This window comes from Bifidobacterium stellenboschense, assembly GCF_000741785.1.
Classification (GTDB): domain Bacteria; phylum Actinomycetota; class Actinomycetes; order Actinomycetales; family Bifidobacteriaceae; genus Bifidobacterium; species Bifidobacterium stellenboschense.
In genome coordinates this window covers 1-115,343 of sequence record NZ_JGZP01000010.1, presented here as the reverse complement: position 1 = coordinate 115,343, position 115,343 = coordinate 1, and the positions used below count along the sequence as shown (strand labels likewise).

The following is a 115,343-nucleotide window of genomic DNA, read 5'->3' as shown; positions in this document are numbered from 1 at the left end:
TTCGACGACCTCATCCGCGGCACCATCGAGTTCAAGGCCGGCTCCGTGCCGGACTACGTGATCGTCCGCCCGAACGGCGACCCGCTGTACACGCTCACCAACCCGGTCGACGACGCGATGATGGACATCAACGTCGTGCTGCGCGGCGAGGATCTGCTGAGCTCCACCCCGCGCCAGATCGTACTCTACCGCTACCTGATCGAGCTGGGTATCGCCAAGCAGACCCCGCTGTTCGGCCACATGCCGTACGTGATGGGCCAGGGCAACAAGAAGCTCTCCAAGCGCGATCCGGAATCCAACCTGTTCAACCACCGCGACGCCGGCTTCATCCGCGAGGGCCTGCTCAACTACCTCGCGCTGCTCGGCTGGTCCATCGCCCCCGACCGCGACGTGTTCTCGATGGACGAGATGATCGCCAAGTTCGACGTGCGCGACGTGAAGGCCAACCCGGCCCGCTTCGACCTCGACAAGGCCATCTCCATCAACGCCGAGCACGTGCGCATGCTCGACCCCGCCGACTTCCTGCGCCGCTCCGTGCCGTACCTCAAGCGCGACGGCGTGGTCTCCGCGGATTCGTGGGACGCGCTGACCGAGCGCGAGCAGGAGATCCTGACCGCCGCCGCGCCGCTCGTCCAGACGCGCGTGCGCCTGCTCGGCGAGGTCGCCGGCATGGTCGGCTCCCTGCTGTCCACCGCCGAGTACATCGAGCCGGACGACGGTGCCAAGAAGCAGCTCAAGGATTCCGCACCGGCCGTGCTCGACCTGGCGATCGCCGCGCTGGAAGGCGTCTCCGAGGGCGATTGGAAGACCGACAACCTGCACGAGACCCTGAACAAGGCGCTCGTGGAGGAAGGCGGCTACAAGCCGCGCCTCGCCTTCGGCCCGGTGCGCGTCGCCATGTCCGGCCGCCGCGTCTCCCCGCCGCTCTTCGAGTCCATGGAGATCGTCGGCCGCGAGGTTTCGCTCGCGCGCCTCAAGGGCCTGCGCACGCACCTGTGAGGTGTTCGGTGACGCGTTCCATGCGGCCTCGTAGGTGCCCGTAGGTTCGGTGCCGGTATAAGGCCGTGAGCCACGGCTCGTGAGAATCGGAATCGCCCCGCTCTTTGTCGGAGAGTGGGGCGATTCGTCGTTCGCTGGGAAAGTGGCCGGAAGCCGCCGGGTCAGATGGCAGAAAGCGGTTACAGCAGAGTTGTCAATCAGGGAATCACAATGTGACACGCCGATGTTGACGAAGTCGGACGGCTCCCGTATATTAATCACTCGTTGCGGTTCGCCGCGGCGGGTGGAAACACCGAAAAATGAATATGCCCCCATCGTCTAGCGGTCTAGGACTACGCCCTCTCACGGCGCCAACACCGGTTCAAATCCGGTTGGGGGTACGAACAGGAAGGATCCCGGCTTATCGAGTCGGGGTCCTTTGCATATCCGCCCGTTCCGTTGGCGTCGTCGGCATCGTCAGTGTCATCGTTTTTGTCATCGTCGTCGGTGTCGCTGCTGGTGTCGGCCGTTGCCGGTGCGTCCGGTGCGTCCGGTGCGACCGTCGTCTGTCTTGCTTGCCGCCCATATCTCCGTCTCCTTCGCCGTACGTTTCTCTCACCGTACGTTTCTCTCACCGTACGTTTGCGACGGGATTATCCGTTTCCACCGTGTCAAACGTACGCTGACGATTTCTCACCGTACGTTTGCCACGATGGCCGGCGATAATACCGTCGCAAACGTATGCTGACGTTTCCTTGCCGTACGTTTGCCACGATGACCGGTGATAATACCGTCGCAAACGTACGCCGGGATGTCGGCGTACGTACGTGTGTGGGGGCGTGTCCGGTGACTGCGTGTGACGGTGTGCGTGGGTTGTATGCGCAGCGGTATGCGTGGCGGAGCGGTTTTGTGCGCAATGTACCGCAAATACGAGGGGCGCGAGCGTACACCGGATGCCGTCCGGAGATATACAAAACCCTTGAAATTAATGGCGACACGCCGTAAGTTGCGCACGTACCGGCATGCGCGTATATTAATCACTCGTTGCGCGGTTCACAAACAACCAAGCAACACGGTGGAAACACCGAAAACAGAATATGCCCCCGTCGTCTAGCGGTCTAGGACTACGCCCTCTCACGGCGCCAACACCGGTTCAAATCCGGTCGGGGGTACGACGCGGAACTCTTCGGAGTTGCACGCCAGCCAAATTGGGGTGTGGTGTAATTGGCAACACAGCTGATTCTGGTTCAGCCATTCTTGGTTCGAGTCCAGGCACCCCAGCCAGTGAAAACCCTCGCGCAAGCGAGGGTTTTTTGTTATGCGAAGCCTCATATCCCATGGTGCGGTAAAACCCCCATGGTGCGGTGTCAAGAAACGGCGGTATTCCGCGGTTGTGAAGAATATGTGTTGCCGCACCATGGGAGAGACGAGGGTCTCACCGCACCCGTACGCACCGCGCCGCAACGCGTTGCGGTAGGCGCGTTGCGGTCGGGCGCATTACAGTAGGAGCCATGACGGAACACACACGCACGCCCGAGGGGCTGTCTTCAAAGCCGAGGATCCGACCGGCGGAGACGGGGGACACCCGTCCGCTGTCCGTGTCCGCCCGTCTGGGGCGTCTCCAATTCCACCATTCCGGCAAGTTCCGCGTCCTTCAGGTCGCCGACATCCAGGACGGTCCGAAGGTCGCGAAGGACACGATCCGCCTCATCGAGGCGAGTCTCGACGCGGTCCGCCCCGATCTGGTCGTTTTCACCGGCAATCAGATCGCCGGCTACGATCCCGCGTTCGCCGAGACGTTCCGCAAACGCCGCTGGAGCGCCCCCGCCGACGCAGCCGATACAGCATCCGACGTATCCGACACAGCAGTCACCGCAGCCGCCGTATCCGGCACCGCCGCAACCGACACATCCGATACGGCAGTCACCGCAACCGACGCAACAGCCGATGTATCCGACACCACGGCATCCACCGCATCCGACACCGAAGCCGCAACCGTCGCCGCGGCGGCGCACGAGCGCACGCGCGAGTCGGTGCGCGGCGCAATCGCCCAGTTCCTCGCGCCGTTGATCGAGCGCAGGGTGCCGTTCGCCGTCACCTACGGCAATCACGATTTCCAGTGCGGCCTGTCGAACGACGAGCTTGACGCGATCTACCGCGAGTTCCCCGGCTGCGTGAATCCGATGCCCGGCGTGGAGGCGGATGTGCTGTCGGCGCACTCGCTGCTGCCCGATCAGGTCGTTTACCCGCATGCGGCGGGAACGTTCGCGCTGCCCGTCGCCGACGAGGCGCACAAGCGCACGGTGCTCGGCATCGTCGTCCTCGATTCCGGCGATTACGCGCACGGTGGCGGGTTCGCCGCGCCGGCGGACGACGCGCTCGCGTTCCTCGCGCGCGTGCCGGCGATGATCGGCGCGCGGTCCGCCCTGTTCCAGCACATGCCGCTGCCGGAGTATTACGATCTGCTCACGCCCGTCACCGCGACCACGCCGTACGCGATGCAGGGGTATCGCGACCACGCCGCGCAGTATTACGTGCTGGATGAGGCGAAGGTGCGTCCCGGCGGCTATCTGGGTGAGGGCATCAGTTGTCCGGATGCGTCGCGTGAGTTCGCGGTATTGCGCGGCGATGATGCGGCGATTCGCGCGGTGACGGATGCTGCGGATGCTGCCGGTGTGATCGATGATGACGATGCGGTTGATACCCGCGCCGGCATGTTCCCTTATATAGGAGTGGCGACCGGCCATGACCATCGCAACTGGTTCGTCGGCGAGCTGGACGGGGTGTTGCTGGCGGCGACGCCGACCTGCGGATTCGGTTCGTATGGGCCCGCGCCGGCGAAGCGTGCGACGAGGCTTATCGAGTTCGACATCCGTCATCCGCATGAGCCGCGCACGCAGTTGTTGGAGTTCGGAGAGCTGGTCGGCAAGCCGAGTTCGAAGAAGGCGTACACGTACGCGTTGAACGCGAAGCCGCCGCAGGATGGCGAGGGCGATGACCTGCTGCGCAGGCCCACCCTCTGGGGGCAGATCAAGGGCTTGTTCGCCTGATTGGTGGATGAGATGACCACCCCCACCCGGCTTCGCCGGGAGCCCCCGCCAGCGGGGGCGAGGTTGTGTGCGCATGCATCCTGCCGTGCTCGGCAACATCCTGGACCCTGCCGGCGGGGGACGATATGGCAAAGCGTTTGCCGGTAATGGGCACAAGAAGTCTCCGCCAGCGGGGGCGGTATGACGGGACGAGGTGGTATGGACGGGGCGATATGAAGAAGCCCCCGCTGGCGGGGGCTGGCACGCGAAGCGTGACTGGGGGTGGTCCGGAGTGGTTCGCGGTGGTTCGGGGGTGGTTCGTCGGGTCGGAACTATCGACTCAGCGACCGGAGGAGGCCTTGATGAGGGCTTCGGTGAGGTATTTGCCGGCGGCCATCACGAGCGGCGCGTAGCGGCGGCCCGGTGCGGACCCCATGCGGCCGGACGGGCCGGAGATGGAGATCGCGGCGATCACCTGGCCGGAGGCGTTGCGGATCGGCGCGGAGATCGAGCACACGCCCTCCTCGCGCTCGTTCACCGACTCGGACCAGCCGCGCTTGCGGACAGCGGCCAGCTTGGTCGCGTTGAACTTCGCGTGGCGCAGGCCCTGATGCATGCGCTCGGAATCCTCCCAGGCGAGCAGAATCTGCGCGGCGGAGCCGGCTTCCATCGAGAGCATCGCGCCCACGGGGATCGAATCGCGCAGACCGGAGGCGCGCTCCACGGCGGCGATGCACACGCGCTGGTCGCCCTGACGGCGGTAGATCTGCGCGGATTCGCCGGTGCGGTCGAGCAGCGTCTGGAGGATCGGGCCGGCCGCGGTGAGGAGTCGGTCCTCGCCGGCGGCGGCGGCGAGTTCGGCGAAACGGGAGCCGAGCACGAAGCGGCCGTGCTGGTCGCGCAGCACGAAGCGATGGCGTTCGAGCGCGATCGCGAGTCGGTGGGCGGTCGGGCGGGCGAGGCCGGTGGCGGCCACGAGCTGGCCGAGCGTGGACGGGCCGGTTTCGAGGGCGTCGAGAATCTTCACGGTCTTGTCGAGCACGCCGACGCCGGAATGCACCTCGCCGTCGTTCTTCTCGGCGGTCTGCGCGGTGGCGGGTGCCTTGTCGTCGGTGGTGTCCTGCTCGGCGACCGGCTCTTCGGCCACAGCGGTATCTGAGTGCATGGAAGTCATGGTTCCCGTTTATACCATCTCACATAGTGAAATGCCAAATCGGAGAAGTTTACCATGTGGTGAACGTCGCATGTCGGCGGATGACCGATTGGTGAAACAGTGTTTGCGTCCGTGCGCGCGCCATCGTCATCCGCCTTCCGGCAAACGATTGACACCGGTACCGTAATACGGTGCCGCAGGGGAGGGGCTTCAATCCGATTTCCGCGGAATTCCGGCCGAAATCGGGCCTTAGACAGCACGAGCGACGGCACATCTCATAATCCGGCCGGGATATGGTCGCCCCCATGTTGACCGCATACTCTATTACCACGAACACGGCGCAAACACAATACCTAGCGTCGAGAAATTTAGGAGGAATCCCCATGGGAACGACACTGGCCGAGAAGGTCTGGGCCGATCATCTGGTACGGAAGGGCAGCGACGGAGCGCCCGACCTGCTGTACATCGACCTGATGCTCATGCATGAAGTCACGAGCCCCCAGGCGTTCGAGGGCCTGCGACTGGCCGGCCGCAAGCCCCGCCACGTCGATCAGCTCATCGCCACCGAGGACCACAACACGCCCACGGTGGACATCGACCGTCCGAACCCGGACAAGACGAGCGCCCTCCAGCTGAGCACGTTGGAGAAGAACTGCAAGGAGTTCGGCGTGCGCCTGCACGCGCTCGGCGACGCCGACCAGGGCATCGTGCACGCGTTCGCCCCGATCCTCGGCCTCACCCAGCCGGGCATGACCATCGTGTGCGGCGACTCGCACACCTCCACGCACGGCGCGTTCGGCGCGCTCGCATTCGGCATCGGCACCTCCGAAGTCGAACACGTGATGGCCACGCAGACCCTGTCCCTGAAGCCGTTCAAGACGATGGCGATCAACGTGAACGGCAAACTGCCGGCGGACGCCACCGCGAAGGACATCATCCTCGCGATCATCGCGAAGATCGGCACCGGCGGCGGCCAGGGCCACGTCATCGAATACCGCGGCGAGGCGATCCGCAACCTCACGATGGACGAGCGCATGACCGTGTGCAACATGTCCATCGAGGCGGGCGCGCGCGCCGGCATGATCGCGCCGGACGAGACCACGTTCGAATACCTGAAGGGCCGTCCGCACGCGCCGGAAGGCGAGATGTGGGACAAGGCCGTCGCGTACTGGAAGACGCTGAAGACCGATGACGACGCCGTCTTCGACAAGGAGGTGGACATCGACGCGTCCCAGCTCGGACCCTACGTGACGTGGGGCACCAACCCGGGTCAGGGCCTGCCGATCACCGCGAACGTGCCGGTCCCGGCGGACATCGCCGACGCGACCAAGCGTTCCGCCGCCGAGCGCGCCATCACGTACATGGGACTGAAGCCCGGCATGCCGATCAAGGATATCGCCGTCGACACCGTGTTCATCGGCTCCTGCACGAACGGCCGCATCGACGACCTGCGCCAGGCCGCCGCGATCATGAAGGGCCACCACAAGGCGAAGAACATCCACCGCGTGCTCGTCGTGCCCGCCTCCTCGCGCGTGCGCCTGCAGGCGGAGAAGGAAGGACTCGACAAGGTGTTCGAGGACTTCGGCGCGGAATGGCGCAACGCCGGCTGCTCGATGTGCCTCGGCATGAACCCGGACAAGATGGTGCCGGGCGAGCGTTCGATCTCCACCTCGAACCGCAACTTCGAAGGCCGTCAGGGCAAGGGCTCGCGCACGCACCTCGCGTCGCCCGCCGTCGCCGCCGCCACCGCGATCCGCGGCACGATCTCCAGCCCCGCCGACCTGTAATCCGCTCGCCGCGGACGCGGCCCGCGCACCGTGCCCGCGGCCCGCGCACCGCGGACGTGGACCGTACGCCGCGGGGCGCGGACCGCACGCCGCCTCCCATTCCGCTCCCGCTGGCGGGAGCTGTCAGCCGCAAGGCTGACTGAGGGTGGTCCGTGCGGTCACGCCGCAATCCGTGCGGCCGCGACTCAACCACCCCCAGTCGGCTCCGCCGACAGCCCCCGCCAGCGGGGGCAACGTCACAACGCCGCCGTGAACAACGACCACGCCGACACCATCGACAGCCCCCGCCAGCGGGGGCGACGACATCACAAAGGACTTTCATCATGGAAAAACTCACTACGTTGACCGGCGTGGGCGTGCCGCTGCGCCGCTCGAACGTCGACACCGACCAGATCATCCCCGCCGTGTTCCTGAAGCGCGTCACCAAGACCGGCTTCGACGACGCGCTCTTCTACGCGTGGCGCCGCGACCCCGAGTTCGTGCTCAACAAGCCCGAATACGCGAAGGGCCAGATTCTCGTCGCGGGCCCCGAGTTCGGCATCGGCTCCTCCCGTGAGCACGCGGTGTGGGCGCTGCATGACTACGGCTTCCGTGTCGTCATCGCGCCGAGCTTCGCCGACATCTTCTATGGCAACACGGCGAAGAACGGCGTGCTCGCGGCGATTATGCCGCAGGAGAGCGTCGAACTGCTGTGGAAGCTTCTCGAAGAGGAGCCGGGCCGTGCGATGACCGTCTCGCTCGAGGACCGCACCGTGACCTGCGGCGACGTGACCCTGCCGTTCGAAGTGAACGACTACACGCGCTGGCGTCTGATGAACGGCTACGACGACATCGACCTGACGCTCCAGCATGAGGACGACATCGCCGCCTACGAGAAGATGCGCGCCGAGAAGTTCCCGTTCAAGCCGAAGACGATTCCCGCCAAGCACCTCCCCGAAGAGGAGATCAAGCCCGCCCGCGAGCTCGAATACAACTGGGCGGGCCCGTTGGCCGATCGCGGCATCATCTGAGTCCCCCTTCCCGCTCCCGCTGGCGGGAGCTGTCAGCCGTAGGCTGACTGAGGGTACTTCCGCTCCCGCTGGCGGGAGCTGTCGAACGCAGTGAGACTGAGGGTGGTCTTCCGACCAGCCCCGATACCGTGCCGCCGACCACCCCCAGTCGGCTTCGCCGACAGCCCCCGCCGGCGGGGGCGAGTTTTGGCCGGCTTCTTTCTTACCGTCGCGTGGGTGACAGCCCTCCGCCGGCGGGAGTCAGCGGGGGCGAGCTTTTCGCTTTCCTCTTGCGGACCTTTTGTTCCGCCTATCAAGACATCGCTCTATACTTGACCGCGTATGCAAGGATGCCCTTGCCGTCGCTTGTCGGCTTCGCCGCCGTGGGCGTTCCGGGGTGTTCACGATCGTGAAGTATGGAGAAGGAAGATGTCAAAGAACATCACACAACGACTGTCGGGGGCGGTCGCGGTATTGGCGAGTATCGCCATGCTGTTCTGCGTGCTGCCCTTGCCGTCGGCACATGCGGCCGACGCATCCGGCACGGTTGGCGCCGATGCCGCCGCGGATGCGAATGTCTATCAGGCGCTCAAGTACATGCAGGAGCTCAACGCCCTGCGTGCCCGCACGGATCGCCGTGCGCTGACCAACGCGCAGATTGCGGCCGCGAAGAACGCCGACCACAATACCAACGTCTACAACACATCCAATGTTGCCAGCTACACTGCTGACGGCAGTGCCGTCGGTGCTTTGGCCGTCAACTGGGATCTGATGAAGTGGGCGCAGACCCGCGCCAATGAGTTGGTACAGAAGGGTAATCTTGACGGACATGCGAATATGCTGAACGGCAAGCCTTCTTGGTATGTGTACGTTCCGGGGCGTGATTTCAACCTAGCCCATTCCCCGAAATACCAGTCCGGAACATATTTCGATGGTCCGGAGGCTTTGGCATTGTCATGGACCAGCGTGGGTGGTCTGTCCGGTGATGCAGTGGATTCCTGGTATAGCGAGCTCAACTATGAGATTGAACATCCGAACGCTTCCGCATCGGATTTGCAGAATAATCGTCAGGGATATGGCCACTACCTCACCGAGGTCAGCCCGTTGGCGGACATTGCCGGTGTGGGTGTCGCTGTAAAGGACGGCTATACCATCACCGTTCTCGAAATCGGCAACAACTACTCTAAGCAGGGCAAAACCCAGTCCGTCGAGGACGCGATGAAGCAGTATGAGCCGAAGGCCACGTACACGGTGAAGTTCGACTCGAAGGGTGGCTCTGCGGTTGATTCGCAGACCGTGGAATCCGGCGAGACCGCGACCGCACCGGCCGCGCCGACCAAGTCCGGTTCCACGTTCGGTGGCTGGTACTCTGACGCGAACCTCACCACCAAGTACGACTTCAGCTCCGCCGTCACCGGCAACATCACCCTGTATGCGAGGTGGGACGCGATCACCATCACCTCGCTCGATGACGCCACCGCCGTCTCCACGTCGGCCGGTGTGGACCCGACCGATCAGTTGCCCGAGCAGGTGACCGCCCATTACAGTGACGGTTCCTCCAAGCCGGTTGATGTCAAGTGGGATTCCATCAATAAGAGCGACTACGCCACGGCGAACACCAGCTTCACCGTGAACGGCACTGTTGATGGCACCTCCAAGAAGGCCAAGGTCACGGTGAACGTGACCGCCGCCGTGCCGACCGGTGCCGTCGCCGCGCAGGCCTCCGTCTCCACGATTGCCACGCACGCGCCCGATCTGAGCAAGGTCAAGGCGACCGTCACCTACTCCGACGGCACCACGCAGCAGGCCGACGTCACGTGGAACACCCCCACTCCGGACCAGTACGCCACCGAGAACGCCAACGGCTTCGACGTGAACGGCACGGTCACCGTGGGTGACAAGACCTTCACCGTCACCGTGAAGGTGATCGTCACCGCACGCACCATCAAGTCCGTCACCGCGCCGGACGACCAGACCGTCGAATCCGGCACCGAACCCACGTACCCGGATACCGTCGCCGTCACGTACAACGACGGCGAAGCCGGCACCGCGAACGTCACGTGGACGAAGCTCACGAAGGACCAGTACGGCAAGCACGCCGGCGGCGAGTTCACCGTGAAGGGCACCGTCGACGGATACGCCGATGGCGTCTCCTTCAAGGTGACCGTCAACCCTGCTACCGTGAAGTCCGTCGAACCGTCCGCCACCACCGCGCAGACCGTCGTCAACCAGACGCCTGACCTGAGCGGCATCACGGCGACCGTCACGTACACCAACGGCGACACCGAGACCAAGGACATCACGTGGGAGGAGACCACCGCCGACCAGTTCAAGACCGCAGACGACACCGTGCCGGTCAAGGGTTCCGTGACCGTTGACGGCAAGGCCTACGAGTTCACCGTCAACGTGACCGTGGTCGCCGCCACCGTCGACTCCGTCACCGGTCCGTCCGCCGATACTCCGGCCGTGACCGTCGAGTCCGGTGACAAGCCCGATTTCTCGAACGTGAAGGCCACCGTCACGTGGTCGAACGGCACCACGACGCAGGAATCGGTGACGTGGAACGAGCCGAACAAGGCCGACTACACGAACCGTAAGGGTGGCACGTTCGCCGTCAACGGCAAGGTCTCCATCGCGGGCAGGGACTACAAGGTGACCGCCACCTACAAGGTCAACCCGGCCACCGCGCAGCAGGCCACGCCGACCGATGGCACCACCACGATCACCGTCGACTCCGGCACCGATCCGACCGCCAAGCTGCCGAAGAGCGCGACCGTCACCTGGTCCAACGGCGACACGACCACGAGCCCGATTACGTGGATCACGTCCTACAACGAAGCCGACTGGAAGGCCCGCGCCGGCAAGACGTTCACCGTGAACGGCACCGTCGACCCGGATGTCGAAACCACCGCCAAGGCGAAGACCGCGAAGGTGAAGGCCGCTGCCGCCGTTGCCCTCGCCGCGGACGCCACGACCACGCTGTCCGTCACCGTCAAAGTTAAGGTCAACCCGGCCACCATCACGAAGGTCGCCGACATCCCCACCGTGCCCACTGAGGCGAAGGTCGACCCGACCCCGAACCTGCCGAAGACCGTCAAGACCGACTGGAGCAACGGCGAAACCGGTGTCGATACGCCGATCACGTGGGACAAGATCAAGAAGGACGACTACGCGAAGCGCGGCGAGTTCACCGTGAAGGGCAAGGCGACCGACGCCACGACCGGCGAGACCGCCGACGTGAAGGTCACGGTCAAGGTCACCGCCAAGGCCGAATCCGCCGCCAAGCTTGGCGACGTGACCGTCGACTCCGGCACCGACCCGTTCGAAAATCTGCCGACGAGCGTCAAGGTCACCTACTCGGACGATGCCACGGAAAACGCCGACATCACGTGGGACACCAAGTCCTACACGAAGGACGACTACTCGAAGCGTAAGGGCGGTTCCTTCGAGGTCAAGGGCAAGGCCGCCGGACTCGACGTGACGGTTAAGGTCAACGTCAACCCGGCCACCGTGAAGTCCGTCGACACCACGCCCGTGACCGTCGGCGCCACGGTCGGCGTGCAGCCGACCCTGCCGGATCACACCACCGCCGAGTGGTCCAACGGCGAGACCGAGACCATCGCCGTCACGTGGCCGGCCATCGCCGCCGACAAGCTCGACAAGGCCGGTTCGTTCGAGATCGAAAGCAACCCGTTCACCGTGGACGGCAAGAACTACACGATCAAGGCGACCGTCACCGTGACGGCTGCCACCGTGAAGTCCGTCGACCGCGACGTGAAGGTCACGACCACCGCCGGCAAGGCGCCCGCCCTGCCGAAGACCGTCAAGGCCCACTGGTCCGACGGCTCCACGACCGACGCGGCCGTGAAGTGGGACGACGTGCCCGCCGCCAAGTACGCGAAGGCCGGCACCTTCTCCGTGAAGGGCATCGCCACCGTGAACGGCACCGACTACGAAGTGACCGCCACCGTGACCGTCACCTCCGGCGACAAGCTGGTGCAAACCCCGAGCCAGAAGACGAACAACACGCTGACCACCACCGGTTCCAGCGTCGCGATCATCGCGGTCGTCGTCGTGCTGCTGGTCGTCGCCGCCGTCGCGCTCTTCGTCCTCACCAAGCGCAAGAAGCAGTGACGCGATCCGGTCCACAGGGCTGAACCGAACGCGTGAAACCGGGCGGCGGTAGTTGCCGCCGACGAATCAGTGCCGGTCAGCCCCCCCTGAAGTGGCCTCCTTCCCATCCGGGAAGGAGGCCACTTCGCGTATCGCCGCAGCGGGGCGGCTGTTTCTTGGTTACAAGGGGTACTTCAGGGACGGACAGACGGTGTAACTGGCTTGCGAGGGGTATCCGACGGGCGATACCCCCGCTATGAACGCCGCACAACGGCCACATAGCGGTCTCATATACGAGTCTCGGTACCCCTCGTAACGCCAATGGACGATTGCCGCTGCCGATATGTACCCCTTGTAACCGAATAACCTGCCATAAGAATCACCACGGCGCCTCACCGCCCCGTGAACCACGCTTCGAGCGCGTCCGCGTCAGCACGCCGCAGGAAACGGAACCGGATTTCGGACATGCCGTTCATCACGAACAGGCGCATGCGCAGCCCCTCCACGCCGCGTGCGTCGCGCCACGGCGTGGTCGTGCGCGTCACCGACTGCACGCGCGCCCGTCGCGTCATCATCGCGAACAACCCCCACCGCGTCGCTCCGGTCACCAGAATCCGGTGCGGCAGGGGAGCCAAGACCTCGGCGATGGGATCATCCGGTACGGCGGTATCCGGCGAACGGCTCGGGCGATCCCATGCCGGCGGCTCCGGGCCATCCGGCAGCATCGCGTACCCTTCGGCCCGTGCCTGCAACCATCGGCAGGTCGTCCACCACAATCCCGCCGCAAGCGGCGCGGCCATCACCCACCATGGCCACGAGCGGGTCGCCGGGCCGCCCACGCCTACAAGGAGTGTGGCGGCTGCCGTCGCGGCGAGCGGCATCATCACGTAATACCGTGTAAGGCCGCGGCCTGTGCGGTGGGTCGGTGCCGTCGCGGCGAACATGTCCGGAATGCCCCATTCGGGCAGCATCGCCCGCAACGTCGCGGCCACGCGGCGTGCGCCGATGACCGGCAACACGACCGCGGCTGATGCGACGTCGTCGCCGCTCGCCGCCGCGGATAGGCCGAGCCGTGTCGAGCACAGCCCGAACACGCGGCGCGGCAACGACTGCGATACGACGATCGTCTGCACTCGACCCGTCGGAATCGTCGTCGCACGGCGCGTGAACAAGCCGCGTTCGACGATCAGGTCGTCCCCGCGCCGCCACACCTCGAACCCGTGGAAATGTAGCAGGGAGATCGCGATGCTGACGAGCATCAGCAGAATGACGCACGCCATCGCCAGCAGTACGATCGACGGCACGCCGTGGGCCGCGTAGTCGCCGATCGATCGTTCCGCGGCATGCGTGAGGCCATGGGGCAGCACGTCCTGCAGGTTCTGAACGAATCCGTAGACGACGAACGCGGCCGCGACCATGCGCGGATCGGTGACGGCGAACAGGAGGATGTCACGCGTCGACGCACGGAATATGGGGATGGGGGAGGGGCAGGAGGTGACGATGCCGGCGCGCGGGGCGGTGGGGTCGGTGGCGGTGCCGGTTGGAGCATCGGCGGCGGTTATGGCGACCCCATCCGTGGCGACTCCGGACGGGGCATCGGCGGCGGCCTGCGGTGTCGAGGTGCCGGATCGTGCCGCGCCGGCCGCTTCGGCGCGACGGCGTTCCAACTCGCTTTGCAACGCCGAAGGAACCGCGCTCAGATCGATGTCGGCGCCGTCGCCGACCGGGGAGACCGTCAGATGGATCACGCCGAACGGACGCAGATACCACGGGCTCGCGCTGTTGATCGCATGGATCGAGCCGTAGGCGATGGCGCGGCGTTTGCGGAACAGCACGCCGGAACGGTATTCGAGCATCGTGGCGGACAACCGGTATCTGGTCGACATCCACGCGCAGACCGGGCCGACCGCCACGTAGACGACGATTGCCGCGGCCGCCAGCCACAGCCACCATTCATGGCGCATCAGCGAAACGCGGATGATCACGATGAACGAGAGCAGCAGCGAGACCGTGCCCTTCGCGTTCGACGCCACGCGCACGATTAGCGCCGCCGGGTGGAGACGACGCCACATCGCGGGCCACGTCACGGGCCGCATCACAGGTCCTCCCGTGCGTCGGCCACGCGGGCCGCGATCGTCGCGACCATGCGCTCGGCCTCCGCGGTGTCCAACGCGGCGATTTCGGTCGTGTCGGCCGCCGTATGCACGACCACTGTGGTCAATCCGAACCGGCGCTGCACCGGATTCTGCCTCGTATCCACATGCTGCACGCGGTTGTACGGGGTGGTCGTGGATCTGCGCCACAGCCAGCCCGTGCGCGTGGCGAGGTCGCGCTCGCCGATGCGGAAACGCGTGAACGCGTACCGGTATTTCGTCTGCAACGGCTGGGTCGCGAGGTCGCCGACCGCGTAGATCGCGGCGAGCGCGGCGACCAGCTGCGTCCAGAACCCCCACCAGCCGTTGAGTACGCAGACCGTGACGAATCCGCCGCATGCCGCCAACCAGACCGCGCACTGGATCGCCTCGTTGATGAGCCACACCGTGCGCACCCGCTCCGGCAGCGCACGCCACGCGGCATCGGTGGCGCTGCCGTTTCCCGTGTCGCCGGTAGGGCTGTTGGTGTGACCGGTGTGGCCGGTGTTGGTGGTGTGGCTGGTATTACTGGTGTGGCCGATGTTGGTGATGTGGCCGGTGGTGTTGGCGGTGGTGTGGCTGGTGTTGACGACGCTGGTGTTGGTGGTGCGGCCGGTGGTGTTGTCGTTGTTTCGCTCGTGGTCGTTGCGCGTCATGCCTGCAGCCGTCCATACTCCCCGTTCCGCCCCCGCTGGCGGGGGCTGTCGGCGGAGCCGACTGGGGGTGGTCATGCTCCCGTTCTCTCTGATGCCGTCGGTGCCTTCCCCAAGTTCATTCATGTGTCCCACTGTATCGAATATATCGAATCGAGGTGTTGGTGATCGGGTTGGGGGCGGCTATCCGCGCGTGTGCTCGCGGAATCCGCGATGCGCCATGGTGGTCGGCTCACGATGCTTGGCCATGTTGTTCAATGAACGGTCATGTTACGTTCAGGAACGGGGCATAGGTTGGCACCATGAATACGAATGAAGGGCATCCGCAGGGGGATGCGAATCCGCGGACGCAACAATCCGAGCAGGAACAACGGGAACAATGGGATGCGACGCAGCGGTCGCGGTACGGAAGCCCCGCGCAGGCAGGCGAGCCGGTGAGGCCGGGGGAGCCGGTATCGCCAGCGGAATCGGTACGGCCTCCGGAATCAGCAAGAAACGGGGACAGGGCCGTGGAGGTTCCGGGTGAACCTGCACGGTCGGGGCGTGAACCTGCGTGGTCTGGGGATGAACCTGTAGGGTTTTCGGACGGACGTGTAGGGGCCGAGGGGCGACCTGTAGATTTGGGGGCCGAACGTGTAGATGCTGCGGGCCGACCTGTACGGGGTGGTCGAGTAGAAGCTTCCACCGGATCGTTTGCCGGCTCGGGGAATCCGCGGAATACCGCGGTTCCCGAAAACCCGGTGATGGCGCGGAGCACCGGTCTTCAGCAGGGGACCGCACAGGTTGCGACGGGAGACCTACACGTTGCCGGCGAAACTCCGCACGTTGGTACCGAAACCATGCAGGTTGCGCCGGGAACCATGCAGGCCGGGGCTGAAACCATGCAGGCCGGGAGCGGGGCCCCGAAGGTCGCCGCTGGGACTCCGCAGGTCGGTGGGGTGTACCCGCAGGCCGTTCCCTCGGCTTCGTCCTACCCGCAGCCGCCGGTGTGGCAGCCGCCCCAGTCTCCGGAACAGCCCATGCCGCAGTCCGCGCAGTATCAGCAATACGCCACTCCGGCTCCCCAGCCTGCAGTGGTTTCGCAGCCCGTGGCTGCTCCTCAGGTCGCGTCTGTCCCGCAGGCTGTTCCGTATGCTCAATCAGCCCAGTCCGTGCCCTATTCCCAGCAAGCGGCGCCTGCTGCCCAGTACCCATCGCAAGGCACTCAATATCCGCCGCAGGCCGCCCAATACCAATACGCGCCGCAATCCGCGCAGTATCCGCAGTATGCCGCGGGCGTCCCTGCCGCTCCGCCGGTTTCCCCGGCTCCCGCAGCCGCCGGCATGCCGACGATTCCGATGGGCACGCCGATGGGAGCCGCCGGAGCCCCGGGGTCCGTCGCTACGCCGGGTGCCGCTCCCCTCTACCCGTCGCAGCCCCAGCTCCAACCCCAGTATCAGCCGCAGCCGATGTGGCCGACCTATTATGCGCAGCCGATGCCCATGGCGGTGCCGACGTTCGCGGCCATCGACCCGCGCGCATGGTGGCGCACCTGGCGGCGCAAGGTCGTCAATCGCGCGATGGGACTGACGCTCGCCTATGACGCTGTGATGATGGGTGTGAGCATCGTCGCCGGCATCGTCTTCGGGGCGATCTACGCCGCGACGAATCCGGGCGGCAGTTCGTCATCCTATGACAGCGCGTTCAACCGGTGGTCCGGCATCATGAGCCTCGTCGCCGTGTTCTCCGCGGTCGGATTCCTGATCCTCATGCGCCACCGTGATATCTTCACCCGCGAATACTGGCTTGGCGGCCCGCATCGCGAGACCTACGGCGAAACGAACCAAATCGGCACGATCAGCCAGTACGGCGCCCGGCGCATGACCCCGCTCGCCTGCCTCGCGATCCTCGTGGTCGCATTGGGCGTGCAGGGCGTGATCGTCCTCATCCAACTCGCGTTCTCGATGTTCGGCACGGATCTGGCGTCGCCCACGTCGGACAGCATCAACGAATCCGCCATCACCGTGAGCATGTGGCTATATATCGGCCTGATCGGGCCGATCTGCGAGGAGATGATGTTCCGCGGCGTGCTGATGAAGGAATTGAAGCCGCTCGGCAAGAACTTCGCGATCCTCACGTCGGCGATCGCGTTCGGCCTGTTCCATGACGATGTGGTGCAGGGCTTCTTCGCGTTCCTGTTCGGTCTGGTGCTCGGCTATGTCGCGATGGAGTATTCGCTGGTCTGGTCGATCGCGTTGCACATCTTCAATAACGCGATCCTGTCCGGCGTGATCGACGGTCTCGCCAGCCATTTCCTCAGCAACATGGGGTATGGCATCTTCTCGCTTGCGTTGGCGTTGGGCGGTGTGGTCGGCGCGATCATCGTGCTGATCGTCGGGCGGAAACAGATCGGCGGGTTCCTGCGCGTCAACCGCAGCGGGCAGGACACGTATTTCGGATGGACGTCGTGGGCGTTCATCGTGTTTGTCGCGATCAATGCGCTGCTCGCCATTACCTCGTTCGTCTCCGCGATGCTCGGCTGAGCGAGCGGAACGAGTCCGGTCTCCGCGCGATTATGGTGCGCAAAACCGTCGTTTTGCGCACCATAATCGCGCGGAGCTTTCGTAGCGGCGGCGTGCCCTTGGGCGCGCGTCGTTTGTGTATGACGGTGCTTATGCTGGATGATGGGTAGGTAGGCGAGCGTATCCGCCGATTGTGGCGATTTCCGCTCGACGTCGCGCATAGACGCACCGTCATCGCATGGTCGTTGCGCGCGGACAAGCGCACGGCCGCCCAGTGCACAGTCATCCGCACAGAGCCGAGGAGAATCGAGAACACCATGAGCCAGGACCTCCACCAGTCCGAACCGTTCTACGACGTGAACCGCACCTATGAGGACAACTACGAGCAGGGCCCGTTCGGCGCGTTCGCCGAAGCGCTGAAGCGGGATGAGGCGGCCGGTGGGGCGGAATCCGGCTCCGCAGGTACCCCCTCAGACCGCTCCGCGGCCAGCTCCCCCTCGGAGGGGGAGCAAGGCAATGGTGTCTCCGCCCCTACTGACTCGTTCCTCGGGGTGCCGGTGAACCTCGCGTTCGGCATCCCCGCCGGTCCGCTGCTCAACAGCCGTTTCACGACGGCCGCGTTCCGCATGGGCTTCGACCTGGCCACCTACAAGACGGTGCGTTCGCGCGCATGGGGCTGCAACCCGTTCCCGAACGTGCTCGCCGTGCACCCGCGCTCGGCGGACGGCTCGCTCACCCCCGGCAGTCCCGAACTCGACGAGGGCGTGTTCGCCGACACGAACTACGAGCGTCCGATCTCCATCTCCAACAGCTTCGGAGTCCCCTCGCAGGACCCGGACCTGTGGCAGCCGGACATGTTCCGCGCGATCGCGGCGGCCGGCCCCGGCCAGCTGCTCGTCCCCGGCTTCCAGGGCTCCCGCGTGGAGGGCATGACCGAGGAGGAGTACATCGCCGACCATGCGACCACCGCGCGCCTCGTCAAGGAGACCGGCGCGAAGGTCATGGTGATGAACACGAGCTGCCCGAACGAGGGGCACAACGTGCTGCTATGCCATAATCCGCTGCTCGTCGGTCGCATCGCCGAGGCGGTGAAGAACGAGATCGGCGACACGCCGCTCATGGTGAAACTCGCCTACATCCCCGACGACGCGGCGCTCGAACTCATGGTGCAATCGACCGTGGGCCGCGGCACCGTGCAGGGTTTCAGCACGATCAACACGATTTCCGCGCGTCTCGTCGACGCGAACGGCGATCAGGCCCTGCCGGGCAAGGGCCGCGACCGTTCCGGCGTGTGCGGTCACGCGATCCGCGGCGCGGGCCTCGACATGGTCTCGCGCCTCGCCGCGATCCGCGAGAAGAGCGGACTTGATTTCGCGATCAACGGCGTCGGCGGCGTCGTGACGCCGGATGATTTCGCCGCGTACAAGCGCGCCGGCGCGGACAGCGTGATGTCCGCCACCGGCGCGATGTGGGACGCCGACCTCGCCCACAAGATCAAGGCGAGTCTGTAGGGGATCGCCGGTCTCGGCCCCGTAGACGAGGGGTACCGTTCCGTCGTGCCCCCGCCGGCGGGCTGAGCCGTGAAGCAAACGCCGGAGGCGTTTGTAGGCGAAAGCGAGCGACAGCGAGCTGTGTGATGTCGGCCGGAGGCCGTCTGTAGTTGCAGGGCCCGGAGGGCTGTCGGCGTCAGCCGACTGGGGGTGGTTACGTGGGGGTCGCCGTCGGACCACCCCCACCCGCTTCGCGGGAGCCCCCGCCAGCGGGGGCGAGTACGGCCGATTGTCCATCTGTTTCGCGGGAGCCCCGCCAGCAGGGGCGAGTTGCTGGAGTACGGCTGGACCACCCCCACCCGCTTCGCGGGAGCCCCCGCCGGCGGGGGCGGCATTTGTCAGGCGGGGGCGGTATTTGTCAGGCTTCGGCGGCGGCCTTCATGGCGACGGCGCCGACGTAGTAGACGGGCTTGTCGAAGTTCGGCTGGAACAGGAAGTCCACGTTCGCGAGCTGGTCGATGGTGAACTTCGTCTGGATCGCCATCGAGATCACGTTCGCCGCGCCGGAGATGTCCGCCTTCGAGCAGAACTGCCCGCCCTTGACCTCGCGCGTGACCGGATCCCATGTGAGGATCGACGTGACGGGCGTGGTGGTGAGCATGAAGTCGGGGCGGTAGTCCTCGGTCAGCTCGGTCTCGCGCACGGTGAGTCCGCGGCGTTCCGCGCCGGCCGCGGTCAGGCCGGACGCGGCGAGCGACAGGTCGTACAGCTGCACGGCGCTCGTCGCCTGCGTGCCGAGGTACTTGACGGTCGGCTCCGCGATGTTGCGGCCGACGAGCAGGCCCTGGCGCACCGCGTTCGTGGCGAGCGGGATGTAGTCGTGCTTGCCGGTCGGGTTGTAGAAGACGGTCGCCGAGTCGCCGCACGCGTACACGTCCGGCACGGAGGCGCGCATGTAGTCGTCGACGACGATCGCGCCGTTCGGCAGCATGTCGACCTGTCCCTTGAGCAGGTCCGTGTTCGGCAGGAAGCCGACCGCGAGAATCGCCATCTCGGCCGTGTATTCGCCCTTTTCGGTGACGACGGTGACGGTGTCGTCGTCGTTGTCGCGGAAGGCGGTCACCTTCTGGCCGAGCGCGAGCGTGACGCCATGCTCCTCGAACGCGGCGGCCACCTGGTCGGTGATCCGCTTGTCGAAGTTGTTGGCGAGCGGACGGTCGAGGCCGTCGACGAGCGTGGTCTTGACGCCGGTGAGCGAGAACTGCTCGGCGATCTCCGCGCCGATGTAGCCGGAGCCGATCACGACCGCCGACTTCGCCTCCTTCGCCTTCTCCTTGATGGCGATGGCGTGGTCCCAGTTCTTGCACAGCAGCACGTGCGGGCTGTCGATGCCCGGGATCGGCGGCACGACCGGGCGCGAGCCGGTGGTGACGACGAGCTTGTCGAAGCGCAGCGTCCGCTCCTCGCCGGCCGCGTCGCCCACGCCGATCGCGTCGACCGGACGGTAGGTGAGCGTCTTGGCGGCGACGTCGATGGACGTCACGTCGGTGCGCATGTGCATGGTCGCGCCCGCCTCGGCCAGCGCCTCGGGCGACGAGTAGAACATCTTCTTCGGGTCGGACACGTGGTCGCCGACCCACAGGGCGATGCCGCACGAGAGGAACGACAGCGTGCCGTTGCGTTCGAACACGTGGACGGTCCAATCGGGATGCTCGGCGAGGATCGACGTGGCGGCGAAGGTGCCGGCGTGCGTGCATCCGACGATGGCGACGGTGGTCATGGATTATGCTCCTTTGCGTAGTGGTGCGGGTGGCGCGTTCCGGCAGTCTCCGATCGCCTGCCTTCCGTGAACGTTCACCTCTGCTGCCCACCATAGCAAAGCGACGGCGGCGGGTCCGCCGGGCACGCGGCGATCGCCGGCGATTGTGACGCGCGTCACAATCGGCGTGGCGGTCGCGGCGGCGTGCGGCCGGCGGCGCGACGATTACGCCGCCAGCCGCATCGCCACGGGTTTCACGGTGTTCGCACATGCCTTATGGCACACTGTTTGATAGTGTTTCGCGGTCCTGTTGAATCGAAAGAGGTAATCGTGGGCGAAAACGAGAACGACGTGCTGCACGTCGAGGGCGGCAAGCCGCTGAACGGCACGATCAAGGTGCGTGGCGCGAAGAACTTCGTGAGCAAGGCGATGGTCGCCGCGCTGCTCGCGCCGGGCAAGTCGGTGCTGAAGAACGTTCCGGAGATCCGCGACGTGCATGTCGTGTCCGACCTGCTGCGCCTGCACGGCGTGGACGTCGACGTGGACGGCGAGCACGGCGTCGTCACGATCGACGCGACGCACGTGCAGCTCGCGGACGTGGCGGACGTGGACACGCTGTCCGGCTCGTCGCGTATCCCGATCCTGTTCTCCGGCCCGCTGGTGCACCGTCTGGGCGAGGCGTTCATCCCGGCGCTGGGCGGCTGCAACATCGGCGGCCGTCCGATCGACTTCCATCTGGAGACGCTCAGGAAGCTGGGCGCGAACGTCGACAAGGAGCACAAGGACGGCATCCACATCACCGCGCCGAACGGACTGCACGGCGCGAAGATCCACCTGCCGTACCCGTCCGTGGGCGCGACCGAGCAGACGCTGCTCGCGGCCGTGCTCGCCGAGGGCAAGACCGAGCTGTCGGGCGCGGCGATCGAGCCGGAGATCATGGATCTGGTGGCCGTGTTGCAGAAGATGGGCGCGATCATCAGCGTGGACGTGGACCGCACGTTCCGCATCGAGGGCGTCAAGGAGCTGAAGGGCTACACGCACACGTCGCTCACCGACCGCATCGAGGCGGCGAGCTGGGCGTCGGCGGCGCTGGCCACGCACGGCGACATCTTCGTCAAGGGCGCGACCCAGCCGGAGATGATGACGTTCCTCAACGTGTTCCGCAAGGTCGGCGGCGAATTCGACGTGACCGACAAGGGCATCCGCTTCTGGCATCCGGGCGGCGACTTGAAGCCGGTCGCGATCGAGACGGACGTGCACCCCGGCTTCATGACCGACTGGCAGCAGCCGCTGGTCGTGGCCCTCACGCAGGCGAACGGCCTGTCGATCGTGCACGAGACCGTGTACGAGAACCGTTTCGGCTTCACGAAGCCCTTGGTGCAGATGGGCGCGACGATCCAGCTGTACCGCGAGTGCCTCGGGTCGCTCCCGTGCCGCTTCCAGCAGCGCAACTACAAGCATTCCGCGGTGATCTTCGGACCGACCCCGCTCACTGGCCGCGACATCGACGTGCCGGACCTCAGGGGCGGATTCAGCCACCTGATCGCGGCGCTCGCCGCGAAGGGCCCGTCCAACGTGCAGGGCATCAGCCTGATCGACCGCGGCTACGCCGACTTCCGCGGCAAACTCCAGCAACTCGGCGCCGACTTCGACTGACGGCCTTGTTATGCCCGCCCCGCTGGCGGACTGCTCGCCCCCGCTGGCGGGGGCTGTCAGCCGTAGGCTGACTGGAGGTGGTTTCGCGGGTGCGATTGAGACCACCCCCACCCGCTTCGCGGGAGCCCCCGCCAGCGGGGGCGGGGAAGGACGAACGCACGAGCCGCGGTAGGGGGCGAACGTAGAATAAGGCGCATGGCATCCAAAGGAAAACCGTCGCCGCGCTCCGCGGTCAAACCGCTCTCCGACGCGCAGGTGGCGAAACTCGCGAAGAAGCATCATCTCGTCGACCCGATGCGCGACCTGCCCACCGGCCCCGACCGCCGCATCAACCAGCGCGAGATCGATGCGCAGAACCCGAACGGCACGCGCCGCCTGCTCAAAGGCGTCGACGTCGTCTTCAACGCGAGCTGCCGGACCTACGCGTGGGGACTCGACAACATCCCCGAAGACGGCCCGTTCATCACCGCCGCCTCGCACGTGACCATGTTCGACGTGTTCGTGCCGATGGCCAGCATGTTCCACATGGGCCGCCGCCCCCGCTACATGGCCAAGGCCGAGATGGCGAAATGGCCGCTCATCGGCAAATGGTTCCAGCTCGTCGGCATGCAGCCCGTCCAACGCCACTCCGGCAAGGCCAAGCAGATCGAGGAGACCTCGATCGACATCCTCGTCTCCGGCCGTCCGCTCACCGTCTGGCCCGAAGGCACCGTCACCCGCGACCCGCAAAAATGGGTGATGAGCATCAAGGAGGGCGCCGCGTTCATCGCGCTCGAAGCGTCCCGCCGACTCGGCAAGCAGGTGCCGCTGTTCTGCGCCGCCACGTGGGGCGCCGCCTCCATCAACCACTGGTGGCCGTGGCCGCACAAGAACGTCGTCATGTGCTACGACCACCAGCTCGACTACTCCGACCTGCTCGAAGGCATGGAGCACTGGGGCGACGAGCCGCCGGCCGAAGCCGTCGAAACGCTCAAATGGCGCATGTTCATCCGCCTCAACGAACTGCTTGAGGAGATCCGCGGCGAGAAGTTCCCGGCGGAAGGCTACTGGGACTACCGCACGATGAGCCGCAAGCCGATCGCCTCGGCGTGAGCGGCGAGTAGCATGGCACGAAGGTCACGAAACAGTCACGAATCGAAAGTAAGGAATCACACAACATGAAGATCACTGTTCTCGGCGCCGGCGCATGGGGCACCGCGTTCGGCCAGGTGCTGGCCGACGCGGGCAACGACGTGACGATGTGGGCGATGGAGCCCGAAATCGTCGCAGGCATCCGCGACAACCACCGCAACCACGTGAGGCTCCCGTTCATCGAGCATCTGCCGGACAACATGACCGCCACCGGCGACCGCGCCGCATCGGTCAAGGACGCCGAGATCGTCGTCGTCGCGATCGCCGCGCAGTTCGCGCGCGTCGCGCTCGCCGAATTCAAGGGCCTCATCCCGGACAGCGCGATCGTCGTGAGCCTTATGAAGGGCATCGAACGCAACACGAACAAGCGCATGGACGAGGTCGTGCGCGAATCCCTCGACCTGCCGTCCGACCGTTTCGCCGCCATCTCCGGCCCGAACCTGAGCAAGGAGATCGCGCTGCGCCAGCCCGCCGCGACCGTCGTCGGCTGCGAGAACCTCGACAACGCGACCAAGGTCGCCAAGGCCTGCACCACCGACTACTTCAAGGCGTTCGTCACCACCGACGTCATCGGACTGGAGATGTGCGGCTCGCTGAAGAACGTCGTCGCGCTCGCCGTCGGCATGGCGCGCGGCGCCGGCTACGGCGAGAACACGGCCGCGATGATCGAGACGCGAGGCCTCGCCGAACTCACCGCGCTCGGCAAGGCCGCGGGCGCCGATCCGAAGACGTTCGCCGGTCTCGCCGGCGTGGGCGATCTGATCGCCACGTGCGGCTCCCCGCTGAGCCGCAACTACACGTTCGGCGCGAACCTCGGCAAGGGCCTGAGCAAGGAGGAGGCGACGAAGGTGAGCAACGGCGTCGCCGAAGGCGTGCCCACCACCGACGCGGTCGTCGCGCTCGGCGACGAGCTCGGCGTGCCGACGCCGCTCGCCTACGCGATGAGCCGCGTGCTCGACGAGGGCATCTCCTGCGCCGAGATGCTGTCCCTGCTGTTCGGCCGCGAGATCACCGCGGAGTAGTAACAGCGGCCACAGCGGCCGTGACGGTCGCGGAGTAGGATACGGTACCCGGAACGATTCGATGATTCGATGATCCGGCAGGATTCGGCAAAGAGCATTAGAGAAACGGACGAGAAAACGACTATGACCAAGAAGCGCATCGTGGTGTTGTACGGCGGCAGGGCCGACGAACATTCGATCTCCTGCATTTCGACCGCCGGCGTGCTGAACGCGCTCGACGCCGACCGTTTCGAGGCGGTGCCGGTCGGCATCACCAAGGACGGCAAGTGGATTGTCGGCGGCGAGGACCCGCGCGGCTGGAACCTCGACGGCGGCGTGCTGCCGACCGTCGAGCGTACCGCCGCCGCGCGCGACGTCGTGCTCGACGTGGCACTCGGCCAGGATGGCTTCTTCGCGCGCAACGCGGACGGCACGCTCGAGCCGTTCGGCCACGTCGACGCCGTGTTCCCCGTGCTGCACGGCCCGTACGGCGAGGATGGCACCGTGCAGGGCCTGCTTGAGATGATGGACGTGCCGTATGTCGGCTGCGGCGTGTTCGCGTCCGCCGCGTGCATGGACAAGCACTACACGAAGGTCGTGCTCAATGCGGCCGGTATCCCCACCGCGCCCGGCGTGATGGTCGACGCGCGTTCCGTCCGCCCCGAGGAGGCGCTGGAACGCGTCGCCGAGGCGGGCCTCACGTATCCGCTGTTCGTCAAGCCGTCGCGCGCCGGTTCCAGCTTCGGCGTGACGAAGGTCGAGGAGGCCGATTCGCCGGAGGCGCAGACCTCCCAGCTCGGCGCCGCCATCGCCGAGGCCGGCAGGCATGATTGGAAGGTGCTCATCGAGCAGGGCATCGACGGCCGCGAGATCGAGTGCGCGGTGCTCGCCGCCGCCCCCGGCGACGAGCCGGAGGCCAGCTGGCCGGGCGAGATCGTGCTTGACCATCAGGACGACGACCAGTTCTACGATTTCGACTCCAAGTACATGGACTCCACCGCCAGCCACGTCGAAGTGCCCGCCGACCTGCCGGTCAGCGTGCTCGAGGACGTGCGCGACGTCGCCCGCCGCGCGTTCGCCGCGGTCGACGGCGCCGGCCTGAGCCGTGTGGACACGTTCGTCACCGCGGACGGCACCGTGATGGTCAACGAAATCAACACGATGCCCGGATTCACGCCGATCTCCATGTATCCGAAGGCGTGGGACGCGACCGGCGTGAGCTACACCGCGCTCATCACCCGCCTGATCGAAGGCGTGCTGCGCTAGACGCGCCTGCGTGCCGGTGAGACGCCGGCTGACGCATGCCGGCTGATGCCGGGCGATCGTCGGGGAGGGTTCCGCCGTTGCGGCGGGACCCTCCCCGCGTTTTTCCGGCGTCCTGATGTTGACGCAAACAACGTAATCGTCATAGTTCATCTGTAGTTTCCCGGAATTCATCGCGGCGTCGCGCAAGGTCGCGCGGCGTTCACCGGGGCGTCGGTGTCGGGACGGATAACGGACGTACCTTTCTCAATTGGATTACGGGCCACGCGCCCACGGCGCGGATGAAGGCCCTGATTCCCTAGAGGGCAACTCCCTAGAGGCAAGTTGAGTAAAGGAACATCCATGAAGAACCTGCGTAAGATCGCGGCTGGCGCCATCGCCACCGTGCTCGCGTTCTCGATGGCCGCCTGCGGTTCGTCGAACGCCTCCTCCAGCAACGACTCCGGCTCCACCGGCAAGTCCGTCACCGTCGACCAGAAGTCCGCCAAGGCCACCTCCCTCGCCGATTTCGGCACGATGGACGACCTCGTCAAGGCCGCCGAGAAGGAGGGCGCGCTGAACGTCATCGCCCTGCCGCACGACTGGTCCAACTACGGCGAGGTCATCTCCACGTTCAAGAAGAAGTACCCGAAGATCAAGATCACCGAGCTCAACCCGAACGCCTCCTCCAAGGAGGAGCTCGACGCCGCCAAGACCAACAAGGGCACCGACGCCGCGCCGGACATCTTCGACCTCGGCCAGCAGATCGCCGCCACCTCCACCGACTCCTTCGCCCCGTACAAGGTGCAGGCGTGGGACAAGATTCCGGACGAGAACAAGGACGCGAACGGCGCCTACTACGCCGACTACACCGGCATCATGTCGATCGGCTGGAACAAGGACAAGTACGGCGAGATCAAGTCCCTCAACGACCTGCTCGACCCGAAGTTCGCCGGCACCGTCGCCCTCAACGGCAAGCCCGCCGAGGCCGGCGCCGCCTTCAACGGCTACCTGATGGTCAACCAGCTGGCCGGCGGCGACATCAAGAACGTCCAGCCCGGCCTCGACTTCTTCAAGAAGCTCAAGGACGCCGGCAACCTCACCACCGTCGACGTGACCAACGGCACCATCGATTCCGGCCAGACCGGCGTCGTCATGGATTGGACCTACAACCAGGCCTCCTACAAGAAGGAGCTGAAGAGCAAGGGCGTCAACTGGGAGTACAAGACCTTCCCGAAGGCGCAGGTCGTCAGCTACTACAACCAGGCCATCAACAAGGACGCGCCGCACCCGGCCGCCGCCCGCCTGTGGGAGGAGTACCTGTACACCGCCGAAGCCCAGAACCTGTGGTTCAAGGGCGGCGCCAACCCGGTGCTGCTCGACTCGATGAAGCAGGACGGCACCGTCGACAAGGCGACCCTCAAGGACGCCATCACCATCGAAGGCAAGCCGGTCAGCTACACCAACGATGATGCCACCCGCATCACCGACTGGCTCCAGAACAACTGGGACAAGACGATCGGCAACTGAGCCGACCGCACAACCGCAGCGTTAAGGGACACACACCCCATGACCGCAGCAATCGCACAGAACGGGCCCGTCGCCGGCAAGGTCGCGGGCCCGTCCGCTACTTCCTCCTCCTCCGCGCTCGCGAGGCATCGCAAGGAGCTCGGCACCTTCGCGGTGACGATCCCGTTCTTCGCGTACACCGCGTGCTTCCTGCTCGCCCCGACCGTCATCGTGGTCGTCGGCGCGTTCCAGACCCGTGACGGCGGCTTCACGTTCGCCAACTTCGCCAAGCTGTTCGAGCCGAACACCGTCTCCGCGTTCGTCACCTCCATCATCGTGTCCATCGCGTCCTCCGTGATCGGCGCGGTGGTCGGCGGCCTCGCCTCCTACGCGCTCGTCATCGGCTCGAAGCCGAACGGCCTGCTGCGCCGCATGGTCTCCGCGATCTCCTCCGTGCTCGCCCAGTTCGGCGGCGTGATGCTCGCTTTCGCGTTCATCGCGACGATCGGCATCAACGGCATCGGCACGATGCTCATCAAACAGGTGACCGGACTGACCGTCAACCCGAACTGGCTGAGCTCCCTGCCGGGCCTCGTGACAGTGTACTGCTACTTCCAGATCCCGCTGATGATCATCATCTTCCTGCCGGCCGTCGATTCGATCCGACCGCAGTGGCGTGAGGCGTGCGAGTCGCTTGGCGGCAACACGTTCCAGTACTGGACGCGCATCGCCCTGCCGATCCTCACCCCCCGTTTCATCTCCGCGTTCCTGCTGCTGTTCGCCTCCGCGTTCTCCGCGTACGCGACCGCCGCGGCCCTGTTCTCGCAGCGTTCGATCCTCGTGCCGCTGATGATCCAGGGCGCGATGCGCAACGAGATGGATCCTAACCAGCAGGGATTCGCCCAAGTGCTGGCATTCGCAATGATCATCGTCGTGGCCATCGTCATGCTGTTGAGCCACGCCGTGGAAAAGAGGGCCGGACGTTGGCAGTGAACACCACCGAAACCGTCGCGGCGTCGAACCGCCCGCCGCAACTGCGCGCCGCCCGCGTGCGCAGGCAGGGCGTCATCAAGTTCGTCATCCTGTTCGTCACCTTGGCGTTCCTGTTCGTGCCGCTCATCTCCATGCTCGTCTTCACGCTGCGCCACCCGCTGTCCGGACGCTGGTCCGCGGCGCCGTGGATCGCGATCTTCACCGGCAACGGCGAATCGCTCGGCGCCGACCTGACCGTCCTGTGGCAGGGACTCGGCGCCTCGCTCGGCCTGTGCGTCGTGACCGTCGTGCTCATGCTGCTGCTCATGGTGCCCACCATGGTGATCGTGCACATCCGCTCCAAGGCGCTCGAACGCGCCATCGAATGGATCGCCACGCTGCCGCTGACCATCCCCGCCATCGTGCTCGTCGTCGGCCTCGGCCCCATCTACCGCTGGCTGAGCTCCGCCGTGCTCGACACCAACCCGATCTGGCTGTGCTTCGCCTACGTCGTGCTCGTCATGCCGTTCGCCTTCCGCGCCATCGCCGTCGGCCTCAACTCCATCGACGTGAAGACCCTCGTCGAAGCGTCCCGTTCGCTCGGCGCCTCCTGGCCGAAGGTGTTCTTCCGCGTCATCATCCCGAACCTGTGGCAGTCGATCCTGTCCGCCAGCTTCATCTCCATCGCCGTGGTGCTGGGCGAATACACCGTCGCCTCGCTGCTCGGCCGCATGAACCTGCAGGTCGCGCTCTACCAGCTCGGCCAATCCAACTCCCAGATCTCCACCGCCATGTCGCTGCTCGCGTTGCTGTTCGGCGTGGTGCTGCTCATCGCGCTCGACCTCATCTCCGAACACATCGGACGGACGCGCACGGGCGAAACCAAGGAAGGCAAGTAACCGATTATGTCTCTCGCGCAACAGAACAACGTCACGGCCGGCGGCGCCAAGCAGGCCGAACACGAGTTCAAGAACGATCCGACCGCCACGCTCGAAGGCGTGCGCGGCAAGGACGTGACCAAAGCCGCCAAGGCCCTGCTCAAGGATTCCGCCACCCGCGGCGGCGGCATCCGGATGCAGGACGTCGTCAAGATCTACCCCGGCTCCACCGTGCACGCGCTCGACGACTTCAACCTCGACATCAAGCCCGGCGAAATGGTCGTGCTGCTCGGCGGCTCCGGCTGCGGCAAATCCACCGCGCTGCGCTCCCTCGCCGGCCTTGAGGACATCCAGGGCGGCCGCATCCTCGTCGGCGGACAGGACGTCACCGGCGTGCCCGTCAACAAGCGCGGCATGTCGATGGTGTTCCAGGCGTACTCGCTGTTCCCGCACATGACCGCCGTCGAGAACGTCGAATTCGGCCTCGAAGTGCGCGGCATCGGGCGTGAGGAGCGCCGCCGCGTCGCCATGGAGCAGCTCGAACTCGTCGGCCTCGCCGACCAGGCGAACAAGTTCACCCAGCAGATGTCCGGCGGCCAGCAGCAGCGCGTGGCGCTCGCCCGCGCACTCGCCATCAAGCCGCGCGTGCTCCTGCTCGACGAGCCGCTCTCCGCGCTCGACGCGAAGGTGCGCGTCCAGCTGCGCGACGAGATCCGCCGCATCCAGCTCGACACCGGCACCACCACCGTGTTCGTCACGCACGATCAGGAGGAGGCGCTCGCCGTCGCCGACCGCATCGGCGTGATGAACCACGGCCGCATCGAACAGATCGCCGCGCCGCAGGACCTCTACCAGCGTCCCGCCACCGAATACGTGGCTACGTTCATCGGCCTGACGAACCGCCTGCCCGGCGCCTCCGACGGCGAGGAGGCGGTCGTGTTCGGCCAGCGCGTGCCGCTGCTGCCCGGTTCGAAGCAAGGCGATCCGGTGGCCGTGCTCGTGCGCCCGGAGAACATCGCGCTCGTGCGCGCCGGCGAGGCCGCGTCCGCGGCCGGCGAGCGCGCCCGCGTCGAGGTGATCCACTTCCTCGGTGCCGTGGCCCGCGTCGACTGCGAGATCTCCAGCGGCGAATACCAGCATTGGAACAAGGGCGAACAGCTCAAGGTCACCGTGCAGCTGCCCGCGAACGAGCTGCCGGCCGGTCTCGCCGTCGGCGACGAGGTGGTCGTCACGCCGCGTCCCGTCGCCGCGCTCGCCTGCTGAGCGCGGTACGGCGGTGACCGCACCGCCGGCGGCCGCAGGCGTGGGACGCGACCGGCGTGAGCTACACCGCGCTCATCACCCGCATGATCGAAGGCGTGCTGCGCTAGGTTCCGGCCTCCCCGCGCGGCGGTTGTTGTCAAAAGTGTGCAATCACTACACTTTTAACATGTTAAAAGTGTTGAGTTGATACACTTTTGACAACAACCGATTGGATGGGAGAGGCGACGATGCGGCGAATCATCGACGACAGACTGGAACAGTGGAAACGTTCCGCACGGCGCAAGCCGCTGATTCTGCTTGGCGCGCGTCAGGTGGGCAAGACCTACGCCATCACGCATTTCGCGCGTCGTTCCTTCGATTCCATGGCCTACGTGGATTTCTCCCGCGAACAACGCGCCGCCGCGGTGTTCGGGGATTCCATCGCCCCCGCGGACATCGTGCATGGGTTGGAGACGCTGCTGCGGATGCGCATCGACCCGCAGCGGACGCTGATCGTGCTCGACGAGGTCCAATTGTGCGAACGCGCGTTGACGAGTCTCAAATACTTCTGCGATGACGCGCCCCAATACCATGTGATCGCCGCCGGCAGCCTGCTCGGCGTCAAGGTGAACCGCAGCCGGTACTCGTTCCCCGTGGGCAAGGTGGACATGCTCACCCTGCATCCGATGGACTTCGAGGAGTTCCTGTGGGCGAAGGGGGAGGAGCGGCTCGCGTCGGATATCCGCGAAGCGTACCGCACGCCGGATCGGGCGTTCGGATTCCACGACAGGGCGATGGAGCTGGTGCGCGAATACGTGCTCGTCGGCGGCATGCCCGAAGCGGTCGGCATCTATGCGGAATCCGAGCGTCTCGACGACGCGCGCGCGGTCCAACGCGACATCGTCACCGCGTATACGGCGGACATGGCGAAATACGCGTCGCCGCGCGAGACGCAGCGCATCCTCGAAGCGTGGAACAGCGTGCCGAAGCAGCTCGCCAAGGAGAACCACAAGTTCCAGTACAAGGCGATCCGTTCGGGCGGACGGTCGAACATGTATCAGGGGGCGTTGTCGTGGCTGGTGTCCGCCGGCATCATCACGCGCCTCACCCAGGTGAGCGAGCCGGTCGCGCCGCTGCGCGCGTTCGAGGACGTCTCCGCGTTCAAGATCTACATGGCCGATACCGGGCTGCTGTCATGCGAATACGACGCGCTCCCGGCCGACCTGGAACCGTCGGACGACAAGGCCTCGGTGTTCCGCGGCGGCCTGTACGAGAACTACGTGCTCCAGCAGCTCACCGCCGCGGACGTCTCCCCGCACTACTGGGGGACGCTGAATCGCGGCGAGGTGGAGTTCATCGCCCGTGACGGCGACGGCGACATCATCCCCATCGAGGTCAAATCCGGAACGAACGTGACGGCGCGCAGCCTCGTCGCCTACCGGGCGAAATACCGGCCGCGCTACGCCGTACGGCTGAGCGCGCGCAACTTCGGCGTGGACGGCGACCTGAGGAGCATCCCCCTGTACGCCGCATGGCTGCTGGGCGAGAACCTGCGGTGAATGTCCGCGCCACGCGCGATCAGGCGGCATGCCGATATAGTGTCAAGACGATTGGAAAGGACGGAGGACGATGACGGACGGAAACGACGAACCCCGCGAGGCCACGCCGGCGGCTGTGGCGAACGTCGATGTGAAACGACAGGTCGACGCGGTATTCAGCATCGCGAACAACCTGCGTGGCACCTACCAGCCCGACAAGTACCGGGACGTCATCATCCCGATGACGATCCTACGGAGACTGGAGTGTGCGCTCGCGGATACGCGGGACCGGGTCAGCGATCTGGTCGAGCAGGATGCGGACACGCCGTACAAGGTGCTGTGCAACGTGTCCGGGCACTCGTTCTACAACACCAGCAGATGGACGTTGGGAAAACTCGTGGCAGAACCCGCGAGCCTGCACCGGAACCTCGTGACGTACATCGACGCGTTCTCGCCGAACATCAAGGAGATCTTCACCGACCTCGAATTCGACAAGGAGATCAAGAAGATGCACGCCGGCTCCAAACTGACCGGCGTGGTTCGCAAGTTCTCCGAACTCGACCTCGATCCGAAGACCGTGAACAACGTCGCCATGGGATACATGTTCGAGGAGATCATCCGCAGGTTCTCCGAGAACGCGGAGGCCGGCGACCACTACACGCCGCGCGAGGTGGTGCGTCTCATCACCCGTCTGGCGCTCGCCGAAGGGTGCGATGATTTCCGTCGCAAGGGACGGAACATCAACGTGGGCGATTTCGCGTGCGGAACCGGCGGCATGCTCTCATGCGCGAAGGAGCAGCTGGACGAGGTGTGCCCGAAAGCGAACATCTACCTGTTCGGGCAGGAGGTGATCCCCGATACGCACGCCATCTGCCTCGCGGACATGCTCATCAAGGGGCAGAAGGGCGAGAACATCCGGCATGCGGACACGATGAAGGAGGATTGCTTCCCGGACGAGCGGATGCAGCTCATTCTGATGAACCCGCCGTTCGGCACCCCGTGGGGCGGCAAGGACGCGGGCGACGGCGTCGAGGCCGCGGTGACCGCGGAGCACAAGCGGCTGGACAGCCGCTTCCCGGCGGGATTGCCGGCGAAAAGCGACATGCAGCTGCTGTTCATGCAGCACGCCCTGTACAAGCTCGACGACGATGGCCGCGCGTGCATCATCTCGAACGGTTCGCCGTTGTTCTCGGGCGGAACCTCGTCGGGGGAGAGCCAGATCCGCCGTTGGATGCTGGAGAACGATTACGTCGAGGCGATCGTGGGACTTCCCGGCGATCTGTTCTACAATACGGGCATCGGCATCTACGTGTGGGTGCTGTCCAAGCACAAGGCGCCCAAACGCAAGGGCGTGGTCCAGCTCATCGACGCCACGGGCATGTGGGAGAAGATGCGGCGCTCGATGGGCAACAAGCGCAAGTACATCAGCGACGGACAGATCGATGCGATCGTCCGGCTGTACCAGTCGTTCGAGGAGAACGACCATTCGCATATCCTGCCCTGTGAGGAGTTCCTGTACAAGGAGTATGCGATCTACCAGCCGATGCGCCGCAGCTACCAGATCACCGAGGAACGCATTCGCGGGCTCATCGCGGGCAAGCTGCGCGACGACTTCCACAATCCGGCGAAGCTGGAGGAGCTGGAGTCCATCGACGAGGCGGATCTGACGGCGAAGCAGCGCGGTGATCTGGAGGCGCTGCGCAAGGCCGAAACGGTGTTCGACGAGCTGGTGACCGCGTTGCGGGCGAACTTGATGGACGAGAAGACCCTCGATTGGAAGGGATTCGCGAAGCGTATCAAGGCGATGGTCGCCGATCTGCCCGACTACAAGACGAAGGTGACCGCCGCGCAGCGCAAGTCGATAGCCGACAAGGTGATCGACGCGATGAGCATGCGCGACGAGGAGGCGCCGCTGCGTGAGAAGCGCGACGGTTCCATCGAATACGATCCGGCCACCAAGGACGTGGAGATCGTCAAGCTCAGCGAGGACGTGGAATCCTATTGCGAACGCGAGGTGTACCCGTACGTGAAGGAGGCCAAGTGGTTCGACGAGGAGACCGACAAGGCCGTCAAGACCGGTGCGGAGATACCGTTCAGCCGGTATTTCTACCATTACGAGGAGCCGGAATCCTCCGACGCGCTGCTTGACGAGTTCATGGCGCTCGAACGCCGTCTCGACGCCGAACTCAAGGAGCTGGGCGCATGAGCGACGGTATGAAGTCGAGCGGCGTCTCGTGGATTGGTGAGATTCCCGAGGATTGGCGCGTGGAGCCTTTGAAGTTCCATTGCGTCATGTTCAAGGGGTTGCCTATCCAGAAGACGGATTTGACTGATGATGGGCGAAGAGTCGTCAGTTATGGGCAGGTCCATTCCAAGCTTAATTCCGGCACGCATCTGAGTGATGACCTTATCCGATATGTTGCTCCGGCATTGGCTCCGGTTTCCGCTTCTTCGCGGCTTCGGCGGGGTGATTTGGTTTTTGCGGATACCTCTGAGGATTTGGAAGGTATCGGCAACGCCGTTTATGTTGATTCCGACGATTTGGTGTTCGCTGGTTACCACACCGTGACGTGCCGGCCCGATCGGATGATTGATGGCAGGTACTTTGCCTATCTGGCGCGTGTGGAATGCTGGCGTGGTCAGCTTCGTTCCTATGCCATGGGCGTCAAGGTGTATAGCATCACCCAGTCCGTGTTGAGCAAGGTTTCCGTCATTCTGCCCCCGGTCGAGGAGCAGGAGCGCATCGCCGCATACCTCGACGCGCAGGCGGCAGGCATCGACGCGGCGGTGGCGGATATCGAGCGGCAGCTTGACGTACTGGAGCGCTACAAGGTGTCCGTCATCCACGAGGCCGTCACCAAGGGGCTTGACGCCGATGCACCGATGAAGTCGAGCGGCGTCTCGTGGATTGGTGAGATTCCCGAGGATTGGCGCGTGGAGCCTTTGAAGTTCCATTGCGTCATGTTCAAGGGGTTGCCTATCCAGAAGACGGATTTGACTGATGATGGGCGAAGAGTCGTCAGTTATGGGCAGGTCCATTCCAAGCTTAATTCCGGCACGCATCTGAGTGATGACCTTATCCGATATGTTGCTCCGGCATTGGCTCCGGTTTCCGCTTCTTCGCGGCTTCGGCGGGGTGATTTGGTTTTTGCGGATACCTCTGAGGATTTGGAAGGTATCGGCAACGCCGTTTATGTTGATTCCGACGATTTGGTGTTCGCTGGTTACCACACCGTGACGTGCCGGCCCGATCGGATGATTGATGGCAGGTACTTTGCCTATCTGGCGCGTGTGGAATGCTGGCGTGGTCAGCTTCGTTCCTATGCCATGGGCGTCAAGGTGTATAGCATCACCCAGTCCGTGTTGAGCAAGGTTTCCGTCATTCTGCCCCCGGTCGAGGAGCAGGAGCGCATCGCCGCATACCTCGACGCGAAATGCGCGGCCATCGACTCCATCATCGCGACGAAACGCCGGCAGGCTGCTATCCTGAAGGCACGCCGGCAATCGTTGATCTACGAGTACGTCACCGGCAAGCGCCGCGTTCCGATGGAGGAGTAGCCATGTCCGCAAGGAATCCGCTCGATGAGTCCGAGTTCGAGAACAACATCATCCACCATCTCGTACACGACCAAGGCTACATCGAGCGGAAGGCCGCGGCATCCTTCGACCCGGTGCGCGCGATGGACGTCGACCTCCTGTTCCGCTTCCTCGACCGTACCCAACCCAAGACGATGAAGGCGCTGCACGATCTGCACGGTGGCGCCTACCGCGACATCATCCTCGCCACGGTCTTCCGGCACATCACCGAACACGGCCTGCTCGCCGCCATCCGGGACGGCGTGCCATTCGACGCCGGCCTCACCCTGGACCTCGTCTACCCGCGCCCGTCCGCACGATTCGACGCGGCCTCCGCCGCGCTCTATGAGGCCAACATCCTCTCCGTCATGAAAGAGGTCTACCCGAAACCCGGCGAACGCATCGACCTCGTCATCTTCCTCAACGGACTCGCCCTGTTCACCATCGAACTCAAATGCCCAAGCTCCGCCACCGGCTGGGACTGGCGCGAAGCGATCCGCCAATACCGAGAGGACCGCGATTGCACGTCACGGCTCCTCATGCCCCGCATCGGCGCGCTCGCCCACTTCGCCATGGACACGAACGAAGTCCACGTCTGCACGGAACTCAAAGGACGGGAGTCACGATTCCTACCGTTCAACCAAGGCGTGCGCAGCGGCGGCCAGACACTGGAGACGTTGCCCGGCAACCCGCCGCGGAACGACACCTACGCCACCGCCTACATGCACGAGGACATCCTCTCCCGGAATACGATCTCCGACCTGATCCACGATTTCATCTACCTCGCGCACGACCGGAAACGACGCAACCGCACGCGACTCATCTTCCCCCGATATCAGCAGCTCCGCGCGGTGCGACGCGTCACCGCCGACATGGCCGCGCACGGCACCACCCGCAACTATCTCATCGAACACTCCGCGGGGTCGGGCAAAACCAACACCATCTGCTGGCTGGCACACCACCTGTCGAAGCTCTACGCGACTGGCGAGGACAAGCCGCTGCTCTCCAAAGTGCTCATCGTCACCGACCGCATCGTCGTGGACGAACAGCTTCAGCACGCCGTCATGGACATGGCGCGCGACCCCGCCGTCATCAAGATCATCACCGATGGGGCCGGCGGCACGGACGAATACGGCGAATCCAGCAAGTCCGGCAAACTGGGCAAAGCGCTCGCCGGCAGCTACCGCATCGTCGTATGCACGATGGCCACGTTCCTGCACGCGTCGACGGGCATGTTCGACGGCACCGGCGAACGGTTCGCCGTCATCATCGACGAGGCGCACAGCTCCACCTCCGGTTCGATCATGAAATCCATCGGGGAGACGCTCGCCGACGGCCAAGAGGCCCCGACTCGTTCGGACGCGTTCAGTCCTCTCGACATGGTGGCCGCCAGACTGCCCCGCGAGCATGGCGGCCGGCAATGGCGCAACGTCAGCATCATCGGCTTCACGGCCACGCCCACCGCACACTCCCTGCAGCTTTTCGGCACCACCGGCGCCGGCGGCCGCAAGGAGGCGTTCGACCTGTACTCGATGCGTCAGGCCATCGCCGAGAAATTCATCCTCGACGTCACCGCGAACTACACCACCTACAATTCGTATTGCCGTGTGGTCAAAGACTCGCAGGACGATCCCGAATTGGACAGCGGATCGGCGAAACGGCAGATCGCGCACATCGTCGCCAACGCGGACGGCACCATCGAAGGCAACCTCAACGTCATTATCGACCATTTCCTGATGACGGTGGCGGCGGGACTCGGCGGCAAAGCCAAGGCGATGATCGTCACCGCCGGGCGGGAGGAGGCCGTACGGTACAAGCTCGCCTATGATAAGCTCCGAGCTTCCCACATGGGCAGGCTCGGACGTATCCAGGCGCTCGTCGCCTTCTCCGACGAGATCGAAGTGGACGGCGAGAGCTACACCGAGAGGGCGATGAACGGCGGGCTCGCGGAGGACAAGCTGCCGGAGGTGTTCGCGCAGAACGACTACCGGCTGCTCATCGTGGCCGACAAATACCAGACCGGCTTCGACGAGCCGTACCTGTCCGCCATGTACGTCATCAAGAGACTCCATGGCATCGCGGCCGTACAGACCCTGTCCCGGCTGAACCGCATCTGCCCTCCGTACGAGAAACGGACGTACGTCATCGATTTCGTCAACAATTACGATACGATTCGCGAGGCGTTCGCCCCCTACTATGAGAGCACGATACTGGAGAAGCCGCTGACGCTGGCCATGCTCAGGAACACGGAACGCATGCTTGCGGAGCTCAATGTGCTTGACGTGGATGACGTGCGTGAGTTCTATGGGCTTATCCGCAAGGAGCGTCCGGGCGTAAGGCAGCAGGAACGCATGTGGGCGTTGCTGGATGCGGCGGCCCGCGTCGTGCTCGCAATGGACGAGGAGGCGGCGGACAAGGCCCGCGCCGTCATCCGCGCGTACGTGCGCCAATACGGGTTCCTGTCGATGTGCGTGCCCATCGAGGACGAATACATGTACATGGAGTACCGGTTCTGCATGTTCCTGATGCGCGAGATCACGACCGGTGACGATTCGGATGAAGGCTTGGACATCCGTGACCGGATACGGCTTGAGGATTTCCGTGTCGAGAAGGACACCGAGCATGTGGATGAAGGCATCGAAGCCGGTCCGGAAGTGGTGATGCCGCTCGGCGCCGGCGGCAGTAAGCGAGACCAGCGCAAGGAGACTCTGTCCCGAATCCTTGATGAGTGGAACGCCAAATATGGTAAGCGTTTCGACGAGGGAACCGTGGAGAACGCCCGCGACCAACTCGAAAGCGCCCTGTCCGGCAACGGCAGAGTGCGGGAGAGCGCCAAGGCCAACGACATGCACGGCTTCGACAAGACCGTGCACGAGGAGACCTACGAAACGTTGACGAACAACTATGCCGACAACATGGAGTTCTATAAGTTCCTCTTCAAGGAAAAGGGCGCCGTCGACGATCTCATCGGCATGTTTCTGGGGGACCTGTATCGCAAGTTGCGTGGTGATTCCGATGGTGGCGGCGACATGTGATTCCGTCGATTCCGTTGCACTCATAAGGCGATTGTCATAGCCGTTACTATGGGTGTGACTATTATAGTCGTGACTATAATAGTCACACCCATAGTTTATGGTGGGGGCATGGTGTTCATCGGACGCGACGACGATCTGGCGTTTCTCCAGGACTGTTATGACGATGCGAAGGCGCAGCTGGTCATCCTGTATGGCCGCCGGCGCATCGGCAAAACCGAAACGCTCGTGCGGTTCTCCCAAGACAGGCCCACGCTGTTCTTCGCCGCACAGACCGGCACCAAGGAGGAGCAGCTCGCCGAATTCACGCAACGTATGGCCGCACAGGGCGCGCCGGCCGGGAAATACCTCAGCCGATACGCGAACTGGAGCGACGCCCTCGGCGATCTGGCCGAACTGCCGGAACCTGCCGACGGGAGGCGACGGCTCGTCATCATCGACGAATTCCCGTATCTGGTGAAGTCCGATCCGACGCTGCCGTCTGTTCTGCAGAATCTGTGGGATCATCGGCTTCGCCACGAGAACCTGATGATCGTGCTGTGCGGCAGCGCCATGAGCTTCATCGAAAAGGAGATCCTGTCCGAAAAAGCCCCCCTGTACGGCCGCGCCACCGGCGTGCTCAAGATGCTGCCCATGCCGTACTGGGACGCGGTGCAGTTCTTCCCCGGCTACTCCGCGGAAGACAAGGCGCTGGCCTATGCGATTCTCGGCGGTGTGCCGCAATACCTCGCCACCTTCGACCCGGAACGGCCGCTCGCATGGAACCTGAAACGGTACGTGCTCCGCCGCGGTGCCGCCCTGTACGCCGAACCCGATGTGCTGATGCGCGAGGAATTCCGCGAGACCGCGAAATACAACACGATCATCCGCGCGATCGCGTTGGGCGACACCAAGCTCAACGACATCGCCACGCATACGCTGATTCCGATCGGCACCCTGGGGTTCTACCTGTCGTCCCTGATGGAGGTCGGCATCGTGGAACGCGAGTTCCCCGTCACGGCGAAACTCGCCGAACAGGCCAAGGGGACGCGGGGACTCTACCGGCTGGCGGACGATTTCTTCCGATTCTGGTATTCGTTCGTGTATCCGAACCGTTCCGAACTGGAAAGCGGCGACGTGGACGGCGTGTATGAGGAGGTCGTCGCCCCCGCGCTCCACGATTTCGCGGCGAGCGCCTTCGAACGGATGTGCCGCGAATGGCTGCGGCGGCAAAGCCTGCGCGGCAAACTGCCGTACCGGGTCAACCGCGTCGGCCGATGGTGGGACAAAACCGACGAGATCGACGTGGTCGCTCTCGACCGCACCGGGCGGAAGGCCATCGCCGGTGAATGTAAGTTCCGGAACAATCCGATGGATCCCGCCATGCTCGACGTGCTGCGTGCCCGCGCGGCGAAGCTCAAGGTCGACGAGCGTCTGCTCATGATGTTCTCGTTGCATGGGTTCACGCCACAGTTGGATGCCATCGCCGCGGCGGACGACGCTGTGCGGCTGGTGGGTATGAACGACCTGTTCGACTGACGATCGCGGTTTTGCGACGGCATCGGGTGCCGTAAGCTGGGTGTATGAGTGATGAGCAGCCGCAGATGACACCGTCGCAGATGACACCGTCCCAGCCGTCTCAGTCGGGAGACCCGTCCCGGCCGTTCTTTCTGGAGGCGCATCGGCGGTTCATGCTGGTCGGCGTCGCCCTGTGCGTGACGGTCGCGTTCTGGGTGGGATTGAACACCGTCCTGTCCGGACTGCTGCGACCACTGTTCCCAGTCGGCGCTCCCATGTGGCTCTCCATGCTCATCTCGTCCGGCCCGCTGTATGCGGTCGCCATGCCGTTGGGATTCACCGTGCTCGCCCGCGTGCCCGCGTTGCAGGTTCGCGAATTCCCGCTCGGCGGCAAACGGTTCTGGATGCTGATGGTCGCGTGCTTCCCGATTATGACCGTCGGCGGTCTCATCGGGGACTGGCTGTCCCAAGCCGTCTCCGGTGGCACGGCCACGAATCGCGTCTCCGACATGGTGATGCAGTCGGACCCGTGGGTGAACGCGCTGTTCGTCGTGCTGCTCGCCCCCATATTCGAGGAATGGCTGTTCCGCAGGCAGATCATCGACCGCACGCGCCGCTACGGCGAACGCACCGCCATCGTGCTGTCCGCGTTCGCGTTCGCGCTGTTCCACATGAACCTGTACCAGTTCTTCTACGCGTTCGGCATCGGCTTGGTGCTCGGCTACGCGTACATGCGCACCGGCCGGCTGCGCTACTGCATCATCATGCACATGGTGATCAACACGTCAGGCTCGCTCGTGGGACCGGCCATCCTGAAGCTCATCGGAGCGGGCGGCGGCGACGTCGCGAAGCTGACCGACGGTTCGATGAGCGAAGCGGAGATGATGCGGTTCGCCGAAACGAATCCGACCGCCATGGCGGGCGTCATGCTGCTCGGCCTGTACGGGGTGCTGCTGGTCGCGCTCACCATCGCCGGCGCGGTGATCATCGCGATGAACGCGAGGCGGCTTGAATTCTTCGATCCGCCCGAACAGCTGCCGAAATGGTACGGCGCGCGCCTCGCGTTCCTCAACCCCGGCATGGCGGTCTACGCCGTGCTCACCGTCGTGCTCGGACTGTGGCAGATGGGATTGATCACGCTCTTCTGATCGCGGTCTCTCCCTCCGTCATCGCTTCGCGATGCCACCTCCCTCGTCAGAGGGAGGCAGGGGCAGGTTGGTCATCGCTGCGCGATGCCGTTTCTACTCGGAGGCGCCGCCGTCCCTGACGAGGTAGTCGGCGGTGGCGATGGCGCGCGCGGCACGGTCCTTCGCGGTGGACAACAGCACGCCGTCGCGCACGAACAGCAGGATCTCGCCCTCCGCGCCGTACGGGGAAAACCCGGTGAACTTCACCAGCGGCGGATTTTCCGGGCGCAGCACCTCGCTCGCGCCCGCCTCCACGCGTCGCAGCATGTCGCGGCTCACCTCGTCCGGATCGGCACTGCCCTTCACCGTGAACGGCACGGTCGCCATGCCTTCGGTGACTTCGGTGAGCTTCGTCAGCGAGGCGGTGTTGAGGATCGAGTTCGGGATGACCATCCGGTCTCCCGCACGCGTCTCGATCATCGAATGACGCCACGTGATGTCCACCACCGTGCCGGTCACGCCCTGGATCGACACCAGATCTCCCGGCTGGATCACACGGCCGAGCATCAGCCCGAACCCGCCGATCACGTTCGCGATCGTATCCTTCAGACCAAGGGACAGCGCGACACCACCAACGCCAAGGGCGGTGACCAGCGTCGTCGGATTGATGCCGAACACCGGTTGCAGCACCATCGTGGCGGCCGCGCACCAGACCACCACGCGCATCAGATTGATGAAGATGGAGGCGCTGGGAATCTGCGAATTATCCAGCACCTTGCGCAGGAGTCGGCGCAGCACGCGATCCGCCACCCATGCGGCGACGACCACCATGCACAGCCACAGCAGTTTGCCTGCGTTCGCGTGGAACCAGGCCATAATCATGTCATCGAAGTTTTCCATGCGCACCACGATAAACACGGGGGCTGGAAGCCGGTATACATGTACCGGAAAATATCCGGAAAACCGCGCGCCGGCGTGTCGTGCGCGACGGGCACCCCCTCAGTCGCGCTTCGCGCGCCAGCTCCCCCTCAAGGGGGGAGCAAGATAAAGAATCCACCCCTTCCTGAGGGGTGCGAGATAAAGAATCGCACCGGGGGAGCGAGATAAAGAATCTGCTCCCCCTTCAGGGGGAGCTGGTCGGCCGCAGGCCGGACTGAGGGGGTGCCAGCCGGGATACCCCCTACTCCTGGTGTTCGCGGCAGGTTTGGCCCAGGCCTCGCGCCAGGCGGATCGGGTCGAGGATCTCGTCGAGCTGGTCGGCCGGCAGGTCGGTCATCTCGCCGGCCACCTCGCGCACCGTGCGGCCCGAACGCACCGCTTCGGCGGCGATCGCCGAGCCCCGCTCGTAGCCGATGTAGTGGTTGAGCGCGGCCGCGATCGACGGCGTCGATTCGGCGTGCGCGCGCCCCACCTTGGTGTGCACGACGATGCCCTCGATGCAGTTGACGCGGAACACGTCCATCGCGTTCGTGAGCAGCGACATGCCGGTCAGCAGCTCGTGCACCATCACCGGGTCGAACGCGTTGAGCTGCAGCTGGCCCTCGGCCACCGCCCAGTTCACCGTCACGTCCATGCCGAACACCATGAAGCAGCACTGGTTCACACATTCCGGGATCACCGGGTTCACCTTCGCCGGCATGATGCTCGAACCCGCCTGTCGCGCCGGCACGTCCAGATCGTTGAATCCGGCGCGCGGGCCCGAATTGAGCAGACGCAGGTCGTCGGCCGCCTTCTTCAGGTGCACGGCGAGGTTCTTCAACGCGGCGGAGGTCGACACGTACGCGCCCATGTCGGTCATCGCCGCCACCGGGTCCGGCGCCGCCGTGATCGGCAGGCCGGTGATGCGCGCCAGATGCTCGGTCGCCGCGCGCCGGAACCGCAGATCCGCGCAGATGCCGGTGCCGATGGCCGTCGCGCCGAGGTTCAGCTGCGCGAGCTGCGGCACGAGGCGTTCGAAGCCGGCCAGATCGGATTTGAGCAGCGTCGCGAACGCGTGGAACTCCTGCCCGTAGGTCATCGGCACCGCGTCCTGCAGCTGCGTGCGGCCGAGCGTCACGTCGTTGATGTGCTTGTCCGCCAGATCGTGGAACGCCTTCGCGAGACGCTTCGTCGCCTCGGCGAGCGGGTGGATCGCGTCGATCAGCGCCAGCTTGCACGCCGCCGGATACGTGTCGTTCGTCGACTGCGACTCGTTCACGTCGTCGTTCGGATGGATGTACGCGTAGTCGCCGCGCGCGTGCCCGGCGAGCTCCAGCGCGCGGTTCGCGATCACCTCGTTCATGTTCATGTTCGACGACGTGCCTGCGCCGCCCTGCATCACGTCCACCGGGAACTGGTCGGCGAGCTTGCCGCCCTCGATCTCCACGCACGCCTCGCGGATGAACCGCGCCTTGTCCGCGTCGATGAGTCCCAACTCCTCGTTCGCGCTCGCGCACGCCCGCTTGACCGTCGCGTAGGCGCGGATGAGCTCGGGATGCGCGGAATCGGTGATGCCGGAGACCGGGAAGTTGCCGATCGCGCGTTGCGTGTGGATGCCCCAGTACACGTTCGCCGGCACCGCCATCTCGCCGATGCAGTCGTGTTCGATGCGTGTTGCGTTCGTCTCGTTCGTCATGTCTCCATGATGTCGCCTCGCGGCGGAAAACGCCATGGCCGCGCGATGATTCCCCTCTGTGAGAAACCGCACATGCCCCCTATTTGTTGAAGATGCGGTTCCAGTAGGCGAGCATGTTCTCCTTGGACATGGACATGTAGATGCCCATCGCGAGCACGGCCACGTCCTCGTTGAGCAGGTCGTCCATCGAGACGTTCTGGCGCAGCTCCGGCCAGCGTTTGAGGATCGTGAGCAGTCCGCCCGCCGTGAAGTCGAGCAGCAGATCGGTCTTGAGATCCAGATGGTCCGCGTCGAGGTCGAGCGTCTGGAGCAGCGACAGCCGTGCGAAATCATGCAGCGATTCGACGAGTTCGGGGGAGCTGTGCGGTCCGGCGAGCAGGGCGAGACGGTCGAGACGCTGCTGTTCGCGCGGCGAGTTCATGAAATGCGTGACGCGTTTGCGCCACTGCTCCTGCGGATCGGCGTCCGGGTCCGGGGCCTCCTGGATGAGCGGCGAGGTCTGCACCTCGGCGAGGATCGCCGCGTCGGCGAGCTCCGACAGTCCGGAGAAATGGTAGTAGAACGAGTTGCGGTTCACCTGCGCCAGATGCACGATGTCGGTGACGGTGATGCGCCGGTATTCGCGGTCGGCGAGCAGCTCCCAGAACGCGTTCTCCATGCGTTCCTTGGCCGGCGGGATGTTCGAGTCGCTGCGTGGGCGTGGCATGTCCCCTCCTTACGGTCGTATCGGTCATGGTCGATGCGTGCGGCGCATCGAGCGTCTAGACAACTTGTCTAGACAGTATAACCAATAACGTGACATGGGAGAGCCGTCGGCCGTCTCGGGAGTCACACCGCGGATCACGCCGCGGAAACACCCGAATCATCGGCGATGACGGCGGTATCGGTCGTACCGGACGTATCGGCCGTATCGGTCTTATCGGCGGTTCCGTTGGACGCGCCGGCGTTCCCGCCGCGGCGCCTGCTGCGCGCCATCGTCGCACGCACCAGAATCGCCACCGCCTCCAACAGATGACGCCGGTCCTGTGCCGGCAATCCCAGCATCGACGCGATCATCGCCGGAATCGACGCCGGGAAACCGGCCATCACCTCGGAGAACGTCGTCGCGCCGTTCGCATGCAGCACCGCGAACAGCGCATCCACCGCACGTTCGCGCTGCTCGATCGTCAACCCCGCCATCCACGCGTTCAACGACTGGTTGAACAACTGCGAACTCGACGCGAGATCCGGCTCCGTCACGAAGCGGTCGCCCTCCACCTGCCAGGAGAACGAGAAATGCTGCATGATTCCGTCCGAATCCGACGTGACCACGCGGCACGGCTCCGGCGTCTCGAAGATCTGCCCTACGATCGACGAACTCGGCACGATCTTCGTCACCTTCGGCTGGATGTCCAGATACTGCCGCGACGTGACCACGTTCGGCGGGAATCCCGGACCATCCAGCGAATACACGTGACGGATGCGTCGCTGGACCTCGGCGTCCGCGTTCATCGCCGCGTACACCGCCAGATTGCCGCCCTTCGAATGGCCGGTGAGCACGATCGGCCCGCGCCACAGCCGCGCCACCATGTCGAGATACGCGCTCGCCGCCCGCTGTGCCGGCACCGGGTACTGGAAGGCCATGTTGAAGTCCTCCTTCCACCCGATGAGCGAATCGTCGGTGCCGCGGAAGGCGATGACCAGCGTACCGCCGCGCGTCGGGTTCTTGACGCGCGGCCGTCCGCGCCAATCCCGGCCGTCCGGCAGCATGAACGTCATCGCCGCGAACTGCGTCTGCTCGCCCGGATTCACGTGTTCGGCCACCGCTCCGAGCCTCGTTTGCGCGAACCGCGGGGAGGCGGACACGGCGGCGAAGAAGTCATGCGTCTCGTTCGGGTCGGTCAGACCGACCATCTGCACATCCGGCTTGTCTGCGCCGGATGCGTCGTCGGTGCCGGGGGCGGTACTGGGGTCGGCGCTGGGGGCGGCGCTGGGGTTGGTCATATCGGGGGTGTTCTCGCCGTTGGCGTCGCCGATCGTGTTGCCGGCTGCGTCCCCGCGGCCGTCGTTATCGTCGACATCCCCGTATGCGCCGGCAACACTGTTGCCGCTGGCGGCGCCGTTGCGGTCGCCGCTCCCGCCGGCGAGTTCGCGGCGCAACGTCCGCTCCGCCTCGGCGAGTGTGACCGATTCGAACGGTTCACGCACCAGACCCTTGGCCCACAGCCACGGATGACGCGGCTCGAACGCGCGCAGCCGGGCCGCGAACGAGCCGCCCAGTCCGCCGTGTCTGCTGCTGCCCGCGTCTTTCGTCTCGTCCAGCGCAAGCGTGGGGGAGATCCGCGCCACATCCTCGTAGGCGAGCGAGGCGAACACGAGCGCGTCCACCTCGTTGAACGGCGCGTCCGGATCGGTGAGCGGGCGTCGCTCGCCGGTCACATAGTCGAACACGTTGCCCATGGGAGTCTCCTTCCGTGCAAGTGCGGCGCGATGCCGTGTGATGCCCGTGCGGTGTCGTGCGGTGTCCGATCGCGTTCGGCACGCTCGTCACGTTCAGTCATTCAGTCTAGTCGTGCGTGGAGCGGCGCCCGTGCGTCATTATCGGCGATTTCGTGCGGTTTTCGCGATGACGGAGGATTGATGCAACGCCACCGGAATCCGGCGCGACACGCCGATAGGCCGCCCTGATTTGCATGATGGCGAAAACTCGCGTATGTTATTCACTCGTTGCTTCACGGAGCAGCAAACAACTGCGGACATAGCTTAGTTGGTAAAGCGCAACCTTGCCAAGGTTGAGACCGCGGGTTCGAGTCCCGTTGTCCGCTCTCGGAAGGCCGAAGCGATTCGGCTGGATGTCAACCGGGCGGTTGGCGCAGAGGTAGCGCACTTCCCTGACACGGAAGGGGTCACAAGTTCGAATCTTGTATCGCCCACGAGCGTGAACGTTTCGGCGGTCGCGTGCATAACAGAATACGGGGCTATGGCGCAGCTGGTAGCGCATCTCCATGGCATGGAGAGGGTCAGGGGTTCGAATCCCCTTAGCTCCACTCGAAGAAGGAACCGGCGTCCGCCGGTTTTTTCGTCGAAACGCCGGTTTCGTTCCGATGTTCGGAATCGACGCAACGCATGGGCGATTGGCGCAGCGGCTAGCGCACTTCGTTCACACCGAAGGGGTCGTAGGTTCGATTCCTACATCGCCCACCACCAAGGCCACCGCCACAAGCGATGGCCTTTCGCGTATCCGTGCCGCCGCTCACAGGCCGCGGCGTTTCAGATCCGCCACCAAGCCGACGTAGAACTCGCGCACGTCGAAACCGGGGATGTTCTCGCGGTTCAGGTCGATCATGTCCGCGTGGGAGATGCCGCGCACGCCGTTCGGCTCCAGCCAGGTGAAGCTTTCGCCCCATGGGAACGACGGCCGCGCGACCAGTCCGTCGTTCGGCCCGTCGAACCATTTCACCAGCGGGTACGTGAAGTTCAGCGGGAACTTGCCGGTCGTCGCATGCGCGAGCTTCGAACCGACGCTGCGGCACAGGATGCCCGCGAACGGCCCGGAATCCGGCACCGCCGTCGCATCGCCCGGCGCCGTCACCGTTCCGGCCATGCCACTCGCCGCCGCACGCGCTCCCTCTTCCAGCAACGCCGCATCCCCGATCTCCGCGTTGAGCTGCGCGCACCCCGCCTGCGTGAGGTCGTGCACCGCGGCCATGAAGTCGGGCCGCTTGTCGCCCAGATGCGAGGCGGCCATGTTGTACGCCGCCTCGACGCGCCGTTGCGCCGCCAACGGGATGTTCATCAGCAGGTAATCCGCGAACCCGCAGCCGCGATGCGGCGTGTTGATCGTCGTCAGCGACGCCACCCACCGTCCGGCGCCGCATCGCGCTATCGCATAGCGCATGTCCAATCCGCCCTTCGAATGGGCGATCACGTTCACTTTCCCGCATCCGGTCGTCTCGACGATCTGCCGGATGTGTTCGGTCAGTTCACGCGCGCTGTCCGCCACGGACGCCGCCGACTGATGCTCGCCGTAGTACACGACCGCCCCGTTGCGTTCCAGTTCCGCCGGCACACGCCCCCAATAGTTGAGTGCCTTCGTGTCGCGGAAGAAGACGCCGTGCACGAACAGGATCGGGTAGCGTGTCGCGCATACGCGTGCCGCGGCGCGCGACCGGTCCAGCCGCTCCTTCGCCGATTCGAAGCGCACCTCCTCCGCCACGGTGCGGATGATGAGGTGCAACGCGACGAGATTCGCGATCGGGATCCAGCCGCATAGGACGCCGATCACGCGGATCTTCAGCCCCAGCTGCACCGATGTGAGATACACGGTGATGATGCCGATCCAGAAGACCACCGATTCGGCCACCACGACGACGCCCAACGCGACGAGCCACGGCACCCAGCCGCCGGACGTCCAAGACGCCGGCCATGACACCGTCAGCATCGTCGTGAGCGACACCGCCAACGCGATGCCGGCGACCAACGTCGTCCACCAGAAGATGCGCAGCATGGCCACGCCGAAGCGGCATGCCCTGATCCGACCGGTCATATCGGCCTCCTAATCCTGCGGAACGCGGTCATCCGTTATCCGTTATCCGTCCTGCGCCATGCGCAGTTCCATGGCGAGACGATAGTAGTCGATGAGCCGGTCGACCATCGCCGGCCAGGTACGGCCCCGCACGGCCGCCAGTCCGGCGGCGCCCATGCGTCGCCGCAACGATTCGTCGCCGATGAGCCGTGCCACGTGATCGCGCAGGTCGGCGTCGTCCTCGTCGTGCGGGTCGAACAGCAGTCCGGTCACGCCTTCGTCGACCAGATCGAGCGGTCCTCCGCTCGCCGGGGCCACCACGGGCAGGCCGCTCGCCATGGCCTCCTGGATGGTCTGGCCGAACGTCTCCTCGGCACCCGTGTGGACGAACACGTCCAACGCCGCGTAGGCGTCGGCCAGATCGCGTCCGTGCAGCATGCCGGTGAACACCGCGTGCGGCAGGCGTTCGCGCAGATCCTGCTCGCTCACGCCGCCGCCCACCACGACCAGCCGCATGGGGAGTCCCGCGAGCGCGGCGAGACGTTCCACCTGCTTCTCCGGCGCGAGCCGACCCACGTAGCCGACGACCGGCAGCTTGCCGTCGTCGCTCCATTCCCGATGCCATGCGCGGGACTGCGGGTCGTCGGCGCGTGCGGGGGAGAACAGTGCGGAGTCGACGCCGCGACCCCACAGCCGGATGAGGGAAGGATCCACGCCGAACGATTCGAGCCGGTTGCGGGCGTCCTCGGTGGGAGCGAGCGTCATGGTGGCGAGATTGTGCATGCGCGCGATGCGGTCGGCCACGATGCGTTCCGCCTGTTCGCCGGCGGCCTTGCCGATGCGCCGGAGCCATTTCGTATGCCGCGGCCATGCGCCGTCACGTTGCGGAGCGGAACCGTCCACCGCATCCGCGCCCGTCGCGCCCGACGTCGCGCCCGTCGTGCCCCGCTCGCCGGTCACCGCCTCGCGTGCGAACCGGCGTGCGTACTGCGCCACGTCGGTCTGGTAGATGGCGACGGTCGGCACGTGCAGCCGGTCGCCCGCGATCAGCGCCGCGTGGCCGAGTTTCGAGATCGGCGCGGCGACGTGGATGATGTCCGGTTTCGGCCCGTCGAGAATGTCGCGGATGACCGAGGATTTCGTCGTGACCGCCACGTTGAACCGTTGGATCGGGAACGACGGCACCTCTTCGACGGGGTATCCCGCGTATGCGCCGCCTTCCGGCGCCGGCCCGGGCGCGATGACGCGCGCGTCGAACCCACGTTCGGCGAACCGGTCGAGGATGTGCCGGATGCTGCCGGACACGCCGTTCGTCTGTTCCAGTGACGATTCGCTGACGACGAGCACGCGCAGGGGACGCGACGCGATGGTATTCACGGTTTCCCAGTGTAGGGAACGCCTACGGGCCGGAGCCTACGTAGGTGACGGATTTCATCGCGGCGTAGCGGGCTGTTCACCCGCCGGACTACGGCAGCTGCACCTCGGCCGCCGGATGCTTGTCGCGCCACCACTTCTGCACGAAGTACGCGGCGTAGCACACGACGATGAACAGCAGCTCGGCCACGAGCGCGAACCGCTGCTCCTTGTCGAAGAACACGAGCAGGAACGAGGCGGTACACAGGATGAACGCGCCCCACGAGGTCCACGGGTAGCCGGGCGTCGCGTACTTGAGCTCCGCGGCCGTGTGCCCGGAGGCGACCCAGCGGCGGCGGAACACGATCTGGCAGTACGCGATCGCGATCCACACCACCACGGCCGACAGACCGGACAAGGCCACGAGCACGAGATACACGGTGGAGGCCGCCACCACGGAGGAGAGCAGTGCGAGCAGACCGCCGGCCATCGCCGCGCACAGGGCCAGCATCGGCACGCCGCGGCGGTTCGTCTTCGCGAACCAGCGCGGAATCATGCCCTCGTGGCCCATCGACCACACCATGCGCGTCGAGGCGTACAGGCCGGAGTTCGAGGCGGAGAGCACGGCCGTGAGCACCACGAAGTTCATGATGTCCGCCGCGTACGGGATGCCCACCGAGTTGAGCACGAGCACGAACGGGCTTTCGCCCACGCCCGCCTTGCGCCATGGGATCAGCGCGCTCATCACGACGATCGAGCCGATGAAGAACAGGACCAGACGCCACAGCGTCGTGTGGATCGCCTTCGGCACCGCCTTCTCCGGGTCGCGCGTCTCGCCGGCGGTCACGCCGATCAGCTCGGTGCCGGAGAACGCGAAGTTCACGGTGAGGATCGTCGCGAACACGGGCATGAAGCCGTTCGGGAAGACGCCGTCCTTGAACAGGTTGTCGAACATCGGCGCGTGCGTGTACCCCTTCATCGGGATGATGCCGAAGATCGTGAGCGTGCCGATCAGGATGAACGCGCAGATCGCGAACACCTTGATCGAGGCGAACCAGAACTCCGCCTCGGCGAAGAACCGCACGGACAGGGCGTTCAGCGTGAAGATCAGCGCGATGCACGCCGCCGACCATATCCATGTGGGCGTGTGCGGGAACCACCGCTGCATGAGCAGGCCGGCCGCCGTGAACTCGGAGCCGAGCGCCACCGTCCACGTGAGCCAGTACTGGATGGCGATCACGAAGCCGGTGCCCGGTCCGATGAACTTCTCCGCGTACACGTGGAACGAGCCGGTCACCGGCATCGCCACGGACAGTTCGCCGAGCGTGAGCATCACCAGGTACACGATGACCGCGCCGATCGCGTAGGCGAGAATCGTGCCGATCGGTCCCGCCTGCTGGATCGTGTAGCCGGAGCTCAGGAACAGACCGGTGCCGATCACGCCGCCCAGCGAGATCATCTGCAGATGCCGCGCCTCCATGCCGCGCTTGAGGTTCGTGTGCAGCGCGTGCTTCGTGTGTTTCTCGGTGCCGGCGGCCGGGTCGGCTTGTCCGGTGCGCGTATCGGCGGGCGCCTCCACCGTCGTTCCGGCTTCGCTGTCGCTCATTGCTCTCGTCCTCTGTCTCGCGGTTGCGGTCGAATCGCGAACAGTATACGCTAGCCCGCGCCCGTCAGTCCGTCTTCACGTCGCCTTCCGCATTGGTGATCGCCTCGGCGATGTTGTCGCGTGTGAAGTCGTGGTTGCGGTAGTCGGGATTGTCGACGGGCAGGTGCGTGACCATCGTGTCGAACACCTGACTGAGGATTTCGCCGCGTTCGAGCACCGCGTCGAGCACATGGCCGCCGATCGAGTGGTCGTCGGCGAGGAAATGCTCGTGGAATCCGGCGACGGCCGCGCCGTGGAACATGACGGGGGAGAAGTAGCCGAGCATCGTGCCTTTGACGTCGTGGCCGAGGAAGATCGCCTGCCGGTCCGCGACCTCTTCGAGCGTCGGGTACGGTGCCTGCTGTTTGATGACGGCGCGTGTCTTGATGAAGCTGAACGTGCCGCGCACGATGACGGCGAAGAACGTGTTCGCGCGTCCGTTCGCCTCGACGATGCGCCGGTTGAGCTCCTCCAGGCCGATGTCGCTGCGTTCGCACTGGTATTGGAACGCGGCCCGGTGCATGTTCGCGAACGGCAGCGTGAGGTCGTCGGGCACGGCCTCCACCTCGCCGGTGCGTCCCACCTTCCACGCGCGTCCGTCGAGCACGATGATCTCGCCGTCGAGTCCTTCGCCGGTGCCGATGCCCGTGTCGCCGTGGGTGAGCAGTTCGCCCATCGTCGTGGTGCCTTCCAGCAGCCCTGGCACGAGCAGTGCGAGCGTGCCGTGCTGGTAGAGCACGTTCGCGCGGTGATCGTGGATCGGTTCGATCGATTTGCCCTTCAGTTCGCTCACGATTCCGTAATATAAATGACCGCCTCCGGCGAGGCAAGGAAGATGTCGCGGATTCCCGCATCCGCCGCCGTGACCTCGCTCACAGCGTGATTGCGTGTGGATTGGGCACGGCTGGGTATAGCGTATTCGCGTGCTTTGGGGGAGCCGCATCGTGGTCGAGGGCGGCCGAATCCCCTCGGGAATCGCACGGGAAGAAGTATGCGGCATATGGCGATCAGGCTGGAATCATCGAAGCGTACGCTCACGCGCGGGGAATCATATGTCGACGGGCATCTGACGCATACGGCGTTCGTCTCGCTCGCCATCCTCACGTTCATCACGTTCGTCGGCAATTTCACGCAGCTGCAGCTGTCCGCCGCGCTGCCGTCGATCGTCGACGAATTCCGCATCAATGTGACCACCGGACAGTGGCTCACGTCCGTGTTCCAGCTCGTGATGGGCGTGATGGTGCCGCTCACCGCGTTCCTCACGCGCCGCTTCTCCACGCGCCAGATCGTCATCACGTCGATGATCGTGTTCACGCTCGGTTCCGTGTGCGCGTGGCTCGCGCCCACGTTCCTCGTCCTGCTCGCCGGCCGCGTGCTGCAGGCCGTCGGCACCGGCGTGATGTGGCCGGTCCTGCAGATCACCGTGTTCTCGATATTCCCGCTGTCGCGCCGCGGCGGCGCGATGGGCATGGTGGGCATCGCGATGAGCGTCGCCCCCGCCATCGGACCGACGCTCGGCGGCCTGCAGACCGACGCGAACGGATGGCGTTCCATCTTTCTCACGCTCACGGTGATCGGCGCGCTCTCGCTCGCCGCCGCCGTGCTGTGGCTGCATGATTTCGGCGAGAACGACGCGACCGCGCGCGCCGACTTCTTCTCCGTCGCGCTGTCCGTGTTCGGTTTCGGCGGACTGATGTTCGGATTCACGAACATCGAGAACTATCCGTTCACGCATCCGATGGTGTGGGCGTCGATGCTCGTCGGCGTCGTCGGCATCATCTGGTTCGTCGCGCGGCAGGTGCGGCACGCGCGCCGCTACCGCGAAGGCGTCGCGCGTGGGGAGAAGCCGGAACCGGCGCTGCTCGACCTGGGCGTGCTGAGGAACCGTTCGTTCACTGTCGGTACGATCACCGCGTCGCTCGCGTTCTTCGCGTTCAGTTCGATTCTGGTGATCATGCCGCTCTACATCCAGAACGACCGCGGCTACTCCGCGACGATGAGCGGTCTCATCATGCTGCCCGGCGCGATCGGCCAGTGCATCTCCCAGCTGTTCGGCGGCAAGGCGCTTGACCGGTTCGGCGCGCGGCCCGTCGCCCTGTTCGGCGCGATCACGCTCACCGTCGGCACGATCGGCATGAGCCTGATCGCCGCCGACACGTGGATCTGGTGGGTGTCGATCTGCCAGTTCGTGCGCCAGATCGGCATGGGATCGCTGCTGATGCCGATCACCACGTGGTCGCTCAACTGCTTGGAGCCTTCCGGCATCTCCGCCGGTTCGTCCGTGACGAACACGGCCCGTCAGGTGGCGGGCGCGATGGGCGCGCCTATCCTCGTGATCCTGATGGAGACGTTCACCGCCATGTACCATGCGGGCGGCATGTCCGCCACGCTCGCGAACATCGCCGGCATCCAGTGGGCGTTGCGCATCTCCGCGTTCCTGTGCTTCGTCATGGTGCTGCTCGTCGCCTTCGGCGTGCGCGGCAACGGTGCCGGCTCCGCCCACGAGGCCGCCGCCCGTGCGATGCGCCGCCTGCGCCGTTAGCGCCGCTAACGCCGTTAGACTTGGACGCATGAGTGATGTGCCCAGACCCGTGAATCCCGATTCCGGGAATCCCCGTCCGGTGAATCCTGATGCCGCGCGGCCCCAGGCAGTGAAGCCGCGTCCTACGCGGGCGCGGGATTGGATTCCCGACCAGCCGGGCGCGTGGGTGATGGCGCTCGCGCCCGCGTTGGCCGGGCTCGTCGCCGGTGGGCCGACCCGGGATTCCGTGTGGCTGGTGGTGCTGTGGGCGCTGTGCTACTGCGTGCAGTTCGTCGCTGCCCGCTGGCTCAAATCCCGGTTCGCGCGCCGGTACCGGATGCCCGTGGCGGTCTACGGTGTGGCGCTGGCCGTGCTCGGCGTCCCGTTCGTCGTCATCAATCCGGGCATACTGCGCTGGGCTCCCATATATATCGTGCTGGCCGCGCTCTCGTTCCTCGCCGCATGGCTGCGCCGCGAACGCAGCCTGTGGGGCAACGCGGTGGCCGTGTTCGCCTCGTCGATGATGGCGACGGTCGTCGCCTCGTATGGGACGCGCAATCCATTGCACATGATGATGCCGTCCACGGCGGTGATGATCTCGGCCGTGTTCGCGGCGACGCAGTTCGGTTCGGTGCTGTTCGTCAAGACGATGATCCGCGAGCGGGGGAGTCGCGCGTACCTCGTCGCGTCGATCGCATGGCATGCGGCGCTGTTCGCGGGCGTGACCTGGTGGATCGGCTCGTTCGTGCCTGCGGGCGGCGTCGGAGACGGATGGATTCCGATGCCGCTCATGTGGGCGGAGCTCGCCGCAATCTGGCTGTTGGCGCGTGCGGTCGCGTTGCCGTGGGTCGGCTCGCGGCGGCGGGTGAAGCCGATCGTCGCGGGTGTGACCGAGATGGTCTCCACCCTGCTGGTTTTCGTCGCGGCGCTGGCGGTGACGGCGGCGTGAGCCGCATGGGCCGACGGCGTGTCGCGGGGGCGCGCTCGTCCAAGGCCGGTGATTAGATACTCAAGTTGCCTGATTTGGGCTCGCACATTGGAAATAACAAAGCGAGCACGGGCCGGCGGATCGCCAGCGCGATTCGTGGTGCCGTGCACTGATGTCGGATGACCGCCAGAGGACGTATGTCCAAGGGAGGCCATGCGCGCCGGTGCCCTGAAGAAGCAGGCTGGAAACCAGTACACGAATCGCTAGAAAGGGCGGACGGCAATGGCGGGACAGAAAATCCGCATCAGGCTTAAGTCCTATGACCACGAGGTCATCGACCAATCGGCGAAGAAGATCGTCGAAACGGTGACGAACGCGGGCGCAACTGTTGTTGGCCCCGTTCCGCTGCCGACCGAGAAGAACGTTTTCTGTGTTATCCGTTCTCCTCATAAGTACAAGGATTCTCGCGAGCACTTCGAGATGCGCACGCACAAGCGCCTCATCGACATCGTGGACCCGACCCCGAAGGCCGTGGATTCCCTGATGCACATCGATCTGCCTGCGGACGTCAACATCGAGATCAAGCTGTAAGGGAGGAGGGAACCGCTATGTCGCAACATAAGGATCGCAAGGCGCTGCTGGGCAAGAAGCTCGGCATGTCGCAGGTGTGGGACGAGAACGGCTTCTTCGTGCCCGTCACGCTGGTGGACGTCTCCACCAACGTCGTCACCGCCATCAAGACCCCGGAGACCGACGGCTACACCGCCGTCCAGCTCGGCTACGGCCAGATCGACCCGACGAAGGTCACCAAGCCGCTCGCCGGCCACTTCGCCAAGGCCGGTGTGACCCCGCGCCGTCACCTCGTCGAGGTGCGCGAGGACAACGCCACCGAGTACGAGGTGGGCCAGGAGCTCAACGCCGACGTCTTCGCCGAGGGCGCTGAGGTCGACGTGACCGGCACCACCAAGGGCAAGGGCTTCGCCGGCACCATCAAGCGTTGGGGCTTCAAGTCCTACCGCCGTACCCACGGCTCCCACAAGAACGAGCGTCGCCCCGGCTCCGTCGGCGCGTGCGCCACTCCGAGCCGCATCCTCAAGGGCAAGCGCATGGCTGGCCGCATGGGTCATGTGACCTCCACCGTGCAGAACCTGACCGTCGTCTCCGCGGATGTCGAGAACGGCATCCTCGCCATCAAGGGCGCCATCCCGGGCCCGAAGGGCGGCATCGTTCTCGTTCGCTCCGCCGTGAAGGGAGCCTGATAAGCCATGGCTAACGTTACTCTGAACGTCACCGACCCGCAGGGCCAGGCCGCCGGCACCGTCGAGGCCCCGGCCGAGCTCTTCGGCTTCTCCGCCGAAGAGGTCCAGTCCCGCATCCCGCTGATCCACCAGGTCGTCATCGCGCAGCTCGCCGCCCGTCGTGCCGGCACCCACGCGACCAAGACCCGCGCCAACGTCTCCGGCGGCGGCAAGAAGCCGTGGAAGCAGAAGGGCACCGGTCGTGCCCGCCAGGGCTCCATCCGCGCCCCGCAGTGGTACCACGGCGGCGTCGTGTTCGGCCCGCAGCCGCGTGACTACTCCCAGCGCACCCCCAAGAAGATGAAGGCCGCCGCCCTCAAGTACGTGCTGTCCGACCGCGCCAACGCCGGTCGCGTCGCCGTCGTCGACTTCGGCGTCTCCGAGAAGCCGTCCACCAAGGCCGCCATCGCCGCCCTGAACCCGGTCATCGGTGAGAAGTTCGCCACCATCGCGCTGACCCGTGACCAGATCAACGAGTGGCTCTCCGTGCGCAACCTTCCGTATGTCCACCCGATCTTCGTCGATCAGCTCAACACGTACGACGTGGTGACCGCGCAGTACGTCGTCTTCACCAAGGAGGCCCTTGAGGCCTTCGTGGCGGCGAAGACCAAGAAGGAGGCCTGATTTCCATGGTCGCTATTCACAAGCCGGCTCACGACATCATCATCAAGCCCGTCGTGTCCGAGAAGAGCTACGCCGCTTCCGATCGTGGCCAGTACACCTTCGTGGTGGCCCCGAACGCGAACAAGGTGCAGATCAAGCAGGCTATCGAGCAGATCTTCAACGTCAAGGTGACGAAGGTCAACACCCTCAACCGCGAGGGCAAGCGCACTCGCACCCGCACCGGCTACGGTCGTCGCGTCGCTCAGAAGCGTGCGATCGTGTCCGTCGCCGAGGGCCAGACCATCGACATCTTCGGTAACTGAAGGTTAGCCGAGAAAAGTTAAAGGAAGAACTACATTATGGCTATCCGCGTTTACAAGCCGACGAGCGCCGGCCGCCGCAACGCCTCCGTCTCGGACTTCTCCGAGATCACGCGTTCCACGCCTGAGAAGTCGCTCGTTCGTCCGCTCTCCAAGACCGGCGGTCGTAACTCCTACGGCCGTATCACGTCCCGCCATCGCGGCGGCGGCCACAAGCGCCAGTACCGTCTCATCGACTTCCGTCGCTGGGACAAGGACGGCGTGCCGGCCAAGGTCGCTCACATCGAGTACGACCCGAACCGCTCCGCCCGCATCGCCCTCCTGCACTACGCCGACGGCGAGAAGCGCTACATCATCGCGCCGAAGGGCATCAAGCAGGGCGACGTCATCGAGACCGGCGCCCAGGCCGACATCAAGCCGGGCAACAACCTGCCGCTGAAGAACATCCCGACCGGTACGGTCATCCACGCCATCGAGCTCAAGCCGCTCGGCGGCGCCAAGATTGCCCGTTCCGCCGGCACCTCGGTCCAGCTCGTCGCGAAGGACGGCGCCTACGCCCAGCTGCGTATGCCGTCCGGCGAAATCCGCAACGTCGACGCGCGCTGCCGCGCGACCGTCGGCGAGGTCGGCAACGAGGACCACGCCAACGTGCAGCTCGGCAAGGCCGGCCGCGCCCGTTGGATGGGCAAGCGCCCGATCACCCGTGGTGAGTCCATGAACCCGGTCGACCACCCGCACGGCGGTCGTACCCGCGGTGGTAAGCCGCCGGTCTCCCCGTGGGGCAAGGGCGAGGTTCGTACTCGTCGTCCGAAGAAGGCTTCGAACAAGATGATTGTCCGTCGCCGTCCGTCCGGCAAGAACCGCAAGTAAGGAAGATTCGAAGCGATGACTCGTAGCATCAAGAAGGGCCCCTTCGTCGACGCCCACTTGCAGAAGAAGGTCGACGAGCAGAACGAGAAGGGCACCAAGAACGTCATCAAGACGTGGTCCCGCCGTTCGATGATCACTCCTGATTTCATCGGACACACGTTCGCTGTCCACGATGGCCGCAAGCACGTCCCGGTGTTCGTCACCGAGGCCATGGTCGGCCACAAGCTGGGTGAGTTCGCCCCCACGAAGACCTTCAAGGGTCACGTGAAGGACGACAAGAAGGCCCGCCGCTAAAGGAGAGAATGACTTATGGAAGCTAAAGCAATCGCCCGTCACGTCCGCGTGACGCCGCGCAAGGCTCGTCGCATGGTCAACCTCATCCGAGGCAAGCAGGCGACCGAAGCCCTCACCATCCTCAAGTTCGCTCCCCAGGACGCGTCCATCCCGGTTCGCAAGGTCCTCGAGAGCGCCATCGCCAACGCGCGCGTCAAGGCCGACAAGGCCGGCGAGCCGTTCCGTGAGAACGACCTGGTCGTCAAGGCGACCTACGTGGACGAGGGCGTGACGCTCAAGCGTTTCCGCGCTCGTGCCCAGGGCCGTGCCGCTCGTATCAACAAGCGCACCTCCCACATCACGGTCGTCGTCGCCAACAAGGAAGGAAACCGCTAAAGATGGGTCAGAAGATCAATCCCTTTGGCTACCGCCTGGGCGTCACTGAAAACCACCGCTCCAAGTGGTTCTCCGATTCCAACAAGGCCGGCGAGCGCTACAGCGACTTCGTCCTTGAGGATGACAAGATCCGCAAGGAGATGAACAAGGACCTCGAGCGCGCCGGCGTGAGCAAGATCGTCATCGAGCGCACCCGCGACCGCGTCCGCGTCGACATCCACACCGCCCGTCCGGGCATCGTGATCGGTCGCCGCGGCGCCGAGGCCGAGAAGGTCCGCGCCAAGCTCGAGAAGCTGACCGGCAAGCAGGTCCAGCTCAACATCTTCGAGGTCAAGAACGCCGCGCTGGACGCCCAGCTCGTCGCTCAGGGCATCGCGGAGCAGCTGACCAACCGCGTCACCTTCCGCCGCGCGATGCGCAAGGCCCAGCAGGACGCCATGCGCGCCGGTGCCAAGGGTATCCGCATCAAGCTCTCCGGCCGTCTCGGCGGTGCCGAAATGAGCCGTTCCGAGTTCTACCGCGAGGGTCGCGTCCCGCTGCAGACCCTCCGCGCCCTGATCGACTACGGCTTCTTCGAGGCCAAGACGACCTACGGCCGCATCGGCGTCAAGGTCTGGATCTACAAGGGCGACATGACCGAACGTGAGTTCGAAGAGCAGCAGGCCCAGCAGAACAACCGTCCCGGCCGTCGCGGCGATCGCCGTCCGCGCCGTGGCAACCGCAACGCCGGTGCCGCCCGCAACGCCGAGGCCCCCAAGGCCGAAGCCGCCGCGGCCCCCGCTGCCACGGAAACGAAGGAGTGAGCAAGAATGCTTATCCCAAAGAGGACCAAGTACCGCAAGCAGCACCGTCCCGTCCGCTCCGGCATGTCCAAGGGCGGCAACGAGATCAACTTCGGTGACTACGGCATCCAGGCGCTGGCCCCGGCCTACGTGACCAACCGCCAGATCGAGGCCGCGCGTATCGCCATGACCCGCTACATCAAGCGTGGTGGCCGCGTGTGGATCACGATCTTCCCGGATCGTCCGCTGACCAAGCACGCCCTCGGCGCCCGAATGGGTTCCGGTAAGGGTACGCCGGAGTTCTGGATCGCCAACATCCACCCCGGTCGCGTGATGTTCGAGATCGGTGGTGTCTCCGAGGACGTCGCCAAGGAAGCCCTGCGTCGTGCCATCGACAAGCTCCCCATGAAGTGCCGTGTGATTGCTCGTGAAGGCGGTGACATCTGATATGGCAGTCGGAACCGAAGAATACTCCATCAAGAATCTCAACGAGAAGACCAACGCGGAGATCGAGGGCTTCCTGAAGAAGTCCAAGGAAGAGCTGTTCAACCTGCGCTTCCAGTCCGCCACCGGTCAGCTCGAGAACACGGCCCGCCTCAAGGCCGTCAAGCACGACATCGCCCGCATGTACACCGTGCTGCGCGAGCGCGAGCTTGGCATCACCTCCGAGCCGGCCGACGAAGCTAAGGAGCAGTGATCATGGCTGAAGAGCAGCAGGAGCGCAACTTCCGCAAGGTTCGCCGCGGTTACGTCGTGTCCGATAAGATGGACAAGACGATCACCGTGGAGCTGGAGAACCGCAAGACCCACCCGCTGTACGGCAAGGTCGTCCGCACCACCAAGAAGGTCAAGGCCCATGACGAACACAACGAGGCGCACATTGGCGACCTCGTGAGTATCATGGAGACTCGTCCTCTGAGCAAGACCAAGCGTTGGCGTCTCGAGTCGATCATCGAGCGCGCCAAGTAAAAAAATAAGTTCGGCAAGGCTCGCCGTCCACCGGGCGCGGTTAGATAGATGTTCTGTGCGTCTATCCGCCGCGCCCGGTGTGCGGGGAGAACCAGCTCGGCTAAGGAGAATCAATGATTCAGCAGGAAACGCGGCTTCATGTCGCCGACAACACGGGTGCCAAGGAGATCCTTGCCATCCGCGTGCTCGGTGGCTCGAAGCGACGCTATGCCGGCCTGGGCGACGTCATCGTCGCCTCGGTCAAGGACGCGATCCCTGGCGGATCGGTCAAGAAGGGTGACGTGGTCAAGGCCGTCGTCGTCCGTACCGTCAAGGAGCACCGTCGTGTCGACGGCTCCTACATCAAGTTCGACGAGAACGCCGCGGTGATTCTCGGCTCCGGCCGTGAACCGAAGGGCACTCGTATCTTCGGACCGATCGCCCGTGAGCTTCGCGACAAGAAGTTCATGCGCATCGTGTCCCTCGCCCCGGAGGTGATCTGACATGGTAGCCAAGATCAAGAGCGGCGACCAGGTGAAGGTCATCCGCGGCAAGGATCGCGGCAAGGAGGGCAAGGTCCTTCGCGTGCTGCCGAACGACCGTCTGATCGTCGAGGGCGTTCAGATCGTCAAGAAGCACGTCCGCGCCACCCAGCAGGGCCAGCAGGCCGGCATCGTCTCCGTCGAGGCGCCGATCCATCGCTCCAACGTGATGGTCATCGACCCGGAGACCGGCAAACCGACCCGCGTGGGCGTCATCGTGAAGGAAGAGGCGCGTGACGGCAAGGTGAAGACCGTGCGCGTGCGCGTCGCCAAGAAGTCCGGAAAGGAGCTGGCATGACCGACACCACTACCGTCGAAGCGCCGGCCACCCCGCGCTTGAAGGTGCAGTACAACGAGCAGATCATCCCGGAGCTCGAGAAGGAGTTCAAGTACTCCAACCCGATGCAGGTCGCTCGCATCCAGAAGGTCGTCGTCTCCATGGGTGTCGGTGCCGCCGCTCGCGACTCCAAGCTCATCGAGGGCGCCGTCAAGGACCTCACCCTGATCACCGGCCAGAAGCCGAAGATCACCAAGGCCAAGAAGTCCGTCGCGCAGTTCCACCTGCGTGAAGGCCAGGCCATCGGCGCGTACGTCACCCTGCGTGGCGACCGCATGTGGGAGTTCCTCGATCGTCTGCTGACGATGGCTCTGCCGCGCATCCGCGACTTCCGTGGCATCAACGGCCACCAGTTCGACGGCCAGGGCAACTACAACTTCGGTCTCACCGAGCAGTCCATGTTCCACGAGATCGATCCGGATTCCATCGACCACCAGCGTGGCATGGACATCACCGTGGTGACCAGCACCAAGGACGACAAGGAAGCCTACGCGCTGCTCAAGCACCTCGGCTTCCCCTTCAAGGAGAACTGATATGGCAAAAACCGCTCTTAAGAACAAGGCGGCCGGCAAGCCGAAGTTCAAGGTGCGCGCCTACACGCGTTGCCAGGTCTGCGGTCGTCCCCATTCCGTGTACCGCAAGTTCGGCCTGTGCCGCATCTGCCTTCGCGAGAAGGCCCACCGCGGCGAGCTGCCCGGCGTTACGAAGTCCAGTTGGTAAACATCGACGCTGAAGGTCCGCGGCCCTAGCTCTCCTGGAGCCCCAGGGGAGCCGGCGGCGGAAACCACGGCGAGAAAGGGCATAAGCCCACATGACAATGACAGATCCGATCGCAGACATGCTCACGCGTCTGCGTAACGCGAGCGCGGCGAAGCACGAGACCGTGGATATGCCGTACTCCAAGTTCAAGAAGAACATCGCGGAGATCCTGAAGCGCGAAGGCTTCATCAAGGACTACACCGCCAAGGAAGCCAAGGTCGGTCAGACCCTTGAGGTCACCCTCAAGTACGGTCCGAACGGCGAGCGTTCCATCCAGGGCATCAAGCGCATCTCCAAGCCGGGCCTGCGTCGCTACGCGAAGTCCGACTCCCTGCCGATGCCGCTCGGTGGCCTCGGCATCGCGATCATCTCGACTTCGTCGGGACTGCTGACCCAGAAGGAATGCCTCGATCGAGGCATCGGTGGCGAGATCGTCGCCTACGTGTGGTGAGAAAGGAGAGCTGACACATGGCATCGCATATTGGTAAGCTCCCCATCGCCATTCCCGCTGGCGTTGAGGTCAAGATCGACGGTCAGAACTTCGAGGCCAAGGGCGCGAAGGGCACCGACTCCTACGTCCTGCCGGAAGGCATCACCGCGGCCGTCGAGGGCAACGAGATCATCGTCACCCCGGCCGACGACCTGCGTCCGACCCGTGCCAAGCACGGTCTGGCCCGCTCCATCATGGCCGGCATGGTCAAGGGCGTGCACGACGGCTACTCCAAGACCCTGGAGATCGTCGGCACCGGTTACCGCGCCGTCGCCAAGGGCAAGGGCATCGAGTTCTTCCTCGGCTACTCCCACACGATCACCGTCAACCCGCCGGAAGGCATCACGCTCAAGGTGACCGACGCGACGCACGTCGTCGTCGAGGGCACCGACAAGCAGATGGTCGGTCAGGTGGCCGCCAACATCCGCAAGCTGCGCGCTCCGGAACCCTACAAGGGCAAGGGCATCAAGTATGCCGGCGAGCATATTCTGCGCAAGGCTGGAAAGGCTGGTAAGTGATATGAGCGTCACTATTTTCGGCAAGGGCAAGAAGGCCGCGCTCAAGCGTCGTCACGCCCGCATCCGCAAGCGTATCTCCGGCACCGCCGAGCGTCCGCGCCTGGTGGTCACCCGTTCCAACCGCCACATGGTCGCTCAGGTCGTGGACGATACCAAGGGCATCACCCTGGTCTCCGCCTCCACCCTGACCGCTGACTTCGCCGGCTTCGAAGGCACCAAGGTCGAGGCCGCCAAGAAGGTCGGCGAGCTCATCGCCGAGAAGGCCAAGGCCGCCGGCATCGAGTCCGTCGTCTTCGACCGTGGTGGTCACAAGTACACCGGCCGTGTCGCCGCCGTCGCCGATGGCGCCCGTGAGGGAGGTCTGGCACTGTGAGCGAAGAAATGAAGGAAACCCAAGTGGCTGAAGAAACTCAGAACACTCAGGCTGCCCCGGCTGACGAGAACAACGCCAACGCCAACGACGAGCGTCGTGGCGGCCGCCGTGGCGGTCGTCGCGGCGAAGGCCGTCGCGGTGAGCGTCGCAACCGTCGCGAAGAGAACAAGGGCGATGAGCTCCTCGATCGCGTCGTGACCATCAACCGCGTGTCCAAGACCCACAAGGGTGGCCGTACGTTCAGCTTCGCCGCCCTCGTGGTGGTCGGCGACGGCAACGGCACCGTGGGTGTCGGCTACGGCAAGTCCCGTGAGGTCCCGGCGGCCATCGCCAAGGGCCAGCTGGACGCCAAGAAGCACATGTTCACCGTGCCGCGCGTCCGCGGCACCGTCACCCACCCGGTGATCGGTCACGACGCCGCGGGCACCGTCCTGCTGCGTCCGGCCGCCCCCGGTACCGGCGTTATCGCCGGTGGCCCGGTGCGCGCCGTCATGGAGTGCGCCGGCATCACCGACGTGCTGACCAAGTCCATGGGCTCCCCGACCGCGATCAACATGGTCCGCGCGACCGTCGCCGCCCTCAAGCAGCTTGAGGAGCCGGAGGAGATCGCCGCCCGTCGTGGTCTCGCCCTGAACGAGGTCGCCCCCGATGCCCTGCTGCGCGCCCGCGCCGCCGGCATCGCCGAGGCCCGCAAGGCCCGTGAAGAGGCTCAGGCCGCCAAGGCCGCCGAAGCGAAGGATGGTGAGTGATAGATGGCTAACCTGAAGATCACGCTCCACCACGGTCTCGTGAACCGCACGCCGAAGCAGCGCGCCGCCGCGAAGACCCTGGGTCTGAACAAGATCGGCAAGACCGTTGTCCGTCCGGACATCCCGGCCAACCGCGGTCTGGTGAACGTCGTTCGCCACCTGGTCACCGTCGAGGAGGTCGACTGATTATGGCAGACAACGAAATCCTGCAGATGCACGACCTGAAGCCGGCTCCGGGCGCCAACAAGGCGAAGACCCGCGTCGGCCGCGGTGAGGGCTCCAAGGGCAAGACCGCGGGCCGTGGCGCCAAGGGCCAGACCAAGCGCACCAACGTGCGTCCTGGCTTCGAAGGTGGCCAGCTCCCGCTGTACATGCGCCTGCCGAAGCTCCGTGGCTTCAAGAACCCGTTCAAGGTCGAGTACCAGGTCGTCAACATCGCGCGTCTCGTCGAGCTCTTCCCGGAGGGCGGCGAGGTGTCCGTCGAGAACCTGGTCGCCAAGGGCGCCGTTCGCGGCAACGCTCCGGTGAAGGTCCTGGGCGACGGTGACGTCTCCGTCGCGTTCACGCTCAAGGGCGTGAAGGCCTCCGCCTCCGCCAAGGCCAAGATCGAGGCCGCCGGCGGCAGCGTCGAAGCCTGATTCGCCTCCGGGCGCATCACCGCTTCGGTGAGATAATTTCACGACCATGACCCTCTCGCTCCCCGATGGGCGAGGGGGTCATGTCGTATGTCCACGATTTTCCACGTCGTCCGCGTCACGATCGCGCCATGATTGCGCCACGATCACACGGTGACCGTCCCGCGGATTCGACGTTCTGTTAGCGCTAGTAGGCACGATACGATATGCTCGTGCGGTAGCGTTCAAATTACGAACACATGAGCATCGCTGTAGCGCCTTGGGGCGCATGGGAGGATTCCAGGTGAGGACGTTAATCCAGGCCCTGAAGACGAAGGAACTGAGGAAGAAGATTCTCTTCGTCCTCTTCATCATCATCATCTATCGCATCGGCTCGTTCATCCCGACTCCGGGCGTGGACTATACCGTCGTGCAGAAGTGCGTGGCGACCCTGCAGGGCAGCCAGGAGAACTTCATCGGACTCGTGAACCTGTTCTCCGGCGGCGCCATGCTCCAGCTGTCGATCTTCGCGCTCGGCGTCATGCCGTACATCACCGCGTCCATCGTCGTGCAGCTGCTGCGCGTCGTCATCCCGCGCTTCGAGGCCCTGCACAAGGAGGGCCAGTCCGGCGAGGCGAAGCTGACGCAGTACACCCGATACCTCACCATCGGTCTTGCCGTGCTGCAGTCCACCACGATCCTCGTCACCGCCCGCTCCGGCGCGCTGTTCAACTACGCCTGCTCCCAGGTCATCCCGGACGGCTCCGTGTGGAACCTCATCGTCATGGTGCTCATCATGACCGGCGGCACCGGCCTGATCATGTGGATGGCCGAGCTCATCACCGACAAGGGCATCGGTCAGGGCATGTCCGTGCTCATCTTCATGTCCATCTGCTCCGGCTTCCTGCCGCAGCTGTGGGAGATCGGCTGGGGCACCAACGGCACCAACGGCGACTGGACCAAGTTCGCCATCGTCGTGAGCGTCCTCGTCGTCATCCTCATCTTCGTCGACTTCGTCGAACTGTGCCAGCGCCGCATCCCGGTGCAGTACACGCGCCGCATGATCGGCCGCAAGATGTACGGCGGCTCCTCCACCTACCTGCCGCTCAAGATCAACATGTCCGGCGTCATCCCGCCGATCTTCGCCTCCTCGATCCTCGCCATCCCGACGCTCATCGCGCAGTTCGGCAAGACCGACCAGAGCTGGGTCAAGTGGATCAACTCCAACCTCGCGAACACCACCAGCGTGTGGTACATCGCGCTGTACGCGCTGATGATCGTGTTCTTCTGCTTCTTCTACACGGAGATCACGTTCAACCCGGACGAGACCGCCGACAACATGAAGCAGTACGGCGGCTTCATCCCCGGCATCCGCGCCGGCAACGCGACCAGCCGCTACCTGAGCTACGTGATGAACCGACTCAACACGGTGGGTGCCGTCTACCTGCTGTTCGTCGCGCTCATCCCGACCGTGCTCATCATGGCCCTCGGCCTCAACACGCAGCTGCCGTTCGGCGGCACGACGATCCTGATCATCGCGGGCGTCGGCCTCGACACGCTGCGCCAGGCCAAGGCCCAGACCGAGCAGTTCCAGTACACCGGATTCCTGCTCGAAGACATCGACCACAAGGAACACTGAGTCCGTACCGTGGCCCCCGCCGGCGGGGGCTGTCGGCCGTATGGCCGACTGGGGGGTGGTGGCCGGTCGACGGAACCACCCTCAGTCCCGCGACGCGGGACAGCTCCCGCAGGCGGGAGCGCCATAACGATTCCTGAACAAACCACCAACCGCAACATACGAGATAGGAGCAACGACAATGCGTCTTCTCATCATGGGCCCGCAGGGCGTCGGCAAGGGCACCCAGGCCGCGCTGCTCGCCGAGCACTATGGCATCCCCGCCATCTCCACCGGCGACATCTTCCGCGCCAACATCAAGGGCAAGACCGAGCTGGGCCTCAAGGTCATCGAGTACACCGACAAGGGCGAACTCGTGCCGGACGAGCTGACCAACTCGATCGTCAAGGACCGTCTCGCCCAGGACGACGCCAAGAACGGCTGGATCCTCGACGGCTACCCGCGCAACGCCTCCCAGGTCGAGGCGCTCGACGCCATCCTCGCCGAGCTGGGCACCCCGCTCGACGCGGTGGTCGCGCTCGACGCCGACCACGACGTGCTGATGCAGCGCATCGCCAAGCGCGCCGAGGAGCAGGGCCGCACCGACGACAACCCGGAGGCCATCGCCAAGCGCCTCGCCACCTACGCGAAGGAGACCGCGCCGCTGCTGGACACCTACAAGTCCCGTGGCCAGCTGGTCGCCATCGATGGCGTCGGCGAGATCGACGAGATCCAGAAGAACATCGTCGCCGCGCTCGACGCCCGCTGAGCGTAGCGGACATACGCGCCGGTACGTGCGCGACGCCGTGAACGCCGTGACATCGCGCGCATATACCACACGACCGTAGAGCCGGACAAAATGACACGCCGAGTGTCGATTTCGTCCGGCTCTTCGCTATTCTTGTAACTTGGTGTGTCTTCGGATACGTCAATGTAATGCAACCAACGAAACGGAAGCCGGGAGCTCATGGCAAAAGACGGTGTGATTGAAGTCGAAGGTCGGGTGGTCGAAGCACTGCCCAACGCGATGTTCCGCGTTGAACTTGAGAACAAGCACATCGTGCTGGCCACCATTTCCGGCAAGATGCGGAAGAACTACATCCGCATCCTCCCGCAGGACCGCGTCGTGCTCGAGATGAGCCCGTACGATCTCAACCGCGGTCGCATTACGTACCGTTACAAGTAAGGTACAAGCAAAGGATAACCATGAAGGTCAGCCCTAGTGTGAAGAGGATCTGCGAGAACTGCCGCGTGATCCGTCGTCACGGCCGCGTCATGGTGATCTGCACCAACCCGCGCCACAAGCAGCGTCAGGGCTGAGAGCAGATTCTCCAGCGGCACAATTGAAAATCAGGCGCTCACTCACAGTGCTTCCCGCAAGGGAACGACACTGAACCACGGGTACGTAGGCCCGTGCCGGACAGCTGGACGAGTGGGTGCAAGACCTACGTCAACCAGAAGGAATCGCAATGGCACGTCTTGCCGGAGTCGACATCCCCAATGAGAAGCGCATTGAGATCGCCCTCACCTACATCTTCGGTGTGGGCCGCACTCGTGCGAAGGAAACGCTTGCCGCGACCGGTATCAACCCGGACATCCGCGTCAAGGATCTGACCGACGAGCAGCTGATCACGCTGCGTGACTACCTCGAGGCCAACTACAAGATCGAGGGCGATCTGCGTCGTGAGATCGACGCGGACATCCGTCGCAAGATTCAGATCAACTGCTACCAGGGCCAGCGTCACCGCAGGGGACTTCCTGTGCGCGGCCAGCGCACCAAGACCAACGCCCGTACCCGCAAGGGCCCGAAGCGCACGGTCGCCGGAAAGAAGAAGGCCACCAAGTAGTAGTGGCATTGGCACGGGCCACGGGGTAACACCCATCGCCCGAGCCGCAACCCCAAGCAAACAAATTCGTTACTAGGAAACGAGGGTCAATGGCAGCGCCTAAGCAAGCCGCTCGTAAGCCCGCTCGTCGCCGCGATCGCAAGTCGATCCCGGTGGGCCAGGCTCACATCAAGTCCACTTTCAACAACACGATCATCTCGATCACCGATCCGTCCGGCGCGGTTGTGTCCTGGGCGTCCGGTGGCGACGTCGGCTTCAAGGGCTCCCGTAAGTCCACGCCGTACGCTGCCGGCATGGCCGCCGAGTCCGCCGCCCGCAAGGCGATGGAACACGGCGTCAAGAAGGTCGATGTGTTCGTGAAGGGCCCGGGTTCCGGTCGTGAGACCGCCATCCGCTCCCTGCAGTCCGCTGGTCTCGAGGTCGGTTCCATCACCGACGTCACCCCGCAAGCGCACAACGGCGTTCGTCCTCCGAAGCGTCGTCGCGTCTGAGCACTACTAGACAATATTCATCCAACCCGCTGTTGGCCCGGTGAGTGCACCACCGGCCAAAAGCTGAAAGGATACCACAGTGCTTATTGCACAGCGTCCGACTCTTACCGAGGAATCGCTGAACCCCCAGCGCTCCCGCTTCATCATCGAGCCGCTCGAACCGGGCTTCGGCTACACGCTTGGCAACTCGCTGCGCCGCACCCTGCTGAGCTCGATTCCGGGAGCCGCTGTGACTTCGGTGCGTATCTCCGGTGCCCTGCATGAGTTCACCACGCTGCCGGGCGTCCAGGAGGACGTGACTGAGATCCTGCTCAACATCAAGGGCATCGTGCTCACCAGCGAGTACGACGAGCCCGTCGTGATGTACCTGCGCAAGAGCGGCAAGGGCGAGGTCACCGCCGGTGACATCACCCCGCCGGCGGGCGTGACCATCGCGAACCCGGACATGCACATCGCCACCCTCGCCGAGGACGGCGAGCTCGAGATCGAGTTCACCGTCGAGCGTGGTCGTGGCTACGTTCCGGCCGCGATGAACAAGCAGGACAATGACGAAATCGGTCGTATCCCGGTCGATTCCATCTACTCCCCGGTGCTCAAGGTGAGCTACAAGGTCGAGGCGACCCGTGTGGAACAGCGCACGGACTTCGATAAGCTCATCCTGGACGTGGAGACCAAGCCGGCCATCTCCCCGCGCGACGCGGTGGCTTCCGCCGGTTCCACCTTGGTGGAGCTGTTCGGCCTGTGCCGTGAGCTCAACACCCAGGCCGAAGGCGTCGAGGTCGGCCCCGCCCCGGTGGCGGAGGAGTCCAACCCCGAACTCGCCGTGCCGATCGAGGATCTCAACCTCACCCAGCGCAGCTACAACTGCCTGAAGCGCGAGGGCATCCACACCATCGGCGAGCTGGTCTCCCACACTGAGCAGGATCTGCTCGATATCCGCAATTTCGGCATGAAGTCCATCGACGAGGTCAAGGAGAAGCTCCAGTCTCTGGGCATGTCTCTCAAGGCCTCCCCGCTGGGTGGCTTCGATGCCAACAATCTCGAAGGCGGCACCTTCTTCTCGCCTGAAGACGAGTGAGAACCCGTTAGCCGCATTCGACCAACCGTCCGACCGGTTCGGATGTTCGGGCCACTGCCCACCTGAACCGGCCTGACATAAGGAGTTACTATGCCCACACCTAAGAAGGGCCCGCGTCTGGCCTCCAGCCCGGCGCACGAGCGCCTGATGCTCGCGAACATGGCCACCAGCCTGTTCCAGAACGGCCGCATCGTCACCACGCTGCCGAAGGCCAAGCGCCTTCGTCCGCTGGCCGAGCGCCTGATCACCTTCGCCAAGCGCGGTGATCTGCACTCCCGCCGTCGCGTGATGCGCGTCATCCGCAACAAGTCCGTCGTGCACGTGCTGTTCACCCAGATCGCCGAGCAGATGGAGCAGCGTGAGGGTGGCTACACCCGCATCGTGAAGATCGCCCCGCGCAAGGGCGACAACGCGCCCGCCGCCATCATCGAGCTCGTCACCGAGCCGGTGAGCAAGAAGCAGGCCGTCGTGAAGGAAGCCGAAGCCGCCGCCAAGTCCGCCGAAGCTCCGGCTGCCGAGGCTCCGGTCGAGACCGCCGCCGAGGCCACCGAGGCTCCGGCCGAGCAGGCCGAGTGAGCCGTTAGCGTCAGCTGACCTAATACCAAAGGGGTCGGGAATCCACGTGATTCCGACCCCTTTCGCATACTCACCCATTTCTCCATCCCCTTCCTATCCCACCTATCCCACCTATCCCACCTATCCCACCTATCCACCCCACCCCATCACCCACCCACTCATCCCATGGTGCGGTAAAACACCCATGGTGCGGTAGGCGAAAACGGCGGAATTCCGCCGTTGTGGAGAAAGTGTGTTGCCGCACCATGGGGGAGGTGACGCTGGGGGGAGGTGACGCTAGGGGGAGGTGACGCTAGGAGGAGGTGACGCTAGGGGGAGGGGGTATGGGAGGTGGGTTTTACGAGAGGTGCGGGAGAGGATATGGGAGGGGAGCTACGGCAATGTGCGGACGGCGCGGATCGCCTCGGCGCGGGAGGCGAGCTTGTCGTCCGGCGGGTAGGCGACGTGCTCCAGCGTGAGTCCCTGCGGCGCAATCGGCCCCGTCGATCCCTCGCGCTTCGGCACGGCCATTTTGCCGGCGAACCAGTCCAGATCGCGTTTGCCGATGCCCACCGCGACGCACGCGTTGACGAGCGATCGCACCATGTTGCGCGCGAACGCGTCCGCGACGATCGTGAAGCACACCAGTCCCGACTCCAGCGTCGGCGTCACGTAACCGATTGTCGCGACGTCGCCGGTACCGTGCGTCGCGACGTCGTCGCGCGCCGGTACCAGCGGGCGCGACGGGACGCGCGTCCACGTGGCGCGTTTCACCTCGCGGATCGTCGTGCCTCCCGGATTCGGCGTCGCGAACGAACCGAAATCATGCAGGCCGAGCGTCATCGCCGCCGCCCGGTTCATCGCGTCGAGGTCGAGAGTGTCGTCGATGTGCAGCACGCAGCCGCGCAGCCGCGGGTCCACCTCGCTCGCGCGGTCGGCGATCCGATACACGTACGTGCGTTCCAGCGCCGAGAAGCGCGCGTCGAAGCCGTCCGGCGCGACGGACACGCGATGAATCGCGATGTCCGTCGGCAGGAGCCGCTGCAGACGATGCTCCAGCGCGGTGACCGCCGGCACCTTCATGTGACCGACGGCGCGTTCCAGCGTCGATTCGTCGATGTCGAGATGGCAGACCTGATGGCTCGCGTGGACGCCCGTATCGGTGCGTCCGGCGACGACGAGACGCAGCGGCTCGTCGGGATCATGTTCGGGCACGCGCAGCAGCTTATGCAGCGCCGCCTCGATCGTGCCCTGCACGGTGCGGATGTGGGGTTGCGTGGCCCATCCGTAGAAGCCGCCGCCGTCGTATGCCAGGTCGATGCGCAGTCGTGTCATAGCCAACGAGTATACGGAATGGCCCGGCGCGATTCTCGTGCGCGAAATGCCGGTTTCGCGCACGAGAATCGCGCATAGGGGAGGAGGGACCGCGGCGGTGACGTGTTCGTAACATTGGCGCGCGTTTGCCGAAACCGTGTCTTCCTACCGTGAAACGAGTACGAAATGAACAACCCATCACAAGGAAAGTGGCACGATGATTGAATCGGCGGCGAGCAGGCTTGCGGCGGAACTGGTGGCGCGACGTGAGGAGATCAACCGCGAACTGAGCCGCAACGGCGTGCGGTTCGGCGTGTACAAGGACGGCGTGTACAAGGACCGTCTGTTCCCCTACGATCCGATTCCGCGCGTCATCGAATCCGACGAGTTCGACGAGCTGGAGGCGGGCCTGAAACAGCGCGTCAACGCGTTGAACGCCTACCTCAAGGACATCTATTCGGAGAAGCGGATCATCCACGACGGCGTCGTGCCCGAGGAGTTCGTGTACACGTCCGCCGGCTACTATCCGCAGGTGAACGGCGTGACGCCTCCCGGCGGCGTGTTCGCGCACATCGCCGGCGAGGATCTCGTGCAGGGCGAGGACGGCCGCTGGTGGGTGCTCGAGGACAATCTGCGCATCCCGTCCGGCGCCAGCTACCCGCTGTTCGCGCGCGACATCGAACGCCGCACGAATCCGCGCCTGTTCCGCGAGGTGCATGTGCGCGACAACCGCGACTACCCGCGGCTGCTGCGCAAGTCGATGGACTTCGTCTCCACCGAGGGCATCGCCGTGGTGCTCACGCCGGGACGCTACAACTCCGCGTTCTTCGAGCACGCGTATCTGGCGGAGAAGACCGGCGCGACGCTCGCCTTCCCCGAGGATCTCGAAGTCGTCGAGAACAAGCTGTTCTTCCTCGACTACGCGGGCAACCGCCACCGCGTCGGCGTCGTCTACCGCCGACTCGCCGACGACTTCCTCGACCCGTTCGCGTTCAACCCGGATTCGGTGATCGGCGTGCCGGGGCTCCTGTCCGCCTACCGCGCCGGCAACGTGGCGATCGTCAACGCGCCCGGCAACGGCGCCGCCGACGACAAGGCCATCTACTATTTCGTGCCGCGCATGATCAAGTACTACCTGAACGAGGAGCCGATCCTGCGCAACGCGCCCACCTACATGCCGATGTTCGAGAAGGACCGCAAGGAGGTCCTCGACCGCATGGGCGAACTCGTCATCAAGGACGTGGCCGAGGCGGGCGGCTACGGCGTGGTCTTCGGCCGCGACCTCGACAAGGCGAAGCGCGAGGAGCTGGCCGACAAGATCAAGACCGACCCGCGCCGGTTCATCGCGCAGGAGATCATCCAGTTCCGCGACATCGACGTGGTCGACCCGGCCACGGGGGAGCGGAGCCCGCGCAAGTGCGACCTGCGCGCGTTCGTCGTGACCGGCCAGAACACGCACGTGTGGTATTCCGGGTTGACCCGCTACTCGTCCGTGCCCGGCCAGATGATCGTCAACTCCTCGCAGGGCGGCGGCTTCAAGGACACGTGGGTGCTCGCCCCGTCCGACGGCAGCAAGGACTTCGCACGCGGCGCCGAGATCGAATCGGTGAGCCTCATGCCGCATGCGCGCAAGCACTCGCTCCAGCTCGTCACCGCATCCAAGGCCGACAACCTGTACTGGCTCGGCCGCTACACCGAACGCGCGTTCACCACGCTCGTCCAGTTCTTCCCGTTCTATGACCGCGTGATGGACGAGAACCCGGACGCGTTCCGTCCGTTCGCCCGCGCGCTCGACTTGCCGGAGGATTTCGAGGACTTCGACACGTTCATCCACTCGTTCCTCTACGACGGCACGAACCCGGATTCGGTGCGCTCTGCGATCGTCGCCGCGTTCAACAACGCGGTCATCCTGCGTCCGGAACTGTCGTCGCGTCTGCTGCAGTACGTGGAGCTCGCGATGACGAACATCACCGACGCGGCCGAACGCTCCGCCAGCGCGGAGGACATCTACACGCAGCGCGACATCGCCGACGACATGCTCGCCTTCTGGGGCGGCATCGAGAACTCGGCGGCCGACATGACGCTCAAGGCGTTCATCTTCATCGGCAAGTACATCGAACGCATCGACCTGTACACGCGCTTCGGCATGCCGATGGCGCAGATGGAGGCGCCGCTGCGCAAGCTGGAGACCTACGCGCACGCGCTCGATGGCATGCCGCTGCCGCAGTGCTTCGCCGAGGGCGTGAGCTGGCTGCTCGGCCAGTTGCCGCAGCGCGGCTACCCGGAGCTCAACGGTCGTCTGCAGGAGTTCCTCAGCGACTTCGGAAGCCGCTCCATCCATGGCGACGTCAAGGACGGCAGCTCGCTCAACTCGATGAACATGGACGCGCGCCGTCCGTGACCCAGGTCACACTGGTAAAGTTGGAAGACAGTATGTCGTTGTTGTTGTTGCCGTCCACTTTCCGGAGCCCGAAAGCATGAAGAAACTGGTGTTTGATTATGAGATGAAGCTCAGCTTCAGCTCGCCGGTCACCGATCATCGTTTCCAGTTGCGGTGCATCCCCGCCACCGGCCCGCGCCAGCAGGTCGTGGACGTGGAAATCGACATCGAGCCGGACGTGGATCTGGAGACCACCATCGACTCGTTCGATTCGGTCGTGAAGACCGGGTACATCCCCGAGCCGCATGACGTGTTCAACTACAAGGTGACCGGCATCGCGTTCGTCGACAACGAGCACATCAAGCCGGAGATCTACAAGCCGCTCTACCGGTTCGACTCCGCGCTGACGATCCCCGGCCCCGCGATCGAGGCGCTGACAGCGATCTGCCGCGGGCGTCTCGCCGCCCTGCCGGACAGCGCCTCGCCGATCGACAAGGCGCGCGAGATCATGGACGAGGTGTTCCGCGCGTTCGTCTACACGCCCGGCTCCACGACGATCCGCACTACCGCCGAGCAGGCGCTGGAACAGCGCAAGGGCGTGTGCCAGGACTACGCGCACGTGATGCTGTCCGTGGCGCGCCACTGCGGTCTGATCGCGCGCTACATCGCGGGATTGCTGGGCGGCGAGGGCGCGACGCACGCGTGGGTGGAGATCTACCACAACGGCCGGTGGATCGGCCTCGATCCGACCCACAACCGCATGGTCGACGACAACTACATCACGATCGCCCACGGCCGCGACTACCGCGACTGCATGCTCGACATCGGCATCTTCTCGGGATACAACGTCCAGCAGAGCCAGTGGGTCAACGCCTCCGTCCACGAGCAGGAGCTGTAGCGGCGGGTTGGGCGCGGCGGCCGGGTGCGCGCGACGCGGGCCTCGCGACGCGCGGTGATTTGCGTATCGGACGAACAGGCTTATAATGAACAGGTTGCGTTTTACGTGACGATTGGATAAGTGTCCGAGCGGTCTAAGGAGCACGCCTCGAAAGCGTGTGAGGGCGAACCCCTCCGCGAGTTCGAATCTCGCCTTATCCGCCCCTAGGGTTTCAGGCTTCGGCCTGAAACCCTTTTTCGTAGACTGGCTGGCACCCTTCCGGCGAAGAAGGGCTAAACGTGTGTTTTAGAGTTCCCGGGTGTGGTGCGGGTGCTGTCGCAGGGGAGACAGCGGCGGCACTCCTGAACGGGGTTGCCGGGTTATAGGGGTTACGTAAAGAAACGTGGTGAAGCAAGTCCGCTGCTTCGTGTCCTTATTGTTTCTCTGAAGGGGCTTCCAGCGAAACGATAAGGATATCGGCTGTCCTGTCCGGTTCGCCGGGAGCATGTGGCGAACCGAAACGGTTTCCGAGTGACTGGGTTGTTTCGATGACGTTGTCGATTGCTCTGTCTTCCACTCAACCCGTATCGCCCTGTTTTCCACGTTGAGTGCGAGGATCATGCTCTTCCCCTGTGCGCCACACTTCGGTTCGCGGGGCGTTGTGTGGCACGTGTTTGCGCCACTCTCGGCAGGAACTGGTGGGTTCTGCGTAAGTGTGGGCGAGAGGCCGTGCCACATGACGTGTGATGTGCCCATTTTCGTGCTTGTGTGGCGTGATACTGCGCCACGTGACGTGTTGGGGATGCGGTTTCGACGTTGTGTGGCGCGATACTGCGCCACACTTCGGTTCGCGGGGCGTTGCATGGCACGTGTTCGCGCCACACTCGGTAGGAATCGGTGGGTTCTGCGTAAGTGTGGGCGAGAGGTCGTGCCACATGACGTGTGATGTGCTCATTTTCGTGCTTGTGTGGCGCGATACTGCGCCACACTCCGGAATGTGAGGTTTATCACACCTATTGATTTCGCGTGGAAAATCTGCCACCGCGCGCGTGCGAATAGCGGCGGCATCCCGTGGACACAAGACTGTTCTTCCCAAAGAATCCTTCGTACATTGCGAAATGCTTTCGCGGCCGCCCACCAGCGACTCAAGGGAATCAGGGGCGGAATCCGCGAAGAACCTCCGCAAAGGAACGAAAGGAACCAGGATGACCGCATCATCCCGCCGTGCCGCGATCGCCACATTCGCGGCCGTCGCCGCGCTCGGTGCCGGACTCGTCGCGCCGACCGCATACGCCGCCGAAGCCAAGACCACCAGCGACGCCACGCTCACGTGGAGCCTCAACAGGGAATCGAACTGGCGCGCCTACGCGCCGGGCACGTTCAACTTCCTGTCCGCCGGCATCGTCGACAAGACCTCGGCCGGCGACTCCGTCGAGGAGAACGAGTGGAAGCAGACGGACGGCAACGTGTCCATCGAGAAGAAGCAGGCCGACGGCACGTACAAGGCCGCCACCTGGGCCGGCCTCAAGACCACGCCGGACGGCAAGGACCTGCCCGCCGCCTATTCCGCGACCGGCGAGGGCAGCGGCAACCGCGTCAAGCTCACCAAGGGTTCCGGCACGATCGACGCCGCGAACGACGACGCCGAGATCTCGTGGGACGGCGCGTTCACCGTCGTCTACTACTCCGGCCTCAACCAGTGGTACGCGAAGGACCTCAAGCTCACCGTGACGAACGGCTCCGGCAAGCTCACCGCCACGCTCGGCGGATGGGGCACCGACATGAACGATACGAGCAAGTTCTCCGTGCTCGATGAGGAGAAGGACGTGGAGATCGCCACGCTCTCCAACGTCGACGTGAAGGACGACGGCACCATCGTCACCCCCGACTTCAACGAGACCGACGTGGACGGCCAAGGCACGATGTTCAAGAGCTGGCCGAAGCCGTTCCTCGACTTCGTGACCAAGACCGGCTCCGGCCCGTACTGGTACGCCTCCGGCGGCGCCGCCGACCAGCGCAAGGCCCCCGCCGAGATCCAGGTCTCCTACACCGCGAAGGCACCGGAACCGCAGGCCACCGTGCCGGACGCGCCGGCCAAGCCGACAGCGACCGTCGCCGGCAGCATGGCCGACCCGTACCAGGTGAAGGTCGACTGGAAGGCCCCGGCCAAGGACGGCGGCTCCGCGATCACCGGCTACACCGTCACCCTCACCCCGTCCACCGGCGACCCGGTCAGCCAGGACGTGGACACCACCACTGCCACGTTCGGCAAGCTCACCGCGCAGAACGTCTCCTACACGGCGTCCGTCGTCGCGAAGAACGCGGAAGGCTCCTCCGCCGCGTCCGCCGCCTCCGACCCGGTCACTCCGAACGCCGATCCGGCCGACAAGCCGTCCATCACCGTCGAACCGACCGGCGACATCGATCCGGCCGTGGAGAACACGTTCACCGTCAAGGGCACCGGCTTCACCGGCGGCGCCGCCTTCTACGGCGCGTACGCCGTCGTCGCCGACACGAGCAAGTGGAACGCCGGCCGGAATCCGACCTCCGCGGACGACTTCGTCAAGGCCGTGTGGGTCAAGGCCGCCGACATCAAGGACGGCGCCTTCACCGCCACCGTCACCGTGCCCGCCGGCTCGCTCGAATACGGCAGGACCTACGTTGTCGGCACGACCGCCGCGCACGGCCTGTCCCTGACCGACCGTCGCCTCGACGCCGCCACCGCGATCACGCTCAAGGCCCAGCCGCAGTCCCCGGTCACCCCCGCCCCGGACCAGTCCACGGGTGATGGTGACGGCACCGATTCCGGCACCACCGGCGGCACCGGCACGACCGGCGCGACCGGTTCGACCGCGACCGGCACCACGAACACCACGACGACCGCCGCGCTGAGCGCCACCGGCGCCTCCGTCGCCGCGCTCGCCGCCGTGATGATCGCGCTCGCGGCCGCCGCGGCCGCCGCGACCATCCTGCGCCGCCGCAACGCCTGAGACGGATGATGACCGACTCCCGCCGCGCTCGCCGCCGCCCGCGCTCCATCTCGCGCGTCGCGGCGGCGACCGTGGCCGCGTGCCTGCTGGCGCTCGGCGGCTGCGCGAACATCGGCACGATCTCCGAGGCGAGTCTCGACAGCTGCGACGTGCCTACCGTCTCCAGCGAGCCGAATCCGCCGCAGCTGCCCGACGTCACGCAGCTCGCCGACCCGCGCACGATCGAAGGCCCCACCACCGCATACACGCGGTCGGACCAGATCATTCCGATTACGAACGTGCCGTTCGAGGAGCAGCGGCTGCCCGTCACCGTGGAAAGCGCGGACGGGCCGGAACAGACCGTGACGGATACGACGCGCATCCTCGCGCTCAACCAGAACGGCGGTCTCGCCGCGGCCGTGTATGCGCTCGGATTCGGCTGCAACCTGGTCGGCCGCGACACGGCCACCGGATCGTCCGGCATGGACAAGCTACCCAAGGTGACCGTCAACGGCATGGACCTGAACGCGGAGGCGATCCTCGCGCTGGAACCCACCGTCATCATCACCGACACGTCGATCGGCCCGTACGACGTGCAGCTGCAGTTGCGCCAATCCGGGATTCCGGTCGTGTTCGTGCCGTTGGAAAGCGAGAAGGGCGTCGCCGGCGTGGGCGCGCAGATCCAGGCCGTCGCCGACGCGCTCGGTGTGAGCGACCTCGGCAAACAGCTCGTCACACGCACGAACAGCGAGATCAGCCAGACCATCCAGATCATCCAGCGCACATTCGTCCCCACGGACGAGAAGCGACGCCCCCGCATCGTGTTCCTCTACGTGCGCGGCACATCGATCTACTACTGGTTCGGCGAAGGCTCCGGCGCGGATTCGCTCATCCAATCGATCGGCGCGGTCGACGTGGCCGAGGAGGTCGGCTTCAACGGCATGGCCCCCACCAACTCCGAAGCGCTCATCAAGGCGAAACCCGACGTGATCCTCGCGATGACCCTCGGCGTCCAATCCGCGGGAGGCGTCGACGGCATGCTCGCCATGCCCGGCATCGCGGAGACGCCAGCCGGCCAGCACCGGCGCATCGTCGACATGAGCGACTACGAGATCATGAGCTTCGGCCCGCAGACCGCGCAGGTGCTGGCCGCGCTCGCCACCGCCGTCTACGCGCCCGAACACAGCTACCAGCCGGACAGCAAGCCGGAAATCATCCAGAAACGACTCGACGAGATGCAGCAGGAAAGCGAGGGAACCCGGCAATGACAGCGTCCCCAACGCAGCAGTCCCGACGTGACGCGCGCATCCGCGCCAACGCGGCCGACCTCGGCCTCGCCGCCCGCACCCCGCGCGTGACCGCCTTCACCTTCATCGTGCTCGCCGCGGGGCTCATCGTCATGACCGTCGTCTCCGCGTCGCTCGGCCAGCTCATCATCCCCTTCGACCAGGTGCTCGGCTCCGTGCTCGACAAAATCGGCCTCCACTGGCTGCAAGGCCCGTCGCGCGCGTTCGGCGAGGAGGCGTTGTGGAACGTGCGCTTCCCGCGCATCGTCATGGCGATCGTCGTCGGCGCGGCGCTCGGCGTGGCCGGCGCGCTCATGCAGGGCGTGTTCGGCAATCCGCTCGCCGAGCCGGGCACGGTGGGCGTCTCCTCCGGCGCGGCCGTCGGCGCGAGCTGTTCGATCCTCATGGGATGGGATTTCCTCGGCGCGCTCACCACGCCCGCGCTCGCCTTCGCGTGCGGCCTGTTCACCACATTGTCCGTCTACCTGCTCGCACGCCGCGACGGCCGTACCGAGGTCGTCACGTTGATTCTCACCGGCGTGGCCGTCAATGCGGTGGCCGGTGCGCTGATCTCGTTCTGCACGTTCGCCGCGCCCACCTCCGCCCGCGACCAGATCGTGTTCTGGCAGATGGGCTCGTTCAACGGCTCGCGCTGGAACCAGGTCGCGCTCGTCGCGCCGATGTGCGTGGTCGGCGTCATCGCCGTGCAGTTCATGGCGCATCGTCTCGACCTGCTCGCGCTCGGCGAGAAGCCGGCCCGCCATCTCGGCGTCGACGTGGAGCGTCTGCGCTTCCGCTCGATGCTTGTCGTCGCGCTGCTCGTCTCGTCGGCGGTCGCGTTCTGCGGCATCATCGCGTTCGTGGGTCTCGTCGTGCCGCATCTGCTGCGCATCATCATCGGTCCCGGGCATCGCGCGCTGCTGCCCGCCTCCGCGCTGGGCGGCGCGCTGCTGCTCACCATCGCCGATTTCGCCGCGCGCACCACGATCCGGTTCGCGGACCTGCCGATCGGCATGCTCACCTCGCTCGTCGGCGGACCGTTCTTCTTCTGGCTGCTGCGCCGCAGCCGCTCCAAGTCGGGAGGTTGGGCATGAACATCCTGAACCCGCGCCGTACGCATCGCCCGCCAGTCCCGCCGCAGCCGGGCGACATCGTGCTGGAACTGGACGGCGTCGGCATCGAGATCGACTGCCGCACCATCCTCAATCGTATAGACCTCGACATCCGCGCCGGCGAACTGCTCGCCATCGCCGGGCCCAACGGCGCCGGCAAATCCACGATGCTGGGCGCGATCACCGGCGACGTGCCGGTCACGTCCGGCTCGATCAGCCTGTTCGGCGAGCCGATCGCCGCGTGGGACGCGACCGAGCTCGCGATGCGCCGTTCCGTGCTCATGCAGAACGTGGACGTCACGTTCCCGTTCACCGTCGACGACATCGTGCGCATGGGCCGTTCGCCGTGGGAGGGCACGCCCGACGAGCTGGACGACGACATGATTGTCGCGTCGGCGATGGCGATGACCGAGTCGATGTCGCTCGCGGAACGCGTCTACACGTCACTGTCCGGCGGCGAGCGCGGGCGCGCCGCGTTCTCGCGCGTGCTCGCGCAGGCCGCGCCGATCCTGCTGCTCGACGAGCCGACCGCGGCGATGGATGTGAAGCATCAGGAGATGCTGATGCGTCTGGGCCGCGACTACGCCGAGGCCGGCTGCGCGGTGGTCGTCATCGTGCATGCGTTGGATGCGGCGGCCGCATGGTCGGATCGTGTGGCGCTGCTCGAGCGCGGCCGGATCGCCGCGCTCGGCACGCCCGAGGAGGTGTTCACGTCCGCGCGCCTGTCCGCCGTGTACCAGTGTCCGATCGAGGTGCTGCGGCGCGGCGACGGGAGCCTCGTGATTCTGCCGGAACGGCCGGCCGTGAGTCGTCACGTGTACGGCCGCCGTCAGACCATCCATGGGAAGGAGACATGATGATGGGGAAGAGGATGACCGCCCGCGTGACGCCGCGCGTCGCGACGCGCATGGCGGCGTGCGGTGCGTCCGTATTGCTGTCCGCGGTGATGCTCGTCGCGTCCGCGTTGGCCGGCGTGTGGCCGGGTGTTGCGTCGTCGGCTTTCGTCCCGTCCGCCCATGCCGCGGGTGCGAGCGTCGTCGTCGGCGTGGATGGCGGCACGCTTAATCCGGACGGGAATACGGCGGTCGCGCTGTCCGGCAGCGGATTCCAGTCCGTGAAGAACGGGTTCGGCGGCATCTACGTGCTGTTCGGATGGGTGAGCGACCCGTCCGGCGACTCGTGGAAGCCGTCTCAGGGCGGTGTGACCGGCGAGACCTACAAGTATGTGCCGGACGACGAGAACGCGCCCGCCGGCTACGACGTGTTCGTCGCGTTCCCCGGCAGTTCGACCGCGTCGGCGGCGAACGGCGGAACGATTGCGTCCGACGGCACGTGGAGCGCGACGATCACCGTGCCCGGCGCGAAGTTCACGAGTACGGACCGTTCCGGCAACCCGTCGGACGTGGACTGCACGGCCGTGCAGTGCGGCATCATCACGATCGGCGCGCACGGCGTCGCGAACGCGAACAACGAGACGTTCACGCCGTTGACGTTCGGCGCGACGGCCGCGTCCGCCGCGGGCGCTGCGGGTGCCGCGGACTCCGGTGCCGCGCAATCGGGGCGGCAGGCGGGGGCGGCGTCCGGTTCGGGCGCGACCGGCAAGACCGGCAAGAGCGCGGGCGGCGCGACGGTCGCGGACGACGCCGCACGACAGGTTACGGATGCAATGCTGGAAGGAGCGAATGTGGGAACCCCGTCCTTGGGTGTGGCCGGATGGCTGATCGTCGCCGCGGCGATCATCCTCGGCATGACCGTCATCGTACTGGCGGCGGGATGCGGCGGCTATCTCGCCGCGAAATCGTTGCTGCTCGGCGTCTCGCCGGCGGCGATGGAGAAGGAGATGGCGCGGCGTGAGCGTCGCGCCGAGAACGTGCGTGCGCGTGAGGAGCTCAGATCCGCGAAACGGCGGCGCAAGCAGGCCGAACGGCTGGCGCGCGAACGGGCGAAGGCCGGCATCGCCGGCGATGAGACGCAGGTGCTCGCGTCGCCGGTGGGGGAGACCACGGTGACGCCCGCGGTCGCGGGTACGTCGGGCGTCGTCGTGCGTCGTGCGGCCGACATTCGCGGGTTCTTCACCCGTCATGCGGCGGCCGACGCGGCGACGAACGCGGCGACGGCACAGGAGGTCTCGTGATGGACGTGTGGCGCATGATATTGAGGACGCTGTGCGCGTTCGCCGCGGCGCTGACCGTGTGCGCCGGCTCGGTGGCCGTCGTCGCGCCCGCGTTCGCCGCGGACGGCGCGACGGCTGCCGCGGACGGCGCGGACGGTACTGACAATGCGGACGGCTCCGGAGACGGCGATACCGGCGATGGTGATACCGGCGATGACGGGGACGCCACGACACTCGCCGACGTGACGCTGCGCTGGGGCATGAACGACGAGACCAATTCGGCCGCGTTCTACGGCGGCTGCAACTTCCTCTCCGCGGGAGTCGCCGCGGACACGGGCGGCTCGAAGACCTGGGATGAAAGCCTCTACACGGCGAACGACGGGAACGTGAGCATCCAAAAGCCCGACGCGAACGGCGAATGGACCGAGGCGACCTGGGCGTCGAAATGCCTCACGCGCGACGGCGCGAACGTGACGATGGGCAAACGCGCGGACGGCCGGTCGATCAACACCGAATCGCAGGTCGTGGTCTCCGGCGGCACCGGCACGGTGAAGTCGGATGGCACGACGACCGTCAGCTGGAAAGGCTCGTGGACGGTCGCCTACTACGGCGGCATGACCTACTGGTCCGTCACCGATCCGACGCTCACGCTCGCCGCGGACGGCACCGGCGCGCTCACCGCCACCGCGAGCGGCTACGGCGCGGACATGAACGACGCGAGCAAGTGGCTCACGCTCGAACCACAGGAGATCCACCTCGCCGACTTCACCGGCGGCAATGCGGTGGACGTCGCGAAAGCGCTCGACGACCACGGGTTCACCGCGACGCCCGACTATCTCGGCGTCGCGGTGAACGCGAGCGGCGACCACGGTTCGCAGGCCGGCAAGGATGCGGTTAACGAGGCCTACTGGGGCGCCTTCCCGCAGTCGTTCGTCGACTTCCAAATGGGGACCGGCCAGTCCGCCTACTGGTATACGTCGGGCAGCGCACGTGACTTCGCGAAACCGACGCTGCCGCTGTACGTGCAGTACGACGCGTCGTATGTCGTGGATGCGGGGGAGGGAAGCCCGGGCGGCGGTACGGGAACCGGTGCGGGTACGGGTTCCGGGAGCGGCGTGGCCACGTCGGGTGGTGCGGGTGCCGCGAAGGCCGGCACGGGGGCCGGTACCGCGGGAACGGGTACCAGCGCGGATGCGAGCTCGGATTCCGCCGGTGCGGGCGATGCGGATACGGCGGATGACGGTTCGACGGGTGCCGATGCCGGTGCTGCCGGCGTGGGGGATGACGTGCCGCTCATCGCCGACAACGCGAAGACCATCGCGGTCGGTTCCGGTGCGGTGGCCGTCGCCTCCGCATTGCCACTGGCAACCGGGTGTCTCATCCGCCACCGTCTCGGCCTCGACGCCGCCGCCGAGCTCGACAGATGCGACGAAGGCGGGTGAATCCCGTGGTAGGGATTCACCCGCCTTCGTTACCGGGCCCCATCAAACAGGGGCGTATCCGGCCGGAACTTAGTCGCGCTTGCGGGCGGCAAGTGCGAGGATGCCCGCTCCGGCGAGGATCATGCACGCCACGACGGCGAAGAGGACGGAGGAACCGGTGCTTGAGAGCACGTTCTTCGGCTGGCCGTTGTTGGTGGTGCCGCCGTCATGCTTCGGCGTGGCCGGGTTCGTCGGGTTCGTCGGCTGGGACGGCTTGGAGGGGTCCTTCCAGCTGTTGACGAAGCTGATGATCGGCGGAACGCCGTTCTCGGATTCCAGTTCCTTGCCATCGACGGTCGTGACGACCGTGAAACCGGTGCTGGACGTGTCGTCCTTCGTGACCGTGATGACGACCTTCTTCGTGGCGCTGTCGTTGGTGTATCCGGCCGCGGCGTCACCGGGGACGTGCGATTCGGCGATGTCGTACACGTAGGTGCCGGCATCCTCCGGAGTGAACTTCAGGGTGAGCGGCTCCGCCAGGTTGACGGTGCGGCCGGACTCGCTCTTGGGCGAGTCATAGGTCTCGCCGTTGTCGAGGTCGGCGGTATCAAGACCGAGCATCTTGGCGGCCTTTTCGCGGGCGTCCGCGGAGATGGCATTGCCCTGCGCGTCCGTGTCGGCGGGCTTGACGGTGAACTGGTAGTCGCCGTCGTTCATCGCCTTGCCGTTGAGCACGTTGGAGATCAGCAGCGTGTAGTCGGAGGAGAGCGCGGTGACGTCGAGGTTCGTCGTCACCTTGATGTCGGCCTCGTCGGTGTGGCGTTCCATGTAGAAGAAGTCGAACCGGTAGGTCTTGCCGTCCTTCAGTCCGAGGGAGTCCGCCTGCTTGTCGAGGTCGACGCTCTCGCTGTCCGCCGTATGCGCGCCGCCGAGGTCGATGGCGAGCTTGTTGTTGACGAACAGGTACACGTCGTCGTCGCCGGTGAAGTCGAAGAACTGGCCGGCGCCCTTGTGGTAGGTGAAGACGCCGTTGCTCTTCATGGCGTAGTGGTAGTTGTGTTGCTTCTTGACGTAGACGTTCTTCCCATCCTTGTCGAGAACAGGCTTGTTGTCCTTGTCGCGGATGCCGATGTTGCCTTCGGTCATCTCGCCGCCGTCGATGCCGTCGAGCGGGAAGAAGCCGAAGTTGCCGTCGGTCTCGCTCTTCGTCTTGGTCGGATCGTACGTGACGCTGCCCGGGGCGTCCTGCGTTCCCGGCTGGTAGGTGACGTCGCCCTCGACGCTCGTATTCGCGGCGAAGGTGTACTTGTCGATCTGCTGGCCGTGCGCCGACTTGGAGCCGTCGTAGGCGAGGACCATGTTCTTGTAGCCGTTGTACGGCGTGCCGGTGTTGCCGGTGAACAGGTTGTTGAGCATGTAGTAGGCGTACGCCATCGGGCTCTGGAAGTAGCCGATGCCGTTGTCCGTGCTGTCCGAGGAGAGGTCGATCTTCTTCGTAAGATCGACGGACTTGACGGCGTCATCATACGTCTGGGACTTCAGCGTGTTGTGCTTCGGCTTGATCGTGATGCCGCCCGCACGGTATTGCAGGCTCGTGTCGTCGCCGGCGAGGATGGCGAGCGTCACGCTGCCGTCCTTCGGCGCGGTGACGTCGAAGGTGCCGAATTCGCCGTTGTCGTCGTTCTTGGGAACCGCCGGGTCGATCTGGTCGACCGTGTTGTGGCCCTTGTTCTCATCGGTTTCCGGAACCGTGAGCGTGATCGCCTTGCCGCTCGCGTCGGTCGCCTTGATGCCGGCGTAGGCCGTACCGTTGAAGCCGCGCGCGTAGGAGACCGTGTACGTCTCGCCGGCCTTGAGTCCGGTGATGGTACGGGTCAGCGGGCTGACGGCCGTGCCGGCCACGCTGCGCACGCTGTCGCCGTCCTGGGACCACGTCATGGTGCCGGTGACCTTGGAGGCCTTGCCCGCGGCGTATTCGATGTCCTTGCCTGCGCCGGAGACGATCCACTTGCCGAAGCTCGTGGTGCCGGTGGCGTCCGTCTTGCCAGTGTAGAAGTAGTCCGTGCCGTCGCCGAGCATGCTGGTGTAGGCCGGGGTGTTATACGCGTTGTCGTCGCCCGCGGGGGCGAGCTGAGCGCCGGCGACGCGCACGGTCTTCGCGTCGGCGCTCGGGGTCAGCGCGAGCGTGATGGCCGCGGCATCACCGCTGTTGAAGTAGAAGTCCTGCCAGCCGGTGGCGTCCTTCGCGACGTTGGCGCGCTCGGTGCGGTTGGCGTCGGCGGGAGCGGCGTTGTACGCCTTGATGGCGTTGCCCTTGCCGTCCTTGATGGCGACGTTCATGCCGGCCGCGGTGGCGCCGCCGTTGTCGGCCCAGAAGGTGAGCTTGTATTCGGTGTTCGGCGTGACCGTGAACTTGCTGCTGGTGAGCGTGGAGGCCGTGTTGTAGCCGTAGACGCCGTTGCCGTCCTGCTGCCACAGGGTGTCGACGGACGGGGCGGTGGTGCCGTCGGGGGTCATGCAGGTATCACCGACGACCTGCGAGCCCGTGCCGCAGTTCCAGTTGGTGAACGCGCCGGCGTTGTCGGCACCGGGGGTGTTCGGGTTGAGCACGGTGGTCGTGGTGGCCGGGACCGTCACGAACTGGTTGAGCAGGCGCTGGAACAAGGTGCGCTGGGTGGGCTCGGCCGGAATCGCGGTTGCGTCCGCGCGTCCCAGCTCCGTGTCGATGCCCTTCGCGATCTGCTCGACGGCGGCCTTGTTGTACTGCGGCATGCCGTTCTTGCCGAGCGTCTTGTTGACGAGGCCTTTCCTCGCTGTGCCGTTCTTGCCGTTGTTGAACGAGAGATCGTTGGCGCCGGTACCGGCGCCCATCGCGTATTCGAACAGCAGGTTGTCTTTGTTGTAGTCGATGAACTGAACCGGCAGAGTCAGCGTCTTATCCGCGTTGACGGAAGCGCTGGAGGGGGTGGCGGACGCCGGCGCGATGCCGACCGCCATCAGTGTGGCCGAGGCGGCCACGGCGCATATGGCGGCTCGAATGACGCGCGCCCTGTCTTTCTTCTCCTGAGATGCCAAAAGTGGTCCTTTCCTGTGGGATTCGGGGGAGCCGGTCGGGTCGTCCCGTGTGTTGAATCCCTATATGGAGGCTTTGTTGCCCCTGTAAGGGGCAGTGTAAGGCGGCGATGGCTCAGGGGGAGGGTAGTTGTCTAAATAATGAACAACTTATTTACATTTCGGGAAGTTGTTGAAATAGGATTGCCGAAGCGGATGGGTGCCCGCCGGGGGTGCCCGCCGAGGCGCGGCGCCGCAAGACGAAGGCGCCCGAATCCCCATGAGCGGGGATTCGGGCGCCTTCGGTATCGGGCAGGCTTCGTCAGCAGGGCCTAGGCGATGTCACTCGCCGAGGGCCTTGTCGACGACCTCGGAGGCTTCCGCGAGCACCTTGTCGAGGGCCTCGGGACTCTCGAAGGACTCGGCGTACACCTTGTAGATGTTCTCGGTGCCGGAAGGACGGGCGGCGAACCAGTTGTCCTTCGTGGTGACTTTGAGACCGCCGATCTTGGCGTGGTTGCCCGGCGCCTCGGTCAGTTTGGCGGTGATGTCCTCGCCGGCGAGCTGCGTGGCGGTCACGTCGTCGCCGGACAGGGAGGCGAACTTCTGCTTCTGCTCGAGCGTGGTCGGGGTGTCGACGCGCTTGTACCAGGACTCGCCGAAGCGGGCCACCTGGTCCTTGTGCAGCTCGGCCGGGTTCTTGCCGGTCTTCGCGGTGATCTCGGCGGCTAGCAGGTCGGGGATCAGGCCATCCTTGTCGGTGGTCCACACGCGGCCGTCGCGGCGCAGGAAGCTCATGCCGGAGCTCTCCTCGCCGCCGAACGCGACCTCGCCGGAGAACAGCGGGTCGACGAACCACTTGAAGCCGACGGGCACCTCGAGCACCTTCGCGCCGATCGACGCGGCCACGCGGTCGATCAGGGAGGAGGAGACGAGGGTCTTGCCGACGGCGGCGCCCTTCGGCCAGCCCGGACGGTTGCCGCCGAACAGGTACTCGACGCACACGGCGATGTAGTGGTTCGGGTTCATCACACCCCAGTCGGGGCAGACGATGCCGTGGCGATCGGCGTCCGGGTCGGTGCCGCCGACCAGATCGTACTTGTCCCACGCGCCGGCGTTGAGCTGGTCGACGAGGCCCTTCATCGCGTACGGCGAGGACGGGTCCATGCGGATCTTGCCGTCGTGGTCAATCGTCATGAAGCGCCAGGTCGGGTCGACCTCCGGGCGGACCACGCCGATGTTCAGACCGTACTTCTCGTTGATGAGCGGCCAGTAGTTGACGGACGCGCCGCCGAGCGGATCGATGCCGAGACGCACGCCGGAGTTGCGGATCACGTCGAAGTCGATGACGTTGCCGAGGTCGGCCACGTAGTGCTCGCGGAAGTCGAAGCCCTCGACGTACTCGGACTTGACGGCCTCCTCGTAGGGCACGCGCTTGACGTTCTTGTAGTCGCCGAGCAGCTCGTTGGCGCGGGCGGCGATCGCGTTGGTCACGTCGGCCGGGGCGGGGCCGCCGGTGACGGGATCGTACTTGAAGCCGCCGTCGGTCGGCGGGTTGTGGGACGGGGTGACGACGATGCCGTCGGCCAGGCCTTCGCCTTCGAAGCGCTGGGTGCCGTCGGCGGCGCGGTTGTGGGTCAGGATCGCCTGGGAGACGACCGGGGTGGGCACGAAGTCGTCGCGGGAGTCGATGCGCACGTGCACGCCGTTGGCGACGAGCACCTCGATCGCGGTCTTCTTGGCCGGGCCGGACAGCGCGTGCGTGTCGGAGCCGAGGTACAGCGGGCCGGTGACGCCGGCCTTCTTGCGGTATTCGGCGATGGCCTGGGAGATGGCGACGATGTGGGCCTCGTTGAACGAGGTCTTCAGGGACGATCCGCGGTGGCCGGAGGTGCCGAAGATGACACGCTGTTCCGGAACGGACGGGTCGGGGACGAGGTCATAGTACTTGCCGATGACCTCATCGACGTTGATCAGATCTTCTGGGGTGGCGGGCTTGCCCGCATTGTTTGCTACCATGAATCCCATTGTACGGCGACGGGGCCGCGCAACACGTTATGTTCTGTGATTAATTGTTCTGAAATGTGTGTGAACGTCGGATGAATCCCCGACGGATGTCCGCGCGGTCGTCCCGTGGGCGCGGCGCGGACGGTCCAGCGCGTCCGACCTCACGATTCTCTCGCCCGATGCACGCCGATTCCGGAAATGACTTTTGCGAAAACCCTTGGAATTACTGGCGACACGTCGTGAGCGTGAAAAGGTTTGCACGATTGTTACCGTTCTGTTATAGTGACGCACTGTCAGTTTCCTTAGCAGGGTTGCTACTCAAGATTTCGAGGCAAGACCTGAGGCGTGAGCCAAACCATAGGGACGGTCGCCCACAAGGCGCATATCCCCTACGGTCAGACTCTTGCCCCAGGTCTTTTTCGTTGTCTGGGCCAATGCCGACCTGACACGTGGGGGAACTGCGACATATGGAATGAAGGAAATGGAGAACACGATGTCGCATCAGGACGATGTCAAGGCGATCATCACCGCCGTCGGTGGTGCCGCCAACGTCAAGTCGTTGACGCACTGCGCCACTCGACTGCGTTTCGAACTCAAGGACGGGGGCAAGGTCGACCAGGCCTCCCTCGACGCCAACAAGGTCGTGCTCGGCGGCGTGCCGCAGTCCGGCGACCGCTACCAGGTCGTCATCGGCGGCCAGGTCGCCTCCGTGTACGACGAGATCATGCACCTGCCGGAGATGGCGGGCCTCGGCGCCGGCACCGTCCCGGACGACGACGGCGATGGCGAGATGTCCAACGCCGAACTCAAGGCCGCGGAACGCAAGAAGGGCATCCGTGGCAAGGTCGCCTGGCTCGACAACTTCTTCGAGTATCTGGCCGACTCCTTCCGCCCGATCCTGGGCGTCCTGCTCGGCGCGTCCATCATCATCGCGCTCGTCAACCTGGCCATCTCCCTCGGCCTCGTCGAGAACGACACCGCCACCACCGGCCTCGTGTTCATCCAGGCCATCTGGAAGGGCGTGTTCTACTTCCTGCCGATCATGATCGCGTACAACGCGTCCAAGAAGCTGAAGGTCGACCCGTGGCTGGGCGGCTCCATCATGGCCATGCTCATGACCCCGCAGTTCATGACCACCCTGCAGGATCCGAAGCAGTGGGGCGACGCCGTCAAGTGCGTCAAGGTGATGGGCAACACGCAGTGCACCACCACCGTGTTCGGCCTGCCGATGCAGATGTCCGATTACTCCGGACAGGTCTTCGTGCCGCTGCTCATGGCCGCCGTGCTCGCCCTCGTCTACCACGGGCTCAAGAAGATCATCCCGGACTCCGTCCAGCTCGTCTTCCTGCCGTTCTTCTCGATGATCATCGTCGGCGCCCTGACCGCCTACATCATCGGACCGCTGGGCGTCTGGGCCGGTAACGGCGTCGGCGTCGCCCTGTCCTGGATGAACTCCCACGCGCCGTTCATCTTCGCCATCGCCATCCCGCTGCTCTACCCGTTCCTCGTGCCGCTGGGTCTGCACTGGCCGCTCAACGCCCTCATGCTCATGAACATCCAGACGCTCGGCTACGACTTCATCCAGGGTCCGATGGGTACGTGGAACTTCGCCTGCTTCGGTGCCACCGCCGGTGTGCTGTTCCTCTCCATCCGTGATAAGGACGACCAGATGCGCCAGACCTCCATCGGCGCCCTCGCTGCCGGCCTGCTCGGTGGCGTCTCCGAGCCGTCCCTCTACGGCATCCACCTGCGCTACAAGCTCATCTACTCCCGTATGCTCGTCGGCTGTGGCGTCGGCGGTGTCGTGATCGCCGTCATGGGCTGGCTGTTCCCGTCCTCCGCCGGCGTCCACGGCGTGACCACCACCACGTTCGCCTTCACCTCGCTGCTCACCATCCCGGTGTTCAACCAGATGTGGGTCTACGCCGTGTCCATCGCCGCCGCGTTCATCACCTCGATGGTCCTCATCATCACCCTCGACTACCGCACTCCGGAGCAGAAGGCCGAAGTGAAGGCCCGCGTCGCCGCCGCCGCCAAGGCCAAGGCCGGCAAGGGCGGTGCCGCCGCCGTCGAGGCCGCCCCGGCCGCCGCGACTGCGACCGCCACCGCGACCAAGGCCGAGGCTCCGGCCGTCGACGCCGCGCCGACCACCGCCGTGCTCGCCCCGGTCGACGGCCACGTCGTCTCCCTCGACGACGCCGGCGATCCGGTGTTCGCCTCCCGCGCCCTCGGCGAGGGCGTCGGCGTCCAGCCCGCCGCCTCCGTGGTCAAGGCCCCGGTCTCCGGTGTGCTCCAGACCGTCGCCGAGACCGGCCACGCGTTCGGCCTCAAGACCGACGACGGCGTCGAAGTGCTCGTGCACGTCGGCATCGACACGGTCAAGATGAACGGTGAAGGCTTCGACGTCAAGGTCGCCAAGGGCGATCGCGTCAACGCCGGCGATCCGCTCGTCGCCGTCGACTTCGACAAGGTCAAGGCCGCCGGCTACAGCACCACCACGCTGATGACGGTCCTCAACACGGCCATGCTCAAGGCGGTCACTCCGAAGACGGACGTGGACGTCAAGGCCGGCGACGAGGTCATCGCCATCGAGAAGTGACCATTCCCGACGCGCCGGTCCCGAATCTGACGGCAATTGCCGCCATGATTCCGGGCCGGCGCGTCGGCTATGCTGGGAAAGGGATCCGCGGCGAGGCCGACCTGTCGTCGTCTCCCCGCGGACCTTGCGGTGAAAGGGCTGTCATGGAAATACTTCGCGTCTTCAACAACAACGTCGTCCTGGCGAAGGACCGGGGGCGTGAAGTCATCCTCACCGGGCGTGGGCTCGGATTCAAGGCCAAGCCGGGCATGAAGGTCGACCGCACCAAGGTGGCACGTGTGTTCGTGCCCGCCGACGGCCGCGACCCCGACCACATGGCCCAGCTGCTCGGCGACATCCCGCCCGAGATCATCAAACTCGTCTCCGAGACCATGGACGAGATCGGCATGGGCGAGGAGGCCGCGCAGAATCCCACGCTCGTCATGGCGCTCGCCGACCACGTGTGCGGGGCGCTCCGCCGCGTCAAGAACGGCATCCCCTCGATTCCGTATCCCCTCACTGAAGAGGTGCAGTCGCTGTACGAGCGCGAATACGAGCAGGGGCAGGAGCTGCTGCACGCATTGAACCGGCGGCTCAACAACGCGCTCTCATCCAGCGAAGGCGTCGCGTTCGCGCTGCATCTCGTCAACGCCGGATTCGCGACCGGCGACCTGTCCAGCACGTACACGATGACCGGCGTCATCCAACAGCTGCTCGCCGTCATCGAAAGCGCCTATGGCATCACGCTCGACGAACACTCCGTCAACGTGGGCCGTTTCATCACGCATCTGCGCTACCTGTTCGTGCGCATCCACCAGCATGAGCAACTGGAACGCGAACCGGAGGCGATCGTCGAATCGATCGCGCAATCCTACCCGGAGGCGTCGCAGTGCGCGGGCCGCATCGCCGAACTCATCGAACTGCGACTCGACACCACGCTCACCAAGGATGAGATCGCCTACCTCACCCTCCACGTGGCCCGCGTCACCGCCGCCTAGCGTTTCCTACGACCGGATCGGCTCCATCGTGCCGGTGGCGGACGGGTCCTGCCGCGTGATCTCCGGCACGCGCACGATCAGCGCCTCACGGTCCACGGTGAACCGGATGTGCTGCGTGGCGGGCAGCATGTCGCCGTCCACCTGCGCGGGCGTCGGCTTCTCCAACACGAGCTCCGCGCTCACGCCCTGCACCTGGTCGATCGTCGAATTCGTCGAAAGCGGATTCTGCTCCGCCTTGCCGGTGATCGTCTGATGCACCACGTCGCCGAACAGGTTCGCCCAACCGATGAGCCCGCCCGTCGTGTCGATGATCTCGAAGTCAAGCAGACCGTCGTTGAACGAGGCGTTCGGCATCAGCGAGAACACGGGAATCTGGCCGCAGTTGCCGGCCATGAACGTGCGGAACACGAGTCCGCGCGTCGAATGTGTGCTGCCGTCCGCGCTCCGGATCGTCACGTTCGCACGATACTTCGGCGCGAACAGGTTCTTCACGCCGCCCACGAAATACGCGAGCCAGCTGATGTTCTTCTTCAATTCCGGATCGGTGTCGTCGATCATCGCCGCGTCGAACCCGACGCCCGCGATGATGAGGAACGCGTGCGCGTGATCGTCCTCCGGATGGTCGAGCAGCGCGAGACGGCCCATGTCGACGCGCCGCGATCCGTGCGACGTGGCCACGGTGAGCGCCGCGTCGATGTCGTCCACCGGAATGCCCATGTTGCGCGCGAACAGGTTGCCGGTGCCGATCGGCACGATGCCGAGCGCATGACCGGTGCCGGACACGGCCGACGCGACCGTGCGCACCGTGCCGTCGCCGCCCACCGCGACGACCACGTCCGCGCCGTGCGCGAGCGCTTCGAGCGCGCACGCGCGGCCATCCTTGTCGAGCTGCGTGTCGATGAACTCGACCTCCGTGAGGCCCTTCTCCTCGCAGAACCGTTCGATGCGCGCGCGGCGGGCGTCCGCCTGCGGCTTCGACGGATTGATGATGAACGCGTAATGCACCTGGTCGTCATCGCGTTTGACGAGTTTCTCGGCGAGACGGCGGCGGCGGTACGCGCGCATGGCGAGCGCGGCTGCGACGATGACGGCGACGACGCCGATGACTACTGCGATGATGACTGCGGCTGTGGGCATAACCCTTATTCTGCTCACCCGACGCTCGGTTTCCCGCATCGCCACGGGATAATTGAACGATTCCTGCACGTGGGGGGCGGGGCATGGCGGGTTTGCGGGTGGCGGTGTGATGCGGGTGCGGTGTGATGTGCGCTGGGCGCATGATTTGCGTCGGTTGCGTGCCATATCTGGCATGGCGCCGACGTTGCGAAGGCCGTAGGCGTCGGATGCGTGCCGCCCTTGGCACGGAACCGACGCTGAGCTAGCTGTCTGCGTCGGATGCGCGCCACGCTTGGCGCGGTGACGATGCTGCGAGGTCTGTAGGCGTCGGTTGCGTGCCACGTTTGGTGCGGGACCGACGCATTTGGCACGGGGACGCCTGCGCTGCGCTGCAGGAGCGGGGAACGGACGATACAGGCGGGACAGGACCCGGTCAGGCCCCGCGCCCCGCGTGTCGGCTTACGGCGGTAGGCTGGGCGGCATGCTTGATATTCAATTCATTCGCGAACACGCCGATGTCGTCAAGGAATCCCAGCGCAAGCGCGGCGAGTCCGTCGAACTCGTCGACGAGGTCCTGCGCTCCGACGAGGCGCGCCGCTCCTCCCTCAAGGAATTCGAGGCCGCCCGCGCCCAGCAGAAGGAAATCGGCAAGAAGGTCGCCGCCGCCCCGGCGGACGAGAAGGCCAAGCTGATCGCCGAGACCAAGGCGCTCGCCAACAAGGTCTCCGAGTACAAGGCCGCCGCGGACGCCGCGTCCGAGGAATACACCACCGCCATGTGGAAGCTGTCGAACATCGTCGAGCCGGAGGCGCCGGAAGGCGGCGAGGACGATTACGTCGTCGTCAAGAAGGTCGGCCAGATCCGCGACTTCGCGGCCGAAGGCTTCGAGCCGAAGGACCACCTGACCCTCGGCACCGAGGTCGCCGGCATCGACATGCGCCGCGGCGTCAAGGTCGGCGGCTCCCGCTTCTACTTCCTGCGCGGCCAGGTCGCCCGCATGCAGATCGCGATGCTCACGATGGCCGTCGATCAGGCCGAGGAGCACGGTTTCACGCTCGCCATCACCCCGACGCTCGTGCGTCCCGAAGTGATGCGCGGCACCGGCTTCCTCAACTCCCACGCCGACGAGATCTACCGTCTGCGCGAGCCCGACGACCAGTACCTCGTCGGCACTTCCGAGGTGGCGCTGGCTGGCATGCACGAGAACGAGATCCTCGACCTCGGCAACGGCCCGCTGCGCTACTGCGGCTGGAGCTCCTGCTACCGCCGCGAGGCGGGCGCCGCCGGCAAGGACACTTCCGGCATCATCCGAGTCCACCAGTTCGACAAGGTGGAGATGTTCGTCTACGCGAAGCAGGAGGACTCCTACGCGGAGCACCAGCACCTGCTGGAGATGGAGCAGGAGATGCTCGCCAAGGTCGAGGTGCCGTACCGCATCATCGACACCGCCGCCGGCGATCTCGGTTCCTCCGCCGCCCGCAAGTTCGATTGCGAGGCGTGGGTGCCGACCCAGGGCCGCTACCGCGAGCTCACCTCCACCTCGAACTGCACCGAGTACCAGGCCCGTCGCCTGAACATCCGCGAGCGCACCGAGGACGGCTCCACCCGCCCGGTGAGCACGCTTAATGGCACGCTGGCCACCACCCGCTGGCTCGTCGCGATCCTCGAGAACCACCAGCAGAAGGACGGCTCCATCGAGATCCCGAAGGCCATGCGTCCCTACATGGGCGGCAAGGAAGTCATCGAGCCCACCAAGTGGGAGGCCTGACGCCCCCAAAGGCGTAACCACCCACCACACATCCCACCCATCCCATCCCGCCCAATCCCCATGGTGCGGTAACACACAATCTCCATAACGGCGGAAAATAGCCGTTTTGACCTACCGCACCATGGGGATTTTGCCGCACCATGGGATGCCGGGGGCGGTTTAGGGGTGTGGGGCGCGCCGCCGTGAAGGCGGAAGGGCGTGTTCCGCACCTTCTGTATAATGAATCGTCGTGCATGCGGCCGAAATGGAGCATGCGCGATACGGACAGATGTCTGAGCGGTCTAAAGAGACGGTCTTGAAAACCGTTGAAGGGCGACCTTCCGCGAGTTCGAATCTCGCTCTGTCCGCCGTAACGAACGGGGCTTCGGAAATCTCCGAAGCCCCGTTCCGTGTATTCGCGTGTATTCCCACCGTCGTTCAACCGCGCAACAGTCTAGCGCAGCAGCCGCATCGCACGCAGCAGCGGCTGACGCGTGAACCGGTCCACAACCGTCACGACGAGCACGAATGCGACGGAGAACAGCAGTGCGAACGCGATCGCGCCGGTGACGCCCGCGCCGCCGTGCGCGGCGAGCGACGTCATCAGCGCGGTGCAACGGTCGTGCCACAGGCCGCCCGTCAGCGACTGCGCGATGTAGAAGCCGAGGATGCCGGACGCGACGGCGGCCGCGAAACGCACGATCGCGTGCGGCCGCGCCGGTTCGGCGGCATCCGCGCCGCCGGCGTCGCGACGCGTGTCGCCGCCGGTCGCCGCCGCCATCAGCGCGAACCATGCGGCGAGGAACGAGACGAGCGACGTCGATTTGAACGACATCGCCATGAGCAATCCGCGCGCGCCGGCCACGGCGAACACGGCTTCGAGCAGCGCCGTCACGGCGACGACCGCGACCAGCGCGCGCCGCCAGAACCGCGGCGTCGCGGCGTGGCCCGCACGCACGTCCATGCCGAGGATGCCGGAGAACAGGAACGTCGCCAGATACGTGACCGCGCTCATCAGCTTGCGCCAGTCGGTCAGTCCACGGCCGCCCTCCGGCGCGACGAATGCGATGTACGCGTTCAGTGCGAACACGATCACGAGCGCGAGCGCGGCGAGCGCGTGGCGGGTCCGCGCGTCCATGCGCGCGAACAGCCACGCCGCCGCCGGCGCGACGACGACGAACACGAGATACAGCCAGACGAATTCGAGGCCCATGCCCCACCAGCCGACGGCGCCGAAACGCGGCACCGGTGTGAACACATTGATGACGGCGCATACGGCGACGTAGAACAGCACGGACAGCACGATGATCGCGGCACGTCGCACGGTCGCCGCGCATTGGACGCGCAGCGGCTTCGTCGCCGCGGACGGGATGAGATAGAACCCGGAGATCATGTAGAAGATGTGGTTGCCGCACGCGCCGAGCAGCGCGGTCATGCCGAGCACCCACATCGCCGCCGGATTCGCCGCGACCGGCTGCAGCTCCGCCGGCAGACGGTCGATCGGCGTCGCGACGGCGACCACGGCGAACCACGGCTGGAACGTGTGGAACACGGCGATGCCGAGGATCGCGGCGACGCGCAGCATCTCCACGCGCATATTGCGCGCGCGGCGGGGGCGTGGAGCGGATTGCGCGGTCTCTCGCGTGGTCATCTGGACGGATTCGTCATCGGTCATTCACACGATTCTACGGTCGGCCGCCCACCGGGTCAGTTCGGTGCGGTTCGACAGCTGGAGCTTGCGCAGCACGGCGCTCATATGCGTCTCCACGGTCTTCACGGAGATGAACAGCTCGGCGGCGACCTCCTTGTACGTGTATCCGCGCGCGATCAGGCGCATCACATCCTGTTCGCGGCGGGAAAGCCGGTCGAGCTCCTCGTCATGCGACGGGTAGCGGTTCGCGCCGCCTGTGCCGGCCATGCCGAGTCCCGCGCCGAAGCCTGCGCCCACAGCGTCCGCGCCGGCCGCGCCTTGGAACGCGGACAGCACGAATCCGGCGAGTTTCGGCGAGAACACCGCGTACCCCTCGTGCACCTGCTTGATCGACGAGATGAGGTCCGCGCCGGTGATCGTCTTGGTCACGTAGCCGCGCGCGCCGGCGCGGATCACCGCGCCCACGTCCTGCGGCGCGTCGGACACCGACAGTGCGAGGAACGCCGAGGCGGGGGAGTACGCCTTCGACTTGAGCAGGATCTCCGCGCCTCCGCCGCCCGCGCCGCCCGGCACGTGCACGTCGAGCAGCACCACGTCGGGCTTGGTCCGTGCGATCATCGCGATCGAACCGTCCACGTCCGCGCCCTGGCCGACGATGTCGAATTCGGTGCGCAGCGTGGCGGTCACGCCCGCACGGAACATCTCATGGTCGTCGACCACGGCCACGCGGATTCGCGCGCCGTCGCCCGTCGCGGTCGTTCCGGCCGCGTCGCCCGTCGCCGTTCCCGTCGTCGCGTCATCACGCATCGTCATCCCGTATCCCTCCGTCATCGCGTCCATCATTCCTTCCCGTCCCGTCGCGACGCATCGTCGTCGACCGTCGTGCGCGCGCCGCCGGCCGCGCCGGCGCCTTCCGGCGCGGCCGCGACCGGCATGCGCATGCGCACTTCCGTGCCCCACCCGGGCCGCGACACGATTTCCACTGTACCGCCGCGGCGGCGCACGCGGCCGACGATCGACTCGCGGATGCCGAGACGGTCCGGCGGGATCGCGTCCACGTCGAAGCCGTCGCCGTGATCGCGCACATACACCTCGACCGCCCGCGCGCCCGCCTCGCAGTAGACGGACACCGGTTCGCCGCCGTGCGTGACCGCGTTGACGAGCGCCTGCCGCGTCGCGTCGAGCAGCGCGTCCGTCGCGGCGCTCGGACGCGCGTCGCCGACGGTCACGACGTCGATCGGACGGCCGTGACCGTCCTCCACTTCGGCGGCGATCGCCTTCACGCCCGCGCTCACCGAACGATCCGACGTGACGCGCTCCTGATATAGCCACGCGCGCAGCTCGCGCTCCTGCGCGCGGGCGAGCGTGAACACCATGTCCGGTTCCGCGCTGTGCAGTTGGATGAGCGCGAGCGTCTGCAATACGCCGTCATGCAGGTGGGCGGTCATGTCGGCGCGCTCCTCCTCGCGCTCCTTCATCGCGCGCTCGGCGGTCAGCGTGCGCAGCGTCGCGCCCGCCCACGGCAGAATCGCGAGCACGACGCCGACGAGCATGAGGAAACCGGCGACGATGATGCGGCGGGGGAATGGCGTGCCTGAATACATGACGGTCGTCACATACGCCACATAGGCGAGGAAGATGAGGACGAGACCGGCGACCATAGTCGGGATGCGGCCCTGCTTCGCGTCGAACCGCGACCACGCGGCGATGAGACCGCATGCGGCGAGCAGCAGCGGCATGATGAGGTCGGCATGATTCGTGCCGCCCAATGCGACGCTCATCGCGACGAGCGCGAGACCGACGCATGCGACGAGCGTCGGCAGCGGGATGCGGCGGATCGCGGTCGCCACGTTCTCCGTCGAACCATGCATCGCCTCGGCGGCCGATTCGGCGCGCGTGCGGCCGGTCGCCGTGTCGCGGTTGCCGGCGGCGAGCGGCGCGTTCGCGACCGGCGTGGCCTGCGCCTGGGCGGCCGCCGCGGCCGCGGCGAACGGATCGCCCACGGGAACGAACATCCACAGGAACAGGTAGGCGGCGACGCCCGCGCCCCACAGGAACGTGAGCGCGACGAACGCGAGCCGCACCCAGCCGGTCGGTATTCCCAGATGCAGGGCGACGCCTTTGCAGACGCCGGCGAGCATGCGGCCGCGGGTCGGGCGCATGAGCGGGAGCTTCGCCGGGCGCAGGGGCGGGAGATTCGGTGAGGTCATGCCTCCATTGTGCCCGCTTCGGGGTGTGGAATCAGGATTCCTAGCCCGGGTTCAGGGAAGAATCAGGGGTTTCCCCGACGGTCGTGCAAGCGTGCGGCTGCTGTAATGGAGGCATGAACGAGAACAACAACAAGATTCTGCCCAAGGTGTTCGCCTGGTTCCGCGCCTCCGGCGTGGTGCGCGGCGACGACCGTTGGATCGGCGGCGTGTGCAGCGGCATCGCCGCCCGCCTCGGATGGAGCCCCACGCTCGTGCGGGCCCTGATGATCGTCTTCACCTTCCTGTTCGGCTTCGGCGCCGCCCTGTACGCGTTCGCGTGGCTGATGCTGCCGGACGCGCGCGACGGGCGCATCCTCGCCGAGGAGCTCGTCGCCGGCAGGTGGGATTGGAACTGTCTGGGCGCGTTCGTGATGCTCGGCGTGGCCGTGCTCATCGTCGGCGCCGGATGGGTGGCGATCGCCGTCGCCGCCGTCGCGCTGTGGGCCATCTGCCAGAGCGGCATGCGCCAGCAGCACGGTTACGGGTACGGCTACCGCAAAGAGGGGCCGAACGGGCCGTACAGTCCGGTGCCGCCGCGCGGGTATCCGGGCGGGGGCGCGGCCGGCGGGCCGGCGTATCCGGGCGGCCCGGTGCCTCCCCAAGGCGCGCCGGTGAATCCCGCCGGTTCGCCGGCAGGTCCGGCAGCGCCTTACAGTCCGGCACAGGCCTACGGGGCACCGTCCTATGGGGCTCCGTCCTACGGTCCCGCGCCCGCTCCCGCGCCCATGCCGACGATGCGGACGATCCCCGTCTCCGCGATTCCCGCGCCCACGCCGCGCCGCGCACGCCGCAAACCGGCCGGGCCGTTCCTCGTCCTGCTCGTCATGGGATTGTCGCTCGTCTCCGGCGCGGCCGTGATGCTCGCCATGGAGCACGGGTACGCCGACAGCCACACCGGTGAAAGCATCGTCAACGCGGTCACGATGATGACCGTGTGGATATCCGCCGTGTGCATCGCGATGGGCGTGCTGCTCGTCATCCTCGGTGCTGTGGGGCGCCGCTCCGGCGGACTCATCCCGCTCGCGCTCATCGCCGGATTCGTCGCCTGCTGCATGATCGTCGCGACCGGCGTCGCCGGCTACTCGACCTACGACATCAACACCGTCCGCAACGGCTACACCGAAGTGCGATTGGGAGCCGGGTCGAGCGCCGGATCCGAGAACGCGTACGGGATGGTCGCCGTGCAGGCGCGACTCGGCGAGAACTCCGACGCGGTCTACAGCGACGGTTCGAACGGCACGTCATCCCTCAACCCGAACATGAACTATTGGGTGTCCGATTCGAGTCCGGAGACCTTTCGCACACTCGAACAGGGTGTCCACTTCCAAGGCGTCGACTACGACCTGAGCACCGCGAACATCGACCTGAGCAAATACGGCAACTGGAGCTACGGCGGCGACCGGACGAACACGTACAAGGCCGGATGCCCGGCCGGGCAGATCAACCTGTCCGTACGCAACGCGCACGTGTACGTGACGCTGCCCGACGGATGCCCGTACGCGTTCGGTTCCGGCGGATTCGTCTACACGCAGGGCGACACGCTGGGCGGCTACGACCAGATCGTGCGCAACAACGGCACGACGACGCTGGAGGTGCCGTTCCTCGAGCGGTTGGCCGGAGTCCGCGACAATCGCGACGACAGCATGATGAACGCGGACGGCTACCAGTCCGGCAACTACGACTGGCAGGGCAACGGCGAGACCGACGAAAGCTCGTTCCTCATCAACGTTGCCTCCGGCGTCTCCGGCAAGGTGATCGTGCGCTACGCCTCCGAGACGCTGCTGCCCAGCTACACCGACTTCGTCAGGCAGATCGCGAAGAACGACGTCGCCTCGCTCGACCTCACGACCCGCAAGCACTACGCCGTGCAGAACGGCGACACGACCGCCTCCGGCACGAACGATTCCGGTTCCAAGGATTCCGGTTCCAAGGATTCCGGCGCGAACGACAAGAAGGAGCACTCCGATGACTGACGAAAAGACTCTGGACAAGACCACGAATATCAGGACGATGGACACGCAGGCCATGCCCGCGGAACAATCCGCGGAACAGGCCGTCGCGGACAAGGGATTCGACGACTCCCGCAACCACTCCCTGCAGGACATCGTCGACACGCAGGCCATGCCCGCGCCCGCCGACGTGAAGCCGGACATCGCCCCGCCCACCGAACAGGTCCTCGACAAGCCCCTCCCCGCCGTGGATCTCAACACCCCGTTGAACCGCCTGATGGGCGTCGCCGACGACGAGCCGGAGCCCGAACCCAAGCAGCCCGAACCCAAGCCTGAATCGATGCCGCAGAATCCCACGGTAGCGCCGACCTCCGCACAATCCGCGGCCCCCGCGCCGGCGGCGATCGCCCCGAGCGGGCCGAGCGTGCCTACCATCCTGCTCGGCGTCGTCGGCATCCTCGTCGGCGCATTCGGACTGCTGCTCGGCCTGCGCCTGCCCGACGTCACCGTCTGGATGCTCGGCATCGACCCGCAGACCCTGACCGCCCTGTTCTTCGGCGGCATCGGCGTGGTCCTCATCCTCGTCGCCGTCATCTGGGCCATCGCCAAGGCGGTCGCCGGCCGCAGGAAGCAATAGCTCCGCTTCCGGCCCCTCAGCCGCGCTTCGCATCCCCGCTCCCGCTGGCGGGAGCTGTCGAACGCAGTGAGACTGAGGGTGGTCTACGCCCGGCCAACGACCACCCCCACCCGGCTTCGCCGGGAGCCCCCGCCGGCGGGGGCACAACCTGTCCCGCGCACCGGCTCGGTTGCCTTGGATGCGGGAGCCCCGCCATCGGGGGCCAAACCGTTGCCCGGCGACACGGTCGCCAGCACGGGCTGTCGGCGTGTCCCCGATCATCCAACAGCCTCTTTGCTCCCCTTCAGGGGGATCTGTCGTCGAACGCGAGTTCCACGAATCCCATCCATCACTTTGCTCCCCCTTCAGGGGGAGCTGTCAGCCGTAGGCTGACTGAGGGGGTGCCTTCCCGCCTACGAAGGCGTGTCCTGCGGGGGAGAGAACTAGAGTGACGCACAGTGAGACCGGTGACAATCCGTGCCGGTGAAACCATGAGATACCGCGGAGAGGTCGACAGAGAAAAGGAGCGGGAGATGAACGCGTGGCGCACGGTGTGTCGAATCGCCGGCACCGCCGTCGCCCTGCTCGCCGTCCTCGCCGCGCTCGGCATGCTGATGATGCCGCAGTGGCGTCCCGAACCCTACACGGACCACATCGCGGTCGCATCCGCGGACACATCCATCATCGCGAATCCCGCCGCCGTCACCGGCACCGCCGCCACCGATGCCACGAACCCCGCCGCCCCCGCCCCCACCGCACCCGACCCATCCCCGTCATCCTTCCTCGCCGACCACCAAGGCGCCTACCGCACGCGCACGCGCGAACTCACCATCCACCTCGACAACGGCGGCACCGTGCCCGCCATCCTGCGCGAACCGGTCGACGCGCCCGGCAGGCGGCCCGCATGCCTGTTCATCCACGGCTCCGGCACCGGCACCGCCGACGACTTCGGCGACATCGCCAACGCGATGGCCTCCGCCGGCATCGTCACGCTCGTCCCCGCCAAACGCACCGACGACTACACGCCGCTCCACCGCGACTACCCACGATTCGCACGCGACTACACGACCGCGCTCGACCTGCTTGAACTCATCCCCGGCGTCGATGCTACGAAAACCGGACTGTACGCCGAATCCGAAGGCACATGGATCTCCATGCTCATGACGTCGCAACGCCGCGACATCGCCTACAGCATCCTCGCCTCCGCACCCGTCTACAAAGGCCGCGACCAGATGGCCATGGCCGTGAGCGCCTACGCGCGTCAGGCCGGCGCACCCCAGCCGGTCGTCAAGGACGTCGCCAAACTCCTCTCCCTCGACTTCGCGCCGTTCGACCTCCAGTACGCCGACTTCGACGCCGACGCGGTGCGCGGCTCGCTCACCATGCCCGTATTCGTCGGCTACGGCGTCTACGACACCGCCATGCCGATCGAACAGGGCGCGCGCACCATCATCCGCGACGCCGCACGCCACGGCAACCGCAACGTGACCGTCCGCTACTACGCCGCCAACCATCAGATGCGCGCCGGTCAAGGCCTCTTCACCGCCGGACTCCCGCTCGCCGACGGCTACACGCGCGACCTCGCCGACTGGGTGAACGGCGTCGCCTCAGGCGCGGCCGCCGGCACACGCGCCGACGGCTGGACCACGCCGCTAATCGCCGGCGCGACCCCGCACCAGCAGTACGCCGCGCCGCGCGACACGTCATCCGGCATCATCGGCTCGCTCGGCGTACTCGTCGCACTCACCGGGCTTTCACTGATTTGCTTCGCCGCCGTCATCATCATGGCGATCGGATTCGGCTGCGCGGAACTCGCGCGTCGCCGCAGGCTCGCCACGTTGCGCGCGCAAGGCGCGGCGAACGTGGCCGGCGGCCTGCGCGGCAGATTCCCGGCGATCGGACGGCGCGGGACGGACGCCGCGCGGTCGTGGCCCGGCACGAGCCGCGCGTACGTGCGCAACGTCGGCTACTCGCGCACGTTGCGGCGGATCCTCGGCTGGGGCATCGCCGCGACGACGCTGACGCTCGCCGCACTCGCCGGATACCTCTCCTACGTGGGCGTGAGCGCGCTGACCGTGCGCCGCGATCCGACGCTGATGACGACCGGATTCATCACACTGCGGGTCGGCGGCGTGATGTGCACCGTGATGTGTGCGTGGCTCATCGTGCGGCTGCGGGACGCGTGGCGCATCCGCCGCGCCTACATCACACACGGCCTCTACCCGACGGCGGGACTCCACTCCACGTGGCTCGTCGGCCGCTGGCACTGGCTCGCCGCGTTCCTCGCGCTCGCAGGCATGCTGCTCGCGCTCGTCGTCATGGCCTTCTGGGGCCTGTTCACCCCGTGACGTTCGTTTTGTGGACGTTCGTTTTGTGGACGTTCGCTTCGTGGGGGTGACGACTATGCGACTTGCGCGGTCTCCGCCTCGTCGAGGTCCGAGAATCCGCCGAGCCGCACCGTATGCAGCAGCGTCTCCTCGGTGATGTTGGCGCCGCGCCCGCCGCTTTGCGCCGCGCGCCCTGCGATCATTGCCTCGTACAGCGCGAACGTGCGGTCCGAATACGTGCCGAGCTCGCCGCGCAGATATGTTTCGAACGAGGTCGCCGTAGGCGTGTCCTCGCTCGTGGTGAGCACGCGCATCGCCTCGCCGAGCCGCGGGTAGCGCGCACGGAAGTCGCGCGCCCATGCGACCTGCGTCGCGATGACGCGCTCCTGCCGCGCGACCCGTCCCTCGGACAGCCGCGGAATGTACGGTTCGATGTTGCGCGCGTACTCGTCCGGCGCGGTCGAGGCCATCATGCGCCCGTATTTCTCGGTGACGAGATTGCGCCCGACGCGGTCCGCCTCGGCGAGGTCGTCCGCATAGGATTCAAGCAACGGCCGGTCCCACGTGAGGAACTGGGCGAGACGCATCTGGTGGAACACCGGCCAGTTGCCCTGGCATGCGGCGCGTCCGCCCTCGTTGTTCGTGCGTTGGAACTGGTCCCACTCCAGCCGCACGATCCGCTCGCGCAGCGTAGCGATGTCGGATTCGTCGATATGGTCGGCGGCGTGGGCGGTTTCGGCGGTGTTGCTGGATTCGGTCATCGGGGATGCTCCTTACAGACTGTGCAGGCATGCGGCGTCGGATGCGATATGTTCCTCGACGTACGGCCGCTGCCATTCGAGGAAGGTCTCGTCCGAGCGGGTGAATCCGTCGCGCTTCAGCTCTTTGACGATGGACGCCGCCACCTCCTCGACGAGACGTTCGATGGTTTCGGCCGCCGGCGCGGACCCCTTGCCGCCCTCGCCGAAGCCGGCGCCGCCGTAGCAGGCGGCGGAAGCGAGGCGCATCACGGATTCCAGCTTGCCGCACACGTCGCCCAGCCGGGCGAACATGCCGCCGGACAGTTTGCGCAGCGCGGCGAACCGCCACTTGTAGTACGGCAGATAACCGGCGACCATCGGCTTGTTGACGAGGAACACGAGCGAGGCGGCCGCGTCCACGAACTCGGCGATCGCGAGCCAAGCGGCCGCGCCGTCGCCGCGTTTCAGGCTGCGCGGCAGATTGTATTGCCCCGCCTGCGCGATCATGCCGAGCCGCTTGGAGACCAGTGCGAGACGCACGTCCTCCGGCATGTCCTTGAACCCTTGACGCGTCTCGGAGAACGCGCCGAGCGGGTCGGCGAACACCTGCCCGTTCGTCGCGGCGGCGAGCGTCGCCTCGTCGAGCATCAGCCATTCGTGCGGCGCGTCGGCCGCCGGAGCCTTGCGGTATCCGGTGATCGACTCGAAGAAGTCGCCGATGCGGAACACGCCGTCACGCCGGAACGCGCCCTGCGCGCGCGGCGTGAGCGGCGAGAGGGCCGTCGGATTAGACGGATTAGCCGGGGTGGCTGAGGTGTTGGTGGTGTTGGTAGCGCCAGTGTCGCTGGGGGTGGGGGTGTCGATGTAGGTGCTAGCGGTGGTGGCGCTGGCGGTGTCCGTCGGCTCGTCCGCGGTGGCGGACGGGCACACGTATCCGCGGAAGTCGCGGGGGAGTGCATCGTAGTCGGCCTGCAATCGCGCGCCGATCGCCGCATAGTCGTCGTCGGTGAGCCACAGGCAGAAGCGCGGACCGAAATCATGATCGTGCGAATATGCGTCGTCGAAGCCGTAACATTCCGAACCGTGCCCGACGAGGCCGGCGGCGATGCGGTCCGCATACTCCGGGTATTTCGCCCGCACCATCGGACGCCCGATCTCCTCCCAATACGCTTTCGCGAGTTTGAGGCCGGAGATGGGTGCCGCATGACCACTCTCCGGCGCTTCGCGCCACCTCCCGCCGGCGGGAGGCAAAGAAGCATCCGTCACATCCCCGCTCCCGCTGGCGGGAGGCAGGGGAGAGGACGCCGCATCCCTGCTCCCGCTGGCGGGAGGTAGAGGAGAGGACGTCGTGTTCCCGCTCCCGCTGGCGGGAGCTGTCCGCGGAGCGGACTGAGGGTGGTCGGCGTCAGCCGTGCGGATGCCTGTCTGCTGACCACCCTCCGGCGCTTCGCGCCACCTCCCGCTGGCGGGAGGCAAAGAAGCGTCGCCCGCACCCACCTCTGCTTCGGCCTCCCTGAGGTTCGCTTCGGTGATGCGGTAGTAGTCGGTATCCGTGCCGTAACATTCCTCGATCACCGCGAGCGCGCGCCGGTAGTAGGCGACTGCGTCCGCATACCGGTGTTCCGCGTAGCGCACCTGTGCGAGTCCGGCCAGCGCGGACGCGTAGTGCGCCGAATGTTCGAGATGACCGTCCGCGTAGATTTCCAACGCCTTTGCCGCGTGCCAATCCGCGCCTTCCAGCTTGCCTTCCTGAAGCAGGACGAGCGCGAGGTTCGTGTGCGACGAGGCCACGTCGATGTCGGCGTCCGGGTTCACGCTCGACGATTCGATGATGCGCAGCGCCTCGCGCAGTTCGGCCTCCGCCTTGTCGATGCGGTCGGTCTCGCTGTACAGCATCGACAGGTTGTTGTGCAGTGCGGCGAGCCGCCGGTCCGTCGGCTCATAGTTGCGTTCCGCGCATGCCAGCGCCTGCCGGTACAGGTCCTCCGATTGGTCGTAGTGTTTCGCGGCGCGCATCGCGGTCGCGCAGTTGATGAGCGTCGTCGCCCACGCCTCGGTGCCTTCGAGCCCCATGTGCAGGGCGAGTTCGATGGCCCGTTGCACGATCCACTGGTTCTCCTCGTGCCGGCCCTGCGACCGGTAGAATCCCATCGTCTCGTTGAGCACGGTGAGCAGTCCGGCCTCGTCGCCCGCGTTCTCCGCGTCGACCGCCGCCTGTTCGAGGTACGGTCCGGCCTTTTCGGCCGCGTCGTGCGCCGCGAAGATCGCGTCGAGCCCCGTGAGGAACCCGTTCACGTCGAACGTGGGGGCGGCGTCATCGGCGGCGTCGGAGGTGTCGCCGGCGGTTGTGGAGGCGTCGCTGTCGGTTGTGGAGGCGTCGCCGTCGGTTGCGGCGGCGTACGTTGCGGCGGCGACGCCCGTGGGCGCGTGTGTCGTTGGGACGTGTGTCGTGTCGGCGGCACCCGTGGCATCCGCGTTTTCATACTGCGGGGCGCCGAAGTCGTGCGCATGCTTCGCGGCCATCCGTTCCAGCGCCGCCTCCAGTTCCGAGTCCATCGCGGAATCTCCCGCAAACGATTCCATACCGCCGAGCGCGTCGGCGTCCACTGCATCATCGGCCATCGATTGTTCCCTCCATCGCGAATGTCGTTCGTCACTGCCTTCCAGCGTACTGTGACCGTTCCCGACGTACGTTGTGAGTGTCGTTACATCGAAAGTTCCCGGGCGTCCTTGCCGTCCCGCGATGATGCTGTCGACGCTCCCGCGACATACGCCGCTGTGGTGTCCCGTTGTCGGGAAACGAGCGTATTGCTCCCGACAACGGGACTCTGGCGGTGACTCAGCGTCCCATTGTCGGGAAACGGGACCATTGCTCCGGAATCAGGGACGCTTACGTCCGCTCAGTGTCCCGCTGTCGGGAGCATGCGGCTGATTTCCCGACAACAGGACTCCGGGACGGAAGCAAAACGGGGAGAGCCCCGCGCGGGCTCTCCAGGGAATCGTGGTCCGGGCCTTGGAAGGTCCCGGCCAGCGGATCCGATCCGAATTCGGTTCGGTGATTTGGTTCCCATCGGAAACGAATCACCGATTGGGACGCCGGAACCGAATCATCGGATTCGGTGTCAGCGCTGCTGGCGGCGACGCACGGCGACGGTCACGCCGCCGGCCGCGGCCAGCAGCACGACCACCGCGACGATGCCCGCCACGGACGCGCCGGTGTTGGACAGGCCGTTGCCCTTGGCGGCGTTGCCCTTGCCGGTGCCGTTCGCGCCGGTGCCGCCGTTGCCCTTGCCGGGCGTCGGGTTCTGCGGCGTATTGTCGCCTTGGCCGCCCTGGCCGCCCTGGCCACCGCCCTGGCCGCCTTGGCCACCGGGCTGGCCGCCTTGGCCACCGTTGGCGTGCGCCTTCTTGGCGTCGTCGATCTGGGCCTGCGTGTAGAGCATCTGCGGGTAGACCGAGGTGATGGCGGTGCCGAACTTCGCCTGCTCGTCGGCGGTCAGCGTCTTCGTCACCGTGAACTCGGACGGCTTCGCCGAGCCGAGCTCGTTGACGCCGAAGTCCACGCCGTTGACGTACAGGCCGAGCGCGAGCGGCTTCGGGCCGTGCGCGTACACCGGCAAACCGAACGTGAGCGTCACCTTGCCGCCTTCGACGGACGAGGACTTGAGCTGCACGCCGGCGGGCGACTCATCGCCCTTGACATCCGGGTGGGCGCCAAGGTAGTCGATGAGGCCCTGCACGTCGACCGTGCCGGTGAGGCGCGGCGCGCCCTGTGCGGTGAATCCGGTGAACCCGTCGCCGCCGGAGAGCAGGAACGAGTTGGCGGCCACGGTGACCGTGTCGTCGTCCTTGATCTGCTTGCCGTCGACGTACACGTCGGTGACGGTGGCGACCGGCACCTTGGTGTTCGCGTCGGGAGTCAGCGTATAGGTGAACGTCACGTTCGACGAGATGCCGAGACGCACCACGTTGGACTTGCCGTCCTTCTCCTGCCACTGCTGGGCGAGCACGGTCTTCAGCTGCTTGCCGGTGAGGTCGACCACGCTGTTGTCGTTGCCGAACGGGAGCATGCTGTACGCCTCCTTGACGGTGATCTGCTTGTCGCCGTCAGAGTCGAGGTCGTCGGTGCGCAGGCCGCCCGGGTTGATGAAGCCGATGGTCGCGTTCCTGCCGACCTCCGTCTTCTTCGCGGATTCGAGCGCCGCATCCGCGTTGAGCGTGCCGAGCTGGGTCTCGGCCGACCAGTCGCCCTTCGCGAAGTCCGTGGACTTGTCGATGGTGCCGATGACCTTCTCGCCGGCCGCGGCGGAATCCGCCTGGGCCTGCTTGTAGACCTTCGCGGCCGGACCGTTGTCGTCGCCCTCGAAGCCCTTGGACGGCGCGGTGCCGTTCTTGTTCGTCACGTACGTGACGGCGTACTGCGAGGCGTTCTGCACGGTGACCTTCGCGTCCTTGCCGGTGCCTTCGATGTAGAGGTCCTGCGCGGCCGCGTCCTGGCCGTACTTGCCGGCCTCGATGATCGGCGCGCCGGATTTCGTGGTGGAGCCGTACTCGTTCCGGTGGCTGTGGCCGCCGTAGACGAGGTCGACGTTGGCGTCGAGTCCGGCGCCGTCGTCGCGGATCGTGTCGCCGTCCTCATGGATGAGGGCCACGACCGCGTCCGCCTCGCCGTTCGACGGGTCGCCGTCGGACAGCTGGTCGGCGACCTTGTTGACCGCCTGGACCGGATCGGTCACGCTCACGCCCTGCATGACGCTGGGGGAGACCACGTTCTTGAGGTCGGCGGTGATGGCGCCGACGAACGCGACCTTCTTGCCGTTGATCGTCTTGATCGTGTACGGCTTGAGACGCTTGGAGGTGAGCTTGCCGCCGGAGATGTTCGCGGCCACCCAGTCGACGCCGTACCGCGGGTCGGCGATGCGGTCGTTGAAGTCGCCCGTGCCCTTGTCGAGCTCGTGGTTGCCCAGCGCGCTCACGCTCAGGCCCCACGCCTTCGCCATCTCAAGGGTCGGCTTGTCCTTGAAGTAGGAGGATTCGAACGGGGAGGCGCCCACGAGGTCGCCGCTGGAGACGAACACGCTGTTGCCCGGGTTGTGGTCGACGGCGAGCTTCCTGTACGCCGCCTCGACCCACTGGCCGGTCTCGATGTGGCCGTGGAAGTCGGTGATGTCGAACACGGTCACCTGCTTGGCGTCCTTGCCCGGCTGGTCGGGCTTGGTGGAGCCGCCGTTGCCGTCGGAATCCGGGTGGCCGCCGTTGTCGGCGTACTGTTCGCCGATCACGCTCGGCGCGCTCGCGCCCGGCTCGACCTTGACGACGTCGCCGTTCTCGTTCAGCGTGACCTTCGCGCTCAACGCGGCGGCCAGGTCGAGGCGCTGCCAGCCGGCGGACGTGGAGTCGAGCGGGTAGCCGCCGTCGATCGCGGTCTTCGCGAGGATCGCCTCACGCTGGTCGCGGTGCAGCTTCGGGTAGGCGATCTTCAGCAGGTCGGCGGAGCCTTCCGGCGCGGTGAACGCGGTGCCGGCGGTGGTCTTCGCGAAGCCGTAGGTCAGACGGTTCTTGTAGACGCGCAGCGCGGAGGCGCGGTCGGTGACCGGCTCCTTGCTCACCGCGTCGACGAACCCGTTCGTGTAGCCGTTGGCGGCGTTCGCGCCGAGATTGTCGACGCACTCGCTCACGGTCGCGTAGTCGGAGTCCTGCTTGGTGGCGTGGCCGTCCGCCACGCATTTGGCGGCCAGATACGACTGCAGCTGGTCGGAGGCCGGTTTCACATACTTGTCGTAGTAGGTGCTCCAGTAGTAGCCGTTCGCGGCCTCGCCGTCGATGCGGCCGCCCATGATGTCGAGCGGGTAGTGGACGCCGAGCACGATGCGGTTGTTGCCCGCCTCGGACGTGCGGGCGAGGATCTCGGGCGCGAGCTGCGGGAACATGCCGGCCAGCGCGACGCCCCACGAGTAGGCGCCGGTCGTGTGACCGGACGGGAACGAGCCGGATCCGGCGAGGCCGTCGTATTCGGCGGAGTGCGTGTTCCCCTGCGCGTCGGTCCAGTCGGGCACGCGCTTGATGCCCGCGGAGATGTCGGTGATCTCGTTCTTGCCGCCGTTCGTGCGGTCCTCGAACGGACGCGGATGCTGGAAGTGCTTCTTCGCGGTCGAGGTGGAGATCGTGTCGTATTTGAAGACGTCGGACACCTTGTTCAGGCTGCCGTCGGCGAGTCCGTCGGAGAAGTACTGGCCGAGGACCGGGCCGAGCGAGTCGGGCAGCGTCTCGGCGGCGCTCAGGTCGGCGTCGACGAGCGCGCGCTGCTGCTGCGGCGTGGCGGCCGTGCCGTCGCCGCCCGCCGCCGCGGCGTTGTTGATCTTCTGGACGAAATCGTCGTCATGGTCGAGCACGGTCTTGTTGAGGACCTTGCCGCCCGTGGTCTCGGTGGCCGGCTGCCAGTAGGAGTCGTATTCGCCGAGCAGCTGGACGAGATTCGGTTTCGCGGCGCGCGTGGCGCCGTAGGAATAGACGGTCGCGTCGTCGCCGGCGGTGGCGGCGTCGTAGCGGCCTTCGCTGGTGGCCGCGTACTTCGCGGCGTCGAACTTGTCGGAGGCGCCGCCCGCGGCGATGCCGTTCGCCGCGGCGGTCGCCGCGCCGTTCGCGGGCGCCGCGGTCTCGTCCGCGGATGCCGTCGCGACGCCGACGCCGGACAGCGTCGCCGCGGCGACCATCGCGGCGAACAGTCTCGTCGCGATACGCGTGTTCCTCTTCACTTGCTTCACTTGGGTTCCCTTCGTCATGTCCGTCGGAGCATCCATGACATCGGATTCGTGCCGGACACGGCCCACGCTACGGCCGCGACATGGCCGGGGTGGGCGACGGGGACGAACGGGAGGTGAACTTCCGTGAAGTGTGAGCAATCACACGTCACGCGCGCACGGCACACGTGGATCTCACGCAGACGGTGGATGGCGTCGGTGTCGGTCTCGTAGCGCCACGAGTAGATGGCGAGCAGGGCGACGCCGAGGATGCCGAGCGGCAGGCCGGCGAGACCGGTGAACCGGTAGTTCATCGCCAACGCGTTGAGCGTCATGCCGCCGACCGCGGAACCGACGGCGTTGCCGAAGTTGAACGCGATCTGCGCGGCGGCGCCGGCGATGAGTTCGCCGCCGCCCTGACCGGCTTCGGCCATGAGCAGCAGCTGGGGCGCGTTGACGAAGAACAGGCCGAACGCGATCCAGAAGGTGAGGATGGTGGTCGAGACATGGTTGCCCGGCACGACGAGCACCATGAGCAGGCCGAGGCAGGAGACCGACTGGCCGAGCGCGGCGGTGCCGGCGTGACGCCAGTGGTCGGTGACCCAGCCGCCGGCCAGTCCGCCGAGGACCATGCCGAAACCGGCAAGCATCATGAACATCGGGACCAGGGAGGACTGCCAGCCGCCGGACTTCTGCAGCCACGGGGAGACGTAGCTCCACCAGCAGAACACGCCCGCGTTGCCGGTGAAGATGGCCGCGATGATGAACCACGGGCCGGGCTTGGAAAGGAAGCGGAACTGCCCCTTGATGCCGGTGTCTTTGACCGGTGCGACGGCCGGGACCCAGGCGGCCACGAGGACGACCGTCATCGCGGCCCATGCGGCGAGGAAGCCGAACGTCAGACGCCACGAGAGGAATTCGGCCAGCAGCGTGCCGGCGGGAACGCCGAGCATGTTCGCGATGGTCTGTCCGGCCACCATCAGCGAGACGGATTGCGCCTCCTTGCCTTTGTCGGCCAGTGTCTTGGCGACGAATGTGGCGGTGCCGAAGAACGCGCCGTGCGGGAGCCCTGCGATGAAGCGCGTGACGAGCAGCATGGGCTCGTTGACGGCGAACGCGGAGAGCAGGTTGCCGACGAACGCGATGACCATGAACAGGATGATGAGCCGCTTCGGCGGGGTCTTGCGGCCGACGACGAGCATCAGCGTGCCGAAGCACACGCCGAGCGCGTAGGAGGAGATGTAGTGACCGGCGGTCGGGATATCCACGTTGGTGGCGGCCGCGGCCTGCGGCAGGATGCCCATCATCACGAATTCGGCGGCGCCGAGGATGAACGACCCGGCTGCCAGCGCGAGCAGACTTCTCTTCATGATTCCCCTTGGTGTACGAATAAGTTTGATAAACACGTTTTCTGAATACGTTTGCATCAAACGTTATACGCAACGCTACTCCTCACCCCATACCGGATTCGCGTCTTCGGGGCGGCGGGCCTTCGTGGTTGACGGTTGGCCCACGTCCGTCACGGTCGTTAACCCATAACCCATAACCCAGGGACCGCGCCCAAAGAGAATAAAAAAAGGGAACCGCTGATTTCTCAGCGGTTCCTCAGTTGTCGGGCTGGCGGGATTTGAACCCGCGGCCTCTTCGTCCCGAACGAAGCGCGCTACCAAGCTGCGCTACAGCCCGTTTGGCAACGGGGGATATATTACATGCTTCAGTTCGCGATGCAAACCTCGGCGTGTCGCGGCCGTGTATCGCCTTCTCGCTAGACTGTGTGCCTATGTGTGAAACCCAAGAATCCCAAGCGAACGAGGACGAGAACGTCGAGAACGCCGTCCCGCAGATGACCACGGTGGAACGCGCGGAGATGCTGCTCAAGCAGGATGAGACCATCCGCGAGAAGATCAAGGGTGGCGCCACCCTGGACGAGGCCGTCGACCCGTCCAACAAGGAGTTCGGCCCGCTGGCCCACCCCGAGCAGGTGCAGATGCGCGTCGCCAAGCGTGCGATGATGCTCGAATCCGGCGTCAACCCGTACCCGGTCCACCTCGATGTGACCGACACGATCGAATCCGTGCGCGCCAAGTACGACGGCAAGCTCGAACCCGGCCAGGAGACCGAGGACATGGTGGGCATCGCCGGCCGCGTCCTGTTCATCCGCAACGCGGGCGGCCTCAACTTCGTGCAGCTCTCCGCCGGCGACGGCACGAAGATCCAGGGCATGATCTCCAAGAAGGAGATCGGCGCCGACTCCCTCAAGCAGTTCAAGCAGCTCGTCGACCTCGGCGACCACCTGTACCTGAAGGGCCGCGTCATCTCCTCGAAGACCGGCGAGCTCTCCGTCTTCGCCACCGAGTGGGCGATCGCCGCCAAGGCGCTCCAGCCGCTGCCCGCCCTCCACAAGGAGCTCAACGAGGACACCCGCACCCGCAAGCCGTACATCGGCATGATCGCGGACGAGAAGATCCGCAACATGGTGCGCAACCGTTCCAAGGCGGTCGCCTCGCTGCGCCACACGTTCGCGAACCACGACTTCATCGAGGTCGAGACCCCGATGCTGCAAACCGTGCACGGCGGCGCCGCGGCCCGCCCGTTCACCACGCACATGAACGCGTTCGACCTGGACCTCTACCTGCGCATCGCGCCGGAACTGTTCCTCAAGCGGTGCCTCGTCGGCGGCATCGACCGCGTGTTCGAGATCAACCGCGACTTCCGCAACGAGGGCGTCGACGCCACGCACGCCCCCGAGTTCACGATGGTCGAGGCGTATCAGGCGTACGGCACGTACAACACGATCGGCCAGCTCGTCAAGGAGCTCGTGCAGAAGACCGCGATGGACGTGTACGGTTCGCACAAGGTGACGCTGCTCGACGGCACCGAATACGACTTCGGCGGCGAATGGCGCACGATCAGCATGTACGACTCCCTGTCCGAGGCACTCGGCGAGGAGATCGTCCCGAATGGCGGCCCCGAGCACCCGGGCACCTCCGTCGAACACCTTGGCGCCATCGCCGACAAGCTCGGCGTCGAGCGCGACGAGGTCGAGAACCACGGCAAGCTCGTCGAACACCTGTGGGAGCACTTCTACGAGGACAAGCTCTACGAGCCGACCTTCGTGCGCGACTTCCCGGTCGAGACCTCCCCGCTCGTCAAGGGCCACCGCTCCAAGCCGGGCGTGGTCGAGAAGTGGGACCTCTACGTGCGCGGCTTCGAGCTGGCCACCGGCTACTCCGAGCTCAACGACCCGATCGTGCAGCGCGAGCGATTCGTCGCCCAGGCGAAGGACGCGCTCGCCGGCGACGAGGAGGCGTGCGACATCGACGAGGACTTCCTCGAGGCGCTCGGCGTCGGCATGCCGCCGGCCGGCGGCATGGGCATGGGCATCGACCGACTGCTCATCGCCCTGACCGGCGCGACGATCCGCGAGACCATCACCTTCCCGCTCGTCAAGCCGCTCGTCGGCTGATAGCATCACTTTCAGCCCCCTCTGACGAGGGGGCTGTCAGCCGAAGGCTGACTGGGGGAGAGAAGAGGAGCGGTCATAGGCCGCGGGAATATCGCATCGGCCGTAGGTCGATTCCATTTCCTGCGGCCTGCGGCCGTGGTCTCTCCCCCACCCGGCTGCGCCGGGAGCCCCCTCGTCAGAGGGGGCCAATTCATATTGATTGGGGGATCATCATGAATCGGGAATCATCGCGTAGCGTGTCATCGAGCCACGCACATGCATCACTGCGCCTGTGGCTGTCCGGTATCCGTCCGAAGACGCTGCCCGCGTCGATCGCGCCGGTGCTGGTCGGCGCCGCCTGCGCGTGGCGGCTGCTCGACGCGCCGGCCGCCCGCAGCTGCATCGCGATCGACGATCGCGTCTGGGCCGATCTGGAGATGGCCAAGGGGCCGTGCTTCGCCCCCTGGTACGCCTACGATGGCGCGCTCGCCCGGTTCGTCGCCATGACGCTCCTGTGCGTCGGCGTCGCCCTGTTCCTCCAGATCGCCGTCAACTTCGCCAACGACTACTCCGACGGCGTCCGTGGCACGGACGCGTCGCGCGGCGGCAGTGAGGCGGCGACCGGCAAGCCGCGCCGCCTCGTCGCGTC

89 protein-coding genes, 10 tRNA genes and 2 pseudogenes (1 of these 101 running past the window's edge) are annotated in these 115,343 nt (G+C 65.7%); 77 read left to right on the top strand and 24 right to left on the bottom strand.

Going from position 1 to position 115,343, the window contains the following annotated elements; translation table 11 throughout:
• From gltX to BSTEL_RS12690, 5 genes are all read left to right on the top strand, one after another.
• A protein-coding gene (gene gltX, locus BSTEL_RS04040; protein WP_034527377.1) for a glutamate--tRNA ligase crosses the window boundary here: on the top strand, positions 1-999 show its 3' portion. The gene continues 543 nt to the left of window position 1, outside the view; the window shows 999 of its 1,542 coding nt (coding positions 544-1,542); its start codon lies off the left edge, out of view; it ends in the stop codon at positions 997-999.
• A 307-nt stretch (positions 1,000-1,306) separates the two neighbouring features.
• A tRNA-Glu gene (locus tag BSTEL_RS04035) sits at positions 1,307-1,379 on the top strand.
• Between the two features lie 698 nt (positions 1,380-2,077).
• A tRNA-Glu gene (locus BSTEL_RS04030) sits at positions 2,078-2,150 on the top strand.
• A gap of 37 nt (positions 2,151-2,187) precedes the next feature.
• Positions 2,188-2,262, top strand: a tRNA-Gln gene (locus tag BSTEL_RS04025).
• Positions 2,263-2,489: 227 nt separating this feature from the next.
• Entirely contained in the window at positions 2,490-4,028 is a 1,539-nt protein-coding gene (locus BSTEL_RS12690; RefSeq protein WP_034527376.1) for a metallophosphoesterase family protein, read from the top strand.
• A 319-nt stretch (positions 4,029-4,347) separates the two neighbouring features.
• Here the strand turns inward: BSTEL_RS12690 and BSTEL_RS04015 are convergent, their stop codons facing one another.
• Positions 4,348-5,172 (bottom strand): IclR family transcriptional regulator, encoded by an 825-nt coding sequence (locus BSTEL_RS04015; RefSeq protein ID WP_238567618.1) that lies wholly within the window; start codon positions 5,170-5,172, stop codon positions 4,348-4,350.
• Between the two features lie 371 nt (positions 5,173-5,543).
• On the opposite strand from BSTEL_RS04015, the gene leuC reads away from it, so the two are divergent.
• From leuC to BSTEL_RS04000, 3 genes are all read left to right on the top strand, one after another.
• Positions 5,544-6,947, top strand: a complete 1,404-nt coding sequence (leuC, locus tag BSTEL_RS04010; protein WP_034527373.1) for a 3-isopropylmalate dehydratase large subunit — start codon at positions 5,544-5,546, stop codon at positions 6,945-6,947.
• A 323-nt stretch (positions 6,948-7,270) separates the two neighbouring features.
• A complete protein-coding gene (gene leuD / locus BSTEL_RS04005) occupies positions 7,271-7,957 on the top strand; it encodes a 3-isopropylmalate dehydratase small subunit (protein ID WP_034527371.1) in 687 nt (228 codons plus the stop codon).
• A gap of 408 nt (positions 7,958-8,365) precedes the next feature.
• Complete coding sequence (locus BSTEL_RS04000; protein ID WP_034527369.1) at positions 8,366-12,070, top strand: Ig-like domain-containing protein; 3,705 nt, start codon at positions 8,366-8,368, stop codon at positions 12,068-12,070.
• A 371-nt stretch (positions 12,071-12,441) separates the two neighbouring features.
• Here the strand turns inward: BSTEL_RS04000 and BSTEL_RS11730 are convergent, their stop codons facing one another.
• Both BSTEL_RS11730 and BSTEL_RS11365 read right to left on the bottom strand, forming a co-directional pair.
• A complete protein-coding gene (locus BSTEL_RS11730) occupies positions 12,442-14,136 on the bottom strand; it encodes a PH domain-containing protein (protein ID WP_162178976.1) in 1,695 nt (564 codons plus the stop codon).
• Between the two features lie 8 nt (positions 14,137-14,144).
• Positions 14,145-14,837 carry a PH domain-containing protein gene (locus BSTEL_RS11365; protein WP_051922836.1) on the bottom strand — a complete coding sequence of 231 codons (693 nt, stop codon included), beginning with the start codon at positions 14,835-14,837 and terminating at the stop codon, positions 14,145-14,147.
• A 740-nt stretch (positions 14,838-15,577) separates the two neighbouring features.
• Between BSTEL_RS11365 and BSTEL_RS12685 the strand changes: the two genes are divergently transcribed.
• Both BSTEL_RS12685 and BSTEL_RS03975 read left to right on the top strand, forming a co-directional pair.
• Positions 15,578-17,356 (top strand): CPBP family intramembrane glutamic endopeptidase, encoded by a 1,779-nt coding sequence (locus BSTEL_RS12685; protein ID WP_238567617.1) that lies wholly within the window; start codon positions 15,578-15,580, stop codon positions 17,354-17,356.
• Between the two features lie 296 nt (positions 17,357-17,652).
• On the top strand, positions 17,653-18,846 hold the full coding sequence (locus BSTEL_RS03975) for a beta/alpha barrel domain-containing protein (RefSeq protein WP_034527365.1): 1,194 nt from the start codon (positions 17,653-17,655) through the stop codon (positions 18,844-18,846).
• Between the two features lie 397 nt (positions 18,847-19,243).
• On the opposite strand, the gene BSTEL_RS03970 is transcribed toward BSTEL_RS03975, so the two are convergent.
• Complete coding sequence (locus tag BSTEL_RS03970) at positions 19,244-20,605, bottom strand: NAD(P)/FAD-dependent oxidoreductase (RefSeq protein WP_034527363.1); 1,362 nt, start codon at positions 20,603-20,605, stop codon at positions 19,244-19,246.
• Positions 20,606-20,914: 309 nt separating this feature from the next.
• On the opposite strand from BSTEL_RS03970, the gene murA reads away from it, so the two are divergent.
• From murA to BSTEL_RS03900, 14 genes are all read left to right on the top strand, one after another.
• Positions 20,915-22,240, top strand: a complete 1,326-nt coding sequence (gene murA, locus BSTEL_RS03965) for a UDP-N-acetylglucosamine 1-carboxyvinyltransferase (RefSeq protein WP_034527361.1) — start codon at positions 20,915-20,917, stop codon at positions 22,238-22,240.
• A 195-nt stretch (positions 22,241-22,435) separates the two neighbouring features.
• A complete protein-coding gene (locus BSTEL_RS03960) occupies positions 22,436-23,332 on the top strand; it encodes a lysophospholipid acyltransferase family protein (protein WP_034527358.1) in 897 nt (298 codons plus the stop codon).
• Positions 23,333-23,397: 65 nt separating this feature from the next.
• Positions 23,398-24,393 carry an NAD(P)H-dependent glycerol-3-phosphate dehydrogenase gene (locus tag BSTEL_RS03955; protein ID WP_034527356.1) on the top strand — a complete coding sequence of 332 codons (996 nt, stop codon included), beginning with the start codon at positions 23,398-23,400 and terminating at the stop codon, positions 24,391-24,393.
• A 123-nt stretch (positions 24,394-24,516) separates the two neighbouring features.
• Positions 24,517-25,638, top strand: a complete 1,122-nt coding sequence (locus BSTEL_RS03950) for a D-alanine--D-alanine ligase family protein (protein WP_034527354.1) — start codon at positions 24,517-24,519, stop codon at positions 25,636-25,638.
• A gap of 339 nt (positions 25,639-25,977) precedes the next feature.
• A complete protein-coding gene (locus tag BSTEL_RS03945; protein ID WP_034527352.1) occupies positions 25,978-27,144 on the top strand; it encodes an ABC transporter substrate-binding protein in 1,167 nt (388 codons plus the stop codon).
• A 39-nt stretch (positions 27,145-27,183) separates the two neighbouring features.
• Positions 27,184-28,116 (top strand): ABC transporter permease, encoded by a 933-nt coding sequence (locus BSTEL_RS03940; protein ID WP_034527350.1) that lies wholly within the window; start codon positions 27,184-27,186, stop codon positions 28,114-28,116.
• The gene (locus tag BSTEL_RS03935; RefSeq protein ID WP_034527348.1) at positions 28,107-28,994 is read left to right on the top strand and encodes an ABC transporter permease subunit; all 888 of its coding nucleotides are present in this window, start codon (positions 28,107-28,109) and stop codon (positions 28,992-28,994) included. Before BSTEL_RS03940 ends, BSTEL_RS03935 begins: the two co-directional genes overlap by 10 nt.
• Before the next feature lie 6 nt (positions 28,995-29,000).
• Positions 29,001-30,236, top strand: coding sequence for an ABC transporter ATP-binding protein (locus BSTEL_RS03930; protein ID WP_034527346.1), 1,236 nt, complete (start codon positions 29,001-29,003; stop codon positions 30,234-30,236).
• A 212-nt stretch (positions 30,237-30,448) separates the two neighbouring features.
• A complete protein-coding gene (locus tag BSTEL_RS03925; RefSeq protein ID WP_084686098.1) occupies positions 30,449-31,774 on the top strand; it encodes an ATP-binding protein in 1,326 nt (441 codons plus the stop codon).
• A 70-nt stretch (positions 31,775-31,844) separates the two neighbouring features.
• Positions 31,845-33,959, top strand: coding sequence for a type I restriction-modification system subunit M (locus BSTEL_RS03920; RefSeq protein WP_051922835.1), 2,115 nt, complete (start codon positions 31,845-31,847; stop codon positions 33,957-33,959).
• Entirely contained in the window at positions 33,956-35,311 is a 1,356-nt protein-coding gene (locus tag BSTEL_RS03915; RefSeq protein WP_034527342.1) for a restriction endonuclease subunit S, read from the top strand. Before BSTEL_RS03920 ends, BSTEL_RS03915 begins: the two co-directional genes overlap by 4 nt.
• 2 nt (positions 35,312-35,313) lie before the next feature.
• On the top strand, positions 35,314-38,364 hold the full coding sequence (locus tag BSTEL_RS03910; RefSeq protein WP_034527340.1) for a DEAD/DEAH box helicase family protein: 3,051 nt from the start codon (positions 35,314-35,316) through the stop codon (positions 38,362-38,364).
• Between the two features lie 108 nt (positions 38,365-38,472).
• Entirely contained in the window at positions 38,473-39,879 is a 1,407-nt protein-coding gene (locus BSTEL_RS03905) for an ATP-binding protein (RefSeq protein ID WP_034527338.1), read from the top strand.
• Between the two features lie 44 nt (positions 39,880-39,923).
• The gene (locus BSTEL_RS03900; RefSeq protein WP_034527336.1) at positions 39,924-41,006 is read left to right on the top strand and encodes a CPBP family intramembrane glutamic endopeptidase; all 1,083 of its coding nucleotides are present in this window, start codon (positions 39,924-39,926) and stop codon (positions 41,004-41,006) included.
• Between the two features lie 93 nt (positions 41,007-41,099).
• Here BSTEL_RS03900 and BSTEL_RS03895 read toward each other — a convergent pair whose 3' ends face one another.
• The 4 genes from BSTEL_RS03895 to BSTEL_RS03880 all read right to left on the bottom strand — a co-directional run bounded on the left by BSTEL_RS03895 (position 41,100) and on the right by BSTEL_RS03880 (position 46,038).
• Complete coding sequence (locus BSTEL_RS03895) at positions 41,100-41,885, bottom strand: mechanosensitive ion channel family protein (RefSeq protein WP_034527334.1); 786 nt, start codon at positions 41,883-41,885, stop codon at positions 41,100-41,102.
• 280 nt (positions 41,886-42,165) lie between these two features.
• A complete protein-coding gene (locus BSTEL_RS03890; protein WP_034527332.1) occupies positions 42,166-43,599 on the bottom strand; it encodes an aspartate ammonia-lyase in 1,434 nt (477 codons plus the stop codon).
• Between the two features lie 79 nt (positions 43,600-43,678).
• The gene (locus BSTEL_RS03885; RefSeq protein ID WP_034527330.1) at positions 43,679-44,305 is read right to left on the bottom strand and encodes a TetR/AcrR family transcriptional regulator; all 627 of its coding nucleotides are present in this window, start codon (positions 44,303-44,305) and stop codon (positions 43,679-43,681) included.
• Between the two features lie 134 nt (positions 44,306-44,439).
• On the bottom strand, positions 44,440-46,038 hold the full coding sequence (locus BSTEL_RS03880; RefSeq protein ID WP_238567616.1) for a DUF2974 domain-containing protein: 1,599 nt from the start codon (positions 46,036-46,038) through the stop codon (positions 44,440-44,442).
• Between the two features lie 292 nt (positions 46,039-46,330).
• Between BSTEL_RS03880 and BSTEL_RS03875 the strand changes: the two genes are divergently transcribed.
• From BSTEL_RS03875 to BSTEL_RS03860, 4 genes are all read left to right on the top strand, one after another.
• Positions 46,331-46,403 (top strand) — tRNA-Gly (locus BSTEL_RS03875).
• Positions 46,404-46,439: 36 nt separating this feature from the next.
• A tRNA-Val gene (locus BSTEL_RS03870) sits at positions 46,440-46,511 on the top strand.
• 41 nt (positions 46,512-46,552) lie between these two features.
• Positions 46,553-46,625, top strand: a tRNA-Ala gene (locus tag BSTEL_RS03865).
• An 81-nt stretch (positions 46,626-46,706) separates the two neighbouring features.
• Positions 46,707-46,782: transfer RNA gene (locus BSTEL_RS03860), tRNA-Val, on the top strand.
• A 49-nt stretch (positions 46,783-46,831) separates the two neighbouring features.
• Here BSTEL_RS03860 and BSTEL_RS03855 read toward each other — a convergent pair.
• The 4 genes from BSTEL_RS03855 to budA form a co-directional block, all read right to left on the bottom strand.
• Positions 46,832-48,124: an esterase/lipase family protein gene (locus BSTEL_RS03855; RefSeq protein ID WP_034527328.1), complete on the bottom strand. Its 1,293-nt coding sequence runs from the start codon at positions 48,122-48,124 to the stop codon at positions 46,832-46,834.
• 42 nt (positions 48,125-48,166) lie between these two features.
• Positions 48,167-49,480, bottom strand: coding sequence for a glycosyltransferase family 4 protein (locus tag BSTEL_RS03850; RefSeq protein ID WP_084686096.1), 1,314 nt, complete (start codon positions 49,478-49,480; stop codon positions 48,167-48,169).
• Positions 49,481-49,568: 88 nt separating this feature from the next.
• Positions 49,569-51,062 carry an amino acid permease gene (locus BSTEL_RS03845; protein ID WP_051922833.1) on the bottom strand — a complete coding sequence of 498 codons (1,494 nt, stop codon included), beginning with the start codon at positions 51,060-51,062 and terminating at the stop codon, positions 49,569-49,571.
• 64 nt (positions 51,063-51,126) lie between these two features.
• On the bottom strand, positions 51,127-51,894 hold the full coding sequence (gene budA / locus BSTEL_RS03840; RefSeq protein WP_034527326.1) for an acetolactate decarboxylase: 768 nt from the start codon (positions 51,892-51,894) through the stop codon (positions 51,127-51,129).
• A gap of 198 nt (positions 51,895-52,092) precedes the next feature.
• Between budA and BSTEL_RS03835 the strand changes: the two genes are divergently transcribed.
• The 31 genes from BSTEL_RS03835 (at position 52,093) to rplQ (ending at position 70,029) form a co-directional block, all read left to right on the top strand.
• Positions 52,093-53,643 carry an MDR family MFS transporter gene (locus BSTEL_RS03835; protein WP_162178975.1) on the top strand — a complete coding sequence of 517 codons (1,551 nt, stop codon included), beginning with the start codon at positions 52,093-52,095 and terminating at the stop codon, positions 53,641-53,643.
• Positions 53,644-53,671: 28 nt separating this feature from the next.
• Entirely contained in the window at positions 53,672-54,571 is a 900-nt protein-coding gene (locus BSTEL_RS03830) for a YwiC-like family protein (protein ID WP_084686094.1), read from the top strand.
• Positions 54,572-54,832: 261 nt separating this feature from the next.
• Positions 54,833-55,141, top strand: coding sequence for a 30S ribosomal protein S10 (gene rpsJ / locus BSTEL_RS03825; RefSeq protein WP_003827292.1), 309 nt, complete (start codon positions 54,833-54,835; stop codon positions 55,139-55,141).
• 17 nt (positions 55,142-55,158) lie between these two features.
• Positions 55,159-55,809, top strand: coding sequence for a 50S ribosomal protein L3 (rplC, locus tag BSTEL_RS03820; protein ID WP_034527320.1), 651 nt, complete (start codon positions 55,159-55,161; stop codon positions 55,807-55,809).
• Positions 55,810-55,815: 6 nt separating this feature from the next.
• Positions 55,816-56,472, top strand: coding sequence for a 50S ribosomal protein L4 (gene rplD, locus BSTEL_RS03815; RefSeq protein WP_034527318.1), 657 nt, complete (start codon positions 55,816-55,818; stop codon positions 56,470-56,472).
• A 5-nt stretch (positions 56,473-56,477) separates the two neighbouring features.
• Positions 56,478-56,774, top strand: a complete 297-nt coding sequence (gene rplW, locus BSTEL_RS03810) for a 50S ribosomal protein L23 (RefSeq protein WP_034527316.1) — start codon at positions 56,478-56,480, stop codon at positions 56,772-56,774.
• 36 nt (positions 56,775-56,810) lie between these two features.
• Positions 56,811-57,641, top strand: coding sequence for a 50S ribosomal protein L2 (gene rplB / locus BSTEL_RS03805; protein WP_034527305.1), 831 nt, complete (start codon positions 56,811-56,813; stop codon positions 57,639-57,641).
• A gap of 15 nt (positions 57,642-57,656) precedes the next feature.
• Positions 57,657-57,935 carry a 30S ribosomal protein S19 gene (rpsS, locus tag BSTEL_RS03800; protein WP_003814508.1) on the top strand — a complete coding sequence of 93 codons (279 nt, stop codon included), beginning with the start codon at positions 57,657-57,659 and terminating at the stop codon, positions 57,933-57,935.
• Between the two features lie 15 nt (positions 57,936-57,950).
• The gene (gene rplV, locus BSTEL_RS03795) at positions 57,951-58,310 is read left to right on the top strand and encodes a 50S ribosomal protein L22 (protein ID WP_034527302.1); all 360 of its coding nucleotides are present in this window, start codon (positions 57,951-57,953) and stop codon (positions 58,308-58,310) included.
• Between the two features lie 2 nt (positions 58,311-58,312).
• Positions 58,313-59,113, top strand: coding sequence for a 30S ribosomal protein S3 (gene rpsC / locus BSTEL_RS03790; RefSeq protein WP_034527300.1), 801 nt, complete (start codon positions 58,313-58,315; stop codon positions 59,111-59,113).
• Positions 59,114-59,119: 6 nt separating this feature from the next.
• Positions 59,120-59,539 carry a 50S ribosomal protein L16 gene (gene rplP, locus BSTEL_RS03785; RefSeq protein ID WP_034527297.1) on the top strand — a complete coding sequence of 140 codons (420 nt, stop codon included), beginning with the start codon at positions 59,120-59,122 and terminating at the stop codon, positions 59,537-59,539.
• 1 nt (position 59,540) lies between these two features.
• On the top strand, positions 59,541-59,789 hold the full coding sequence (gene rpmC, locus BSTEL_RS03780) for a 50S ribosomal protein L29 (RefSeq protein WP_034527294.1): 249 nt from the start codon (positions 59,541-59,543) through the stop codon (positions 59,787-59,789).
• 2 nt (positions 59,790-59,791) lie between these two features.
• A complete protein-coding gene (rpsQ, locus tag BSTEL_RS03775; protein WP_034527291.1) occupies positions 59,792-60,061 on the top strand; it encodes a 30S ribosomal protein S17 in 270 nt (89 codons plus the stop codon).
• Positions 60,062-60,174: 113 nt separating this feature from the next.
• A complete protein-coding gene (gene rplN, locus BSTEL_RS03770) occupies positions 60,175-60,543 on the top strand; it encodes a 50S ribosomal protein L14 (protein ID WP_034527288.1) in 369 nt (122 codons plus the stop codon).
• 1 nt (position 60,544) lies between these two features.
• Positions 60,545-60,880 (top strand): 50S ribosomal protein L24, encoded by a 336-nt coding sequence (rplX, locus tag BSTEL_RS03765; protein WP_034527286.1) that lies wholly within the window; start codon positions 60,545-60,547, stop codon positions 60,878-60,880.
• Positions 60,877-61,452, top strand: a complete 576-nt coding sequence (gene rplE / locus BSTEL_RS03760; RefSeq protein WP_034527283.1) for a 50S ribosomal protein L5 — start codon at positions 60,877-60,879, stop codon at positions 61,450-61,452. Before rplX ends, rplE begins: the two co-directional genes overlap by 4 nt.
• A gap of 1 nt (position 61,453) precedes the next feature.
• Positions 61,454-61,639: a type Z 30S ribosomal protein S14 gene (locus tag BSTEL_RS03755; protein ID WP_003814530.1), complete on the top strand. Its 186-nt coding sequence runs from the start codon at positions 61,454-61,456 to the stop codon at positions 61,637-61,639.
• Between the two features lie 91 nt (positions 61,640-61,730).
• Positions 61,731-62,129 (top strand): 30S ribosomal protein S8, encoded by a 399-nt coding sequence (gene rpsH, locus BSTEL_RS03750; protein WP_034527281.1) that lies wholly within the window; start codon positions 61,731-61,733, stop codon positions 62,127-62,129.
• A gap of 17 nt (positions 62,130-62,146) precedes the next feature.
• Complete coding sequence (gene rplF / locus BSTEL_RS03745) at positions 62,147-62,686, top strand: 50S ribosomal protein L6 (protein WP_034527278.1); 540 nt, start codon at positions 62,147-62,149, stop codon at positions 62,684-62,686.
• Position 62,687: 1 nt separating this feature from the next.
• Complete coding sequence (gene rplR / locus BSTEL_RS03740; RefSeq protein WP_034527275.1) at positions 62,688-63,059, top strand: 50S ribosomal protein L18; 372 nt, start codon at positions 62,688-62,690, stop codon at positions 63,057-63,059.
• Positions 63,056-63,808 (top strand): 30S ribosomal protein S5, encoded by a 753-nt coding sequence (gene rpsE / locus BSTEL_RS03735; protein ID WP_084686093.1) that lies wholly within the window; start codon positions 63,056-63,058, stop codon positions 63,806-63,808. The genes rplR and rpsE overlap by 4 nt, the downstream gene beginning before the upstream one ends.
• Before the next feature lie 3 nt (positions 63,809-63,811).
• Positions 63,812-63,994, top strand: coding sequence for a 50S ribosomal protein L30 (gene rpmD, locus BSTEL_RS03730; protein WP_034527270.1), 183 nt, complete (start codon positions 63,812-63,814; stop codon positions 63,992-63,994).
• A gap of 2 nt (positions 63,995-63,996) precedes the next feature.
• The gene (gene rplO / locus BSTEL_RS03725; protein ID WP_034527269.1) at positions 63,997-64,446 is read left to right on the top strand and encodes a 50S ribosomal protein L15; all 450 of its coding nucleotides are present in this window, start codon (positions 63,997-63,999) and stop codon (positions 64,444-64,446) included.
• 280 nt (positions 64,447-64,726) lie between these two features.
• Positions 64,727-66,061 carry a preprotein translocase subunit SecY gene (gene secY / locus BSTEL_RS03720; RefSeq protein ID WP_034527469.1) on the top strand — a complete coding sequence of 445 codons (1,335 nt, stop codon included), beginning with the start codon at positions 64,727-64,729 and terminating at the stop codon, positions 66,059-66,061.
• Positions 66,062-66,239: 178 nt separating this feature from the next.
• Positions 66,240-66,806 (top strand): adenylate kinase, encoded by a 567-nt coding sequence (locus tag BSTEL_RS03715; protein ID WP_034527267.1) that lies wholly within the window; start codon positions 66,240-66,242, stop codon positions 66,804-66,806.
• 198 nt (positions 66,807-67,004) lie between these two features.
• Complete coding sequence (infA, locus tag BSTEL_RS03710) at positions 67,005-67,223, top strand: translation initiation factor IF-1 (RefSeq protein WP_004268611.1); 219 nt, start codon at positions 67,005-67,007, stop codon at positions 67,221-67,223.
• Positions 67,224-67,243: 20 nt separating this feature from the next.
• Positions 67,244-67,357 carry a 50S ribosomal protein L36 gene (gene rpmJ, locus BSTEL_RS03705; RefSeq protein WP_003814578.1) on the top strand — a complete coding sequence of 38 codons (114 nt, stop codon included), beginning with the start codon at positions 67,244-67,246 and terminating at the stop codon, positions 67,355-67,357.
• Positions 67,358-67,506: 149 nt separating this feature from the next.
• Positions 67,507-67,884: a 30S ribosomal protein S13 gene (gene rpsM, locus BSTEL_RS03700; RefSeq protein ID WP_034527264.1), complete on the top strand. Its 378-nt coding sequence runs from the start codon at positions 67,507-67,509 to the stop codon at positions 67,882-67,884.
• 89 nt (positions 67,885-67,973) lie between these two features.
• The gene (gene rpsK, locus BSTEL_RS03695; protein ID WP_034527262.1) at positions 67,974-68,375 is read left to right on the top strand and encodes a 30S ribosomal protein S11; all 402 of its coding nucleotides are present in this window, start codon (positions 67,974-67,976) and stop codon (positions 68,373-68,375) included.
• Between the two features lie 79 nt (positions 68,376-68,454).
• Positions 68,455-69,453 carry a DNA-directed RNA polymerase subunit alpha gene (locus BSTEL_RS03690; protein ID WP_034527259.1) on the top strand — a complete coding sequence of 333 codons (999 nt, stop codon included), beginning with the start codon at positions 68,455-68,457 and terminating at the stop codon, positions 69,451-69,453.
• Positions 69,454-69,543: 90 nt separating this feature from the next.
• Positions 69,544-70,029, top strand: a complete 486-nt coding sequence (rplQ, locus tag BSTEL_RS03685; protein WP_034527257.1) for a 50S ribosomal protein L17 — start codon at positions 69,544-69,546, stop codon at positions 70,027-70,029.
• Positions 70,030-70,401: 372 nt separating this feature from the next.
• Here the strand turns inward: rplQ and truA are convergent, their stop codons facing one another.
• Positions 70,402-71,343, bottom strand: a complete 942-nt coding sequence (gene truA, locus BSTEL_RS03680) for a tRNA pseudouridine(38-40) synthase TruA (RefSeq protein ID WP_034527254.1) — start codon at positions 71,341-71,343, stop codon at positions 70,402-70,404.
• Between the two features lie 196 nt (positions 71,344-71,539).
• Here truA and BSTEL_RS03675 point away from each other — a divergent pair, with 196 nt between their 5' ends.
• From BSTEL_RS03675 to BSTEL_RS11350, 9 genes are all read left to right on the top strand, one after another.
• Positions 71,540-73,723: a circularly permuted type 2 ATP-grasp protein gene (locus BSTEL_RS03675; protein ID WP_034527252.1), complete on the top strand. Its 2,184-nt coding sequence runs from the start codon at positions 71,540-71,542 to the stop codon at positions 73,721-73,723.
• A 76-nt stretch (positions 73,724-73,799) separates the two neighbouring features.
• Positions 73,800-74,600, top strand: coding sequence for a transglutaminase family protein (locus BSTEL_RS03670; RefSeq protein ID WP_034527249.1), 801 nt, complete (start codon positions 73,800-73,802; stop codon positions 74,598-74,600).
• Positions 74,601-74,714: 114 nt separating this feature from the next.
• A tRNA-Ser gene (locus BSTEL_RS03665) sits at positions 74,715-74,800 on the top strand.
• A 984-nt stretch (positions 74,801-75,784) separates the two neighbouring features.
• The gene (locus BSTEL_RS11360; protein ID WP_051922831.1) at positions 75,785-77,569 is read left to right on the top strand and encodes a fibronectin type III domain-containing protein; all 1,785 of its coding nucleotides are present in this window, start codon (positions 75,785-75,787) and stop codon (positions 77,567-77,569) included.
• Between the two features lie 5 nt (positions 77,570-77,574).
• The gene (locus BSTEL_RS03655) at positions 77,575-78,816 is read left to right on the top strand and encodes a heme/hemin ABC transporter substrate-binding protein (RefSeq protein ID WP_202962067.1); all 1,242 of its coding nucleotides are present in this window, start codon (positions 77,575-77,577) and stop codon (positions 78,814-78,816) included.
• Positions 78,813-79,928 carry a FecCD family ABC transporter permease gene (locus tag BSTEL_RS03650; RefSeq protein WP_084686091.1) on the top strand — a complete coding sequence of 372 codons (1,116 nt, stop codon included), beginning with the start codon at positions 78,813-78,815 and terminating at the stop codon, positions 79,926-79,928. Before BSTEL_RS03655 ends, BSTEL_RS03650 begins: the two co-directional genes overlap by 4 nt.
• A complete protein-coding gene (locus BSTEL_RS03645) occupies positions 79,925-80,803 on the top strand; it encodes a heme ABC transporter ATP-binding protein (protein ID WP_051922830.1) in 879 nt (292 codons plus the stop codon). The genes BSTEL_RS03650 and BSTEL_RS03645 overlap by 4 nt, the downstream gene beginning before the upstream one ends.
• On the top strand, positions 80,800-82,080 hold the full coding sequence (locus BSTEL_RS11355; RefSeq protein ID WP_156963149.1) for a hypothetical protein: 1,281 nt from the start codon (positions 80,800-80,802) through the stop codon (positions 82,078-82,080). The genes BSTEL_RS03645 and BSTEL_RS11355 overlap by 4 nt, the downstream gene beginning before the upstream one ends.
• A 14-nt stretch (positions 82,081-82,094) precedes the next feature.
• The gene (locus BSTEL_RS11350) at positions 82,095-83,501 is read left to right on the top strand and encodes a hypothetical protein (RefSeq protein WP_156963148.1); all 1,407 of its coding nucleotides are present in this window, start codon (positions 82,095-82,097) and stop codon (positions 83,499-83,501) included.
• A 69-nt stretch (positions 83,502-83,570) separates the two neighbouring features.
• Here the strand turns inward: BSTEL_RS11350 and BSTEL_RS11345 are convergent, their stop codons facing one another.
• Positions 83,571-86,555: a fibro-slime domain-containing protein gene (locus BSTEL_RS11345; RefSeq protein ID WP_156963147.1), complete on the bottom strand. Its 2,985-nt coding sequence runs from the start codon at positions 86,553-86,555 to the stop codon at positions 83,571-83,573.
• Positions 86,556-86,873: 318 nt separating this feature from the next.
• Entirely contained in the window at positions 86,874-88,550 is a 1,677-nt protein-coding gene (gene pgm, locus BSTEL_RS03620; RefSeq protein WP_034527246.1) for a phosphoglucomutase (alpha-D-glucose-1,6-bisphosphate-dependent), read from the bottom strand.
• Positions 88,551-89,031: 481 nt separating this feature from the next.
• On the opposite strand from pgm, the gene BSTEL_RS03615 reads away from it, so the two are divergent.
• Complete coding sequence (locus tag BSTEL_RS03615) at positions 89,032-91,137, top strand: glucose PTS transporter subunit IIA (RefSeq protein WP_034527449.1); 2,106 nt, start codon at positions 89,032-89,034, stop codon at positions 91,135-91,137.
• A gap of 143 nt (positions 91,138-91,280) precedes the next feature.
• A complete protein-coding gene (locus BSTEL_RS03610) occupies positions 91,281-92,114 on the top strand; it encodes a PRD domain-containing protein (RefSeq protein ID WP_034527243.1) in 834 nt (277 codons plus the stop codon).
• Between the two features lie 6 nt (positions 92,115-92,120).
• On the opposite strand, the gene BSTEL_RS03605 is transcribed toward BSTEL_RS03610, so the two are convergent.
• Positions 92,121-93,251: a diacylglycerol/lipid kinase family protein gene (locus tag BSTEL_RS03605; protein ID WP_034527240.1), complete on the bottom strand. Its 1,131-nt coding sequence runs from the start codon at positions 93,249-93,251 to the stop codon at positions 92,121-92,123.
• A 460-nt stretch (positions 93,252-93,711) separates the two neighbouring features.
• Here BSTEL_RS03605 and serS point away from each other — a divergent pair, with 460 nt between their 5' ends.
• Both serS and BSTEL_RS03595 read left to right on the top strand, forming a co-directional pair.
• Entirely contained in the window at positions 93,712-94,998 is a 1,287-nt protein-coding gene (gene serS / locus BSTEL_RS03600; RefSeq protein ID WP_034527232.1) for a serine--tRNA ligase, read from the top strand.
• A gap of 262 nt (positions 94,999-95,260) precedes the next feature.
• Positions 95,261-95,345: transfer RNA gene (locus tag BSTEL_RS03595), tRNA-Ser, on the top strand.
• An 86-nt stretch (positions 95,346-95,431) separates the two neighbouring features.
• Here the strand turns inward: BSTEL_RS03595 and BSTEL_RS03590 are convergent.
• From BSTEL_RS03590 to BSTEL_RS03580, 3 genes are all read right to left on the bottom strand, one after another.
• A complete protein-coding gene (locus BSTEL_RS03590; RefSeq protein ID WP_034527229.1) occupies positions 95,432-96,652 on the bottom strand; it encodes an acyltransferase family protein in 1,221 nt (406 codons plus the stop codon).
• Positions 96,653-97,330, bottom strand: coding sequence for a LuxR C-terminal-related transcriptional regulator (locus BSTEL_RS03585; RefSeq protein WP_051922838.1), 678 nt, complete (start codon positions 97,328-97,330; stop codon positions 96,653-96,655).
• Positions 97,331-97,467: 137 nt separating this feature from the next.
• The gene (locus BSTEL_RS03580; protein ID WP_034527228.1) at positions 97,468-98,838 is read right to left on the bottom strand and encodes an ATP-binding protein; all 1,371 of its coding nucleotides are present in this window, start codon (positions 98,836-98,838) and stop codon (positions 97,468-97,470) included.
• Between the two features lie 113 nt (positions 98,839-98,951).
• Between BSTEL_RS03580 and BSTEL_RS12480 the strand changes: the two genes are divergently transcribed.
• The 3 genes from BSTEL_RS12480 (at position 98,952) to BSTEL_RS03565 (ending at position 103,790) form a co-directional block, all read left to right on the top strand.
• On the top strand, positions 98,952-100,850 hold the full coding sequence (locus BSTEL_RS12480; RefSeq protein WP_051922825.1) for a PspC domain-containing protein: 1,899 nt from the start codon (positions 98,952-98,954) through the stop codon (positions 100,848-100,850).
• Positions 100,843-101,463 carry a hypothetical protein gene (locus BSTEL_RS11340; RefSeq protein ID WP_051922824.1) on the top strand — a complete coding sequence of 207 codons (621 nt, stop codon included), beginning with the start codon at positions 100,843-100,845 and terminating at the stop codon, positions 101,461-101,463. Before BSTEL_RS12480 ends, BSTEL_RS11340 begins: the two co-directional genes overlap by 8 nt.
• Positions 101,464-101,975: 512 nt before the next feature.
• A complete protein-coding gene (locus BSTEL_RS03565; protein ID WP_034527225.1) occupies positions 101,976-103,790 on the top strand; it encodes an alpha/beta hydrolase family protein in 1,815 nt (604 codons plus the stop codon).
• A 53-nt stretch (positions 103,791-103,843) separates the two neighbouring features.
• Here the strand turns inward: BSTEL_RS03565 and BSTEL_RS03560 are convergent, their stop codons facing one another.
• From BSTEL_RS03560 to BSTEL_RS03540, 5 genes and pseudogenes are all read right to left on the bottom strand, one after another.
• The gene (locus BSTEL_RS03560; protein WP_084686090.1) at positions 103,844-104,530 is read right to left on the bottom strand and encodes a DUF4125 family protein; all 687 of its coding nucleotides are present in this window, start codon (positions 104,528-104,530) and stop codon (positions 103,844-103,846) included.
• A gap of 12 nt (positions 104,531-104,542) precedes the next feature.
• A complete protein-coding gene (locus BSTEL_RS03555) occupies positions 104,543-107,131 on the bottom strand; it encodes a DUF4037 domain-containing protein (RefSeq protein WP_238567615.1) in 2,589 nt (862 codons plus the stop codon).
• 500 nt (positions 107,132-107,631) lie between these two features.
• A complete protein-coding gene (locus tag BSTEL_RS03550; protein ID WP_238567614.1) occupies positions 107,632-111,273 on the bottom strand; it encodes a 5'-nucleotidase C-terminal domain-containing protein in 3,642 nt (1,213 codons plus the stop codon).
• Between the two features lie 161 nt (positions 111,274-111,434).
• Positions 111,435-112,619 (bottom strand): annotated as a pseudogene (locus BSTEL_RS03545) (MFS transporter); the annotation flags it as partial.
• 242 nt (positions 112,620-112,861) lie between these two features.
• A tRNA-Pro gene (locus BSTEL_RS03540) sits at positions 112,862-112,935 on the bottom strand.
• Positions 112,936-113,029: 94 nt separating this feature from the next.
• Between BSTEL_RS03540 and lysS the strand changes: the two genes are divergently transcribed.
• Both lysS and BSTEL_RS12545 read left to right on the top strand, forming a co-directional pair.
• Positions 113,030-114,715 (top strand): lysine--tRNA ligase, encoded by a 1,686-nt coding sequence (gene lysS / locus BSTEL_RS03535; RefSeq protein ID WP_034527222.1) that lies wholly within the window; start codon positions 113,030-113,032, stop codon positions 114,713-114,715.
• Positions 114,716-114,951: 236 nt separating this feature from the next.
• Positions 114,952-115,343: pseudogene (locus BSTEL_RS12545) on the top strand (hypothetical protein); the annotation flags it as partial.

Coding starts and splice junctions, on each gene's coding strand:
- serS (WP_034527232.1), top strand. CDS start 93,712: ATGCTTGATATTCAATTCATTCGCGAACACGCCGATGTCGTCAAGGAA.
- BSTEL_RS03555 (WP_238567615.1), bottom strand. CDS start 107,131: ATGGCCGATGATGCAGTGGACGCCGACGCGCTCGGCGGTATGGAATCG.
- BSTEL_RS03905 (WP_034527338.1), top strand. CDS start 38,473: ATGGTGTTCATCGGACGCGACGACGATCTGGCGTTTCTCCAGGACTGT.
- BSTEL_RS03970 (WP_034527363.1), bottom strand. CDS start 20,605: ATGACCACCGTCGCCATCGTCGGATGCACGCACGCCGGCACCTTCGCC.
- BSTEL_RS03925 (WP_084686098.1), top strand. CDS start 30,449: ATGGGAGAGGCGACGATGCGGCGAATCATCGACGACAGACTGGAACAG.
- rplX (WP_034527286.1), top strand. CDS start 60,545: ATGGTAGCCAAGATCAAGAGCGGCGACCAGGTGAAGGTCATCCGCGGC.
- BSTEL_RS03615 (WP_034527449.1), top strand. CDS start 89,032: ATGTCGCATCAGGACGATGTCAAGGCGATCATCACCGCCGTCGGTGGT.
- BSTEL_RS03645 (WP_051922830.1), top strand. CDS start 79,925: ATGAACATCCTGAACCCGCGCCGTACGCATCGCCCGCCAGTCCCGCCG.
- rpsM (WP_034527264.1), top strand. CDS start 67,507: ATGGCACGTCTTGCCGGAGTCGACATCCCCAATGAGAAGCGCATTGAG.
- rplD (WP_034527318.1), top strand. CDS start 55,816: ATGGCTAACGTTACTCTGAACGTCACCGACCCGCAGGGCCAGGCCGCC.
- BSTEL_RS03610 (WP_034527243.1), top strand. CDS start 91,281: ATGGAAATACTTCGCGTCTTCAACAACAACGTCGTCCTGGCGAAGGAC.
- BSTEL_RS03880 (WP_238567616.1), bottom strand. CDS start 46,038: ATGGGCAACGTGTTCGACTATGTGACCGGCGAGCGACGCCCGCTCACC.
- pgm (WP_034527246.1), bottom strand. CDS start 88,550: ATGGTAGCAAACAATGCGGGCAAGCCCGCCACCCCAGAAGATCTGATC.
- lysS (WP_034527222.1), top strand. CDS start 113,030: ATGTGTGAAACCCAAGAATCCCAAGCGAACGAGGACGAGAACGTCGAG.
- BSTEL_RS03655 (WP_202962067.1), top strand. CDS start 77,575: ATGATGACCGACTCCCGCCGCGCTCGCCGCCGCCCGCGCTCCATCTCG.
- BSTEL_RS03930 (WP_034527346.1), top strand. CDS start 29,001: ATGTCTCTCGCGCAACAGAACAACGTCACGGCCGGCGGCGCCAAGCAG.
- BSTEL_RS03830 (WP_084686094.1), top strand. CDS start 53,672: ATGAGTGATGTGCCCAGACCCGTGAATCCCGATTCCGGGAATCCCCGT.
- BSTEL_RS03885 (WP_034527330.1), bottom strand. CDS start 44,305: ATGCCACGCCCACGCAGCGACTCGAACATCCCGCCGGCCAAGGAACGC.
- rpmD (WP_034527270.1), top strand. CDS start 63,812: ATGGCTAACCTGAAGATCACGCTCCACCACGGTCTCGTGAACCGCACG.
- rplC (WP_034527320.1), top strand. CDS start 55,159: ATGTCGCAACATAAGGATCGCAAGGCGCTGCTGGGCAAGAAGCTCGGC.
- BSTEL_RS04000 (WP_034527369.1), top strand. CDS start 8,366: ATGTCAAAGAACATCACACAACGACTGTCGGGGGCGGTCGCGGTATTG.
- BSTEL_RS03590 (WP_034527229.1), bottom strand. CDS start 96,652: ATGACCGATGACGAATCCGTCCAGATGACCACGCGAGAGACCGCGCAA.
- BSTEL_RS03890 (WP_034527332.1), bottom strand. CDS start 43,599: ATGACGAACGAGACGAACGCAACACGCATCGAACACGACTGCATCGGC.
- BSTEL_RS03580 (WP_034527228.1), bottom strand. CDS start 98,838: ATGACCTCACCGAATCTCCCGCCCCTGCGCCCGGCGAAGCTCCCGCTC.
- BSTEL_RS03585 (WP_051922838.1), bottom strand. CDS start 97,330: ATGTTCCGTGCGGGCGTGACCGCCACGCTGCGCACCGAATTCGACATC.
- rpsS (WP_003814508.1), top strand. CDS start 57,657: ATGACTCGTAGCATCAAGAAGGGCCCCTTCGTCGACGCCCACTTGCAG.
- rpsK (WP_034527262.1), top strand. CDS start 67,974: ATGGCAGCGCCTAAGCAAGCCGCTCGTAAGCCCGCTCGTCGCCGCGAT.
- rplF (WP_034527278.1), top strand. CDS start 62,147: ATGGCATCGCATATTGGTAAGCTCCCCATCGCCATTCCCGCTGGCGTT.
- BSTEL_RS11340 (WP_051922824.1), top strand. CDS start 100,843: ATGACTGACGAAAAGACTCTGGACAAGACCACGAATATCAGGACGATG.
- BSTEL_RS03560 (WP_084686090.1), bottom strand. CDS start 104,530: ATGACCGAATCCAGCAACACCGCCGAAACCGCCCACGCCGCCGACCAT.
- rplO (WP_034527269.1), top strand. CDS start 63,997: ATGGCAGACAACGAAATCCTGCAGATGCACGACCTGAAGCCGGCTCCG.
- rpmC (WP_034527294.1), top strand. CDS start 59,541: ATGGCAGTCGGAACCGAAGAATACTCCATCAAGAATCTCAACGAGAAG.
- BSTEL_RS03945 (WP_034527352.1), top strand. CDS start 25,978: ATGAAGAACCTGCGTAAGATCGCGGCTGGCGCCATCGCCACCGTGCTC.
- BSTEL_RS04015 (WP_238567618.1), bottom strand. CDS start 5,172: ATGCACTCAGATACCGCTGTGGCCGAAGAGCCGGTCGCCGAGCAGGAC.
- BSTEL_RS03895 (WP_034527334.1), bottom strand. CDS start 41,885: ATGGAAAACTTCGATGACATGATTATGGCCTGGTTCCACGCGAACGCA.
- BSTEL_RS03915 (WP_034527342.1), top strand. CDS start 33,956: ATGAGCGACGGTATGAAGTCGAGCGGCGTCTCGTGGATTGGTGAGATT.
- BSTEL_RS03675 (WP_034527252.1), top strand. CDS start 71,540: ATGATTGAATCGGCGGCGAGCAGGCTTGCGGCGGAACTGGTGGCGCGA.
- BSTEL_RS03670 (WP_034527249.1), top strand. CDS start 73,800: ATGAAGAAACTGGTGTTTGATTATGAGATGAAGCTCAGCTTCAGCTCG.
- leuD (WP_034527371.1), top strand. CDS start 7,271: ATGGAAAAACTCACTACGTTGACCGGCGTGGGCGTGCCGCTGCGCCGC.
- rpsQ (WP_034527291.1), top strand. CDS start 59,792: ATGGCTGAAGAGCAGCAGGAGCGCAACTTCCGCAAGGTTCGCCGCGGT.
- BSTEL_RS03960 (WP_034527358.1), top strand. CDS start 22,436: ATGGCATCCAAAGGAAAACCGTCGCCGCGCTCCGCGGTCAAACCGCTC.
- BSTEL_RS12685 (WP_238567617.1), top strand. CDS start 15,578: ATGGCGCGGAGCACCGGTCTTCAGCAGGGGACCGCACAGGTTGCGACG.
- rpsH (WP_034527281.1), top strand. CDS start 61,731: ATGACAATGACAGATCCGATCGCAGACATGCTCACGCGTCTGCGTAAC.
- rpsC (WP_034527300.1), top strand. CDS start 58,313: ATGGGTCAGAAGATCAATCCCTTTGGCTACCGCCTGGGCGTCACTGAA.
- BSTEL_RS03605 (WP_034527240.1), bottom strand. CDS start 93,251: ATGCCCACAGCCGCAGTCATCATCGCAGTAGTCATCGGCGTCGTCGCC.
- BSTEL_RS03565 (WP_034527225.1), top strand. CDS start 101,976: ATGAACGCGTGGCGCACGGTGTGTCGAATCGCCGGCACCGCCGTCGCC.
- rplV (WP_034527302.1), top strand. CDS start 57,951: ATGGAAGCTAAAGCAATCGCCCGTCACGTCCGCGTGACGCCGCGCAAG.
- BSTEL_RS11365 (WP_051922836.1), bottom strand. CDS start 14,837: ATGACGCGCAACGACCACGAGCGAAACAACGACAACACCACCGGCCGC.
- rpsJ (WP_003827292.1), top strand. CDS start 54,833: ATGGCGGGACAGAAAATCCGCATCAGGCTTAAGTCCTATGACCACGAG.
- BSTEL_RS11355 (WP_156963149.1), top strand. CDS start 80,800: ATGATGATGGGGAAGAGGATGACCGCCCGCGTGACGCCGCGCGTCGCG.
- leuC (WP_034527373.1), top strand. CDS start 5,544: ATGGGAACGACACTGGCCGAGAAGGTCTGGGCCGATCATCTGGTACGG.
- rplR (WP_034527275.1), top strand. CDS start 62,688: ATGAGCGTCACTATTTTCGGCAAGGGCAAGAAGGCCGCGCTCAAGCGT.
- BSTEL_RS03910 (WP_034527340.1), top strand. CDS start 35,314: ATGTCCGCAAGGAATCCGCTCGATGAGTCCGAGTTCGAGAACAACATC.
- BSTEL_RS12690 (WP_034527376.1), top strand. CDS start 2,490: ATGACGGAACACACACGCACGCCCGAGGGGCTGTCTTCAAAGCCGAGG.
- BSTEL_RS03950 (WP_034527354.1), top strand. CDS start 24,517: ATGACCAAGAAGCGCATCGTGGTGTTGTACGGCGGCAGGGCCGACGAA.
- BSTEL_RS11360 (WP_051922831.1), top strand. CDS start 75,785: ATGACCGCATCATCCCGCCGTGCCGCGATCGCCACATTCGCGGCCGTC.
- infA (WP_004268611.1), top strand. CDS start 67,005: ATGGCAAAAGACGGTGTGATTGAAGTCGAAGGTCGGGTGGTCGAAGCA.
- rplW (WP_034527316.1), top strand. CDS start 56,478: ATGGTCGCTATTCACAAGCCGGCTCACGACATCATCATCAAGCCCGTC.
- BSTEL_RS03940 (WP_034527350.1), top strand. CDS start 27,184: ATGACCGCAGCAATCGCACAGAACGGGCCCGTCGCCGGCAAGGTCGCG.
- BSTEL_RS03835 (WP_162178975.1), top strand. CDS start 52,093: ATGCGGCATATGGCGATCAGGCTGGAATCATCGAAGCGTACGCTCACG.
- rplE (WP_034527283.1), top strand. CDS start 60,877: ATGACCGACACCACTACCGTCGAAGCGCCGGCCACCCCGCGCTTGAAG.
- BSTEL_RS03900 (WP_034527336.1), top strand. CDS start 39,924: ATGAGTGATGAGCAGCCGCAGATGACACCGTCGCAGATGACACCGTCC.
- rplP (WP_034527297.1), top strand. CDS start 59,120: ATGCTTATCCCAAAGAGGACCAAGTACCGCAAGCAGCACCGTCCCGTC.
- BSTEL_RS03955 (WP_034527356.1), top strand. CDS start 23,398: ATGAAGATCACTGTTCTCGGCGCCGGCGCATGGGGCACCGCGTTCGGC.
- rplN (WP_034527288.1), top strand. CDS start 60,175: ATGATTCAGCAGGAAACGCGGCTTCATGTCGCCGACAACACGGGTGCC.
- BSTEL_RS03650 (WP_084686091.1), top strand. CDS start 78,813: ATGACAGCGTCCCCAACGCAGCAGTCCCGACGTGACGCGCGCATCCGC.
- truA (WP_034527254.1), bottom strand. CDS start 71,343: ATGACACGACTGCGCATCGACCTGGCATACGACGGCGGCGGCTTCTAC.
- BSTEL_RS03855 (WP_034527328.1), bottom strand. CDS start 48,124: ATGACCGGTCGGATCAGGGCATGCCGCTTCGGCGTGGCCATGCTGCGC.
- BSTEL_RS03845 (WP_051922833.1), bottom strand. CDS start 51,062: ATGAGCGACAGCGAAGCCGGAACGACGGTGGAGGCGCCCGCCGATACG.
- BSTEL_RS11350 (WP_156963148.1), top strand. CDS start 82,095: ATGATATTGAGGACGCTGTGCGCGTTCGCCGCGGCGCTGACCGTGTGC.
- BSTEL_RS03920 (WP_051922835.1), top strand. CDS start 31,845: ATGACGGACGGAAACGACGAACCCCGCGAGGCCACGCCGGCGGCTGTG.
- rplQ (WP_034527257.1), top strand. CDS start 69,544: ATGCCCACACCTAAGAAGGGCCCGCGTCTGGCCTCCAGCCCGGCGCAC.
- BSTEL_RS12480 (WP_051922825.1), top strand. CDS start 98,952: ATGAACGAGAACAACAACAAGATTCTGCCCAAGGTGTTCGCCTGGTTC.
- BSTEL_RS03755 (WP_003814530.1), top strand. CDS start 61,454: ATGGCAAAAACCGCTCTTAAGAACAAGGCGGCCGGCAAGCCGAAGTTC.
- rpmJ (WP_003814578.1), top strand. CDS start 67,244: ATGAAGGTCAGCCCTAGTGTGAAGAGGATCTGCGAGAACTGCCGCGTG.
- BSTEL_RS03975 (WP_034527365.1), top strand. CDS start 17,653: ATGAGCCAGGACCTCCACCAGTCCGAACCGTTCTACGACGTGAACCGC.
- rplB (WP_034527305.1), top strand. CDS start 56,811: ATGGCTATCCGCGTTTACAAGCCGACGAGCGCCGGCCGCCGCAACGCC.
- BSTEL_RS03715 (WP_034527267.1), top strand. CDS start 66,240: ATGCGTCTTCTCATCATGGGCCCGCAGGGCGTCGGCAAGGGCACCCAG.